The following is a 96738-nucleotide window of genomic DNA, read 5'->3' as shown; positions in this document are numbered from 1 at the left end:
CCAGTGTCCTGGAGGGGGTGAACAACCGCATCAAGGTGATCAAACGCATGGCCTATGGCTTTCGGGACTCGGCCTACTTTTTCCTGAAAATCAAGGCCGCCTTCCCCGGGAAAGCGCGATGAACCTTTTTTCTTGTGGGGGCAGCGTCGGCAACTTCCTCGGCCTGGATCATCCCTTTCGCCCCTGTGTGGCAGCCCATTTCCCGATGTCAGGGCCATAGAGTCATTGCCTTCATAACAAGAGGGCAATGGAAATGCCGAGTGAGGACCTCCTCAAGGGCCGCGTTTCGCGCGTTGGCCAGATCTACCACATCACCACCACAACCAATGACCGCCGCCCCCTGTTTCGGGATTTCGATTGCGCGCGTATCACCGTTGCCGAGTTGCGCCGGCTGCATGATCAGAATGTGGTGAGCTCGCTCGCCTGGGTGCTGATGCCAGACCATCTGCATTGGTTGCTCCAGCTCAATGGGCCGATTGGATTGTCCAGCGTGGTCAAGGTGTTCAAAGGGCGTTCGGCCCGTCAATTGGGCTTGCGAGTCGACACCGGCGGAGGTGTCTGGCAGCCGGGTTTTCACGACCATGCCCTGCGCAGTGAAGAGGATATTCGCAAGGTGGCGCGCTACATCGTCGCCAACCCCTTGCGGGCAGGCCTGGTGGAGAGGATCGGCGACTACCCGTTCTGGGATGCGCAGTGGCTCTGAAATTTGCGGTTCGGGAATATGGCTGTGGGGGCGAATTCATTCGCTGAACCGTCCGAAGGACGGCCTATGGAACCTGAACGCGATTGAAATCGCCCCCACAACGAATCTGTCCGGCTGCTACGCCACCTTCCCCTCATTCAACAGATGCGCCGCCAGCGTCCTCAGCGCTCCCAACTGGCGGCAGATCAGGCCGAGTTCGGTCTGTACCAGGCGCGGGCGGTCGTCCATGTCTTCAGGGAGCTGCTCCAGGGCCTTGGCCAGTGCATCTTCCTCGTCGCGATAGATGCTGATCGGACGGCGCTCGGCCAGGCCCTGGGCAATGCAGTCCAGGCTGCCGGCAATCTGTTCGGCGGCTTCGTTGATGGTCGGCGTCAGGGCTTCGCCCGGCGTTTCGCTGCGGTGGGCGCCGAGTGCGGAGAGGTAGCTGAGCAGGGTGTGGGAAAGCACCAGGAAGCGGAAGCCGACATCGGCTTCCTTGCGGAAGTGGCCCGGCTCCATGAGCATGTTGGAAAGTGTGGTGGACAGCGCCGCATCGGCGTTGTGGGCGTTGCGCCGGGCCAGTCGGTAGGCCAGGTCGTCGCGTTTGCCGCTGGCGTACTGCTGCATGATCTGCCGCAGGTAGCGGCTGTTGCAGGCGAGGGTGTTGGCCACCACCTGATTGAGCCGGCGGCCCTGCCAGTCGGGCAGGATGAAGATCACCGCGAGGCCGGCGATCAGGGCACCGATCAGGGTATCCACCAGGCGTGGAAGGAACAGGCCGTAGCTGTTGCCGACCTGGTTGAAGCAGAACAGCACCATCAGGGTGATGGCGGCGGTGGCCAGGGTGTAGCGGGTGGCGCGGTTGGCGAAGAAGATCACCCCGGCGATCACCGCGAAGGCGGACTGCACCAGGGCATTGGGGAACAGGTCGAACAGCGCCCAGCCCAGTGCCAGTCCGAGCAGGGTGCCGATGATCCGCTGCACCAGCTTGCGCCGGGTGGCGCCGAAGTTGGGCTGGCAGACGAATACCGTGGTCAGCAGGATCCAGTAGCCCTGCTCCGGGTGGATCAGGTGCAGCACGCCATAGCCGGCGGTCAGCGCCACGGCCATGCGCAGGGCATGGCGGAACACCACGGAGGTGGGCGTGAGGTTCTGCCTGAGGCGTTCCCAGACCTCTTTCGGGCCCTTGGGTGAGCGGTCCAGCAGGCTGGCATCCTGGGCTTCGGCGAGGGCGTCGGGGTTGCTGGCATCGATCAGCAGGCGGTCGAGGGTGGCGAGGTTGCGCGCCAGGGCATTGAGCGAGCGCAGCAGGCCGCGCCAGGCCGGATTGCTCTGGATGCGCAGGTGTTCCAGGGATTTGTTCAGGTCTTCCAGGGCCTGGGTGCCGTCCAGGTAGTCGAACGGCTGGCGCATCCGGATGGCGCGGCCCAGGGCCTGGCAGGCGCCGCCCTGCTGGCGCAGCAGGCGCTGGCAGCGGAACAGCACATCGCTGTGGAAGAAGGCTTCGGCCAGTTCGTTGTAGGCGTAGTGGGAAGAACTGGCGCGTTCGTGGATGTCCTGGGCCAGGAAATAGAGCTTGAGGTAGCGGCTCACCTTGGGGCCGGGCCGGCCATTGCCGACCCGGTGCAGGATGATTTCCTTGGCCGCATTCAGCGCCGCCACCACCTTGCCGTTCTGCCGTGCCAGTTCCAGGCGTCGCGCTTCCACGTCGAGCTGGCGCACCGGCTCCAGCAGCGCGGACTTCAGTTTGAGGTACTGCCCCAGTTCCAGGAACAGCCTGGCCAGGCTCTGCTGCACCGGCTGGTGGGTGAAGAGCGCCTGCCAGAGCACCGATAGCAGGCCGTACCAGGCGGCTCCGGCCACCAGCAGTGCGGGTTCCCGCCAGAGATTGGTGGGCGCGCCGTCGCGCTGGTCCACGCCGATCATGCTGTAGATGGAGAGGATCAGCGTCGCCGAGGCGATGGTGGCGTAGCGCTCGCCAAGGGCGCCGAGCATGGTCAGGCCGAAGCTGGCCAGGGCCAGGGCGCCGACGAAGACCCAGGGGTAGGGGAACAGCAGTTCCACCGAGAGCGAGGCGACGCTGAAGCAGCCGAGGGTCACCAGCAGGGCGGTGAGGCGACCCTGCCAGCTGTCGTCGGTTTCCGCCAGGGCGCTGGCGATGATGCCGAGGAAAAGCGCGATGAGCAGGTCCATGCGGTCCTGCTGCCAGCACAGCGCCATACTCCCGGTGAGGGCGACGAAGACGCGCAGGCTGTAGCTGAACTTGTCCACCGCCCAGAGGCGGCGCAGGGTTTGTACGAATGGGGTCGAGGGCATAGGGACTTGTGGCCGGATATCCGTATACGACGGTACTGCTGGCGACAGCCTAAGGGGAGCCGGGGCCGCTGTCAGCCACCCCGTCGCATTCGATGCCGAGTCCCGTCAGATGATCCGCACCTTGTAGGAGCGGCCCTTGATACGGCCCTCGCTGAGGCGCTTGAGCGCCTGTTTGGCGATGCCGCGCTCCACGGCGACGAAGGCCTGGAAGTCGAAGATGGCGATCTTGCCCACCTGGTTGCCGGGAATCCCGGCTTCGCCGGTGAGGGCGCCGACGATGTCACCGGGGCGCAGCTTTTCCTTGCGACCGCCGTTGATGCACAGGGTGGCCATGGGTGGCAGCAGCGGCTCGCGGCTCTTCACCAGCAGCTCGTCGATCCGCTGCCAGTTCAACGGTGCCTGTTGCAGGTCCTCGATGGCCTGGGCGCGGTTGGCCTCGGCCGGCGCCACCAGGCTCAGGGCCAGGCCCTTCTCGCCAGCGCGGCCGCTACGGCCGATGCGGTGGATATGCACCTCGGGGTCGCGGGACAGTTCGACGTTGATCACCGCTTCCAGGCCGGCGATGTCCAGGCCGCGGGCGGCGACGTCGGTGGCCACCAGCACGCTGCAGCTCTGGTTGGCGAACAGGGTCAGCACCTGGTCGCGCTCACGTTGTTCCAGGTCGCCGTGCAGTGACTGGGCGGAGATGCCGTTGTCGCGCAGGTGGGCTTCCAGTTCCTGGCACTGCTGGCGGGTATGGCAGAAGGCGACGCAGGATTGCGGACGGGTGGCCTGCAGCAGGCGCAGCACCGCGTCCATGCGCTGGCGCGGGTCGATCTCGTAGAAGCGCTGTTCGATCTGGTTGTCATCGTGCAGGGCTTCCACCTTCACCTGTTGCGGCTCGCGCATGAAGGTCCTGGCCAGCTGGGCGATGCCGGCCGGGTAGGTGGCGGAGAACAGCAGGGTCTGCCGGCGCGCCGGGAGCTGGCCGATGATGTCGGCGATGCTGTCGTAGAAGCCCATGTCGAGCATGCGGTCGGCTTCGTCCAGCACCAGGGTATTGAGGCCGTCGAGCACCAGGGTGGCCTTGCGCAGGTGTTCCAGCACCCGGCCGGGGGTGCCGACGATGACGTGGGCGCCGTGTTCCAGCGAGCCCACCTGCGGGCCGAAGGGCACGCCGCCGCAGAGGGTCAGTACCTTGATGTTGCCGTGGCCACGGGCCAGGCGGCGGATTTCCTTGGTCACCTGGTCGGCCAGTTCGCGGGTGGGGCAGAGCACCAGCGCCTGGCAGCCGAAGTAGCGCGGATTGAGCGGCTCCAGCAGGCCGATACCGAACGCCGCGGTCTTGCCGCTGCCGGTCTTGGCCTGGGCGATCAGGTCCTGGCCCTTGAGGATCAGCGGCAGGGCCTGGGCCTGGATCGGCGTCATGTCGCGGTAGCCCAGGGTCTCCAGGTTGGCCAGGGTGGCCGCAGAGAGGGGCAGGGAAGTAAAGGCGGTGGTGGTCACGGAAGGAGCCTGCAAGTCGAAATGGCGCGCAGTTTAGCAGGCCAGGGCGTGCCACCCCCGTCACTCGTCGATATCGCCGCCCACCCGGCGCTCCTGCTAGGCTTGCCACTGTCCATCCCCTAACGTCGCTGCCATGGAAGGAATGTCCCTATGCGGACCCTGTGTGCCCTCTTCTTGAGCTGGCTGAGTACGGCTTCCTGCGTTGCGGCGGAATGGTTTCCGGTGCAGGTCGAGGTGGATGGCCGCCGCGCCAGCTACCAGCCGCTGAACGGGGCAAGCAGGCCCTGGCGCATCTGCGCGCTGCTGCCCCACGGCATGGACCGCTACTGGTGGGGTGTGGCCTGGGGACTGGACGAGGAGGCTAAGCGTTCGGGCGTGCACCTTGGCGTCTATGAAGCCGGCGGCTACCAGTTCCCGGACATGCAGCGGGCGCAGCTGACCCGCTGCGTCCAGCTGGCGGCCGATGCCTATGTGATCGCGGCCATCAGCACCAAGGGGCTGTGCGACGAGATCGCCCTGCTGCACCGCGACAAGCTGCCGGTGATCGACCTGATCAATCGCATCGACTGCCCCGGAATCACCGCCCGCAGCCAGGTGGATTTCGCCGACATGGCCAGGGCCGCCATGGCCTACATCATCGAACACAGCAAGGGGCAGCCGGTGCGTGTCGGCTGGCTGCCGGGGCCCCGGGGCGTCGGCTGGGTGGCCGACGCCGAGCGTGGCATGGCCGAGATGGATGCGAGCAGCAAGGTGGAGGTGATCAATGGCGGCTACGGCCCGGTGGACCGTTCCACCCAGGCGGTGCTGGTACGCCAGTTGCTCGCCCGCGAGCCGCAGCTGGACTACATCCTCGGCAATGCCGAGGCGGCAGCCTTCGCCGGCCAGTTGGTGCGTACCGCTGGCAGCCGCTACAAGGCCCGGGTGGTTTCGCTCTATGCCACCGAGCGGGTGCTGGAAGCCATCGCCGATGGCACTGTCCTGGCGTCGCCGACGGATGCGCCGGTGATCCAGGCGCGGGTGGCTATGGACCTGGCGACACGCGCGCTGGAAGGCAAATCGTTGCCACGGCGGGTCAGCCCGCGAATCGAAGTGATCGACAAGGACAACCTCGCGCGCTTCGACATCAGCCACCTGATGCCGCCCGGCGGGCACTGGATGATCCGGCGGGAGTTGCCGGAGTAGGGCGTCGGGGATTTGCTTTTCCTGTAGGGGCGACTGCGCCACCCTTTGGCGAATGAGTTCGCCCCTACGGAGATTTGCCATCCGCAAAATGAAAAAGGCCCCCGGTGCATCGCACCAGGGGCCTTTCCGATTACGCAGGGGCCTTAGAGCTTGCGCAGCGGCTCGCCACGCACCGGCTTGTCGCCGGCCACGTAGTAGCTGGCGGTGCTGCGCGGCAGCGGCTGGCGATTGCGGATCTTATCGGCGATCTTCTCGGCGATCATGATGGTGGTCGCGTTGAGGTTGCCGGTGATGATCTCCGGCATGATCGACGCGTCCACCACCCGCAGGCCTTCCATGCCGTGCACGCGGCCCTGGCCATCCACCACCGCCATGTCGTCGCTGCCCATCTTGCAGGAGCAGGACGGGTGGAAGGCGGTTTCGGCATGGTTGCGGATGAACTCGTCGAGTTCGGCGTCGCTCTTGAGGTTCGCTCCCGGGCTCAGTTCGCGGCCACGGTAGGGGTCCAGCGCCGGCTGGCCCATGATCTCGCGGGTGATGCGGATGCCGTCGCGGAACTCCTGCCAGTCCTGTTCGTGGGACATGTAGTTGAACAGGATGCTCGGGTGCTGGCGCGGGTCCTTCGACTTCAGGTGGATCCGGCCACGGCTCGGCGAACGCATGGAGCCCATGTGGGCCTGGAAGCCGTGCTCCTTCACCGCGTTGCTGCCGTTGTAGTTGATCGCCACCGGCAGGAAGTGGAACTGGATGTTCGGCCAGGCGAACTCTTCGCGGGTGCGGATGAAGCCGCCGGCTTCGAACTGGTTGCTGGCGCCCAGGCCGCTGCCGAAGAACAGCCACTGCGCGCCGATGGCCGGCTGGTTCCACCATTGCAGGGCGGGAAACAGCGACACCGGTTCCTTGCAGGCGTACTGCAGGTACAGCTCCAGGTGATCCTGCAGGTTGGCGCCCACGCCCGGCAGGTCGTGTACCACCGGCACGTCGAGGTCGCGCAGCAGGGCCGCCGGGCCGACGCCGGAGCGCTGCAGCAGTTGCGGCGAGGCGATGGCACCGCTGCACACCAGCACTTCGCGACGGGCATGGACGGTGATGGGGTTGTCGCTGTTGCCCTTGAGGTAGGCGACGCCGATGGCGCGCTTGCCGCTGAACAGGATGCGGTCGGTCAGGGCGTGGGTGACGATGGTCAGGTTGGGGCGGTTGCGTGCCTGGTCCAGGTAGCCGCGACCGGTGGCGGCACGACGGCCTTCCGGGGTCACGGTACGGTCCATGGGGCCGAAGCCTTCCTGCTGGTAGCCGTTGAGGTCTTCGGTGCGCGGGTAGCCCGCCTGCACGCCGGCCTCGACCATGGCGTGGAACAGCGGGTTGTTACCGGTCTTGGGCGTGGTCACGCTCACCGGGCCGTCGCCGCCGTGGAAGTCGTTCGGGCCGATGTCGCGGGTTTCCGCCTTGCGGAAGTAGGGCAGGCAGTCCAGGTAGGTCCAGTCTTCCAGGCCCGGTGCCTTGGCCCAGTTGTCGAAGTCCAGCGCGTTGCCGCGGATGTAGCACATGCCGTTGATCAGCGAGGAGCCACCCAGGCCCTTGCCACGGCCGCACTCCATGCGGCGGTTGTTCATGAAGGGTTCCGGATCGGTTTCGTAGGCCCAGTTGTAGCGGCGGCCCTGCAGCGGATAGGCGAGGGCGGCGGGCATCTGGGTACGGAAATCCATGCGGTAGTCCGGGCCGCCGGCTTCCAGCAGCAGGACGCTGACATCGGAATCCTCGGTCAGGCGGGTGGCCAGCACGTTACCGGCGGAACCGGCTCCGACGATGATGTAATCGAATTCTTGGGGCATGTGACTTACCTGCTAGATAACCCGGGGTCGCCCCCGGGACACGGCATCTTGTTTTCGGATGCGGCCCGGCATGCGCCGGGCCGCCTGGGCGCTGGTTCGGCTCAGAACACCGAGTAGTAGTCGCCCATCTCGACCTGTACGGACTTGATGCGGGTGTAGTGGGCCAGTGTGGTCAGGCCGTTCTCGCGGCCGACGCCGGACTGCTTGTAGCCGCCCACCGGCATTTCGGCGGGGGACTCGCCCCAGGTGTTGATCCAGCAGATGCCGGCTTCCAGCTTGTGGATCACGCGGTGGGCACGGGCCAGGTCGCGGGTGACGACGCCGGCGGCCAGGCCGTAGTCGGTGTCGTTGGCGCGGCGGATCACTTCTTCCTCGGTGTCGTACACCAGGATGCTCATCACCGGGCCGAAGATTTCCTCGCGGACGATGGTCATGTCGTCGGTGCAGTCGCTGAACACGGTCGCGGCAACAAAGGCGCCCTTGGCGTATTCACCCTCGGTGACGCGCTCGCCGCCGATCAGCAGGCGGGCGCCTTCCTTGCGGCCGGTTTCGATGTAGCCGAGCACGCTTTCCATGTGGGCGAAGCTGGTCAGCGGGCCGAAGTTGGTGTTGGGGTCTTCCGGGTTGCCCAGACGGATGCGCTTGACGCGCTCGATCACCTTGTCTTCGAAACGAGCCTGCAGGGCGCGCGGTACGAACACGCGGGTACCGTTGGTGCAGACCTGGCCGGAGCTGAAGAAGTTGGCCATCACGGCGATGTCGGCGGCGCGGTCGAGGTCGGCGTCTTCGAAGATGATCAGCGGCGACTTGCCGCCCAGTTCCATGGTCACTTCCTTCAGCGAGGAGCTGGAGGCGCTGGCCATCACCTTCTTGCCGGTGGAGGTGCCGCCGGTGAAGGAAATCTTTTCGATCTGCGGGTGCTCGGTGAGCCACTGGCCGACTTCGCGGCCGCTGCCGGTGAGGACGTTGAACACGCCGTCCGGCACGCCGGCCTCGGTGTAGATCTCGGCCAGTTTCAGGGCGGTCAGCGGGGTGACTTCGCTGGGCTTGAAGATCATCGCGTTGCCGGCGGCCAGGGCCGGGGCGGATTTCCACATGGCGATCTGCACCGGGTAGTTCCAGGCGCCGATGCCGGCCACTACGCCCAGGGGCTCGCGGCGGGTGTAGACGAAGCTGGTCTCGCGCAGCGGGATCTGCTCGCCTTCGATGGCGGGGATCAGGCCGGCGTAGTACTCGATCACGTCGGCGCCAGTGACGATGTCCACGGCGCGGGTTTCGGCCAGCGGCTTGCCGGTGTCCAGGGTTTCCAGCTCGGCCAGTTCGTCGTTGCGCTCACGCAGGATGTCCACGGCGCGGCGCAGGATGCGCGAACGCTGCATGGCGGTCATCGCGGCCCAGACCTTCTGGCCTTCGATGGCGCTGGCGACGGCGCGCTCGACGTCTTCCTTGCCGGCGCGCTGGACGTTGGCCAGGACTTCACCGTTGGCCGGATTGACGGTCTCGAAGGTGGTGCCGCTGGTGGAGTCTACGTAGCGGCCGCCAATGTAGAGCTTCTGTTCTTCGAATCGGGCCATGGTGGCTGTCCTCTCTAGGTCTTGTGTTCGCAAGGCGGCAGGGCGGTTCAGGCCGCCTGCTTGGCCAGTTGTTGGTCAAGGAATTCGTAGGCGAGCTGGCGGGCCTGCTCGGTATCGAAGGCTTCGCCGGAAAGCGCGCCGCGCAGCCAGAGGCCGTCGATCAGGGCGGCCAGGCCGCGGGCGGCGCTGCGTGCGCTTCGTACGTCGAGCTCGCGGCGGAACTGCCAGCAGAGGTTCGAGTACAGGCGCAGGTCGTTGATGCGTTGCAAACGGCGCAGGGACGGCTGGTGCATGCTGCTGGCCCAGAACGCCAGCCAGGTCTTCATGGCGGGACCGTTGACCTGGGTCTCGTCGAAGTTGCCGTCGATGATGGAGCGGATGTAGCCACGCGCACTGTCGTCGCACATGGCCTCGCGGCGCTTGCGCACCGCGTCCTGCAGATCGTTCATGAGGAAGCGCATGGTGGCTTCCAGCAGGCCGTTCTTGTCCTGGAAGTAGTGGCTGATGATGCCGTTGGAAACCCCGGCGAGCCGCGCAATGCAGGAAATGCTGGCGTCGCTCATGCCGACCTGGTCCACCGCCTCGAGCGTGGCGTGGATCAGCTGGGTGCGCCGCAGAGGCTGCATTCCGACTTTGGGCATGGGGTTTTCTCCTCTTCCAGAACCATTCCGGATAGGTGAAATCCAGCCTACTTTATTTTGATTGATCGTTCAAACAACAAAGAATACGATGCACACCATGGAACGGGATGCGGCAGTTCGCCGCACCCGATTCCAGGCCTTCTGCCGGCGAAAACCACCCGTCGCCGGCTGCGGGCGCGGGTCTGTCGTTGCGTCCATGAGGCGCCTGCTTTCACTGCCCTGGAATTCCAAATGAGCAAATCTCCAACAACAAACCACGGGAAGGTGCGTCTGAATCCGGTCGTGTTCTACGGATCCACCGCGCTCATCATGCTTCTCACGGTTGCCTTGATTGCGTTCCCGGAAGACGCCGGCAATCTGCTCGGCAAGGCTCAGGCCTGGCTGTCGCGCAGCTTCGGCTGGTACTACATGCTGGCCATCGGCGCGTACCTGTTCTTCGTCCTCTATGTCGCCTTCTCCCGCTACGGCAATCTGCGCCTGGGTGCCGACGATAGCCGCCCGGACTTCAGCTACGGCGCCTGGGCCGGGATGCTGTTCTCCTCGGGCATCGGCATTTCGCTGCTGTACTTCGCGGCCTCCGAGCCCATCGACCACCTCTACAATCCGCCGGAAGGCGAGCCGGGCAGCCAGTTCGCCGCCCGCCAGGCATTGCAGCTGACTTTCCTCCACTGGGGTGTGCATGGCTGGGCCATCTACGCACTGGTGGGCCTGGCGGTGGGCTACTTCGCCTATCGCCACAACAAGCCGCTGGCGCTGCGTTCGGCGCTCTACCCGCTGTTCGGCGAGCGCCGTATGAAAGGTTCCGTGGGTAACGCGGTGGACTGCTTCGGTATCTTCGTGACCCTGCTGGGCCTGGTGACCAACCTTGGCATCGGTTCGCTGCAGGTGTCGTCAGGCCTGGAATACCTGTTCGGCCTGCCCCACAACCAGGGCGCGCTGCTGGCGGTGATCCTGGTGATGAGCGCGGTGGCTACCCTGGCCGCGGTGTCGGGCATCGAGAAGGGCATCCGCCGCCTGTCCAACCTGAACATCATCCTGTTCAGCGGCCTGCTGCTGTTCGTCCTGCTGGCTGGGCAGACCCTGCACCTGCTCAACGGCTTCGTGCAGAACCTGGGCGACTACCTCAACGGCCTGGTGCTGAAGACCTTCGACCTCTACGTCTACACCGGCCAGTCCGGCAAGAGCGAGGAGTGGATGGGCCTGTGGACCCTGTTCTACTGGGCCTGGTGGATTTCCTGGGCACCCTTCGTCGGCATGTTCGTGGCCCGTATCTCCCGCGGCCGCACCGTGCGCGAACTGGTCAGCGGCGTGCTGCTGATTCCGCTGGGCTTCACCCTGGTGTGGCTGTCGGTGTTCGGCAACAGCGCCATCGACCTGGTGATGAACCAGAACGCGGCGGACCTCGGCAAGGCGGCGCTGGAGCAGCCGGCCATGTCCATCTACCTGCTGCTGGAGCATTACCCCTGGGCCAAGGCGGTGATCGGCCTGTCGATCTGCGTCGGCTTCGTGCTCTTCCTCACCCCGGCCGACTCCGGCTCGGTGATGCTGGCCAACCTGTCCCGCGAGGAAGGCGACCTGGACGAGGACGCGCCCAACTGGCTGCGCATCTTCTGGTCCGTGGTGGTGACCCTGGTGACCATCGGCCTGCTGTTCGCCGGCAACTTCACTGCCATGCAGACGGTGGTGGTACTGGCCGGCCTGCCGTTCTCGGCAGTCTTGCTGCTGTACATGTTCGCCCTGATCAAGCAGATGAAGGCGGATGTAGCGGCGATGGAGCAGGCGCCGAAGCATCCGCGAACCGTCCAGTTGCAGGGCGAAGTGGCCTGATCGGCCAGCAGCCTGAAATGAAACAGCCCGGTCTCTGGACCGGGCTTTTTCATTGGACGTGGATTCGAATTTCCCTGGAGGGCCCTTCAGCCCTTCAGGCTTCGGCCTTGGCCAGTTGCTGGTCCAGGTATTCGTAGGCGATGTGCAATGCCTGCTCGGTATTGAAGGCATCGCCCGAGAGGGCGCCGCGTAGCCACAGGCCATCGATCAGTGCGGCCAGGCCACGGGCTGCGGAGCGTGCCTGGTCCCGGGGCAGGGCGCGGCGCAGTTCGCAGCAGAGGTTGGAATACAGGCGGTGGTCGTTGATCCGCTGCAGGCGGCGCAGGGAGGGCTGGTGCATGCTGGCGGCCCAGAAGGCCAGCCAGGTCTTCATCGCCGGGCCGCTGACCTGGCTGTCGTCGAAGTTGCCGGCAACGATGGCCCGCAGGTGTTCGCGCGGGGTGTTGTCGCTCAAGGCGGCGCGTCGCCCGCGCACGGCACTGCTCAGGGCCGCCATCAGATGGCGCATGGTGGCTTCCAGCAGGCCGTTCTTGTCCCGGAAGTAATGGCTGATGATGCCGTTGGAGACACCGGCAATGCGGGCGATGTAGGCGATACTGGCATCGCCGAGGCCCACTTGGTCGACGGCTTCGAGGGTGGCCTGAATCAACTGCGAGCGGCGGATCGGCTGCATTCCGACCTTGGGCATCGGATATTTCCACCATTTTGTGTGGGAATCGGGAGCGCGCAGTCTAGGGGGAAATTGATTGATCGATCAATCGACGGGGTTGATCAAGGTGCATCGGCGGCAGGGGAATGCTTTTGTGGGGGCGATTTCAATCGCTATGCAGGCCGAAGGTCTGCCTGAGGAGGGGCAACTGCGTTGCCCAAAGCGAATGAATTCGCCCCCACAAAAAGCAGAACGCCCCCGCGGGCGATGGCCGGCGGGGGCGTTCTGGAGCAAGGAGGCGGCTTATTTCAGCCACTCATCCACGCGCTGCGGGTTCTTGGCGATCCAGTCCTTGGCGGCGGCTTCCGGTTTGGCGCCTTCGCGGATGGCCAGCATCACCGCACCGACTTCCTCGCCGTTCCAGGAGAACTTCTTCAGGAACGCGGTGGCGTCGGCGGCCTTGGCTTCCAGGCCGGGGTTGACCACGGTGTCGACGTGCTCGTCATCGCCATAGACCTTTTTGGGGTCTTCCAGGAAGCGCAGTTTCCACTTGGCGAACATCCAGTGCGGAATCCAGCCGGTCACCACGATCGGCTTCTGGGCCTTCTCGGCGCGGGTCAGGGCGGTGGCCATGGCCGGGCCGGAGCTGGGCATCAGCTTGATGTCGAGGTTGTACTGCTTGATCGCGTCCTCGGTGCGGCGCATCACGCCGGCGCCGGCGTCGATGCCGGTGATCTTGCCGTCGAAGTCGGCCTTGTAGGTATTCAGGTCCTCGATGGACTTGGCTTGCACGTAGTCGGGAACGATCAGGCCGATCTTGGCGCCGGTGTAGTTCGAGCCCAGCACCACGACCTTGTCCTTGAGCTTGGCGTAGTACTCGCCGTGGGTAGCCGGCAGCCAGGCGGAGAGGGTGGCGTCCAGGTCGCCACGGGCCACGCCTTGCCACATGATGGCTGGCTCCACGGGTTTCAGTTCGACGCCGTAACCGAGTTTCTCCTTGAGGATTTCGCCGGCGACGTAGGTGGCGGCGACGCTGTCGTCCCAGCCGTTCACGAAGCCGATCTTCAGGGTCGGTTTGTCCGCGGCGTTGGCCATGCCCATGCCGAGGGCAAGGGCGGCGACGCCGAGGGTCTTGAGGTACAGGGATTTCAACTTGCGCATACGTATTGCTCCATCAAGTGGGATTGGCAGCCAACTACGTGGTCGGTGACCCGTTCTCAGGCGGGCTTCGCGACAGTGCCCATCGCAGCCCGTTGTCGGGCCACGACTGGCGAATTGCAAGGAAGCGGGCTCCTGCGGGAGGAGCCCCGGGGGGTTACAGGCCGATGTGCTTCTTCACGGCGGCGGCGCCGTCCTGCCCATCGAAGGTGGTGACGCCGGCGAGCCACTTGTCCAGCACGGCCGGGTTGGCCTTGAGCCAGGTGGTGGCGACTTTCACCGGGTCTTCCTTCTCCAGGATCTTCTCCATCAGCTGGCTTTCCATCTGCACGTTGAACTGCAGGTTGTTCAGCAGCTTGCCGACGTTGGTGCAGCGCTGTTCATAGTCCGGCGGCACCACGGTGTACACCTTGGCGGCACCGTAGTCCGGACCGAACACGTCGTCGCCACCGGCCAGGTAGGTGATATCGAACTGGGTGTTCATCGGGTGCGGGGCCCAGCCGAGGAACACCACCGGTTCCTTCTTCTTCACCGCGCGCTGCACCTGGACCAGCATGCCGGCCTCGGAGGATTCGACCATGCGGAAGTCGCCGAGGCCGAACTGGTCGCCCTTGATCATCTTGTCGATCAGCAGGTTGCCGTCGTTGCCCGGCTCGATGCCGTATATCTTGCCACCGAGCTGGTCCTTGAACTTGGCGATGTCCTGGAAGCTCTTCAGACCCGCTTCAGCCGCATAGGTGGGAACCGCCAGGGTGTACTTGGCACCTTCCAGGTTCGGTGTTGCCAGCACCTTCACGCCGTTGTCCTTGGTGAAGGGCTCGATCACCGCGTCCATGGAGGGGGCCCAGTAGCCGAGGAAGACGTCGATCTGCTTGTTCTTCACGCCGGTGAAGGCGATGGGCACGGATGCCATGATCTTGCGCGGGGTGTAACCCAGTCCCTCGGTCAGCACCATGGCCACGCCGGTGGTGGCGGCGATGTCGGCCCAGCCGATCTCGGCGAAGCGGACCTGCTTGCAGCTCTGCGGCTCCTGGGCCCAGGCACCCTGGGTCAGCGCGCAGGCCAGCAGGCCCAGTGCAGCGACTTTTTTCATTTTTTTCATTAGCGACTCCCGGACATTGAAAGGTGAAGCGTTCTTAGTGCGCTTGCTGCCGCTGCAATCTGGCGCCGAGTCGACCGAACAGGCGACCACGAGTGGTCTGGCGGGTGCCGAAGCTTTCGGTGATACGGTCGAGAATGATTGCCAGCAGTACCACTGCCATGCCGCTTTCGAAACCGAGGCCGATGTCCAGGCGCTGGATACTGGCGAGCACGTCGTTACCCAGGCCACCGGCGCCGACCATCGACGCGATGATCACCATGGACAACGCCATCATGATGGTCTGGTTCACGCCAGCCATGATCGACGGCATGGCGTTGGGCAGCTGCACTTTGTATAGCAGCTGCCAGCTGGTGCAGCCGAAGGATTGGCCGGCTTCGACGATTTCCTTGTTCACCTGGCGGATGCCGAGGGCGGTCAGACGCACCGCCGGCGGCATGGCGAAGATCACCGTGGCGATGATGCCGGGCACACGGCCGAGGCCAAAGAGCATCGCCGCCGGGATCAGGTAGACGAACGCCGGCATGGTCTGCATGAAGTCCAGCACCGGGCGGATCACATAGGCCACGCGCTCGCTCTTGGCGGCCCAGATGCCCAGCGGAATGCCGAGCAGCAGGCTGATCAGGGTGGAGGAGAAGGTCAGGCCGAGGGTGACGACGGTCTGTTCCCAGAACCCGGTCAACACGATCAGGATCAGGGAGGCCGCGGTGAAGGCGGCGAACTTGGCGCCGATGCGCCAGAGGCCCAGGCCGACGAACACGGCGATGATCACCCAGGCCGGCGGCCAGAGCAGGAAGCGTTCGATCAGCTCGGAGAAGCCGCTGACCACGTTGCCGACGCTTTCGAAGGCGCCGCTGTAGTTCTCCAGAAGGTGCTGGACGACGTCATTCACCCAGCTGCCCAGATCCAGTTTCTCGCTCATCGTCATTCTCCCCGCAGGCGGCTCAGCAGGCGGCCTTTGCTGATCGCGCCGCTATAGCGGCCACTCTGGTCGACCACCGGGATCGGCCCTTCGTTTATCACCAGGCGCTGGATGACGCTGTCCAGGGGCAGGTCTTCCGGTACCGGGTCGATGTGCTTGAGCAGGTTCTGCTCCAGCTCCAGGGTTCGGCCGCCTTCCACCAGCAGGGCGATCTTCTCCAGGCTGATGGAGCCGCGGAAGATGTTCTTCTCGTCGACGATGAAGGCGTAGTGCTTGTCCATGGCCTGCAGTTTCTGGCAAACCGCCTGGGCGTCGGGAGCCTTGCCGTTGTGCACGAACAGCGGAACGCTGTCGGACTTGAGCTGGCCGGCGGTGAGGTAGCGGCTGGTGTCGACGGTGTTGAAGAAGTTGCGTACGTATTCGTTGGCGGGGTTCTCGATGATCTCCTGGGGCGTGCCCACCTGGATCAGCTTGCCGCCTTCCATGATGCCGATGCGCGAACCGATGCGCATGGCTTCCTCGATGTCGTGGGACACGAAGATGATGGTGCGGCTGTGCTTCTTCTGCAGGTCCAGCAGCACGTCCTGCATCTCGCGGCGCTTGAGCGGGTCGAGGGCGGAGAAGGCCTCGTCCATGATGATCATCGACGGGTTCACCGCCAGGGCGCGGGCAAGGCCCACACGCTGCTGCATGCCGCCGGAAAGCTCATGGGGATACTTGTGGGCGAAGCTGGCCAGGCCGACCTGCTCCAGCACTTCCATGGCGCGCTTCTCGCGTTCCTTCTTGCCCGTTCCGGCCACTTCCAGGCCGAAGGCGGCGTTGTCCAGCACGCAGCGCGAGGGCATCAGTGCGAAGGACTGGAACACCATGCTCATGTCGCGGCGGCGCAGGTCGATCAATTGCGACTTGGGCAGCTTGGCGACGTTCTGGCCGTCGATGAACACATCGCCGGCGGTGGGTTCGATCAAGCGGTTGATCAGGCGGATCAGGGTCGACTTGCCCGAACCCGACAAGCCCATCAGCACGAAGATTTCACCTTCGTTGACGCTGAAGGACACGTCGCTGACGCCGATCACGGCGCCCCGTTCGGCCAGGATCTTTTCCTTGCTCCAGCCCTGCTTGAGTAGATCGATTGCTTCTTGTGGTTGTTGCCCGAAAACCTTGTAGAGGTTTTGAACCACGATCTTTCCAGACTGCATGGGATATTTCCCCTTCAGTAGACATCCAGGTCAGCTACACGGAGCCAGAAAGGACGCTCGACGACGCCCAGCCTGGTGATGCCGACTGTCTTGCCTGTGTGGATAACAATGTTTCGAGAACCTGACAGCCCTCTGGCAGTGTTACGAAACCCATTCCCTGGGCGGATTCAGCACCTCGACCAGAGGTGCGCGTACTTCCGAAATTTCTTATTAGGCCGACCTCTGTTCGGGGGGAGGTCGCCGCTTGTGTTCTTCGGTCCGCAGCGGAGTGCTGGCGGTCTGTCGGTCCACGGGAGCCGACAGCGACGAAATCGGGTGACTCAACGATAAAGCCTTGGGGTCTTCGCAATTGTCGGTTTGCGACGTTCATATGTTGAGTGGCGACATGCCCGGTGAGATCGCTGGATGCACCGTATTACGGCGCTTCCACTCGTGTGAATGCTGTCGGCAGCGGGCCGCCGTCACGTGCGGTGACGCCCTGCAGCCAGGCGCTCAGCATGTCGGGATTGGCTTTCAGCCAGGCCTTCGCTTCGCGTCTGCGGTTGGTGCTCTGGTTAAGTATGGCCTCCATCAGGTGGTTCTCCATGGCCAGGCTGAACTTGAGGTTTTTCAGCAGCCGTCCGAGGTTGGGGCACTCCCGGGTCAGGCCCTTGCGCACGTTGGTATAGACGGTCGCGCCGCCGTAGTCCGGGCCGAACCAGTCATCGCCGCCCGCCAGGTAATGCATGTCCAGCTGATTGTTCATCGGGTGCGGTTCCCAGCCGAGGAACACCGCCCACTGGTCGAGGTGCTCGGCCCGCTTGACCTGGGACAGCATGCCGCTTTCGCTGGACTCCACCAGCTTGAAGTCGCCGAGGCTGAACGCGTTCTCCCTGATCATCTTCTGGATCAGCGCATTGCCGTCGTTGCCCGGTTCGATGCCGTAGATCCTGCCGCCGAGCTGCTGCCTGAACTTCGCCAGGTCGGCGAAGCTCTTCACACCGCCGTCCCAGGCCGCCTGGTTCACCGCGAGGGTGTACTTGGCACCGGTGAGATTGGCGCCGAGGCTCTCCACCGTGCCGTTGTCCAGGTAGGGGCGGATGTCGTGTTCGCTGCTCGGCATCCAGTTGCCGAGAAAGACATCGACCTTGCCTTCGCTCAAGGCCTTGTAGGTGTCCTTGGCCGAGAGGCGATGCACCTTGGTGACGTAGCCCAGCTCGCTCAGCACATAGCGGGTGACAGCGGTGGTGACGGTGATGTCGCTCCAGCCGACGTCGGAGAAGTGCACGGTCGAACAGCTTTCCGGGTCCGCGGCGGCGAGTGCCGGCTGGATGCAGGGCAGGGAAGCGGCCAGCAGCGTCGCTGCCAGCAGGGGAGTGGTGGGTCGAGTCATCGATGGGTCCGTCCACAGCAGGTTTTATTGTCGTTCTCCGGACTCGCGTGGCTGTCGGACTGCTGCAGGCCCTCGCCCTCCGGGCGGCGGAATCATGCGGGCCAGACGCATCGCCTGGCTAGCGAGCCGGTCGCAGCCAGAACTTATCTGTCGCGGGTGATGCAAGACAACAACGGCTTTCACGGCTGCTTTCTTGTGGGGGCGAATTCATTCGCTATGCAGGCCGCAGGCCTGCCCAGTGACGTTCAGGGGCAACTGCGTTGCCCTTCGCGAATGAATTCGCCCCCACATCATCCAGGTCGATCCGGTGTGCGGGCACGACGTATTTGGATACGAGCAAGTCGGTGTGGGAAGTTCTCGCTCCGGCGAAATGCCGATCATGTCCGGCAAGTGTGATCCCTACCGGAGTTACCCCGTGGCTATCAGCGTGTTCGACCTGTTCAAGATCGGTATCGGCCCTTCCAGCTCGCACACCGTGGGACCGATGCGGGCGGCGGCACTGTTCGCCTCGGCGCTGCGCGAGCGTGGCCTGCTGGCGCAGGTGACGCGGGTCGAAGTGCGCCTGTACGGCTCGCTGTCGGCCACCGGCGTCGGCCACGGCACCGACCGCGCCACCCTGGTGGGGCTGATGGGCGAATGGCCGGACCAGGTCGACCCGAAGCAGATCGCGCCGCGCATCGAGGCGCTGAAGACCACCGGCGAACTGCTGCTGGACGGCAGCCACCCGGTGCCCTTCGACTGGCAGCGCGACCTGTTGCTGCTGGAGGAAAACCTGCCCTATCACCCCAACGCCATGACCCTGAGCGCCTTCGGCGACTCGGGGGAAGTGCACCGCGACACCTACTACTCCATCGGCGGCGGTTTCGTCGTCGACGAAGCCCAGGCGAAGTCCGGCCAGCTGGACCAGGACGCCACCGAACTGCCCTACGACTTCTCCACCGCCGAAGAGCTGCTGGAACTCTGCCAGCGCCACCAGCTGCGCGTCTCCGAGCTGATGCTGGCGAATGAGAAGGCCTGGCGCAGCGAGGCAGAAATCCGCGCCGGCCTGCTGAAACTCTGGGACGCCATGCAGGACTGCGTGCGCAACGGCCTGGACGAGGAGGGCATCCTGCCCGGCGGGCTCAACGTGCGCCGCCGGGCGGCCAAACTGCACCGCAGCCTGCAGGAACTGGGCAAGCCCAACGTGATCGGCTCGACCATGAGCGCCATGGAATGGGTGAACCTCTACGCCCTGGCGGTGAACGAGGAAAACGCCGCCGGCGGGCGCATGGTCACCGCGCCCACCAACGGTGCGGCGGGGATCATCCCGGCGGTGCTGCACTACTACATGCGCTTCAACCCCGAGGCGAGCGACGACGACGTGGTGCACTTCTTCCTCGGCGCCGCCGCCGTGGGCATCCTGTGCAAGAAGAACGCCTCGATCTCCGGCGCCGAAGTGGGCTGCCAGGGCGAAGTGGGCTCGGCCTGCGCCATGGCCGCCGCCGGCCTGGCGGAAGTGCTGGGGGCGACCCCGGCGCAGCTGGAGAACGCCGCCGAGATCGGCCTGGAACACAACCTCGGGCTGACCTGCGACCCGGTGGGCGGGCTGGTGCAGGTGCCGTGCATCGAGCGCAACGCGATTGCCGCGGTGAAGGCGATCAACGCGGCGCAGATGGCGCTGCGCGGCGATGGCGAGCACTTCATCTCGCTGGACCGGGTAATCCGCACCATGCGCGACACCGGCGCCGACATGCACGACAAATACAAGGAAACCTCGCGCGGCGGCCTGGCGGTCAGCGCCATCGAGTGCTGATCGCGAGCCTCGCCGAGCGATGCCCTATTCTGGTGCGCGATGCGACAGGAATGGGTATGACCGGACGGTCCGGTTATGAACATTTCGTCTGTTACTGAAGGTGTTGTCCCATGGCACGGGGTGACATCCGCTGACGCCGCCAGTGCTACCTATGTCCCCAGGGCCCGCCGGACGCGGGCTCTCGCGGTCGCAAACAGAATGATTCTGTCGCTGACGCCTAGGCCGAATGGCACGGGCTTTGGAGGAATCGCCTGTTTTTAATTGAATGTCCAATCAATTCAGGCATGACCTTTGCCTAGATTTGGTATCACCTGGTTTAGTCGTACCAGGCCATAACAAAAAAGCCCCAAAACGGGGCTCTGCTCCGTGCCTAGCTGAGGGTTTCGCTGATGTCACAGTTCAACCAAGGGAGCCAATCCCAGAACCGTGTTCCCCAGTCCATCGGTTTCCTGCTGCTGGATAACTTCACCCTGATTTCCCTGGCATCCGCAGTCGAGCCGCTGCGCATGGCCAACCACCTCTCCGGCCGCGAACTCTATCGCTGGTACACGCTCAGCCAGGATGGCCGCCCCGTGAGCGCCAGCGACGGCCTGCAGATCACCCCCGACAGCGGCCTGGACAACGCCCCGGCGCTGGACGCCGTGATCGTCTGCGGCGGCGTCGACATCCAGCACGCCGTCAGCCGCGAACACGTGCAGTGGCTGCAGTCGCAATCTCGCCAGGGCCGTCAGCTGGGCGCCGTGTGCACCGGCAGCTGGGCACTGGCCAAGGCCGGCCTGCTCGACGGTTTCGAGTGCAGCGTGCACTGGGAATGCCTGGCGGCCATGCAGGAAGCCTTCCCCCGCGCCGGCATCAGCACCCGCCTGTTCTCCATCGACCGCAACCGCAACACCTCCTCCGGCGGCACCGCGCCGATGGACATGATGCTGCACCTGATCGCCCGCGAGCACGGCCGCGAACTGGCCGCCGCCATCTCCGAGATGTTCATCTACGAGCGCATCCGCAACGAGCAGGACCACCAGCGCGTGCCGCTCAAGCACATGCTCGGCACCAACCAGCCGAAGCTGCAGGAAATCGTCGCGCTGATGGAAGCCAACCTGGAGGAGCCCATCGACCTCGACGAGCTGGCCTGCTACGTCGACGTTTCGCGCCGTCAGCTGGAGCGCCTGTTCCAGAAGTACCTGAACTGCTCGCCGTCGCGTTACTACCTGAAGCTGCGCCTGATCCGCGCACGCCAGCTGCTGAAGCAGACCGCCATGTCCATCATCGAGGTGGCGTCGGTGTGCGGCTTCGTGTCCACCCCGCATTTCTCCAAGTGCTACCGCGAGTATTTCGGCATTCCGCCACGTGATGAGCGCGCCGGCCAGAACGCCAATGTGGTGACCCTGATGCCGGTGCCGGACGAACTGGTACGCAACGCACCGTCCACCGCCGGCGTCGCCCTGACCCGCGCCCAGGGCGAGTCCACCTTCGCCAGCGTGCGGGTGGTGTGAAATCACGCGCCTGTGGGAGCGATTTCAATCGCGAATGAATTCGCTCCCACAAAGAGGCCAGGTAGAGTGCGCCGCGCGCACCAAGTATTTCCCTGGTGCGCACGGCGCACCCAAGAATGAAAAAAGGCGCCGATGGCGCCCTTCTTCATTCATGGGTTTCAGCTGTCAGCGCGGTACCAGCGCCGGCAGCAGGGTGCGTGAAATGGCTTCGCGCACGTTCGGCAGCAGGGTGGCGCTGCCGCCCAGCAGTTCTTCCACCAGACGCCGCAGGGCCACTGCGCGTTCCGGGCTGAGGCCGCTCACGGCCTGTTCGCAGGCCTGCTCGGCGGTGACCCCCGGCGGGATGCTGATACCCAGCGCCACCAGGCGCTCACGAAAGTCTTCCTGATCGATCAGATCGGCATGCATCATCGCGCTCTTCCTCCGCATCGGGTGCCGCGGTCAGCGCAGCACACCTTCTTCCAGCAACAGTTTGAAGATAGCTTCGGCGCCCGCCTGCGGCGAGACGTCCTTGAGTACCTGGCCGCCACCGCCGGATGCCTTGGCGGTCGCCGCCTTCATCCGCTCGGCGCCGGTCTTGGCCTTGATCACCTTGAGGCGCTTGGGCCGTGGGCGAGCCGGTTGCAACTGGGCCTCGGCGAACAATACATCCTCCACCAGCTCCACGTCTTCGGCTTCGATGCGGCCGCGACGGGCCGGGCCGAAAGCGCTCTGGCGGGCGGTGGGGGCGGCGTTGTCGACACAGGCGACGAAGGGCAGGCGCACCTTCAGCCGGCGGCGCTGGCCCCGTGGCAGGGCCTGCAGGACCTGGGCCACGCCGTTGTCGACCTTTTCCACCTCGGCCAGGCCCACCACCAGCGGCCAGCCCAGGCGTTCGGCCAGCAGGTAGGGCAGCATGCCCGAGCCTTCGCCGGTTTCCGCCTGGCTGCCGGTGAGTACCAGCTGGGCGCCGCTTTCGCGGAGGAAGTCGCCCAGCGGGGGCAGGGCGTCGTCCTGCGGGCCCTGCTCGAGGACGATCAGTTCATCCAGGCCCATGCCCAGGTAGGCGCGCAGGGCTTCTTCGTGGGGATTGCCGGCATGCACCACGCGCAGGCGAGGGCCGGCCAGGCGCAGGCCGAGTTCGACGGCGCGGGCATCCTGGTCGGCGCGGCGCGCGCGGCCTGAGGTGGGGTGTGCGCCGATGGAGACCAGGCTGACGATCTTCATGTCACTCATTGTTCCACCTGCCCTTGATCACCACGGCCGGATCTTTTCGCGAGCAAGCTCGTGTCTATGAACAGTGCCTCATGCAGCATTGCGTGCCCCTCCCTGACGGTATTCGGTGGCCAGCTGGATCAGCGCGGCGAGGATGGCGCCGGAGTCGCCGATCACCGAGAGATCGGCGCGCTTGATCATGTCGCAGCCCGGGTCCATGTTCACCGCCACCACCTTGTCGCAGGCACCGATGCCCTGCAGGTGCTGGATGGCGCCGGAGATGCCCACCGCGAGGTAGACGCGCGCGGTGACCCAGGTGCCGGTGGCGCCCACCTGGCGGTTGCGTGGCATGTGGCCGTCGTCCACCGCCACGCGGGAAGCGCCTTCTGTGGCGCCGAGCGCGGCAGCGGCCTGGTGGAAGAGGTTCCAGTCCTTCACGCCGTTGCCGCCGGAGAGGATGAACTCGGCTTCGGCCATGGGGATCTGCGCCGGGTCCACGGCCACCGGACCAAGGTCCTCGATGCGCGGCAGGCTGTGGGCGATGCTGGCTGCCAGCTCCAGGGCGCGGGCTTCGTGACGGGTTTCGCTGACCGGCTCGGCGCATTCGGCTGCGGCCAGGATCAGGCGCGGCACCTGGCGCACCAGGTCCTCGCGGCCGGCACCTGCGCGGCCGGTGGCTTGCTCATTGGCCACCTGCCAAACGCGGGTGGCCGGGCGCTCGCCGAGCTTCGCGGCCAGGCGGCGGCCCAGTTCGCCGCCACCGGTGCGGCTGTCGGGCAGCAGCCAATGGCGCGGCGCCAGCTGGCTTTCCACCGCGCTCAGGGCGAGCACGCGGGCTTCCGGCGAGTAGCCGTCGAATTCGTCTCCGGTGATCCGCAGGATGCGGTCCACGCCGGCGGTATCGAAGGCCGATTCCTTGTCTTCGCCGAAGACCACGGCGACCACCGCGCCTTCGCTGCCGGCCAGCTTGTTGGCCAGGCCCAGCAGGTCCTTGTCGTGGCTGGAGAGACGGCCGCCGACCATGTCCGGCACCACGCAGATGTGGAAGGCCGGTTGTTCGATCACATGCAGCGGCAGCTGCACCACCTCACTGGCAGCGCTGCGCTTGCCGGCGGTGCCCTGCTGGGCGCCGCTGCGGTCGATGCGCTTGATGCCGTTGGGGCCGATGAAGCCCGCTGCCGCGGCGTGGGGGTTCTTGCGGATCAGGCCATTGGGGCCCATCCAGCTCGTCTGTCCCTGGGGCTGCATGGCGGCATGCAGGGGGTGCAGGCGGTTGCGGGCGATCCACTCGGCGCGCGGGTCGCGGCGGATGATGTCGCTCATGGGCGGGCCTCCAGCGTGCTTTTCGTAGGAGCGAGCTTGCTCGCGAAGGGGATGACGTCGGCGCGGTGCCGGTTCGCGAGCAAGCTCGCTCCTACACCTGCTGCCGGGGCTGGGATGTTCATCACGCCACCTCCACGGCAGCTTTAGCCGCCGACGGCTTTTTTACTTCCACCGGCACCTCGATCAGCACATCCGCCACCAGTTCGGCGATGTCCTTGATCTCCGGGCGCGGGGCCACCACGCCTTCGAGCATCGCGGTGCACTGCGGGCAACCCACGGCCACGAGTTCGGCGCCGGTTTCCTTGATGTCCACCATGCGCATGTCGGGAATCCGCTGCTTGCCGGGGATGTCGGTGATCGGCGCGCCGCCGCCACCGCCGCAGCAACGGGAGCGGAAGCCCGAGCGCTGCATTTCCTTCACTTCGATGCCGATGGCCTTGAGCACGGCGCGCGGGGCCTCGTACTCGCCGTTGTAGCGGCCCAGGTAGCACGGGTCGTGGTAGGTCACGTTGCCGCCCTTGTGCTGGCCTAGGTTGAGTCTGCCGCGCTGCACCAGTTCGTTGATGTAGGTGCTGTGGTGCAGGACTTCGTAGTGGCCGCCCAGGGCGCCGTACTCGTTCTTCAGCACGTGGAAGCTGTGCGGGTCGCAGCTGACGATGCGCTTGAACTTGTACTGGTTGAGGGTGGCGATGTTGCGCTTGGCCAGGGTCTGGAAGGTGGCTTCGTCGCCCAGGCGCCGGGCCACGTCGCCGCTGTCGCGTTCTTCCAGGCCGAGCACGGCGAAGTCGACGTTGGCGGCTTTCAGGACCTTGACGAAGGCGCGCAGGGTGCGCTGGTTACGCATGTCGAAGGCGCCGTCGCCGACCCAGAACAGTACCTCGGCCTGCTTCTTCTCGCTCATCAGCGGCAGATTCAGGTCCGCCGCCCAGTTCAGGCGGCCGCCGGGGGCGAAACCGCCGGGGTTGTCGGTGGCGATCAGGTTTTCCAGCACCTCGGCACCCTTGTTCGGGGTGGCGCCCTTTTCCAGGGTGAGGTGGCGGCGCATGTCGACGATGGCGTCGACGTGCTCGATCATCATCGGGCATTCCTCGACGCAGGCACGGCAGGTGGTGCAGGACCACAGGGTGTCCGCTTCCACCAGGCCCTTGCCGCCCTGGACCACGATCGGCTGGTGCGGGCCGCCGGCGTGCTCGCCCAGCGGGATGCCCGGGTAGGGGCTGCCGGCGAACTTCGCGTCGTCACCACCGGCCAGGCCAATGACCATGTCCTGGATCAGCTTCTTCGGGTTCAGCGGCTGGCCGGCGGCGAACGCCGGGCACATGGCTTCGCACTTGCCGCACTGCACGCAGGCGTCGAAGCCGAGCAGCTGGTTCCAGGTGAAATCAGTGGGTTTTTCCACGCCCAGCGGAGCGTTGGGGTCTTCCAGGTCCAGCGCCTTGAGGCCGGTGGAACGGCCGCCGCCGAAACGCTCGGCGCGACGGTGCCAGGCCAGGTGCAGGGCGCCGGCGAAGGCGTGCTTCATCGGGCCGCCCCAGGTCATGCCGAGGAACAGTTCGGACACGCCCCAGGCCACGCCAATGGCGAGGATGCCGGCGAGAAACCAGCCGCCGAAGCCTTCCGGCAGGATGCCGGCCGCCGGCAGGGTGGCAATGAAGAAGCTCGCCGAGAACATCAGCAGGCTCTTGGGCAGGCGCATCCACGGCCCCCTGGAGAGGCGGGACGGCGGATCGAGACGGCGTTTGGCGACGAACAGGGCGCCAACGAACATCAGCACGGTGGCGGCAAGCAGGGCGAAGCCGAGGATCCTGCCGTGCAGGCCGAAGCCATGCACCGCGATCGCCAGCACGGCCGACAGCACGAAGCCGCCGGCGGTGGCCACGTGGGTCTTGGACATGTACTTGTCGCGCTCGACCACATGGTGCAGGTCCACCAGGTAGCGGCGCGGCATCTTCATCAGGCCACCGATCCAGTCGACCTTGGAGGGTCGGCCCCGGCGCCACATGAAAAAGCGCTTCGCGGCGCCCAGCACGGCAAGGCCGAGGGCGGCGAAAAGCAGGATGGGGAGAAGGGTGTTCAGCATTGTTGGTCTCCTTGCAGGGACCGAATGGGGTGCTCCGAACCAGTCCCCTCTCCCTGAGGGAGAGGGTTAGGGAGAGGGGGAAGCAGGAAACCCAGGAGTCGCCTGCTTGCCCTCTCCCCCGCCCTCTCCCGCAAGCGGGAGAGGGGGCCGTCCGTGTGTGCGCTTAGAAGTCCTTGCACAGACGCAGGGCGTCGTAGATCGCTGCGTGTGTGTTGCGCTGGGCCACGCAGTCGCCGATGCGGAACAGCAGGTAGCCGTCGCCCGGCTCGGACAGGCAGGGCTGCGGCTTGATCGCGAACAGCGCCTCGACGTCGATCTGGCCCTTGTTGCGCGAACCGTCCTTGAGCGCGTAGTACAGGCTCTCGTCCGGGCGCACGCCGTTCTCGATGACGATCTGGTCCACCACGCGCTCCTCGCGGGCGCCGGTGTACTCGTTCTCAAGCACCGCCACCACCTTGTCGCCCTCGCGGTAGACCTTTTCCAGCATCAGGTCGCCGGTCATGATCACTTCCTTCGGGTACAGGCTGCGGTAGTAGGTCGGGAAGGTGGTGCCACCCATGGCGATGCCCGGCTTGATGTCGTCGGTGACGATCTCGACCTGGGCGCCCTTGTCGGCCAGGAAGTCCGCCGCCGACATGCCGCCGAATTCGCAGATGGTGTCGTACACCAGCACGTTCTTGCCCGGTGCCACAGTGCCGTCGAGAATGTCCCAGCTGCTCACCACCAGGCCTTCGGCCGCGCCCCAGTGCTCGTTCTGCTCCAGGTACGGATGACCGCCGTTGGCCAGGACGACGATGTCCGGCTTGAGGTCGAGGATGGCTTCCGGGTTGGCCGCGGTGCCCAGGCGCAGGTCCACGCCCAGGCGGGCGATTTCCAGCTGGTACCAGCGGGTGATGCCGGCGATCTGGTCACGCTGCGGCGCCTTGGAGGCGATGGTGATCTGGCCGCCGAGCTGGTCCTTCTTCTCGAACAGGGTCACGTCGTGGCCGCGTTCGGCTGCCACGCGCGCCGCTTCCATGCCCGCCGGGCCGCCGCCGACGATCACCACCTTGCGCTTCGGCCCGGTGGTTTTCTCGATGATGTGCGGCACGCCCATGTACTCACGGGAGGTGGCGGCGTTCTGGATGCAGAGCACGTCCAGGCCCTGGTACTGGCGGTCGATGCAGTAGTTGGCGCCGACGCACTGCTTGATCTGGTCCACCTGGCCCATCTTGATCTTGGCGATCAGGTGCGGGTCGGCGATGTGCGCGCGGGTCATGCCGACCATGTCCACGTAGCCGCCTTCGAGGATGCGGGTGGCCTGGTTCGGGTCCTTGATGTTCTGCGCGTGCAGCACCGGTACGTTGACCACTTCCTTGATGCCGGCCGCCAGGTGCAGGAAGGGCTCCGGCGGGAAGCTCATGTTGGGGATCACGTTGGCCAGGGTATTGTGGGTGTCGCAACCTGAGCCGACCACGCCGATGAAGTCGATCATGCCGGTGTCGCTGTAGTACTTGGCGATCTGCTTCATGTCCTCGTGGGACAGGCCGTCCGGGTGGAATTCGTCGCCGCAGATGCGCATGCCGACGCAGAAGTCGTCGCCCACTTCGGCGCGCACGGCTTTCAGCACTTCCAGGCCGAACTTCATGCGGCCCTCGAAGGTGCCGCCCCATTCGTCGGTACGCTTGTTGACGCGCGGGCTCCAGAACTGGTCGATCATGTGTTGGTGCACGGCGGACAGCTCGACGCCGTCCAGGCCGCCTTCCTTCGCCCGGCGCGCAGCCTGGGCGTAGTTGCCGATCACGCGCCAGATCTCTTCCACCTCGATGGTCTTGCAGGTGGCGCGGTGCACGGGTTCACGGATGCCGGACGGCGACATCAGGGTCGGCCAGTTGAAGCCGTCCCAGCGCGAACGACGACCCATGTGGGTAATCTGGATCATGATCTTGGCGCCGTGCTTGTGCATGGCGTCGGCCAGGTTCTGGAAGTGCGGGATGATGCGGTCGGTGGACAGGTTCACCGACGACCACCATTCCTGCGGGCTGTCGATGGCCACCACGGAGGAGCCGCCGCAGATCGCCAGGCCGATGCCGCCCTTGGCCTTCTCTTCGTAGTACTTCACATAACGCTCGGTGGTCATGCCGCCGTCGGTGGCGTAGACCTCGGCGTGAGCGGTGGACAGCACACGGTTGCGGATGGTGAGTTTGCCGATCTGGATCGGCTGGAACATAGCTTCGAATGCCATTGCCCTATCTCCGATCTCTTATTCGTTGATGGGTTTGACGATGAACAGGCCGTCGTCGTGGCCTTCTTCCGAGCCGCTGTACAGCTGCTCGGCAACGGTACGCAGGCTGCTGCCGCGGGCGGCCAGGATCTGGTCCATGGCGCCGGCGAACCAGCCGGTGAACATGTAGTCGACCTTGCGGCCCACCTTGCCGTACACGTACACGAACGCGGAGTGCTTCAGGCGGACCTGGGCGGTGCCCTTGTCGAGGTCGATGGATTCGATCTGGAACAGGCCCCAGCCGCGCTGGGACAGGCGCTTCATGTAGTGCTCGAACACCGCTACGCCTTCCAGGCCGTGGCATTCGGCTTCCTTCTCGCACCAGTGCCAGGCGGATTTGTAGCCGGCCTTGTAGAGGATTTCGGCGTAGCGCTCCGGGCCCAGCTCGGCTTCGATGCCCATGTGGTTGTTCACGAAGAAGTGACGGGGCACGTAGAGCATCGGCAGGGCGTCGGTGGTCCAGACACCGGTTTCGCTGTCGACTTCGATGGGCATTTCGGGGGCGTGTTTGGCCATGTTGTTCTAGCTCCGGAATTCGATTGGGCCCGGTTGCGGGCCGACTTGACCCCCTCTCTCGGAAGGAGAGGGGAGAAGAGTGGTTACTCGCCCCAGACGTCCTTCAGGACGCGGACCCAGTTCTCGCCCATGACCTTGCGTACCACACGTTCGGGCATGCCGCGCTTGAGCAGGGTTTCGGTGAGGTTGGGGAACTCGCCCACGGTGCGGATGCCCAGCGGGTTGACGATCTTCCCGAAGTTGGTCAGGCGGCGGGCGTAACCCTTGTCGTGGGTCAGCCACTCGAAGAATTCCTGGCCATGGCCCTGGGTGAAGTCGGTACCGATGCCGATGGCGTCTTCGCCAACGATGTTCATCACGTACTCGATGGCTTCGGCGTAGTCGTCGATGGTCGAATCGATGCCCTTTTTCAGGAAGGGCGCGAACATGGTCACGCCGACGAAGCCGCCGTGGTCGGCGATGAACTTCAGTTCTTCATCGGACTTGTTGCGCGGGTGTTCTTTCAGGCCGGAAGGCAGGCAGTGGGAGTAGCAGACCGGCTTCTTGGATTCGAGGATGACCTCTTCGGAGGTCTTGGAGCCCACGTGGGACAGGTCGCACATGATGCCGACGCGGTTCATCTCGGCGACGATCTCGCGACCGAAGCCGGACAGGCCGCCGTCACGCTCGTAGCAGCCGGTGCCCACCAGGTTCTGCGTGTTGTAGCACATCTGCACGATGCCCACGCCCAGCTGCTTGAACACCTCGACGTAGCCGATCTGGTCTTCGAACGCGTGGGCGTTCTGGAAGCCGTAGAGGATGCCGGTCTTGCCCTGCTCCTTGGCCTTGCGGATGTCAGCGGTGGTGCGCACCGGGATCACCAGATCGCTGTTCTCGCGGATCAGCTTGTTGCTGGCGGTGATGTTGTTCACCGTGGCCTGGAACCCTTCCCACACCGACACGGTGCAGTTGGCGGCGGTCAGGCCGCCCTTGCGCATGTCTTCGAAGAGTTCACGGTTCCATTTGGCGATGATCAGACCGTCAATGACGATGCTGTCTGCGTGCAGTTCGGCTGGGCTCATCAGGCTGTCCCCTGTTATCCATGCGCCGAATCTTCTGCCGGCGCTTTGAGGGGAGCATATCCCCGGGGAATCCGGCGCTATCGCGCAAAAGCGACCGGGGTATTGCCGAAAGCGTCAAGCCGGTCGCGAATGGGCAAGCAGGGTTCGGAACCGCTCATCCGGCGGGGCTGGCACTTGCTCTTGTGGGGCTCAATGCTCAAACCGCAGGTCCGCGCCTCTTCAGGCATCGTTCCAGAGCGCCTATAAAGAAGGTGCGGAACGCTTCGCCGGCCTGCGTCGGTTTCAGAATGCGCAGGGTCGCTGGGGTGAAATTTCCGAATGACGGGGATGGCAAGCTCCCCGAATGTCCCGGACGAGCGCGCGCAGATGCGCTTCGGGGCGCCAGGACGGCCACCGCAGGCCACGCTCCGTGACGTGGTGAGTGAGCCGCAGCCGAGACCTCCGGACGACTGGAATCCACCCAGCGTCCGCGAAGCAGAGGAACGCTGTATGCCCGATGAGATGCTTCACCTGCCTCTGATCCAGAACGTGCTGGAACGCGAGAAGGACACCCCCGGTGCCCTGCTGCCGATCCTTCACGCCATCCAGGAAGGCGCGGGGTACATCCCCGACGTCGCCATTCCCGAAATCGCCCACGCCCTGAACCTCAGCCTGGCCGAGGTGCGCGGGGTGATCAGCTTCTACCACGACTTCCGCACCACGCCGCCGGCGCGCCATACCCTGCGCCTGTGCCGCGCCGAGTCCTGCCAGAGCATGGGCGCCGAGCGCCTGGCCGCACAGCTGCGCGACACGCTGGAGCTGGACGACCACGACACCAGTGCCGACGGCCGGATCAGCCTGCGGCCAGTCTATTGCCTGGGCGCCTGCGCCTGCTCGCCGGCCCTGGAGCTGGACGGCCGCCTGCATGCGCGACTGACCCCCGAGCGCCTGAGCGCGCTGGTGAAGGGCTGCCTGGAGGACGGTTCATGCTGACGCTGTGCATTCCCTGCGATTCCGTTGCCCGCGCCGTCGGTGCCGACGACCTGGCCCTGGCGCTTGCCCGTGAGGCCGACCGGAGGAGCCTGCCGCTGGAAATCAAACGCACCAGCTCCCGCGGCCTCTACTGGCTGGAGCCGCTGGTGGAACTGGAAAGCGCCGAAGGCCGCCTGGGCTTCGGCCCGGTGACGGCCGACGACGTGCCGGCCCTGCTGGACGCCCTGCAGGGTGATGCCAGCGCTCATCCGCTGGCCCTGGGGCCGGTGGAGGAAATTCCCTACCTGAAGAGCCAGCAACGGCTGCTGTTCGCCCGCGCCGGCATCACCCGGCCGCTGTCCCTGGACGACTACCGCGCCCACGGCGGCTTCGAAGGGCTGACCCGCGCCATCGGCCAGAGCGGCGATGAGATCGTCACTGCCGTACTGGATTCCGGCCTGCGTGGCCGGGGTGGCGCGGCCTTCCCGGCGGGCATCAAATGGCGCACCGTGCGCGGCGCCGTCGCCCCACAGAAGTACGTGGTGTGCAACGCCGACGAAGGCGACTCCGGCACCTTCGCCGACCGCATGCTGATGGAGGGCGACCCCTTCCTGCTGATCGAGGGCATGGCCATCGCCGGCCTCGCCGTCGGCGCCAGCATGGGTTACATCTACGTGCGCTCCGAATACCCGCAAGCGGTGGACAACCTGCGCGCGGCCATCGCAATCGCCCGTGACGCCGGCTACCTCGGCGCCAATGTCGCTGGCAGTGGCCAGGCCTTCGACCTCGAGGTGCGCGTCGGCGCCGGTGCCTACATCTGCGGCGAGGAAACCGCCCTGCTGGATTCGCTGGAAGGCAAGCGCGGCGTGGTCCGTGCCAAACCGCCGCTGCCGGCGCTGCAAGGCCTCTTCGGCCAGCCGACGCTGGTGCACAACGTGCTTACCCTGGCCTCGGTGCCGGTCATCCTGGCCCGTGGCGCGCAGTTCTACCGCGACTTCGGCATGGGCCGCTCGCTGGGCACCATGCCCTTCCAACTGGCCGGCAATATCCGCCACGGCGGGCTGGTGGAGCGCGCCTTCGGCCTGACCCTGCGCGAGCTGGTGGAGGATTATGGCGGCGGTACCGCCAGTGGCCGGCCGCTGAAGGCCGCCCAGGTAGGCGGGCCGCTGGGCGCCTGGGTGCCGCCGTCGCAATTCGATACGCCGCTGGACTACGAGGCCTTCGCCGCCATGGGCGCGATGCTCGGCCACGGTGGCGTAGTGGTGGCTGACGACAGCCTGGACATGGCGCACATGGCGCGCTTCGCCCTGCAGTTCTGCGCCGAGGAATCCTGCGGCAAGTGCACGCCCTGCCGCATCGGCTCGACCCGTGGCGTGGAAGTGGTGGACCGCCTGATCGCTGCCACCGACATCAGCGCCCGCGAGGAGCAGGCCCTGTTGCTCAAGGACCTCTGCGACACCATGACCTACGGCTCGCTCTGCGCCCTGGGCGGCATGACCGCCTTCCCGGTGACCAGCGCCCTCAAGCACTTCCCCGCCGACTTCGGTCTGGAGACCTCGGAGGCCGACCAATGATCAACATCTTCGACCCCGCCAGCGACATCGATCTCGGCACCCCGGCCCGCGACAGCGACGTGCAGGTCAGCCTGACCATCGATGGCCGCGAGATCAGCGTGCCCGCCGGCACCTCGGTGATGCGCGCTGCCGCGCTGCTCGGCACTACCATTCCCAAACTCTGTGCCACCGACAGCCTGGAAGCCTTCGGCTCCTGCCGCATGTGCCTGGTGGAAATCGACGGCATGCGCGGCTACCCGGCCTCCTGCACCACGCCGGTGAGCGAAGGCATGGTGGTCCACACCCAGACGCCCAAGCTCGCCACCCTGCGGCGCAACGTCATGGAGCTGTACATCTCCGACCACCCGCTGGATTGCCTGACCTGCCCGGCCAACGGCAACTGCGAACTGCAGACCGTCGCCGGCCAGGTGGGCCTGCGCGAGGTGCGCTACGGCTATGACGGCGCCAACCACCTGGACGAGCAGAAGGACGTATCCAACCCCTATTTCGACTACGACCCGAGCAAGTGCATCGTCTGCAACCGCTGCGTGCGCGCCTGTGAGGAAACCCAGGGCACCTTCGCCCTGACCATCGAGGGGCGCGGCTTCGACTCCCGCGTGTCGGCGGCCGGCGGGGATAACTTCCTCGACTCCGAATGCGTGTCCTGCGGCGCCTGCGTGCAGGCCTGCCCGACCGCCACCCTGATGGAAAAGAGCGTGGTGGAACTGGGCCAGCCGGAGCGCAGTGTCATCACTACGTGCGCCTATTGCGGCGTGGGCTGTTCGTTCCGCGCCGAGATGAAGGGCGACCAGCTGGTGCGCATGGTTCCGGACAAGAACGGCCAGGCCAACCATGGCCATTCCTGCGTCAAGGGCCGCTTCGCCTGGGGCTACGCCACGCACCCGGACCGCATCACCAAGCCGATGATCCGCAAGCACATCAGCGATCCCTGGCAGGAAGTCAGCTGGGAAGAGGCGGTGAACTACGCGGCCGGCGAATTCCGGCGCATCCAGCTCAAGTACGGGCGTGATTCAATCGGCGGCATCACCTCCAGCCGCTGCACCAACGAAGAAACCTACCTGGTGCAGAAGCTGGTGCGTGCCGGCTTCGGCAACAACAACGTCGACACCTGCGCGCGGGTCTGCCATTCGCCCACCGGCTATGGCCTCAAGCAGACCCTGGGCGAGTCCGCCGGAACCCAGAGCTTCGACTCGGTGATGCAGGCCGACGTGGTGCTGGTGATCGGCGCCAACCCTACCGACGCCCACCCGGTGTTCGGCTCCCAGCTCAAGCGCCGCCTGCGCCAGGGCGCGCGGCTGATCGTCATCGACCCACGCCGCATCGACCTGGTGGATTCCCCCCACGCCCGCGCCGAGCTGCACCTGGCGCTGCGTCCGGGGACCAACGTGGCCATGCTCAACGCCCTGGCCCACGTGATCGTCACCGAAGGGCTGGTCAACCAGCCGTTCGTCGACGCACGCTGCGAGGCGGCGGACTTCGCCCGCTGGCGCGATTTCGTCAGCAAACCGGAAAACTCCCCGGAAGCCATGGGGCCGATCTGCGGCGTGTCGCCCGACGACATCCGCGCCGCTGCGCGGCTCTACGCCACCGGCGGCAACGCGGCCATCTACTACGGTCTGGGCGTGACCGAACACAGCCAGGGCAGTACCTCGGTCATGGCGATCGCCAACCTCGCTATGGCCACCGGCAACATCGGCCGCGAGGGCGTCGGCGTGAACCCGCTGCGCGGGCAGAACAACGTCCAGGGCTCCTGCGACATGGGCTCCTTCCCCCATGAACTGCCCGGCTATCGCCACGTCTCCAACGACGCCGTGCGCGCCCAGTTCGAGCAGGCCTGGGGCGTGACCCTGCAGCCTGATCCGGGCCTGCGCATTCCCAACATGTTCGAGGCGGCCCTCGGCGGCACCTTCAAGGCGCTCTACTGCCAGGGCGAGGACATCGCCCAGAGCGACCCCAACACCCAGCACGTCACCGCCGCCCTGTCGGCCATGGAGTGCGTGGTGGTGCAGGACATCTTCCTCAACGAAACCGCCAAGTTCGCCCATGTCTTCCTGCCGGGCAGCTCCTTCCTGGAGAAGGACGGCACCTTCACCAACGCCGAGCGGCGCATCTCCCGCGTGCGCAAGGTGATGGAGCCGCTGGGCGGCAAGGCCGACTGGGAGGTGACCCAGCTGCTGGCCAACGCCCTCGGCTACCGGATGGACTACAGGCACCCGTCCGAGATCATGGACGAGATCGCCAGGCTGACTCCCACCTTCACCCGCGTAAGCTACGCCGAACTGGATCGTCACGGCAGCCTGCAATGGCCCTGCAACGACCAAGCGCCGGATGGCACCCCGACCATGCACATCGAGGAGTTCGTGCGCGGCAAGGGACGCTTCATGCTCACCGGCTACGTGCCCACCGAAGAGAAGGTCAACAGCCGCTATCCGTTGCTGCTGACCACCGGCCGCATCCTCAGCCAGTACAACGTCGGCGCCCAGACCCGGCGCACCGAAAACGTCGCCTGGCATGAAGAGGACCGCCTGGAAATCCACCCGACCGACGCCGAGAGCCGGGGCATCGCCGACGGCGACTGGGTGGGCGTGGGCAGTCGCGCCGGGCAGACCGTGCTGCGCGCCAAGGTCAGCGAGCGGGTGGCGCCGGGGGTGGTCTACACCACCTTCCACTTCCCCGAATCGGGTGCCAACGTGATCACCACCGACAACTCCGACTGGGCCACCAACTGCCCGGAATACAAGGTGACGGCGGTGGAGGTGACGCGGGTCTACCAGCCCTCGGAATGGCAGAAACGTTATCAAGCGTTCAGTGACGAACAGCGGCGCCTGCTCAAGGAACGCCGCAGGACCGAAAAAGCCGAGGTACGCCGATGAGCACCGACAACTTGATCAAGATGGCCAACCAGATCGCCCAGTTCTTCGCCTCAGAGCCGGACAGGGAGCAGGCCGTGCGCGGCGTGCGCCAGCACCTGCAAAGCTTCTGGACCCCGGCCATGCGCATCGAACTGATGGCCTGGCAGGTGGAGCACCACGGTGAATGCCTGCACCCGTTGGTGCAACAGGCCCTGGCGGAGCAGGGGAGGGCGGTTTAGCACCGGCTCCGTTTGTGGGGGCATTTCCCTTGTGGGGGCGAATTCATTCGCCAAGGGCAGCGCAGCTGCCCTCTGCAAGGCCACAGGGCAGACCTGCGGCCTGCATAGCGAATGAATTCGCCCCCACAGGTTTTCAGTTCAGCCCATCCGCTGTGCCGGCTCCTGGTCCGGATGCTCATGCCTGTCCTGGCTCGGGCAGGTGGCGAAGCGTGCGCGGTAGGCGCGGGAGAAGTAGGACGATGACTCGAAGCCGCAGGCCAGGGCGACTTCGAGCACGCTCATGCCGGTCTGGCGCAACAGCTGGCGGGCCTTGTCCAGGCGCAGGCCGAGGTAAAAGTTCGATGGCGTTTCCTTCAGGTGCAGGCGGAACAGCCGCTCCAGCTGGCGTGGAGTGACACTCACCCGCTCGGCCAGCTCCCGCGAGCTCAGGGGCGACTCGCTGTGTCGCTCCATTTCGCCGATCACCTGCACCACCTTCTTGTTATGCACATGGAAGCGGCTGGCGATCTGCATCCTCTGGTGGTCCTGCCGGGTGCGGATGCGGCCCAGCACGAACTGCTCCGACACCTGCAGCGCCAGGGTCTCGCCGTGGCTGCGGGCGATCAGGGTGAGCATCAGGTCGAGGCTGGCGGTTCCCCCGGCGCTGGTGATCCGCTTGCCGTCGATCTCGAACAACTCCTGGGTGGCGTTCAGCGCCGGGTAGCGCTCGTGGAAGGCGTCCAGGGCTTCCCAGTGCAAGGTCAGGCGTTGGCGGCTGAACAGCCCGGCCTCGGCCAGCACGAAGCTGCCGGTATCGATGCCTCCCAGCAGCAGGCCGTCGCGTTCTGCACGATTAAGCCAGTGGGCCAGGCGCGGGCCGAAGCTGGACAGCGGCTCGAAGCCGGCCACCACGAACAGGCAGTCGCCTTCGGGCGCTGAATCCAGCCCGCCGTCCACGTTCAGCGACATGCCGTTGCTTCCCGACACCGGGCCGCCGTCCAGGCTCAGCAGGCGCCAGCGGTAGAGCTCGCCACGAAAGCGATTGGCCACCCGCAAGGGCTCGACCGCCGACATCAGGCCGATCATGGAGAAGCCCGGCAGCAGGAGGAAGCTGAAGGTCTGGGGCATGGCCGCTTTCCGCAAAGGGGATGAGCCACTAAAAGACACTACGCGGCTGCGTGCAAGAAAGCTGGTCGTTCCTGTTCAACAGGTAGTCGTTTTAGTGCGAATCGCCGGTTCGGACGCTGGGTAATTTGTCTCCATCGGGTTGTCGTGGCGCCCGAACACGGAAGGAGTCGCCGGATGCTCCAAACCCCGGCTCCTGCACAAAAAATACAAACCGTATGGCCGCAAGGGGAGCATCAATGAAACGTCTCACCGCATTCGCTGGTTGCTGTCTGTTCGCCCTCTCCACCACCGCCGCGCTCGCCGCCGAAGACGCCAGTTGCCAGAAGATTCGCGTAGGCGTGGTCGGCTGGACCGACGTAGTCGCCACCACCGCCGTCGCCAACGAACTGCTTGGCAGCCTGGGTTACCAGACCACCCAGACCCAGGCTTCGCAGCAGATCATTTTCGCCGGCATCCAGAAGAAGCAGATCGATGTCTTCCTCGGCTACTGGAAGCCGATCATGGACGACAACATCAAGCCGTTCCTGGCTTCCAGTTCGGTGAAAGTCGCCGCCGAGCCTTCGCTGAACGACGCCATCGCCGTGCTCGCGGTGCCCACCTACACCGCCGAACAGGGCCTGCGCACTTTCGCCGACATCGCCAGGTTCAAGGACCAGCTGGACGGCAAGATCTATGGCATCGAATCCGGCTCCGGCGCCAATACCGCGATCCAGAAAATGATCGACACCAACCAGTTCGGCCTGGGCGGCTTCAAGCTGATCGAGTCCAGCGAGGCGGCCATGCTCACCGCGGTCAAACGCGCGGTGAAGAACAACAAGCCGGTGGTGTTCTTCGGCTGGAAACCGCACCCGATGAACATCCAGATGCCCATCACCTACCTCACTGGCAGTGAGGACGTGTTCGGCCCCAACGACGGCGCCGCCACCGTCTCCACCGTCACCGCGCCGGACTTCGCCCAGCGTTGTCCCAACGTCGATCGCCTGCTGGCCAACCTGCGCTTCACCAGCGACCAGGAAGCCCAGCTGATGCAGCCGATCATGGAGCGCGAAGACCCGGCCAGGGTCGCCCGCCAGTGGCTCAAGGCCAATCCGGAAGTGGTCCGGGGCTGGCTCGCCGGGGTCACCACCTTCGACGGCAGGAACGGCGTCGACAGCGCACTTGCCTCCTTGAAGTAGGGTGGGCTTCAGCCCACCTGCCGGCTCGATGGTGGGCTAAAGCCCACCCTACCGGCTGCGAATGAACCCGATACACCCCATGCGCGGATTGCCCCGCGCACGGTTTCCGCTCGCCTCGCAGAAGGATGAAACAACCGTGAATTACGAAGTCATCGTCACCTGTGCCGTCACCGGCGCCGGCGATACCGTCGGCAAGCACCCGGCCATTCCCGTCACCCCGAAGGAAATCGCCGCCGCCGCCATCGAAGCGGCCAAGGCCGGCGCCACCGTCGCCCACTGCCATGTGCGTGACCCGCAAACCGGCAAGCCGAGCCGTGATGTGGCCCTGTACCGCGAAGTGGTGGAGCGCATCCGCGAAAGCGATACCGACATCATCATCAACCTTACCGCCGGCATGGGCGGCGACCTGGAAATCGGCAAGGGCGAGCAGCCGCTGGAGTTCGGCACCGGCACCGATCTGGTGGGACCGCTGGAGCGCCTGGCCCACGTGGAAGAACTGCTGCCGGAAATCTGCACCCTGGACTGCGGCACCCTGAACTTTGGCGACGGCGACTTCATCTACGTCTCTACGCCCGCACAGCTTCGCGCCGGTGCCAGGCGCATCACTGAACTGGGGGTGAAGGCCGAACTGGAAATCTTCGACACCGGCCACCTCTGGTTCGCCAAGCAGATGCTCAAGGAAGGCCTGCTGGAAGACCCGCTGATCCAGATCTGCCTGGGGATTCCGTGGGGCGCACCGGCGGACACCACCACCATGAAGGCCATGGCCGACAACCTGCCGCCGGGCGTGACCTGGGCCGGCTTCGGCATCGGCCGCGCGCAGATGCCGATGGTGGCCCAGGCCATGCTGCTGGGCGGCAACGTGCGGGTCGGTCTGGAAGACAACATCTGGCTGGATCGTGGCGTTCACGCCAGCAACGGCCAACTGGTGGAGCGGGCCATCGAGATCATCGAGCGCCTCGGTGGCCGCGCGCTGACCCCGGCCGAGGGTCGCAAGAAGATGAACCTGAAGCCGAGAGGCTGAGTCCGCTTTTCTCCCCTCTCCCTCCGGGAGCGAATCCGATGCCCTTTCCCGGACTGCATCCGGGCTACAGAACCAGGAGTCCCCGATGTCCTTCGTCACCCAGATCAAGACCTTCGCCGCTCTCGGCAGCGGCGTCATCGGCAGCGGCTGGATCGCCCGCGCCCTGGCCCACGGCCTCGACGTCATCGCCTGGGACCCGGCCCCTGGCGCCGAGGCAGCCCTGCGCGAACGCATCGCCAACGCCTGGCCGGCGCTGCAGAAACAGGGCCTGGCGCCCGGCGCCTCCCAGGACCGCTTGCGCTTCGTCGCAACCATTGAGGAGTGCGTGCGGGACGCCGATTTCATCCAGGAAAGTGCGCCGGAGCGCCTCGACCTCAAGCTCGACCTGCACGCGAAGATCAGTTCGGTGGCGCGCCCGGATGTGATCATCGGCTCCAGCACCTCGGGCCTGCTGCCCAGCGAGTTCTACGCCGACGCCGTGCACCCTGAACGCTGCGTGGTCGGACACCCGTTCAACCCGGTCTACCTGCTGCCGCTGGTGGAGGTGGTCGGGGGCGAGAAGACCGCGCCGGAAGCCGTGCAGGCCGCCATCCAGATCTACAGCGCACTGGGCATGCGCCCGCTGCACGTGCGCAAGGAAGTGCCGGGGTTCATCGCCGACCGCCTGCTGGAAGCCCTCTGGCGCGAGGCGCTGCACCTGGTCAACGACGGCGTGGCCAGCACCGGCGAGATCGACGACGCCATCCGTTTCGGCGCTGGTCTGCGCTGGTCCTTCATGGGCACCTTCCTGACCTACACGCTGGCGGGCGGCAAGGCCGGTATGCGCCACTTCATGGCACAGTTCGGCCCGGCGCTGCAATTGCCCTGGACCTACTTGCCGGCGCCGGAGCTGACCGATACCTTGATCGACCGCGTAGTGGAAGGCACCTCCGAGCAGCAGGGGTCGCGCAGCATCGCGGAGCTGGAGCGGTATCGTGACGATTGCCTGCTGGCGGTGCTTGGCGCCATCAAGGACACCAAGGCCAGGCACGGCTTTGCCTTCGTCGACTGACTCTGTCGTTGGGCCTCGCTCCGCTCGGAGCCAACCTACCTGATTCCCGTAGGTTGGTGCTGAGCTTGCGAAGCCCAACATCCCGCATTGGAGCCTTTCATGCCCACCGCCCTGACCACCTACCGCACCACCATCCTCCCCGATTGGGTCGACTACAACGGCCACCTGCGGGACGCGTTCTACCTGCTGATCTTCAGCTACGCCACCGATGCCCTGATGGACGAGATCGGCCTCGATGAGGGCGGTCGCGCCGAAACCGGCCATACCCTGTTCACCCTGGAGTGCCACCTCAACTACCTGGCGGAAGTGAAGCTGGGAGCCGAGGTGGAAGTGCGCACCCAACTGCTCGCCCACGACGGCAAGCGCCTGCATATCCACCATGGGCTGTACCTGTCGGGCGGGGAGGAATTGCTGGCGGCCAGCGAGCAGATGTTGATGAACGTGGATGCCGAGACATCGCGTTCGGCGGCCTTTGCCACGTCGGTAGGTGAGAAGGTCGAAGCGATTGCGGCAGCCCATTGCGAGCTGCCGCGGCCACGTCACGTAGGGTGTGTGATCGGGTTGCCGCCGCCTCGCTGAGGCTGCGGCTCCCGGAAAGGCGTGGTGCTCAGGCGGTGGGCATCACGTAGCGGCGGGCGAAGTCGATCAGGTCGACCTGGTTGCGGGTCTTGAGCTTGTCCATCAGGCGGGACTTGTAGGTGCTGACGGTCTTGTGGCTGATGAACAGCTGCTTGGCGATTTCCTGGTTGTTCTTGCCATTGGCCAGATTCTGCAGGACTGCCAGTTCCCGGTCGGAGAGGCTGTCCAGCAGGTGGCTGTCGCTGCATTGCCCTGACTGCGAAGCGTCCGGCAAGTGCACGGAGCTGGGGAACAGGCTGTAGCCGGAGAGCACCGAACGCACGGCGGAAATCAGGCTGAACGCCTGCTCCTGCTTGGACAGGTAGCCTGTGGCGCCGGCCTGCAGGCAGCGGTTGGCGTAGAGCGAGGCCGGCAGCGAGGTGAGCACGAGCAACTTGAGGTTGGCATCCATGGCACTGAGTCGTCCCAGGACTTCGAGGCCGTCGAGTTTTGGAATGGCGATGTCCAGAATGACCAGATCAGGTCGCAGAGACCGGGCCATGCTGAGGCCTTCGACGCCGCTTTCCGTTTCGCCGACTACCTCGTAGTCCTCGCGTTCCAGCAGTACGCGAGTGGCAAAGCGGAGCATGGGCTGGTTGTCGATCAGCAATACCTTGTTCATCCGTCGGTTCTCCTTGTCAGACTTCCCAATGAATACGGACGGCGCGCGGCCTTCTGAAAGATGCTGTTGGGAGCTCGGGTTGATTGAAGTTTGCCGGGTGCGCCTGCCCGACGGGGCAGGTTGTCCAGCGCGTCTGGAGGTGAAGGAAGTCAAGTTGGCTCGCTCTGAAAACTTCTTCAGAATTGAGCGAATTTTCCTTCGAACTACTCCAGATTCTGCGTACCAACTTTCAACAAGTCTGAAAGCCGATGCTTCGTCAATAGGTAGGAATCGAAGCAATCAGTAGGTCCGCAGGGCCGGAAGTATATGGTTGGTTTTCCTTCTGAGCGGTCGCTTAGGAACTTTCCTACAGATCATGTAGGTGAACTTCTCGCCCGCAAGGCAGACGCCACAAAAAACTCCCCCTTCGGCTAAGGTTCTGATCGTTGAATTCACCCAGGAGGCCGGCCAGTTGCGCATACCCTCTTTCCTCAAATCATCTGTTGGACGTCTCTGTCTCGTGTGCTGGATGACCTTGATCGGCATGGGCACCCCTGCTGCCGAGGATGTCCACCGCCTGGCCCTTTCCAGCCAACTGGTGGTCGACCAGCAGGACCTCGCCATCAGCGAGGAGGACTGGCACTGGCTGCGGCAGAAGCGCGAGCTGGTGCTGGGCGTGGCCGCCGATGGCACGGCCCCCATGGAGATCATTCAGCGCGATGGCAGCTATGAGGGCATCGCGGCCGACACGGCTTCCCTGGTCGGTCAGTGGCTCGGCATGCAGATCCGGCTGCGGCAGTATTCCGACCGCCCCGCGTTGCTGCGTGCCCTGGCCGCCGGGGAGATCGATCTCTTCGTCGGCGACGGGCAGGATGGCAGGGGCGCCCCGGTGATCCGCAGCCAGGCGTTCGCCACCGACCGCCTCGCCCTGTTCCGCCGCTACGACGACCGTCGCGTCCTGCCGCAGGACCTCGACGGGCTGCGCATTGCCCTGGTGCCCGGGCACGACCAGGCGCTCGGCCAGCGCTATCCCGGCACGCAGCAGGTGGTCGCTTCTTCCGTGAACGACGCCATGGCCAAGGTCGCCTTCGGCCAGGCCGACCTGCTGGCCGGTGACCTGTTGCCGATCTATTACCAGCTCAATCGCAGCTTTTACGGCCTGGTGAAATTCGACCGCTTCATCGACCAGCCCGATGTCGGCATTGCCTTCGTCATGCGCGAGGGCGATCAGCGCCTGCGGCGAGGGATCGATGCCACCTTGCGCGCCATCGGCCACTCGCAACTGGAAGAAGTCGCGCGGCGCTGGGTGGGCAGTGGCATGACGCCGGTCAGCGAGCAGCTGCCGTTGTCGGCCGAGGAACTGCGTTGGGTGGATCGCCATCCGCTGGTACGCCTGGTCATCGACGACGACAAGGCACCGCTGGCGTTCTTCGATGATGACGGGCAGTTCCGCGGCATCGTTGCCGACCTGCTGGAAACGGCGTCCCTGCGGACCGGCCTGCGCTTCGAGGCGGTCAGCCGGGCCGGAGGCATCGACCGGCAGATCGACAGCGTCCTGGATGGTGAGGCGGATCTCGCCATCCTCACTGAGAGCAAGCAGCGGGAGGCCCAGCTGCGCTTTACCCGCCCGATCTCCAGGGTGCCTTTCGCGCTGGTGGCCCGCGCCGACCAGGACGGCGCCGCCGTGGCGCTTGCGGGGAACGGGGCGGGGCAGCGCCTGGCGTTGGGCAAGGGAAACGTGGCCTACGATGAGATCAGGACGATCTACCCGGCGCTGGAAGTGGCTGATGCCGCCTCCTACCTGGACGCGATGCACCTGGTTGCGGCCGGTCGCGCCGACAGCGCGCTGGTGCCCATCACCACGGCGCACTACTACATCTCGCGACTGTTCGAGGGGCGTCTGGCGATCAGGGGGATGGTCGGGCTCGAGCCGGTCACCGCCAACTTCGCCGTTCGCCGCGCCGATACCGAACTCCACGCCATCCTCGAAAAGACCCTGGCCAGCCTCGGGCCGGACGAGCTCAACGCCATCTCCAACCGCTGGCGGGGCAGTCCCGGGATGAGCCCGCAGACCTGGCGTGACTACGGCACCCTGATCCAGCGCATCGTCATCGGTGCCGGGTTGCTGTTGCTGCTGGTGCTGGCCTGGGTCTTCCACCAGCGCCGCGAGGTGCGCCGTCGCCGGGCCACGGAACGCCAGTTGAACGACGAACTGCGTTTCATCGAGACGCTGATCGACAGCATGCCGCCGCCGCTCTACGTCAGAGACACCGAGGGCCGCCTGCTGTCCTGCAATCGCAGTTACCTGTCTGCCATCGGCCTGCCGTTGGATAAGGTGCGTGGGCGGACGGTTGCGGCGCTGCCACCGGAGGTCTTCGAGTCGGCGCCGGAGTTCCAGCAGCTCTATCACCAGGCCATGACTGAGGGGCAGATGCTGCAAGGGTTACGCACCGTGCAGATAGGCGGGCGGACCCTGTGGATCGACCATTGGGTCCATCCCTTCCAGGATTCCACCGGCGCCGTGAAGGGTGTTATCTGCGGCTGGCTCGACGTCACCGGGCACCGCCAGCTGGTGCAGGAGCTGGAGGCCGCGAAGAACCTCGCCGATGAAGCGAGCCGCGCGAAGACCACTTTCCTCGCGACCATGAGTCACGAAATCCGTACACCGATGAACGCGGTGATCGGCATCCTCGAACTGGCGCTCAAGCGCGCCGGGGACCAGCCCATCGACCGTTCCAGCATCGAAGTTGCCTACGGATCGGCGCGCAGCCTGCTGGTGCTGATCGGCGACATCCTCGATATCGCCCGGATCGAGTCGGGTCGGCTCAGCCTGGCGCCTCACAGGGCCAACCTGCGGGAGCTGGTGGAGTCGGTTGCGAGGGTGTTCGACGGCCTGGCGCGGCAGAAGGGGCTGAGCCTGGTGCTGGATATCGACTCCAGCATCCAGGGTGACGTGCTGGTGGACAGCATGCGCTTCAAGCAGATCCTCTCGAACCTGGTCAGCAACGCCATCAAGTTCACCCGCGAGGGCAGCGTTCGCCTGCAGATCGAGGGGGAAGCGTTGGAACCCGGACTGCTACGGGTGAGCCTCTGCGTCGAGGACACTGGCATCGGTATTGCCGAGGAGGACCAGCGCCGCTTGTTCCGCCCCTTCGCCCAGGTCGAGCGGGGTTATCACCAGACGGAAGGGACGGGGCTGGGGCTGGTCATCTGCCGTTCCCTCTGCGAAATGATGGGTGGCCGGCTGTCGCTCAGCAGTGTGCCGGACCGGGGTACGCGGGTGGAGGTGGAGCTGCGGCTGCATCGCCTCGACCCGGTGGAAGAGCCTGTCGCCAGCGCGGCGGCGGTGCCGCTTGCGCGACGCAGGCTGCGGGTGCTGGTGGTGGACGATCATCCGGTGAACCGGCAGATCCTCGCCCAGCAGCTCGGTTTCCTCGGCCACAAGGTGGTCGAGGCGGAGAGCGGCACGGATGCCCTGGCGTTCTGGCGCGCCGGGCACTTCGATGTGGTCGCCACCGATTGCCATATGCCGCGCATGAGCGGCGCCGACCTCGCGCGCGCCATTCGTGAAGACGAGCGCGATACAGAGGGGGCTCCGACGCTGATTCTCGGCCTGACCGCCGACGCCCAGCCGGAGGAAGTCGAACGCAGCATCCAGGCGGGAATGGACGATTGTCTGATCAAGCCCATCGGGCTCGATCTGCTGGAGGAAAAACTGCGTGCCGCCAAGAGCGGGGAACCTGCGCCCGAAGTCGTCGCGAGCACACCGGAGCCGCACGTTGCAGAAGAGCCAGGGTTGTTCGATCTCGCGCCGCTGGCGCCGTTGACGGGGGGCGATCCCGGCCTGATCCACAACCTGCTGAATGAACTGCTGGAGACCAATCGCCGGGATATGCGACCCCTGGTCGAACTCGCAGAGCAGGGCGATGCACATGGCCTGTCCGAGCTTGCCCACCGGCTCAAGGGCGCGGCGAGGGTCATCCGGGCCGAACCCTTGATAGCTGCCTGCGTGGACCTCGAACAGGCGTGCAGGACGCCGGCGCCGGAACCGTCCCACCTGCGCGCTAGTGCAGGCGCACTACGCCTGGCGTTGCTGGAACTGGAACAGGCACTGATGGCGCGGATGACCGCCGACGATCAGTGAGGCTATGTCTGTATCAAGTGTTGCCAGGACTGCTGAGCCAAGCTGATTGCCGATGAACGCTTGAGCGCGCAGCGATCAGGTCGGGGCGCAGAGCGGGGGCGGGCCGCGTTCGGAAGAGGGGGGCGTCAGGCGGGCACGGATACCTGAAAACCTCGGGCTAGATCGTAATGCTGTTCAGTCAGACACCGCCAACGGGGTGTAGCTGCTGTTGTAGGAGCGAGCTTGCTCGCGAAGCTTTCCGGGATACCGCCCATTCGCCAGCAAGCTGGCTCCTACAGCGTTTCCCCGCCGCAGAAACCAGGAACGCCGCTTACCCGGTGAGGGATAAGCGGCGTTCTTATGTGAACAGCATTACGGGCTAGAGCGTTCCCTTCAACACTGCAACCGCTAACGCAGACGTAGCCATCAATCACGCCCGCACGTGCCCTTGCGGGCCAGCAGGGCGAGGAAAGCGTCGCGGTCCTGCGGGCGGGCGAAGAGGTAACCCTGGGCCACCTGGCAGCCAAGAGCCAGCAACCGGTCGCGTTGCTCGGGGGTTTCCACGCCTTCCACCACCAGCGTCATGCCCACCGATTCGGCCAGGGCGACGGCGCTGCTGATCACGGCGCCGCTGCGTGGCTGGCTCGGCAGTTTGCGAACGAAGCTGGCGTCCAGCTTGAGTTGGCTGAACGGCAATTCGCAGAGGCGGTCCAGCGACGAGTAGCCGGCTCCGAAATCGTCCATGGCCAGTCCGCAACCCAGAAGGCGCAACCTCACCAGGCTTTCCAGGCTCGCCGCGGGGGCTTCCAGCATGCCTGTTTCGGTGAGCTCGAAGGTCAGGCCTTCCCCGGGAAGCCCGGCGTCCGCCAGGACCGTGCCGATACGCTCGACAAGGCGCTGATCGCTCAGCTGCCGGGGCTGGAGGTTGAATGCCAGGTTCACGCGTCGTCCGCTGCGGGCAAGGTCCTGCTGCAGCGCGAGCCCCTGGGCGAAGAGCTGCCAGAACAGGCGGTCGATCAGGTCGTGGGCTTCCATGGTCGGCAGGAACTGCGACGGCGCCAGTACGCCGCGCTGCAGATGACGCCAGCGCGCCAGGACCTCGGCGCCTTGCAACGTCTCATTGCCCAGGTGGAACTTGGGCTGGAACCAGGCTTCGAACTCGCCCCGATCCAGACCCCGGAGAATATCGTCCAGCGGGGGTGAGTCCGGCCCCTGTCGAGCTGCAGCCGCCTTGGCGGATTCGTCGTTGTGGCGCGCGATCATCGCCGCGGCGCGGTCCAGGTCGAAGGGTTTGCCCAGGTCGCCGAGAAATTGCAGGCCGAGGCAACGGGTCATGGCACTGATGGCCTGGCGCACTTCAGCGTCCACCTCGCTGCTGAGGATGACCGAGCGGACCACCCCCGCCTCACTCGCATGACGCAGGAAGGCCGCGCCGTCCATGCCGGACATGCGCATGTCGCACAGCGCTATGTCCACGCCGCCACAGGCTTCCAGCCGGGCCAGAGCTTCGGCACCGTCAGCCGCTTCATGGATGCGTTCGAGTCCCAGCTGGCGCAGGGCAGTGACCGCGATCAGGCGCTGGAACGGCTCGTCTTCCAGAACCAGAATGCGTAAGTTCTTCATACGGGGCTCGACAGTGGGTGGGATACCGGCCAACTTACTGTCGACGAAGTGCTCACAGCTAGGCGGTGTTTCCTGTTGGGTTGTAGGAAAATTCACCGATGACCTGAACGGGTGATTTACGGACACAGCGTCACGGACGTCCGCTCCTTTTTGATATCGAGGTTGCAATGAGTAGCAGTGCCCTGATCGTCGACGATCATCCGGTGATTCGCATGGCCGTCCGCATGTTGCTGGAGCGCAGCGGGATGGAGGTCGTCGGTGAGGCAGACAATGGCGTCGATGCCCTGCAGCTGATTCGTCAGCATGAGCCGGATATCGTCATCCTGGATATCGGCATTCCGCGCCTCGATGGTCTCAACGTCATCTCGCGAATCCGTACCCTGGGTCTCGACAGTCAGGTATTGGTGCTGACCTCGCTGCCGGCGGAAAGCTATTCCCAGCGCTGTTTCCAGGCAGGTGCGAAGGGCTTTGTCAGCAAGGAAGATGACTTGCAGAACCTGCTGACGGCCATCAATGCCATCAACGCGGGATTCAGCGTATTTCCCGCCACCACCAATGGCAATCCGGCGCCGGCATTGAGCGAAAGCGAACTGGTGGAGCGGCTCTCCAACCAGGAGCTGATGGTCTTGCAGCACCTGGCTACCGGACTGTCGAACAAAGAGATTGGCGAGCGCATGTTGCTCAGCAACAAGACCATCAGCACCTACAAGACGCGCATCCAGCAGAAGCTCAACCTCGGGTCATTGCTGGAGCTGATCGAGTTCGCCCGGCGCAATGACCTTACCGAACGCCGGGAAGGCTGACTGTTCGTCCGGTCAGCCCTGGCAGTTGAGGCGATAGCGTTGGTAGTTGCTGGATTTATCCTGCGGCGGTAGCGCGTAGGCGGCGGAACATTGCTTGCCGCTCCACTTGATGGTCAGCGTGGCCTGTTCCTCTTCGACCAGGGCCAGAGCCCTGCCGCTTGGGTCGGAGATGGCGAGTTGCTTGCCGTTGGCATCTTCCAGCGAAGCACCGAATGGGATGGGTTGGCCCTGGCTGTCGAACAGCTCGAACTGGACCCGATACCCTTTCGAACCCTGGAATCTGGCCAATACCACCGCGCCACGGCGCGGCACGATCTGCTGCGTGGCATTGTCGATCTCGATATCGCCGCCGAGATTGCGTGTGTCCAGGGTGATCCAGTTGGTCCGGTAGGGCTGGGCGTTTGGTACCACGGCGTAGCCGTTGTATCCGGTGCTGACTCCGCTGAAGTTGCTGACGCCGACGCCCGAGATTTCTGGCACTTCCACCAGTGCGAAGGTTTCACCCAGCGGTTGGCCAAGGTTGATGCCGCCAGCGTGGGCGACGACGGAGCCGGACAGGGTGAGGTTCTCCGACGTGTAGCCGCGCCCCTTGCTGTAGCCAAGGCCGACTTCCGCCAGCGAAGTGCGGCTGTTCAGGTTGACCGAAGCCGAGTTGCCCCCATTGCTGCTCCGGCTGCCTTGCACCGAGTAGGAGGTATCACCGTCTTCGGTCAGATAGCCGTGTACGCCGAGCTGCGTGTTGTCGCCGTTGTCATTGTGGCTATTCGAGAGGTATGCGCGTGGCGCCCGTGGCCGCGAGCCCAGCGGGAAGGACACGGACAGGTTTATCTGGGTGTCGTCATTCGACGGGCCGGTGGTACCGATGTTGCGGGTCTGGCTCACGCTGAAGTTGTAGCTGACGTCGCGCCAGCCATTGGAGTAGCCGGCGGAAAGGCTGCGCGAACCGCCCCGATCCCAGTAACGCTCGTCACTGGCACTGATGTAGAGGCTGCCGTACTTGCGTTGGCCAAGCGTCTGGTTGACGGTCAGGTCGGTACGGATCTTCGAGCGGCCGCTGGTGCTCGGCACGCCCAGGGAGAGTTCTTGAACATGGTCGGAGAGTGTCCGGTAGCCCTCGGTGGAGTAGCGATAGGCTGCCAGGGTGAAGCTGGTATCGGTGCCGGTGAAGGTTTTCGAGTACAGCGCACGCAGGCTGTTGCCTCGGGCGGAGAGCCCGCGAATCCGGCTGTTCGAGTGGGTAACGTCGACCGAAACGGCACCGATCGGGGTATTTCGCCCGGCACCGAGCGATACGGCATTGAAGTCCTGGGTGGCCTGGGTGCCAGCAATGGCCGTCAGGTTGCTGCTGAGGCCATAGGCAGCGGTCGCACTCACGAATGCCGGTTTTTTGAGGTCGTCGCCGTTGCTGTTGAACTCGCCTGCAGAAAGGCTGTAGTTCAGCTGGCCTTCGCGGACCATGGTCGGCAGGCTCGAAAAAGCCTGCAGGCTTACGCGCCGACGCCCGTCGGCCTCGATGATGGTGATCTCCAGGTCGCCGTTGGAACCGGTGGGGTAGATGTCGTTGATCTCGAACGGCCCCGGCGCCACGGTGGTGGAGTAGAGGATGTAGTCGTTCTGGCGAATCTCCACGGTGGCGTTGGTTTCCGCAACGCCGCGGATGACCGGCGCGTAGCCGCGCTCGCTATCCGCCCTCATCGCCTCGTCGGTGGCCAGCTTGATGCCGCGGTAGCGCACGCTGTCGAACAGGTGGGCATCGGAGTAGATCTCGCCCAGGGTGAGCCGCCCCTTGAGGCTGGTGACGTCGCGCTCCAGATAAGTGCGGTTGCTGGTGAAGCTGCTTGGCTGGCCTGTGCCCGTCCGGTAGTTCGACTCGTTGCGCAGGCGCCAGGCACCCAGGTTGATCCCGTTGCGCAGGCCCAGGTTGTTGAATGTCCGTCGGCCGTAGTCGTCCCGGTTCCGGTTGGTGTTGAACTGGTAGTTGATGAAGGCGGCCGAGACACCGTTGTCCCACAGTGCCGGGTCAACGTAGCCGCGTCGGCCCTTGAGCATCGCGATCTGCGGAATGCTGGCGTACAGGCGCAGGCGGGTCGAGTCGTAGCGCAGCGTGGCCTGGTCGATCAGGGTCGGCAGGTCGTAACAGGTGTCGGCCCCGTCGGGATCGAGCACGCCCTGTTCCACCAGCTTTGCCAGGTCGATGCCCAGCAGATGGAGCAGCTCGATATTCAGGCAGGGTTCGACGTTGCCCGTCTGCTGATTGCGAATAAAGTCGATGTCCTTGCGCCCGACCAGAACCTCGTTGCTGTAAAGGTCCACCCGGTAGTTGCCAGGCACGACGCTATTCGCCTGCAGCAGCGACTGCAGGTCAACGGCGGACGGCGCACCTTTGAGGAAGGTCGTGTTGAACGAGGCGACCTGGAGGGCGTCCGCCGGCAACGGTTCGGGGGACTTGGCATGCAGAGCCATCGAAGGGAGAGCCAGGGAAATGGCTAGCGCGAGTTTGCTGCGGTGAACCAGAGGACGCGCCCCTCGGTTGTCCGCGGGCAACCGAGTGCACAGTCCCTCGATGTGGCTGGGCCAATTGCTCATTTCTCACTGCCTGCGAGCTGCCCGGCTCACCTCCCCTCAGGAATGAGGGTGCCATGCGGGAGCGTTCAGCACCCGCCGGAGGTGAGCCGGAGGTTGAGGGTAGAACTCGTTACGGAGCTCAGCTGGACCGCTTTGCTGTGGCTCCAGCGGGACTCCCGACGGAAAGGGTTACGGAGTAGGGCACCTGGGCTCCGTAGTCGTTGATGCAGGAGAAGGTCAGATCAACGGTTTTCGCAGACGGCAGGTCCGGGACACTGAATGTCCGCTCTTCGCCGGGGGCGATCATGGTGGAGTCGATGACCACCGTCGTGCCCAGCTTCACGTCGCCCATGGAGACGTGGAACTTGCTCGGGTTTCGCAGCTTCAGTTCCGTCTTGCCGCCATGGCGCGCGAGCTGCCATTGCAGTTCTTCCGGTGCGAGGTGGGCCTCGGCCGTCAGCCCCTCCGGACGGAAGAACATCTTGATTCGCTGGCGTACGGCCAGCTGCAGGACGTTCTGGCCTTCGCTGGTCTGGGGAATTTCCTGGACGTTGAGCCATAGCACCGACTCCCGGTCGGTGGGCATGCCGCTGCCTTCGTAGAGAATACGCAGCAGCTGTTGTTCGTTCGCCGGTACGCGCGCCAGCGGAGGCGTCACGGCAAAAGGTGGTGGCGCGTCCAAATCCTTGTCGCTGTCGATCCAGGACTGAACAAGCACGTCCTTTCCAGTGTTGCGAACTGTGATGGTGGCCTCTTTGTTGGGGCTCTTGAAAACGATACGGGTGGCGTTGAGAGAGATTCCCGCGGAGGCGTGGGAAGCCAGCACCAGGCAGAAGGCGCCCAGGCAAGTGGAGATCGTGCGACGGAGCATAGGGATTACCATCAGGTACCAGGGAAGTGGCGAGGCCGGATGGCCCCGCCAGGCTTCAAGGATGCCGTTCCTGCTTATTCGTACTCGAGGGTGAACGGCAGGGTTGCGTTACCGTCACCGGGAGTGGCGGTTTTCGGGTCGCCAGTGGTGACGTAGGCGGCGGCGAAGGTCAGGGTGGCGTCCCCACCGTTCAGTGCGCTCGTGATCTTGGCGGTTTCGGGCGTGTTCAGGTCGATGACCTGGCCATTGCTGTCCATGATGGCAATGCCGATGCCCTTGGCGGAATTGACGCCCGGGTTCAGGGCCAGCACCTTCTTGCCCTCGACCACGCCGGAACCGCCTTTTGCGGCTTCGAACTTCATGGAAACCTTGGTGCCCTGGTTGCAGTTGAGGTTCAGGTTGATGTCGCTGGCTGCGACTCGGCCGGCGGTCGGGGCGGTATCGGTGCCGAGGTCCTTGATGGACATGTTGCCCATATCGACCATGATGGCCTTGTCCTTACCAGCGGCACCCTCTACCGAGCAGGCATCGTTGTTGATGTAGCCGGTGAAGTTGATCTGGCCTTTACCAGCTGGGGTGGGGTCAGCGAAGGCGGAACCGCTAGCGGCGATGACGGACATCGCGAGGAACGCCAGGGAGAGCTTTTTCATGTGTTACTCCAAATAAATTGATCACGAAATGTGTTGCATCGAAATGCCCGGCTACGATAGCGATTCATGATTTTTTGGAATATCAGACGTAGTTCACACTTTTGTAAGGAATGGCCGAACAGGCCGGTAGCCGGATTCCGGGCGCTGCCTCCGTACCAGGAATCGAGGGTGTTCGGGTCGTCCAGAAATTGCTTCCGAGAGGCCCTTTATCAAGGGAGGAGGCAGAGGTGACGCCGCGCTCAGCCAGGCGCGCCGTCGCGATACCTGGCTGGAACGGTCGGCGCGAGCGGCGCCAGAGCGCTGGAGTCGCTCTCTCGGTCGCATCGGGGCAATCGAATCCAGCCGCTTTTGCGGAAGAGCCCATCGCCGGATGTGTTCACGGATCGTCAAGGACGATCCGTGTTTGCGATTCGAGCGCTTTCAGATAGGGCGCCCGGTTCCCGTTTCAGTTGAAGGTGACGACGACCACTTTTCCCTGAGGTGTGGTGCTGGAGGCTGCTGTGACTTCATAGGCATGGATGGAGGACGTATCGGCGATGCCGGCGCAGTCGTTGCCCGAAACCTGGACGGGGCCGGCATGGCTCGGACTGATGCCCTCGAGGCGGCCGGCATGCTGGTACCAGTCGGTGGTAGAAAGTTCGCACGGTCCTCTGGAGATACTTCCTACAAACTGAATCACGCCGTGAGCCGTCTTCGCTTCGTTGGCGAGGGACATTGTCGAGAAGATGCTCAGCACAAGTGCGGTAGCTATGAGATTTCTGATCATGATTGGACACTCCTGAGTAGGCGTGAAATCAGTAAAAATCAGATAGCTCTTACTTGCTATGTGCCAAGCATTCCGAATTTTCTGTAGGAATTGAGGTTGTACCAGAAGCGGCTGCGCACTTTTCGGAACAATCCGATGCAATATGTGCGGCTGGCCTCATTCTCGGAAGCATAGGAAAACTCCTACGCAAATCTTCTCGTGGAAAAAGACGATGCTGGAGGATTTTCCTGAGCGGGCCTGAGGAACCTTTCTTGTTCCGCCCTTGGTCTTGGGCGGCGGCAAGGCAAAAAAATCCCCCGTCGGGGCCGACATCCCGACGAGGGTGAGGGTGGTCCGCGAGGGACCTCAGTGTGAGCGGTCGGACCAGGCCTTGAGCAGGCTCGAAGCCAGTCCATAGAACGTCAGGAGGATGGCGAAGCCGAGGCATGCGGACATGGCGGTTCCTCCGCCCGGCGAGACTGCGATAGCCGCCTCGCCGGGCTCTTTGGCGGTGTTACTCGTTGACCTGGCGCAGCTTGGTGGCCGGGGTGTCGCCCAGGTTGTTGAGCATGCGTTCGCTGTACCAGTCGAGGAAGTTGATCACGCCGAACTCGTAGGTCTTGGAGTAAGGGCCCGGCTGGTAGGCGGTGGAGTTGATGCCGCGCTGGTTCTCTTCGGCCAGGCGACGGTCCTGGTCGTTGGTGGCGTCCCAGACTTCGCGCAGGCGGTCCACGTCGTAGTCCACGCCTTCCACGGCATCCTTGTGGACCAGCCACTTGGTGGTGACCACGGTTTCCTGGGCGCTGATGGGCCACACGGTGAAGACGATCATGTGGTCGCCCATGCAGTGGTTCCAGGAGTGCGGCAGGTGGAGGATGCGCATGGAGCCCAGGTCCGGGTTCTGGATGCGGCCCATGAGTTTCTTGCAGCCCTGCTTGCCGTCCATGGTCATGGATACGGTGCCTTCGAGCAGCGGCATGCGGACGATACGGTTGCGCAGGCCGAAGCTGGCGTGGGCGTAGGGGATCTTCTCTTCTTCCCAGGCCTTGGTGCAGGCGGCGACCTGATCCTTGAACGCCTGGCTGGCGCGCGGGTCGGTGACGTCGTCCCATTCCAGCAGGGTATTGAGCAGTTCCGGGTGCGAACCGCTGCAGTGGTAGCACTCGCGGTTGTTCTCGATCACCAGTTTCCAGTTGGCCGCTTCCCTGATGGTGGTCTGCACGGCCACCTTGGTGTTCTCCATGTCGTACGGCTCCATGTAATGGGCCAGGGTGGAGAGGAAGTCGTCGATGGCTGGCGGGTTTTCCGACAGGTTGATGAAGATGTAGCCGCCGGCGCTCTTCACGTGCACGGGCTTGAGGCCGTATTCCTTCATGTCGAAGTCGGCGCCCATTTCGGTGCCGGCGAACAGCAGGCGGCCGTCGAGTTCGTAGGTCCACTGGTGGTATGGGCAGACCAGTTTGGCGACTTTGCCCTTGTCGCTGACGCACAGGCGCGAGCCACGGTGGCGGCAGACGTTGTGAAAGGCGTGGATCTGACCCTCGCTGCCACGGAGGACGATGATCGGGTTGTCTCCCACCTGCAGGGTCAGGTAACTGCCCTTGGCGGGGATCTCGCAGGTCATGCCGGCGATCAGCCATTCCTTGTGGAAGATCTCCTGCATGTCGATCTGGAACAGGCGCTCGTCGTTGTAGAACGGCTGCGGCAGGGAGAAGCTGTGGTCGCGTTCGCGGAGCATTTCGGCCGTGGCCTTGCGTGCGGGTTGAAGCGGATCGCCCAGGCTCAGGGTGGAAGTGACGTCCATCGGTAACTCCTCAATGGCAGGTCGCGCTGGCGACCGCCGCAAATAGTGGCTGTTTTGGTTGTCACGCAAGGCGGCGTGACCTGCCCTCGTTTTTCGCCTGCCGAATGGCTGCCCTGCTGCGGGTGCGAGGGTGGTTCGCTCAAAAGCCTTTTGGTTCGGCTGGAAATGAGTGTGCTGGCGCTGGGAGGTACGACCTTGTCCATGGGCGACATGGGGGCATCCGTTTCCGACGCGCGAGGCCCGATGGTTGCTGGCAGGTCGCGATGAGCATGTGAATGTCGCAGACAGGTAAATGGGCCGTTTTTGCGTTATTCACAATCCGTCGCAATAGGCCGATTTCCGGCCATGGGCGGAGCAGCGTCATGACCAATAACTTCCTCAATCCCATCACGACCCAGACCTGGACCAACGGCCGGCACATGGTTCGCTGCGTCAAGGCGATCCAGGAAACCTGGGATGTGCGCACCTTCTGTTTCATGGCCGACCAGCCGATGGTGTTCTTCTTCAAGCCGGGGCAGTTCGTGACCCTGGAACTGGAGATCGACGGCCAGCCGATCATGCGTTCCTACACCATCTCCAGCTCGCCGTCGGTGCCCTACAGCTTCTCCCTGACCATCAAGCGCGTGCCTGGCGGCAAGGTCTCCAACTGGCTGCACGACAATCTGAAGGAAGGTGACGTGATCCCGGTGCACGGTCCGGTGGGCCTGTTCAACGCCATCGACTTCCCGGCGGACAAGGTGCTGTTCCTCTCCGGCGGTGTCGGCATCACCCCGGTGATGTCCATGGCCCGCTGGTTCTTCGACACCAACGGCGCGGTGGACATGGTCTTCGTGCACAGCGCACGGACGCCGAAGGACATCATCTACCACCGCGAACTGCGCCACATGGCTTCGCGTATCGAGAACTTCAAGCTGCACCTGATCTGCGAGAAGTACGAGATCGGCGAGACCTGGTCCGGCTATCGCGGCTACCTGAACCGCGCGATGCTCGACCTGATCGCCAGCGACTTCATGGAGCGCGAGATCTTCTGCTGTGGCCCGACGCCCTACATGGCGGCGATCCGGCGCCTGCTGGAGGCTGCCGGCTTCGACATGAAGCGCTATCACGAAGAAGCCTTCGGCCCGACCCCGCCGGAGATTCGCGAAGAAGTGAAGGAGCACGCCGCCGAGGCTGCCGAAGCCGCTGCCGAAGTACCGGCGGGCGCCATGAACCTGGTGGAGTTCACCGGAACCGGCAAGAGCATCCGCGTGGCTCCCGGCGAGACCGTGCACTCGGCCGCCGCCAAGGTCGGCCTGCACATTCCCAAGGCCTGCGGCATGGGCATCTGCGGCACCTGCAAGGTGATGAAGACCGCCGGCGAAGTGGAGATGGAGCACAACGGCGGCATCACCGACGAAGACGTCGCCGAAGGCTACATCCTCTCCTGCTGCAGCGTTCCCAAGGGCGACGTGTCCATCGATTACTGATGGTTTTCTGAGCATCTCCCGCCAGCCCGCGCCCGCCGCGGGCTGGCGCCATCTATCCACAGCTTGTGGATGCAGCGGTGCACAGATGCTGTGCGCAACTCGCTGAAATCGTTGAAAAAATCGCCAATCCTCGACAAGGCCCGCAGGCCGTGGGCGCGCATCGGGAGCGAACAGCTTTTCCACAGGCTGGTCCACTGTTCATGGGGGCAACCCCCACTATGCTTGTCCCGATCACTTCCTGCCGGTGCACTGCCTGCATCGGCTATCTGTGGACTGCCAGAGGAGCCCATGCGATGAAACTCTTCTATACCCCCGGTGCCTGCTCACTTGCCGTGCATATCGTCCTGCGCGAGATCGGCAAGCCCTTCGACCTGGAAAAGGTCGACCTGGGCGCCCATACCACCGCGCACGGCGACGACTACTACCGCAGCAACCCCAAGGGCTACGTGCCCCTGCTGGAGCTGGACAACGGGCAGTCCCTCAGCGAAGGGCCGGTGATTTGCCAGTACCTGTGCGACGAGGCCAGCCGCACAGACCTGATGCCGGCCGCGGGTTCGCTGATGCGCTACCGCGTCATGGAATGGCAGGCGTTCATCAGCAGCGAAGTGCACAAGAGCTTGGGGGCGCTGTTCAACCCGGCCCTGGATGACAAGGCCAAGGCGATCTTCAGCGGCATGGCCCACCGTCGTCTGCAATGGATCTCGGAACAGTTGCGCGGCCGCCAGTACCTCACCGGCGACGACTTCACTGCGGCGGATGCCTACCTGTTCACCGTGACCAACTGGACGGGGTTCATGAAGATGGATATTTCCGACTGCCCGGAACTCCAGGAATTCCAGGGCCGCGTCGCCTCCCGCCCGGCCGTGCAGGAGGCGTTGAAGGCAGAGGGGTTGGCCTGATTCCGTGCCTGTTTTTGTGGGGGCGATTTCAATCGCTAAGCAGGCCGTAGGCCTGCCCTGCGGGTATTTCCGGGGCGATGAATTCGCCCCCACACAGGCAGAGCACAGAGAAAGATATCCGAGAGGGTCCGGCAGCCCTCAATCCTCCTCCTGCACCGCCTTGTAGGCCCCGGCCAGTTTCTGCTGCACGTCCTGCGGGGCGGGGCTGTAGTGGCTGAGAACCATGCTGAAGGCGCCGTGGCCCTGGGTGATGGCCTTGAGGCGGCCGGCGTAGCCATCCAGTTCGGCCAGCGGTACCTGGCCGTAGACCAGCGCAAGGCCCTGGGAGAGGGATTCAGTGCCGGTCACCTGGCCGCGACGGCCGATGAGGTCGGTGGTGATGTCCCCCAGGTTGGCTTCCGGCGCGGTCACTTCGATTGTGACCACCGGCTCCAGCACCACTTCGCCGGCCGCGCGCAGGGCGTCGAGCATGGCCTTGCGGCCGGCGGCCTGGAAGGCGATGTCCTTGGAGTCCACCGGGTGGTGCTTGCCGTCATAGACCGTGACCTTGACGTCCGTCACCGGCAATCCCGCCAGCGGTCCGCAGGCCAGCACCGAGCGCACGCCCTTTTCCACCGAGGGGATGAACTGCGACGGGATCACGCCGCCCTTCACTTCGTCGGTGAAGGCAAAACCGCCACCGCGCGGCAGGGGCTCGATGCGCAGGAAGACTTCGCCGAACTGCCCGGCGCCGCCGGTCTGCTTCTTGTGCCGGCTGTGGCCTTCGGCGGGACGGGTGATGGCTTCGCGATACGGCACCTTGGGCGGGCGGGTTTCCACCTCCAGCTTGTAGGTGCCGGTGATACGGTCCAGCAGGTAGCGCAGGTGCAGCTCGCCCATGCCGCGCAGCACCGTCTCCTGGGTGGAGGCCTGGTAATCCAGCTTCACGCAGGGGTCCTCGGCCTGCAGCCGGTTCAGCACTTCGGCGATGCGCTGCTCGTCCCCCCGGCGCTTGGCCTCGATGGCCAGGCCTTGCATGGGCGCGGGGAACTCCAGCGGCTTGAGATGGATCTGGTCCTCGTCGTGGGAGTCGTGCAGCACCGAATCGAACTCCACCTCGTCTACCTTGGTCAGGGCGCCGAAGTCGCCGGGGATCAGCCGCGTGACCTCTTCATGGCGCTTGCCCTGCAGGCGCAGCAGGTGGCCGAGCTTGAAGGGCTTGCGGCCATCGCCGACGAACAGCTGCATGTCCCGCATCAGGGTGCCCTGGTGCACGCGGAAGATGCCGAGTTTGCCCACGAAGGGGTCGATCACCACCTTGAACACATGGGCCAGCACATGTTCCTGCGGGTCCGGTCTGGAGCGAAAGGCCCTGGCATCCGCGCCCTCGCCCTTGAGGAACAACGGCGGATTGCCCTCGGTGGGGTTGGGGGCCAGCCGCGCGAGGACATCCAGCAGTTCCGCGACCCCGGCGCCGGTGCGTGCGGAGGTGAAGCACAGGGGAATCAGGTGCCCTTCGCGCAGTGCCCGCTCGAAGGGCTCATGTAGTTCCGCCGGGGCGATCTCGCCTTGTTCCAGGTAGCGCGCCATCAGTTCTTCGTCCACTTCCACCACCTGGTCCACCAGGGCCTGGTGGGCTTCGGCCACCGAGGAAAAGTCGGCCTCGCCATCGGGCTCGAAGAAGCAGTCCACCACGCGGGTGGCGTTGTCCGCCGGCAGGTTCAGCGGCAGCACTTCCTTGCCGAAGGCCTCGCGCAGGCTGTCCAGCAGGCCGGGAAGGTCGACGCGCTCGGCATCGATCTTGTTCACCACGATCATCCGGCACAGCCCGCGCTCGGCGGCCATGGCCATCATGCGGCGGGTGGTGAGTTCGATGCCGTTCTGCGCGTTGACCACCACCAGTGCGGTTTCCACGGCGGCCAGCGCGGCGATGGATTGGCCGATGAAGTCGGGGTAGCCGGGGGTGTCGATCAGGTTCAACTCGGCGCCGTCGTGGCTGCAGTGCGCCAGGGCCGAAGAGAGGGAGTGCCGGTACTCGCGCTCCAGCGGGTCGAAGTCGCACACCGTGTCGCCGCGCTCGAGGCTTCCGGCATTGGGAATGGCGCCGCTGCGGTGCAGCAGGGCTTCGGTCAGGCTGGTCTTGCCGCTGTCGCCATGGCCGACCAGGGCGACCGTTCGAATGGATTCCACCGAGTAGTTCGCCATGAGTACCTCCGCGCGCTGGGGTTTTTCCAGTATAGGCAGGCGCCCGATGGCTGCTCCGGAAGCTCACGGCTGGCCACAACCCATTGATATCGCTCGAAAAATGAGCGGACCACGACAACCCGCGCCATTCCTGGCCTTGCAAGTTGTCTGTACAGCTTGTCCACAGAAGGCTCCACCGGCTTTGTGGGTAAAGGCCGGGTTTTCCACTGCCGAAAGCAGCATTCAGGCCCTGTGCGTGCCTGAAAAGGTGACTGATCGATATTTGAAGGGTGACCTGTACAGCCCGTGAATACTGGCTATGAGGGAGTTGCCAACGGTTTTTCCACAGAGACTTTCACGGTTCTTGTGCGCAAGTTTTTGGCCAGCGAGTTCTCTTGTGCATGAAATTCGTGGAAAGCCAGGAATGACGCGACTTTGGCTATACAGCAGCATCAACAGATTTTCCACAGAGTTATCCACATTGTTTTGGGGTGATTGAGTCGTCGGCTCGGATTGGCTGAAAAATGAACGGTGTGCTGTATTGCAGATGAGGAAAGGGCTTCAGGATGTTTTCCACAGCTTGTGTACCTTTCGCTGCACAGATTTTGTGTGGAAGATCGGCAAGTTATTGAAATGGATCAGGAAATATCCAGTTTGAGGAAAGCCACGGCTGGCGCGGGCTGTAGCCGTGGCTCTACAGATTGTCCACAGGTTGGTCCACGGGAAATGGGGGTAAGGTGGGGAATTTGAAGGGGGAGAGAAGCCTGGGGGAGAAACTTGTGGGGGCGATTTCAATCGCTATGCAGGCCGCAGGCCTGCCCGCCGGAGTGGGGGCAGCTGTGCTGCCCTTGGCGGATGAATTCGCCCCCACAGGGGGGAGGAGGCGGGAGGTGAGAATCAGGCCCTCATCGCCGCGCGAATGTCCGCCGCCAGTTCGCGCACGCGGTCCATCTCGGTATCCCAGGAGCACATGAAGCGCGCACCGCCGGCACCGATGAAGGTGTAGAAGCGCCAGCCCCTGGCGCGCAGGTATTCCAGTGCCGGCTCGGACATCTGCAGGAACACGCCGTTGGCTTCCACCGGGAACATCAGGCTGACGCCGGGCACATCGGCCACCAGTTCCGCCAGCAGTTGTGCACAGGCGTTGGCGTGGTTGCCGTAGTGCAGCCAGGCGTCATCCTGCAGCAGGCCGACCCAGGGGGCGGCGAGGAAGCGCATCTTCGAGGCCAGCTGGCCGGCCTGCTTGCAGCGATAGTCGAAGTCTTCGGCGAGGTCGCGGTTGAAGAAGAGGATGGCCTCGCCGACCGCCATGCCGTTCTTGGTGCCGCCGAAGCAGAGCACGTCCACCCCGGCCTTCCAGGTCAGCTCGGCCGGGGAGCAGCCGAGGAAGGCGCAGGCGTTGGCGAAGCGCGCGCCGTCCATGTGCAGGTTCAGGCCCAGTTCCTTGCACACCTGGCTGATGGCGCGGACTTCCTCGGGACGATAGACGGTGCCGACTTCGGTGGCCTGGGTCAGGGTGACCACGCGGGGCTTGGGATAGTGGATGTCCTGGCGCTTGAGGGCGATTTCGCGGATCGCGTCGGGGGTCAGCTTGCCGCCCTCGGTTCGGGCCAGCAGCAGCTTGGAGCCGTTGGAGAAGAACTCCGGCGCGCCGCATTCATCGGTCTCGACGTGGGCGGTCTCTGAGCAGATCACGCTGTGGTAGCTCTGGCACAGCGAGGCCAGGGCCAGGGAGTTGGCTGCGGTGCCGTTGAAGGCGAAGAAGACTTCGCAATCGGTTTCGAACAGTTGGCGGAAGTGGTCGGCGGCGCGCGCCGTCCACTGGTCTTCGCCATAGGCGCGCTCATGGCCGCGATTGGCCTCGGCCATTGCGGCCCAGGCTTCCGGGCAGATACCGGAATAGTTGTCGCTGGCGAATTGCTGGGTCTGGTCGGTCATGTCCTGGTCCTTTTGTCCGTTCGCCTGCAGGCACAGGCGCATGGGGGCTAACTGTACGCCAGGTCGCCGATTCAGGATTCGCTCATGGCGACATCCTTTTTTGTCAGCGGCGCGTGGTCGGCCAAGGGGAACTCATTGCGCAGACGCCGCCTCAGAACTCAGGAGCACGCCCCGTCCGAAAGGAGGAATCGTCATGCGTTACACGACCCTGATCGCCGTATTCGCTTTCGTGCTGACCGGCCTGCCGGCCGTGGCCGGCGAGTGGCCCACCGGCGAGCGCGAGCATTTCATCCAGGAGTGCAAGACCAGCGCCCAGGCCAATATCCCGGTCGACAAGTTACAGCGTTACTGCAGTTGCGCCGCCGATCGCGTCAGCAGCGAATTCAGCGGTGCCGAGCTGGAAGCGCTGAAGACCCAGAAAACCCCGTTGCCGGACCAGACCAACCAGCGCCTGATCAAGGTTTCCCAATCCTGCCTGAGCCAGCTGAACGGCTGAACATTTCTTGATCGAACGGCTGCAGCTCAGGTATTTCATGGGCTGCGTGGCCGACCCCACAGGTTATCCACAGGACGGTCCACCCATTGTGGGGATAGCGGTCAGATGGCAGGTTGCCAGGCGGCCGCCCGTTGGCGGATTTCCACCGGAAAGCTGCGGGCCTTGCGCGCCAGGGTATCCAGGTGGACGCCCACCAGGGTGGTGACGGCGGCGATCTCGCCGGTTTCGTCGTTGCGCATTTCGTGACGGAAGCGAATGGACTTGTCCTTCACCTCCAGCACCTGCGAATGGAAGGACAGTACATCGCCGGCGTGCAGCTCGCGGCGGTATTCGATCTGCTGTTCCACCGCCGCCATGCCTGCGTTCTCTTCGCGCAGCCGCGAGGGCGCCAGGCCCAGGAGGGTGAAGAGTTGCCAGGTGGCTTCGTCGAACTTGCCGACGTACCACATCACGTTCATGTGGCCCATGTGGTCGCAGTGCCAGGGATAGACGGCGCCGCGGTAGGTCAGGGTGTCGCTCATGTCAGGCTGCCTCGTGCTCTGTGGATTGTGTGAAGTCCGCGAGTACCTGCGGGAACTGGTTGATCACGATGGAAAGGTGCCCCTCCTGTGGATAAAGGCGCAGGCTCGAGCGGGGCAATCGCGCCTGCAGATAGCGGCCCATGGCCGCCGGCACGTGGCGGTCGAGGCCGCTCTGGTACAGGTGCACCGGCATCTTGATTTCCTCCAGGGCGAAGGGCCGGGGCGAGGCGATCAGCGCGGCTTCCGTGCAGGCGCCGCGAATGCCCTGGCGGTAGGCCTCGGCCAGGAAGGTGGCGAAGGCTTCCGCCGCCAGCGGATCGGCTGCCAGCAACTGGCGGTCCGGTTCGGCCAGCAGGCCGGCTAGGGCTTTCAAGGCGCGCGCCGGATTGCGCAGGAACATCAGCCGGTCCAGTGCCAGCAGCGGGCTGGCCAGGCGGGGGTGAATGCGCGCGAGGCCGAACATCGCCTTGAGCGCCGGCAGTTGCGTGGTGCGCAATTCGGGAATGTCCATCGGCCCCATGCCGGCTAATAGCCCGACATAGTCCAGGCGCTCACCAAGTTGGTGGGCGCAGGCCAGTGCGTAGGGGCCGCCGCAGGACACGCCGAGCACGCCGAAACGGCGGTGGCCGAGGGTGTCGGCCATGAAGGCCACATCCTCGGTCCAGTCGAGGATGCTGCGCCCGGGCTGGTAATCGGACCGGCCGAAACCCGGCCGCTCGGGCGCCACCAGGCAGACATTGGCCGCCAGCGCCTGTTCATGGTGCAGCGCCGCTTGCAGGCGGCTGCCGGGGAAGCCATGGAAGTAGTAGAGCGGGCGACCTTCGTGGGCGCCGTAGAGCTGATAGGCGAGGCTGCGGCCGTCAGGCAGCCGCAACCGCCGAGGCTGGGCATCGGGTCGTGTCATGGTGGTCTCGGTCTGGATCGGGGTGTGACTGGATCTGCTCGGCGGGTTCCAAGCTGATCAAGAATTGAACGCTGCCATTTATACCAGCGCCGAAATCCGCTGGTGCCGTGGGTTACAAAATTTAATCATGTGTTTAATTTGATTGTTTTTTGATCGGTTCCCCGCAAAGCCCGCACCACCGCCATTCGGGATCGGCACCCACACCTTATCCACAGTCCATTGCACAGCTTCTGGGGGCAGTTGTTTCGCAAGCGCCTGAAATAGCTCAAGAAGTGACCGTTCTTCGGCAAACGGCGCAGCGCCTGGGCCCGGGCGGAGGATCTACAGTTTATCCACAGCCTGATCCCCGGTTTCTGTGGGCGAGGGCGGTGGGCCGGTACATTTTCGGGTCGGATACGGACAGATTTCGCTGAAGCCGGATCGGGAGAATCCTGTAGGAGCGAATTCATTCGCGAAGGGACGCGCAGCGTCCCCAGGCAGTCCTGTAGACGCAGTCGAGGAACCGGCATGGCTATCAGCGTGTTCGACCTGTTCAAGATCGGTATCGGCCCTTCCAGCTCGCACACCGTGGGACCGATGCGGGCGGCGGCACTGTTCGCCTCGGCGCTGCGCGAGCGTGGCCTGCTGGCGCAGGTGACGCGGGTCGAAGTGCGCCTGTACGGCTCGCTGTCGGCCACCGGCGTCGGCCACGGCACCGACCGCGCCACCCTGGTGGGGCTGATGGGCGAATGGCCGGACCAGGTCGACCCGAAGCAGATCGCGCCGCGCATCGAGGCGCTGAAGACCACCGGCGAACTGCTGCTGGACGGCAGCCACCCGGTGCCCTTCGACTGGCAGCGCGACCTGTTGCTGCTGGAGGAAAACCTGCCCTATCACCCCAACGCCATGACCCTGAGCGCCTTCGGCGACTCGGGGGAAGTGCACCGCGACACCTACTACTCCATCGGCGGCGGTTTCGTCGTCGACGAAGCCCAGGCGAAGTCCGGCCAGCTGGACCAGGACGCCACCGAACTGCCCTACGACTTCTCCACCGCCGAAGAGCTGCTGGAACTCTGCCAGCGCCACCAGCTGCGCGTCTCCGAGCTGATGCTGGCGAATGAGAAGGCCTGGCGCAGCGAGGCAGAAATCCGCGCCGGCCTGCTGAAACTCTGGGACGCCATGCAGGACTGCGTGCGCAACGGCCTGGACGAGGAGGGCATCCTGCCCGGCGGGCTCAACGTGCGCCGCCGGGCGGCCAAACTGCACCGCAGCCTGCAGGAACTGGGCAAGCCCAACGTGATCGGCTCGACCATGAGCGCCATGGAATGGGTGAACCTCTACGCCCTGGCGGTGAACGAGGAAAACGCCGCCGGCGGGCGCATGGTCACCGCGCCCACCAACGGTGCGGCGGGGATCATCCCGGCGGTGCTGCACTACTACATGCGCTTCAACCCCGAGGCGAGCGACGACGACGTGGTGCACTTCTTCCTCGGCGCCGCCGCCGTGGGCATCCTGTGCAAGAAGAACGCCTCGATCTCCGGCGCCGAAGTGGGCTGCCAGGGCGAAGTGGGCTCGGCCTGCGCCATGGCCGCCGCCGGCCTGGCGGAAGTGCTGGGGGCGACCCCGGCGCAGCTGGAGAACGCCGCCGAGATCGGCCTGGAACACAACCTCGGGCTGACCTGCGACCCGGTGGGCGGGCTGGTGCAGGTGCCGTGCATCGAGCGCAACGCGATTGCCGCGGTGAAGGCGATCAACGCGGCGCAGATGGCGCTGCGCGGCGATGGCGAGCACTTCATCTCGCTGGACCGGGTAATCCGCACCATGCGCGACACCGGCGCCGACATGCACGACAAATACAAGGAAACCTCGCGCGGCGGTTTGGCCGTGAGTGCGGTGGAGTGCTGATGCCATGACTGCCTGCCAAGCCCACTGCCAACCGCAGCAGCGCCTCGAATCCGTCGGTTTCCTGCTGCTCGACGCATTCAGCCTGATCGCCCTCGCCGCAGCCCTGGAGCCCTTGCGCCTGGCCAACCAGCAGCCCGGAGCGGGCCGTTATCGCTGGTGCATCCTGACGTGCGACGGCAACCCGGTACGCGCTGGTAACGGTATGCAGCTGACGGCCGAAGGCAGCCTTGCCGAGGCCGGCGGATTGGACTCATTGATTCTTTGCGGCGGCGACAGCGCTCCGCTCGCCCACGCCGGCTTGCTCCCGCAACTTCGCGACCTGGCTGAGCGCGGGGTGAAGCTGGGCGCGCTGGAGTCCGCTCGCGCCCTGCTGGTCGAGGCGGGTCTGCTTCCGTGCAGCGAAAGCGTCCCCGCCTGGGCCAGCCGGATGAGCTTGCGCGAAGCGCTGGCCAGCGCCCAGCCCAAGTTGCAGGAAGTGATCGCCCTGATGGAGGCCAATCTGGAAGAACCCATCGAACTGGATGACATGGCCAGCTTCATCGAGCTGTCGCGCCGCCAGCTGGAAAGGCTGTTCCAGAAATACCTGCACTGCTCGCCGTCACGCTATTACCTGAAGCTGCGCCTGCTGCGCGCTCGCCAGCTCCTGCGCCAGACCGCGCTGCCGGTGGTGCAGGTGGCCTTCGGTTGCGGCTTCCTCTCGCCGCAGAATTTCTCCAAGTGCTACCGCGAGCATTTCGGCATTCCGCCCAGCAACGAACGGCTGGACAAACCGCAGCTCTGCCGCGCCGCGATGCACTGAATCCGCTGGCACCACTTCGGGCCCGCCCGTGCCTGGCAGCACGGTCCGGGCCCGTTTTTTTGGTGGTTTGGGTACGGTGTCGCCCCCACAGTAAAAAGCGGACTGTGCCTGCCATGGAAATCCTATTCAGCCCGCCTTCCCTCACCCCCGCTTGCAGTTATCAAAGACACCTCGGATCGCAACCAAGCCACCCCAGCGGATCTGACCAACTTGGGGTCGGATTCGTACAAAAAATGGCGGGGGGCTTCTGTTGCAATGCTTTCCAACGGCCCACCAGCCCGGTGAGTCGAGTCACTGGAAAACAACAAGGGTTCCCCGTCATGCAAATGCCCAAGACGCTCCGCATCCGTAATGGCGACAAGGTCAAATCCACCTTCTCCGCCCAGGAATACGCCAATCGCCAAGCCAGGCTGCGCGCGCACCTGGCGGCGGAGAATATTGACGCTGCGATCTTCACCTCGTACCACAACATCAACTACTACTCCGACTTCCTCTACTGCTCCTTCGGCCGCCCCTACGCGCTGGTGGTCACCCAGGACGACGTGATCAGCATCAGCGCCAACATCGACGGTGGCCAGCCGTGGCGCCGCACTGTCGGCACCGACAACATCGTCTACACCGACTGGCAGCGCGATAACTACTTCGTCGCCATCCAGCAGGCCCTGCCCAAGGCGCGCCGCATCGGCATCGAGCATGACCACCTGAACCTGCAGAACCGCGACAAGCTGGCCGCCCGCTATCCGGACGCCGAGCTGGTGGATGTAGCCGCAGCGTGCATGCGTATGCGCATGATCAAGTCCGCCGAAGAGCACGTGATGATCCGCCACGGCGCGCGCATCGCCGACATCGGCGGCGCCGCGGTGGTCGAGGCCCTGCGCGACCAGGTGCCGGAATACGAAGTAGCGCTGCACGCCACCCAGGCCATGGTCCGCGCCATCGCCGACACCTTCGAGGACGTGGAGCTGATGGACACCTGGACCTGGTTCCAGTCCGGCATCAACACCGACGGCGCGCACAACCCGGTGACCAAGCGCAAGGTGAACAAGGGCGACATCCTCAGCCTCAACTGCTTCCCGATGATCGCCGGCTACTACACCGCGCTGGAGCGCACCCTGTTCCTCGACCATTGCTCCGACGAGCACCTGCGCCTGTGGCAGGTCAACGTCGAGGTGCACGAGGCCGGTCTCGAGCTGATCAAGCCCGGTGCACGCTGCAGCGACATCGCCCGCGAGCTGAACGAGATCTACCTCAAGCACGACCTGCTGCAATACCGCACCTTCGGCTACGGCCATTCCTTCGGCACCCTCAGCCACTACTACGGTCGCGAGGCCGGGCTGGAACTGCGCGAGGACATCGACACCGTCCTGGAGCCGGGCATGGTGGTGTCCATGGAGCCGATGATCATGCTGCCGGAAGGCCTGCCGGGTGCCGGCGGCTACCGCGAGCACGACATCCTGATCGTCAACGAGAGCGGTGCCGAGAACATCACCCGATTCCCCTACGGTCCGGAGAAAAACATCATCCGCAAATGACCGACCCCACGCCCGCGCAGGCCGACACTGCGCGGGCCGTGGCCACAACAAGAATCGACGCGCGGCATCCCGGGGCCAGACCCCGCGCACGCGCCGACCTTTGACTACCCGCTGCCGAAATCACCACAACAACAGAGGTAAAGGCGATGGTCAGGTTTGTTTCAGGGACGCTCCTTGGGGGAGCGGCCGACTCAGTGTGTTGCAACGACGGTCGGGACGCTCCCGTCCATACTCCAGGCATCCAGGTGCATGTCCCCGCTGAAGGGGGTGCCCGATGAGCCTTTCCAACCAGACCCTGGCCTACGGCCAGAGCGACAGCCAGATGGCCAGCAGCGAGCGCAGCACCCTCCGCCGCGCGGCGACCGCCAGCTTCATGGGCAACTTCGTCGAGTGGTTCGACTATGCCGCCTACGGCTACCTGGCAGCCGTGATCGCAGTCGTGTTCTTCCCCGCCACCGACAAGACCACCGGCCTTCTGGCCACCTTCGCGGTGTTCGCGATCTCCTTCATCGTCCGCCCCATCGGCGGCATCGTCTGGGGCCATATCGGTGATCGTTACGGCCGACGTAACGCCCTGTCCCTGTCCATCCTCATCATGTCCGGCGCCACTTTCTGCATCGCACTGCTGCCGACCTACGCCCAGGCGGGCATGCTGGCGCCGCTGCTGCTGCTCCTGATCCGCCTGGTGCAGGGCTTCTCCGCCTCGGGGGAATACGCCGGCGCGGCGGCCTTCCTCGCCGAGTACGCCCCGGACAACAAGCGCGGCTTCTACACCTGCCTGGTGCCGGCGAGCACGGCGGCGGGGCTGTTGTTCGGTTCGTTGTTCGCCGCACTGCTCTACTCGCAGCTGGACTCCGAACAACTGCACAGCTGGGGCTGGCGCATTCCGTTCCTGTTGGCGGCGCCGCTGGGGCTGATCGGCCGCTACATCCGCCTGCACCTGCAGGACACGCCGAAGTTCCGAGAAATGGAACAGGCCATGGAGAAGAAGGAAGCCGGGCACAAGGTGCCGATCCGCGAGCTGCTGGGCGTGCATCGCAAGAAGGTGCTGGTGGCCATTGGCGTCACCTGCCTAAACGCGGTGGCGTTCTACCTGATCCTCAGCTACATGCCGACCTATCTCTCCACCGAGATGGGCATGACCGAAACCGATTCCTTCCTGGCCTCCACCGTGTCACTGGCCACCTACATCGGCTTCATCTTCCTGATGGGCAAGCTGTCGGATCGCTTCGGCCGCAAGACCATGCTGATTGCCGCGTCCATGCTGTTCATCGGCCTCACCATACCGCTGTTCGGGCTGCTGGACGGTCAGGGTTTTGCGTTCATCCTGCTGATCCAGATCGCCTTCGGCCTGATGCTGGCGATCAATGACGGCACCCTGCCGTGCTTCCTCGCCGAAGTCTTCCCGACACGGGTGCGCTACAGCGGCTTCGCCTTCAGCTTCAACACCGCCAACGCCCTGTTCGGTGGTACCGCGCCCTTCATCGCCACCTGGCTGATCAGCCAGACCGGCGACAAGCTGGCTCCGGCCTGGATGCTTTGCGGCGCGGCAGCCGTGGCGCTGGTGGCGATGCTCTGCACCCGCGAGACGTCCCGCGGGGCCCTGGCTGACGACTGACGGTCCAGCCTGGCGATCCTGCCAACTTCGGGTCGGATTCATACAAAAGTCATCCATTCACTTCTGATGCAATGCCACAAGCGGCAGTCCGTCCGCCGCCCTGGATTTCTGGAGACAAGTTGATGAGCAAGAGCGTTTTCGTGGGGGAGCTGACCTGGAAGGAGTACCAGTCCCGGGTCGCCGGTGGTGATTGCGTGCTGATGCTGCCGGTCGGTGCCCTGGAACAGCATGGCCACCACATGTGCATGAACGTGGACGTGTTGCTGCCCACGGCCGTGTGCCAGCGGGTCGCCGAGCGAATCGACGCGCTGGTGCTGCCGGGCCTGCAGTACGGCTACAAGTCACAGCAGAAGTCCGGTGGCGGCAACCACTTCCCCGGCACCACCAGCCTGGACGGCGCCACCCTCACCGGCACTGTGCAGGACATCATCCGTGAACTGGCGCGCCATGGCGTGCGCCGCCTGGTGCTGATGAACGGGCACTACGAGAACTCCATGTTCATCGTCGAAGGCATCGACCTGGCGCTGCGCGAGCTGCGCTATGCCGGCATCCACGATTTCAAGGTGGTAGTGCTGTCCTACTGGGATTTCGTCAAGGACCCGGCAGTGATCCAGCGCCTCTATCCCGAAGGCTTCCTCGGTTGGGACATCGAGCATGGCGGCGTCTTCGAGACCTCGCTGATGCTGGCGCTGTACCCGGACCTGGTGGACCTGAACAAGGTTGTTGACCACCCGCCGGCGACTTTCCCGCCCTACGACGTCTTTCCGGTCGAGCCGTCCCGCACGCCGGCGCCGGGCACCCTGTCGTCGGCGAAGAACGCCAGCCGGGAGAAAGGCGAGCTGATCCTGGAGGTCTGCGTGCAGGGCATCGCCGATGCCATACGCACCGAGTTCCCGTCGGCCTGACGGGCATTGCGTCCACCCGAACACCGAACAAGCGACTTCAACAACTACAACAAGGGGCTGTTGCGACGGCCCGCGAGGAAGTTTCAGCTATGTCGAATTCAGACGCGCACAAAGAATACGGACTCACCCGGATCAAGCCCGAGGAACGCAGCTACGGCTTCGTTGACACGGTGTGGACCTGGTTCGGCTCCGGCATCAACACCGGTTCCTGGTTCTTCGGCGGCATGGCCGCCGCGCTGGGTATGGTTTTCGTTCTGCAATACAGCCTGATCTGGCTGCCGCTGATGATGGTCCCCTGGGCGATGGTGGCCTACATCGGCTATCGCTACGGCGCCAGTACCGCAGTGGTTTCGCGGCCCTCCCTGGGGACCAAGGGCTCGCGCCTGACCGGCGTGGCGCAGTTCCTGGTGCTGATCGGCTGGCCCAGCGTGAACAGCTTCATCGCCGCCATCTCCCTCAGTCATGTCTTCGGCGCGGCATTCGGCTGGCCGGTGTTCGGCCAGCCGGGTTCCACCTGGCCGATGGTCTTCGGCATCCTGCTGACCGCCATCGCCCAGGGCGTGATCACCTTCCTCGGCCACGAGGCGATCCGCTACCTGGAGCGCATCGCCGGCATCCTCCTGCTGGTGCTGGGGGGCTGGGTGACCTATGTGGTGCTGTCCCAATGGGACGTGAAGCAGATCATGGACTTCAAGGTGACGACTCCGACCCACAGCGTGGCCTTCTTCATCGACCTGGCCTTCGGCTTCTCCTGGACCTGGGCGCAGGTAGCGGACTTCTCGCGCTTCTCCAAGACCGGCACGGCCGCCGCCGTGGGCAGCTGGCTGGGGCTGAACGTCGGCCAGGGCTGGTTCATGCTCATCGGCGCCATCGGGGCCATCGGCGTGGCGCTGCAGAGCGGGTTCGTCGACCCGAACAACTCCGACCCCAGCTCCACCCTGGCCACCCTCGGCCTGGGCATGGTGTCGTTCCTGGTGCTGATCTTCGCCACCGTGAGCACCAATGTCACCGTGCTCTACGGTTCGGGCATGGGCCTGCTGGGTGCCTTCAAGGGCCTGACGCCGAAGAAGGCGCTGTCGATCATCGTCGTGCTGCAACTGGTGCTGTGCTTCGTGCCCATGGCCTTCGATTCCTTCCTGCACTACTTCGAAGCCTTCCTCGGGGTGATAGGCGGCATCTTCATCCCGCTCTGGACCATCATCCTGGTGGACTACTTCTGCGTGCGCGGCAAGCGCCTGTCCGACCGTGACCTGTTCTCCGAAGCCGGTGGCGCCTACTACGGCAGCAATGGCTGGAACAGGGCCGGGATCGCCTCCCTGGTGGTGGGCTTCGCCGTCTACTTCGTACTGGCCCATGTGTTCAAGGATGTCGCCGAGCAGATCACCGCGAGCTTCCCGGCGATCCTGGTATCCGGCGTCGTTTATTGGGTGTTGGCGAAGAAGCCGGTGGTGGCGCTGAGCGGAGGTGTCGAGCGGGACGCCTGATGCAGAGGATCGTGAATTGAAAACGCCGCCCCCGAGAGGAGGGCGGCGTTTTTGTTTCCGGCGAGCGGGTTCCGCTCACTTGTGGGGGCGAATGAATTCGCCCCCACAGAAACAGGCCCATGGAAGAGCGGCGCCATGTCAGAACTCAGGCATGCAGCGGACTCTGCTTGCGCTCGCCGCGCGGGGAGTGGCCGAAGAAGCGGCTGTAGCACTTGGAGAAGTGCGCGGGTGAGGCGAAGCCGCAGGCCAGGGCGATGTCGCGGACCTGCGACTCGCTGCGCAGCAGCAGGTCGCGGGCGCGGTTCAGGCGCAGTTCCAGGTAGTACTGGCTGGGCGTGCGGTTCAGGTACTTGTGGAACAGCCGTTCCAGCTGGCGCACCGATACCTCGTTGAGCTGCGCCAGTTCCTCCAGCTCCAGCGGTTCTTCCAGGTTGGCTTCCATGATCGCGACGATCTGGCTCAGTTTCGGCTGGGCATGGCCGAGCTTCTGCCGCAGAGGCACGCGCTGCTGCTCGCGGGCACCGCGCATGCGGTCGCAGAGCAGCAGTTCGGCGGCGCGGGTGGCGATCTCCACGCCGCCAGGCTCGCGGGCGATCAGTTGCAGGGTCATGTCCATGGACGCGGTGCCGCCGGAGCAGGTGTAGCGGTCGCGGTCCAGCTCGAACAGCTGGTTGGAAATGACGATGCCGGGGAACTTGTCCTTCACCTGCTCGATGTCTTCCCAGTGCACCGTGCAGCGATAGCCCTTGAGCAATTCGGCGCTGGCCAGCAGGTGGCTGCCGGTGCAGATGCCGCCAAGGGCCACGTCGTGCTGGGCCAGCTTGCGCACCCAGTTGAGCAGGCGGCGGTCATAGCGGGGTGGCATGGGATTGGAGCCGACGACGAACAGGGCGTCCAGCGCGGGGGCATCCTCGAGGCTGTAGTCGGGGACCACGCGCATGCCATTGCTGGCCTGCACCGGCTCGTGGTCGGCGGCGATCAGCAGGGTACGGAACAGGGGGCGCTTGGCGGCCAGGTTGGCCATGCGCAGGGTTTCGATCGCCGACGCGAAGCCGATGGTGGTGAAGTTGGGGATCAGCAGGAAACCGAAGGTCTTCACTGCGCCGGGTCGGGATTGGGGCTGGATTTCGTCGACGGGTGGCGCCGCAAGTTTCGCAACAGCCATTGTTTTTCCTCCACAGCATCGACTGTCGTTTTTGGGTAGTCGCGTTGAGACAGCAGTCGGAGTGCAGTTCTGTCTTTTTCTTGTTCTGGGGCGCGGGAGCGAGTCTGCGCCGGGGTCCAGCTTACACCCAATCCAACCCTGCATCAGTGGCGTTCCAGCGCACCTTTGGCGGGTTGGCGGGATGCGCTCCGCTAATCGAACGCTTTTCGTCGGCAGCGTGGGCAAGTTTGGGCATTTACACGTCGCAAACAGGCAAACGGGGTGTCGGACTAACTCGCACAATCGGCCGCAACAGGCTGGGACCGACCGTAATGCCGCGGCAGGCGCCAGACCCCAAAAACAACAGAGACGACAGTGGGTTGTCGCAGGAGATCATCGATGTTCAGCAAGCAAGACCAGATCCAGGGTTATGACGACGAACTGTTCAGCGCGATGCAGGAAGAAGAGCGTCGTCAGGAAGACCACATCGAGCTGATCGCCTCGGAAAACTACACCAGCAAGCGCGTGATGGAAGCCCAGGGCAGCGGCCTGACCAACAAGTACGCCGAAGGCTATCCGGGCAAGCGCTACTACGGTGGTTGCGAGTTCGTCGACAAGGTCGAGCAGCTGGCCATCGACCGCGCCAAGCAGCTGTTCGGCGCCGATTACGCCAACGTCCAGCCGCACTCCGGCTCCCAGGCCAACAGCGCCGTCTACCTGGCCCTGCTCAACGCCGGCGACACCATCCTCGGCATGAGCCTGGCTCACGGCGGCCACCTGACCCACGGCGCCAAGGTGTCGTCCTCCGGCAAGCTGTACAACGCCGTGCAGTATGGCCTGGACACCGCCACCGGCCTGATCGACTACGACGAAGTCGAGCGCCTGGCGGTGGAGCACAAGCCGAAGATGATCGTTGCCGGCTTCTCCGCCTACTCCAAGACCCTCGACTTCCCGCGCTTCCGCGCCATCGCCGACAAGGTGGGTGCGCTGCTGTTCGTCGACATGGCCCACGTCGCCGGCCTGGTTGCCGCCGGCCTGTACCCGAACCCGCTGCCCTATGCCGATGTGGTCACCACCACCACCCACAAGACCTTGCGCGGTCCGCGTGGTGGCCTGATCCTGGCCAAGGCCAACGAAGAGATCGAGAAGAAGCTCAACTCCGCCGTGTTCCCCGGTGCCCAGGGCGGCCCGCTGATGCACGTGATCGCCGCCAAGGCGGTGTGCTTCAAGGAAGCGCTGGAGCCCGGCTTCAAGGAGTACCAGGCCCAGGTCATCAAGAACGCCCAGGCCATGGCCAAGGTGTTCATCGACCGTGGCTACGACGTGGTATCCGGCGGCACCGACAACCACCTGTTCCTGGTCAGCCTGATCAAGCAGGGCAAGACCGGCAAGGAAGCGGACGCCGCCCTGGGCCGCGCCGGCATTACGGTGAACAAGAACGCCGTGCCGAACGACCCGCAGTCGCCCTTCGTCACCTCGGGCATCCGCATCGGCACCCCGGCCATCACCAGCCGCGGCTTCAAGGAAGCCCAGAGCACCGAGCTGGCTGGCTGGATCTGCGACATTCTCGACCATCTCGGCGATGCCGACGTGGAAGCCCAGGTGGCCAAGCAGGTCGCTGGCCTCTGCGCCGACTTCCCCGTGTACCGCTAATCCAGGAGTCCGAACATGCAACGTTATTCCGGCTTCGGTCTGTTCAAGCACTCCCTGAGCCACCACGAGAACTGGCAACGCATGTGGCGCAACCCGACGCCGAAGCCGGTGTATGACGTGGTCATCGTCGGTGGTGGCGGTCACGGCCTGGCCACCGCCTACTACCTGGCCAAGGAATTCGGCGTGAAGAACGTCGCAGTGGTGGAGAAGGGCTGGCTGGGCGGCGGCAACACCGCCCGCAACACCACCATCGTCCGCTCCAACTACTTGTGGGACGAGGCGGCGCAGCTGTACGAGCACGCGATGAAACTGTGGGAAGGCCTGTCCCAGGACCTGAACTACAACGTGATGTTCTCCCAGCGTGGCGTCTACAACCTCTGCCACACCCTGCAGGACATGCGTGACTCGGCCCGCCGGGTCAACGCCAACCGCCTGAACGGCGTGGATGGCGAACTGCTGGATGCGCGTCAGGTAGCCGAAGAAATTCCCTTCCTCGACTGCAGCAAGAACACCCGTTATCCGATCATGGGGTCCACCGTTCAGCGCCGTGGGGGCGTGGCCCGCCATGACGCCGTAGCCTGGGGCTACGCCCGTGCCGCCGACGCCCTGGGCGTCGACCTGCTGCAGAACACCGAAGTAATCGGTTTCCGCAAGCAGGATGGTGCGGTGATCGGTGTCGAAACCAATCGCGGCTTCATCGGCGCCAAGCGCGTCGGCGTGGTCACCGCCGGTAACTCCGGCCACATGGCCAAGCAGGCCGGCTTCCGCCTGCCGCTGGAATCCCACCCGCTGCAGGCCCTGGTGTCCGAGCCGATCAAGCCGATCATCCACAGCGTGATCATGTCCAACGCCGTACACGGCTACATCAGCCAGTCGGACAAGGGCGACCTGGTCATCGGCGCCGGTATCGACGGCTACAACGGCTACGGCCAGCGCGGTTCCTACGGCACCATCGAGCACACCCTGCAGGCCATCGTGGAGATGTTCCCGATCCTGTCCCGCGTGCGCATGAACCGCCAGTGGGGCGGCATCGTGGATACCACCCCGGACGCCTGCCCGATCATCTCCAAGACCCCGGTGAAGAACCTGTTCTTCAACTGCGGCTGGGGTACCGGCGGCTTCAAGGCCACTCCCGGCTCGGGCCATGTCTTCGCCGCCAGCCTGGCGCGCGGCGAGATGCACCCGCTGGCCAAGCCCTTCTCCATCGACCGTTTCCATACCGGCGCACTGATTGACGAGCACGGCGCCGCTGCCGTGGCTCACTAAGGAGAATCGCCATGCTGCACATCTTCTGTCCTTACTGTGGCGAGCTGCGCTCCGAAGAGGAATTCCACGCCAAGGGCCAGGCGCACATCCCGCGCCCCCAGGACCCGAACGCCTGCACCGACGAGGAGTGGGGCGACTACATCTTCTTCCGCGACAACCCGCGCGGCATCCACCACGAGCTGTGGGTGCATTCCGCGGGCTGCCGCAAGTACTTCAACGCCACGCGGCACACCGTGAGCTACGAAATCCTCGAAACCTACAAGATCGGTGAGAAACCCACTGTCACCGAGGCCAACGTCGGCGAGAAGAAAGCCGCGACCGCAGGAGTAACGGCATGAGCCAGGTCAACCGACTTCCCAAGGGTGGCCGCGTCGATCGCAGCCAACCGCTGACCTTCACCTTCAACGGCGAGAACTATCAGGGCTTTGCCGGCGACACCCTGGCCGCGGCCCTGCTGGCCAACGGCGTCGACATCGTCGGCCGCAGCTTCAAGTACTCCCGTCCGCGCGGCATCGTCGCCGCCGGTGCGGAAGAGCCCAACGCCGTGCTGCAGATCGGTTCCACCGAAGCCTCCCAGGTGCCCAACGTGCGCGCCACCCAGCAGGCGCTGTACGCGGGCCTGGTGGCCAGCAGCACCAACGGCTGGCCGAACGTGAAAAACGACGTCATGGGTATCCTCGGCAAGGTCGGCGGCGGCATGATGCCGCCCGGGTTCTACTACAAGACCTTCATGTATCCGCAGAACCTGTGGCTGACCTACGAGAAGTACATTCGCAAGGCTGCCGGCCTCGGCCGTGCGCCCCAGGAAGTCGACCCGGACATCTACGACCACATGAACCAGTACTGCGACGTACTGGTGGTCGGCGCCGGCCCTGCCGGTCTCGCCGCTGCCCTGGCCGCCGGCCGTAGCGGCGCCCGCGTGATCCTCGCCGACGAGCAGGAAGAGTTCGGCGGCAGCCTGCTGGATACCCGCGAGACCCTGGACGGCAAGCCCGCTGCCGAGTGGGTGGCCAAGGTCATCGCCGAGCTGGAAAAACTGCCGGAAGTGACCCTGCTGCCGCGCGCCACGGTGAACGGCTATCACGATCACAACTTCCTCACCATCCACCAGCGCCTGACCGACCATCTGGGCGAAGTCGCGCCCCATGGCCAGGCCCGTCACCGCGTGCATCGCGTCCGTGCCAAGCGCGTGGTGCTGGCCGCCGGCGCCCACGAGCGTCCGCTGGTGTATTCGAACAACGACGTGCCGGGCAACATGCTCGCCGGCGCCGTCTCCACCTATGTGAACCGCTACGGCGTGGCGCCGGGTCGCCAACTGGTGCTGTCCACCAACAACGACTACGCCTACCGCGTGGTGCTGGACTGGCTCGACGCCGGCCAGCAGGTGGTGGCCGTGGCCGACGCCCGCAGCAACCCGCGTGGCGCCTGGGTGGAAGAAGCCCGCGCCCGTGGCGTGCGCATCCTCACAGGCAGCGCCGTGGTCGAGGCCCGTGGCAGCAAGCGCGTCACTGGCGCGCGCATCTGCGCCATCGACCTGAAGAGCCATAAGGTCACCAGCCCCGGCGAAGTGGTGGAGTGCGACCTGATTGTCAGCTCCGGCGGCTACAGCCCGGTGGTACACCTGGCGTCCCACCTGGGCGGCAGGCCGATCTGGCGTGAAGACATCCTCGCCTTCGTGCCCGGCGAGGGCTTCCAGAAGCGTTACTGCGCCGGTGCCGTGAATGGCGTGTTCGGCCTGGGCGACGCCCTGGCCGACGGTTTCGAAGCGGGCGCCAAGGCCGCTGCCGAAGCCGGCTTCAAGGTGGTCGAAGGCACCCTGCCGAAGACCGAGAAGCGCAAGGAAGAGCCCGCGGTGGCACTGTTCCAGGTGCCCCACGACAAGCCCACTTCGCGCGCGCCGAAGCAGTTCGTCGACCTGCAGAACGACGTGACTTCCGCCGGCATCGAGCTGGCCACCCGCGAGGGCTTCGAGTCGGTCGAGCACGTCAAGCGCTACACCGCGCTGGGCTTCGGTACCGACCAGGGCAAGCTGGGCAACATCAACGGCCTGGCCATCGCCGCCCGTTCGATGGGTATCAGCATCAGCGAAATGGGCACCACCATGTTCCGCCCGAACTACACCCCGGTGACCTTCGGCGCCGTGGCGGGCCGTCACTGTGGCCACCTGTTCGAGCCCAAGCGCTACACCGCCATGCACCGCTGGCACCTGGAGCAGGGCGCGGAGTTCGAGGACGTCGGCCAGTGGAAGCGCCCGTGGTACTTCCCCAAGCGCGGCGAAGACATGCATGCCGCCGTGGCCCGCGAATGCAAGGCTGTGCGTGACAGCGTGGGCATCCTCGACGCCTCGACCCTCGGCAAGATCGACATCCAGGGCCCGGATGCGCGCGAGTTCCTCAACCGCGTCTACACCAACGCCTGGACCAAGCTGGACGTGGGCAAGGCCCGCTACGGCCTGATGTGCAAGGAAGACGGCATGGTCTTCGACGACGGCGTGACCGCCTGCGTCGGCGACAACCACTTCATCATGACCACCACCACCGGCGGTGCCGCCCGGGTGCTGGAATGGCTGGAGATCTACCACCAGACCGAATGGCCGGAGCTGAAGGTGTACTTCACCTCGGTCACCGACCACTGGGCCACCATGACCCTGTCCGGCCCCAACAGCCGCAAGCTGCTGGCCGAGGTCACGGACATCGACCTGGACAAGGACGCCTTCCCCTTCATGAGCTGGAAGGAAGGCCTGGTGGGTGGCGTACCGGCGCGGGTGTTCCGGATCTCCTTCACCGGCGAGCTTTCCTACGAAGTGAACGTGCAGGCCGACTACGCCCTGGGCGTGTGGGAAAAGATCATCGAGGCCGGCAAGAAGTACAACCTGACCCCCTACGGCACCGAAACCATGCACGTGCTGCGGGCCGAGAAGGGCTTCATCATCGTCGGCCAGGACACCGACGGCTCGGTGACCCCGGACGACCTGAACATGGGCTGGTGCGTCGGCCGCAACAAGCCCTTCTCCTGGATAGGCTGGCGCGGCATGAACCGCGAAGACTGCCTGCGTGAAGACCGCAAGCAACTGGTGGGCCTCAAGCCCATCGACCCGAACAAGGTGCTGCCGGAAGGCGCCCAGCTGGTGTTCGATCCGAAGCAGCCCATCCCGATGAAGATGGTCGGCCACGTCACCTCCAGCTACATGAGCTCGACCATGGGGCATTCCTTCGCCATGGCCGTGGTCAAGGGCGGCTTGAAGCGCATGGGTGAGCGTGTGTTCGCACCGCTGGCCGATGGCAGCGTGATCGAAGCCGAAATCTGCAGCTCTGTGTTCTATGACCCGAAAGGGGATCGCCAGAATGTCTAACGTGAACGTCTACAAGCAGCGCCCCGACAACGCCCGTGGCGAATCGCCGCTGCATCATGCCGGCCTCGAAGAGCTGGCACGCAAGGGCAAGAGCAGCGCAGGCGTGGTCCTGCGCGAGAAGAAGCTCCTCGGCCACCTGGTGATCCGTGGTGACGCCAACGACCCGGCCTTCTCCGGCGGCGTGCACAGCGCCCTCGGCCTGGAGCTGCCGGTGGCCCTGACCCTGGTGGCCAACGGCGATACCTCGCTGCAATGGCTGGGGCCGGATGAGTGGCTGCTGATCGTGCCGGGCGGCCAGGAGTTCGAGACCGAACAGCGCCTGCGCAAGGCGCTGGATGGCCAGCACATCTCCGTGGTCAACGTCAGTGGCGGCCAGACCATTCTCGAGCTCTCCGGACCCCATGTCCGCGAGGTGCTGATGAAGTCCACGCCCTACGACGTGCACCCCAGCAACTTCCCGGTGGGCAAGGCCGTCGGCACCACCTTCGCCAAGGCCGGCGCGGTGATCCGTCACACCGGTGAAGACACCTGGGAACTGCTGATCCGCCGCAGCTTCGCCGACTACATCTGGCTCTGGCTGCAGGACGCCAGCGCGGAGTACGGGCTGGCGGTCAAGGCCTGATCCATGCACGGATAGCCCCCTCTCCGCTTGGGAGAGGGTTGGGGTGAGGGATGCCCCGTGCCACTCGGACCATCCCTCACCCCCGCCCCCTCTCCCAGAGGGAGAGGGGAGACAAAACATCGGAGTCCGCATATGAGCCGCACCCCCGATACCTGGATTCTCACCGCCCAATGCCCGAGCGTGCTCGGTACCGTGGATGCGGTGACGCGCTTTCTCTTCGAGCAGCGCTGCTACGTCACCGAGCACCACTCGTTCGATGACCGGCTGTCGTCGCGGTTCTTCATCCGTGTCGAATTCCGCCAGCCCGATGGCTTCGACGAGCAGGCCTTCCGGGCCGGCCTGGACGAGCGCCTGGCGCCCTTCGACATGCAGGTGGAGCTGACCCCGCCGGGCTATCGCGCCAAGGTGGTGATCATGGTCTCCAAGGCCGACCATTGCCTGAACGACCTGCTCTACCGCCAGCGCATCGGCCAGCTGGAAATGGACGTGGTTGCGGTGGTCTCCAACCACCCGGACCTGGAGCCCCTGGCCCGCTGGCACGGAATTCCCTACCACCACTTCCCCCTTGACCCCAACGACAAGCCGTCCCAGGAACGCCGCGTGATGCAGGTGATCGAGGAGACCGGGGCCGAACTGGTGGTGCTTGCCCGCTACATGCAGGTGCTTTCGCCCGAGCTGTGCAAGAAGCTCGATGGCTGGGCGATCAACATCCACCACTCTCTGCTGCCCGGCTTCAAGGGGGCCAAGCCCTACCACCAGGCCTACCAGAAGGGGGTGAAGCTGGTGGGCGCGACGGCGCATTACATCAATAACGACCTCGACGAAGGTCCGATCATCGCTCAGGGCGTCGAGCCGGTGGATCACGCCCACTACCCCGAAGACCTGGTCGCCAAGGGCCGTGACATCGAGTGCCTGACCCTGGCCAAGGCCGTCGGCTATCACATTGAGCGGCGCGTGTTCCTCAACGCCAACCGCACGGTGGTGCTCAACGCCTGATCAGGTCTACCCGGCTGTAGGGTGGGCTTCAGCCCACCAGTCGCAACCTAAGGCTCTATTGGTGGGCTGAAGCGGAACGCCGCCCGACCCACCCTACTTGAGGAATCCGCCCTGCCAGGTTTCACCGGCGGGTTCCGGCAACAGCTGCAAGCTCCAGTGCAAGGCTGCGTGGCCGATGGCCGCGCCTTTGTATTCACAACAACAACGGAGAATTACGCATGTCTGGTAATCGTGGTGTCGTTTATCTCGGTGCGGGCAAAGTCGAAGTGCAGAAGATCGACTACCCGAAGATGCAGGACCCCCGGGGCAAGAAGATCGAACACGGGGTAATCCTGAAGGTGGTCTCCACCAACATCTGCGGCTCGGACCAGCACATGGTGCGTGGCCGTACCACCGCGCAGGTCGGCCTGGTGCTCGGCCACGAGATCACCGGTGAGGTGATCGAGAAAGGCCGTGACGTGGAAAACCTGCAGATCGGCGACCTGGTATCGGTACCCTTCAACGTGGCCTGCGGCCGCTGCCGCTCCTGCAAGGAAATGCACACCGGCGTGTGCCTGACCGTCAACCCGGCCCGTGCCGGCGGCGCCTACGGTTATGTCGACATGGGCGACTGGACCGGTGGCCAGGCCGAGTACGTGCTGGTTCCCTACGCCGATTTCAACCTGCTCAAACTCCCCGAGCGCGACAAGGCCATGGAGAAGATCCGTGACCTGACCTGCCTCTCCGACATCCTGCCCACCGGCTACCACGGCGCAGTCACTGCCGGCGTCGGCCCGGGCAGCACCGTCTACGTTGCCGGCGCAGGCCCGGTTGGCCTCGCCGCCGCCGCCTCCGCCCGCTTGCTGGGCGCTGCCGTGGTCATCGTCGGCGACCTCAACCCGGCCCGCCTGGCCCATGCCAAGGCACAAGGCTTCGAGATCGCCGACCTGTCGCTGGACACCCCGCTGCACGAGCAGATCGCCGCGCTGCTGGGCGAGCCGGAAGTGGACTGCGCCATCGACGCGGTGGGCTTCGAAGCCCGCGGCCACGGCCATGAAGGCGCCAAGCAGGAGGCTCCGGCCACCGTGCTCAACTCGCTGATGCAGGTCACCCGCGTGGCCGGCAAGATCGGTATCCCCGGTCTCTATGTCACCGAAGACCCGGGCGCGGTGGACGCCGCCGCCAAGATCGGCAGCCTGAGCATCCGCTTCGGCCTCGGCTGGGCGAAATCCCACAGCTTCCACACCGGCCAGACCCCGGTGATGAAATACAACCGCCAGCTCATGCAAGCGATCATGTGGGACCGCATCAACATCGCCGAAGTGGTCGGCGTGCAGGTCATCAGCCTGGACGACGCCCCGCGTGGCTACGGCGAGTTCGATGCCGGCGTACCGAAGAAATTCGTCATCGACCCGCACAAGACCTTCAGCGCGGCCTGATCGACTGCACGACCCCGACGCCGTGATGTGACAGCCGCGGCGTCTGTCCCTCAAGGGGCCCTTCGGGGCCCCTTTTTTTGTGCGCCCCCACACTTCACTCCTCCTCCTCCTCCTCCAACTCCACGAACCGCTCCAGCTCGATCAGTTCCAGGTTGATTCGCCCGACGAAGGCGGAGAAGGCCAGGCTGGTCAGGCGCGGCTGGGCGCGGCCGTTCAATGCCGTGGCGACGTGCACGAAGGCTTCGTGTTGCAGCAACTGGGCCTTGTCCAGTTCGGAAAAGAGCGCCGAAGCCCGCAGACGGATGCGCGTGGCTCCGGCGATGGCCTTGGAAGCCAGGTCCGGGTCCAGTACGACGCGGACCTGGTCGGGGCCGAAGAAGGCGTCCACTTCCGTGCGCATCCAGGCGGCGAATTCTTCGGCGGGAATGCACGCAGCGGTGGCCGGAATGCAGCGGCTGTCCAGCAGGGCGTCGGTGGTGTCGAGGAAGAAGCGTGCAGCATCCAGCGGCGTCATCTTCTGCCGCTCGTAGTAGTGGTCGGGGCGCTGGTAGAGGCGCGCCGAGTAGTCGGTGAAGGCTGGCGTGCCAATGGCGCCCAGCATGCGTCCGGCGCAGGCATAGCTGGCGGCGGTGGCGGCGAGGAAAGCGCCTGCCGGGTGGCCTGTGTCGCAGCGACTGGCGAGGGTTTCCAGGGCCTCGATCTCGGCGCGGTGATCGCGGGGCTGCAGCGACACCGCCGGGAGCCGAGGATGTCCGGCGCGCCAATCGGCGAGGAAACGCTCTTCGACGCCATCGGGCCAGGCGATGGCCTCCAGCACGCGGATCTTGAGGGCCAGGCGGGGGAGGGCGGCATCGAGTTCGGCGATCAGGGATTCGTTCATGGTGGTGGGCCGGGGAGTGTGTTCCTGGAAGGCTAGTTCACCGTTGGCATGGACAGCCGCGTCTCCCGGAGGGACAAGGGAGAAAAGCAGCGAATGAATTCGCCCCCACAGCATGTGGCGACCAGCTGTCAGATTGCCGGGAACGCCAACCCCCTCGACGCAGTCAGATGGTCGAGTTTGCGCTCACCAGCCGGTACGCAGTGTTCCGGCGCGGATTCTTCGTCGAGGTCGACCTATGCACATTCCCCGAAGCCTGACCCTGGCTACCTTGCTCAGCTTGGCCGCCAGCCCGGTATTCGCCGTTTCCCTGGGCGATGTCGTCGCCGCCGCTGCCGCGACCGGCCAACAGGACCAGGCGCCGGGTATCGCACCTGCGGAGTCGGCGGCCTTGCTGGGGCAACTGGGCAGCCAGCTGAACGTCACGCCGGAACAGGCCCTGGGCGGCCTCACCGCGTTGTTCGGCCTGGCGCGCAACAACCTGCCGGCCGATCAGTTCGCCCAGCTGGACCAGGCGGTGCCGGGCGTCGGCGTGCTCACCGACCCCAATACCCAGGGCCTGCTCAGCAGCATCGGCGGCCTGCTCGGCCAGCAGTCGGGCAACGCGCTGGGCGGTCAGCCGGGCGTGCTCGCCGGGCAGCAGATGAACAGCATGACGGACGTGAGCCAGGCCTTCGGTTCGCTGGGGATGGATAGCGGCCTGATCGGCCAGTTCGCTCCGCTGATCCTGTCCTTCCTCGGCCAGCAGGGGCTGGCTGAATCGCTGCTGCAGAACCTCGGCAACCTGTGGAAGTGGACCATTCCGCAGGTGCCCGCCACGCCGGCCATCCCGGCCGGGCAGGCGGTACCGGTGAACGGCCTGTCGACCTGACCCACGCGGGGGTAGGTCGCGCACCTACTCCCGCAATTGCGCGCGCAGTTCGCTGATGCGCGCGTCCTTCTCTATCCAGAGCTCGCTCACCCAGGCTTGCACGTATTGGCGGAATTCCCCGTCATTCTCGTAATCGCCCTGCCACAGGGCCGGGTCCAGTGGGCGGGTCTGGATATCCACGATCACCTGCGGTACCTGGCCGGACAGCAGCGCCCAGAAGCCGGGCACGCCCTCGCCCGGGTAGACCAGGGTGACGTCGAGGATGGCGTCCAGTTGCTGGCCGAGGGCCGCGAGGACGAAGGCAACGCCGCCGGCCTTGGGTTTGAGCAGGTGCCGATAGGGCGAGCCCTGGTTGGCGTGCTTGGCGGGGGTGAAGCGGGTGCCTTCGAGGTAGTTCACCACGGTCACCGGCATGCGCTTGAACTTCTCGCAGGCGGCCTTGGTGATCTCCAGGTCCTTGCCTTTCATTTCCGGGTGCTTGTCCAGGAAGGCTTTGCTGTAGCGCTTCATGAAGGGGTAATCCAGGGCCCAGAAGGCCAGGCCGAGGAAGGGCACCCAGATCAGCTCCTTCTTGAGGAAGAACTTGAAGTAGGGCGCCTTGCGGTTGAAGGCCTGGACCAGGGCGGGAATGTCCACCCAGGACTGGTGGTTGCTGATGACCAGGTAGGAGGTGTCGTTGCGCAGCCCTTCGCCGCCACGGATGTCCCAGTGGGTCGGGGTGAGGGCGGCGAACACGCGCTTGCAGTTCTCCGCCCAGGTTTCGGCGATCCACATCACGCCACGGGAGCAGGCGTCGCGCAGGTGCTGGCCTGGCAGGATGAGCTTGAGCAGGGCGATGGCCAGCATCGGGCCGATCAGGATCAGGGTGTTGAGCAAGAGCAGCAGGGTGGTGGCGATTCCGGTCAGCAGTGCCTGCATGGGGTCTCGGCTCCTTGTCCGCGTGAGTGCGGGCCATGATACGCAGTCGCCGCCGACGCGACGAGCGGTCGGAGGCCTTGCTGCGCGCCGGGGGGCGAGTATGCTGCGGGCACTCGCTGAGTCGGCGGCGACGAACCATTGGCCGCCCGACCAGTCCGAGAACCGTACCCCTCAACCGGGAGATGTTGTGTTGAAACCCCTGATTGCCCTGCTGGCCCTGCTGGCGCTGCCTGCTTTCGCCGCCAAGGAACCCACGCTTTACGGCCGCTACGAGTACATCCGCCTGCCGGAGATTGGCCAGACCCTGAAGGCCAAGATGGACACCGGCGCCCTGACCGCCTCCCTGTCCGCCAGGGACATCGAACGCTTCGAGCGCGATGGCGAGGAGTGGGTGCGCTTCCGCCTGGCCACCAAGGACGCCGATGACACCCTGTTCGAACATCGCCTGTCGCGCATCAGCAAGATCAAGAACCGCGCCGACGAATTGGGCGAGGAAGACGAAGCCCCCACGGCAGAGATTTCCAAGCGCCCGGTGGTAGACATGGAGATGTGCCTGGGCGGCGAGAAGCGCACGGTGGAGGTCAACCTCACCGACCGCTCCAGCTTCAACTACCCGCTGCTGATCGGCGCCAAGGCCCTGCGCGAGTTCAAGGCCGCGGTCTATCCAGGGCGCAAGTTCACCGCCGGCAAGCCGCAGTGCTGATTGACGCTATGGGCGCCTTGTAGCCGGTTCGCGCCTCACCTCGCGCCTCTATTCCCTGCCGCGCCCCGCAACGGGGCGCAAGAGCACGGGCCTGGGCCTCAATTTCGTGCAGGAGGTCGCCGGGCTGCACGGTGGCGAATTGCGTGTGGCCAACCGCGACGGCGGCGTGGAGGCCTGTCTGCGACTTCCTGCTGTCGCGGATTGATATGCGCTCGCCGCCTGCTGATGCCGGCGGCTTCGGCCTTCGACTATAAATTGAGCAGAACGGCGGCCTGACTTTCGACGGGCGTCGCCGCCCTGTAACCAGGTTCTGGCTTGATTCTTGATGCGGCTGCCTTGCAAGCGCCGTGCTTGGACTACAGGACCCACAGGCCCTTCAGGAGCTGCCGGATGAAAAGCGTCGCCGAGATTCTCAGAGCCAAGTCCCACACTCGGTTGTTCAGTGTCGAACCGACCACCACCGTGCTGGAGGCCGCCCTGCTGATGGCCGAGAAGGACATCGGCGCGCTGGTGGTGCTGCAGGCTGGCGAGCTGGTCGGCATCGTCACCGAGCGCGATTTCGTGCGCCGCGTGGCGGCCCTGGAGCGTTCGGCCTATGCCACCACCATCGAAGAGGTGATGACCTCCAACCTCTTCGTGGTGACCCCGCGCGACAGCAACCAGTACTGCATGCAACTGATGACCGAGAAGAACCTGCGCCACCTGCCGGTGCTCGATGACGGCAAGCTGGTGGGGCTGCTTTCCATCCGCGACCTGGTGCGCGACATCACCGCCGAACAGGAAAGCCTGATCCAGCATCTGGAGCAGTACATCCGCGGGGCTTAACGTCCCCTGTAGGACGATGGAAACCTTGTGGGGGCGAATTCATTCGCTAGGCAGGACGCAGTCCTGCCATCAACCTTGCGGGGGCAGCTGTGCTGCCCTTAGCGAATGAGTTCGCCCCCACAGTAAAAAGCGCAACCGGCCTCCACGCTTTCCCCACACAGTCTCCACACTTCCGCCATAACCACGCCTCACACGCTCCCCAGACTCTCCCCGTCCCGACACAAGGAGAGTTGCCATGACCCGTACCCTCGGCTTCAAGCTGGGCACCATCGCCCTGCTGATGCTGCTGTTGATGATCCCGCTGATGCTGATCGACGGCCTGATCAGCGAGCGCCAGGCCGCGCGCAACAGCGTGCTGATCAACATCGCCCAGAGCTCCAGCTACAGCCAGCGCATCACCGGGCCGATCCTGGTGGTGCCGTACAAGCGCACAGTGCGCGCGTGGAAGGCCTACGAGCAGACCGGCCAGCGCCATATGGAAGAGCGCGAGGTGAGTGGCCGGCTCTACTTCCTGCCGGAGCGCTTCAACCTCACCGGCCATGTGGACACCGAAGTGCGCGCCCGGGGCATCTACCAGGCGCGGTTGTACAAGAGCGACAGCCAGGTCAGCGGGCAGATCCTGGTGCCGGCCAACTACGGCATCGACGAGAACCTGGCGGACTATCGCTTCGAGGCGCCTTTCCTGGCAGTGGGCATCAGCGATATCCGGGGCATCGGCAACGCTCTCAAGCTGCGCCTGAACGGCCAGACCCTGGACTTCCAGCCCGGCAGCGGCGACCGCCTGCTGGCGGGGGGCGTGCACGTACCGCTGGCGCCGATGCAGGCCGGGATCGTGCAGAGCCTGGACTTCGGTTTCGACCTCAAGCTGCAGGGCACCTCGTCCCTCAGCGTGACGCCGGTGGGCCGCGATTCGCGAGTGGAATTGAGTTCGTCCTGGCCTCACCCTAGCTTCATCGGCGAATTCCTCCCCAGCGAGCGCAGCATCAGCGCCCAGGGCTTCTCCGCCACCTGGCAGACCAGCTTCTTCGCCACCAACCTGCAGGAGGCCCTGGCCGATTGCGTGGGCGAGTCCCGGTGCGACCCGTTCAATTCGCGGGACTTCGGCGTGAGTTTTGCCGACCCGGTGGACCAGTACCTGAAGACCGACCGCGCGATCAAATACGCCTTGCTGTTCGTGGCCCTGACCTTCGCCGGCTTCTTCCTGGTGGAAGTGCTCAAGCGCCTGGCCGTGCACCCGGTGCAGTACGGCCTGGTGGGGCTCGTCCTGGTGTTTTTCTACCTGCTGTTGCTGTCGCTGTCCGAGCACCTGGAATTCGCCCTTGCCTATCTCATCTCGGCTTCGGCGTGCGTGGCGCTGGTGGGGTTCTACGTCAGTCACGTGCTCCACAGCTGGCTGCGCGGCGGTGGCTTCACCCTGGGGCTGGCGGCGCTCTACGGCATGCTCTACGGCCTGCTCAGCGCCGAGGACTACGCCCTGCTGATGGGCTCGCTGCTGGTATTCGGCCTACTCGCCTGCGTGATGGTGCTGACCCGCAAGCTGGACTGGTACGGCGTCGGCCGCGCCCAGCCGGCCAGCGGCAACTGAGGAGGACCGGCCATGCGTGGATTGATGCGAATCGACGGCTGTTTGATTTTGCGGCTGGTGCCGGGGGCGGGTTTCTTCCGCCTCTGGTACCGGCACGTGGGAGGTGTGGAATGAGGCTGCTGGGGTTGCGGGAGGATCAGGAGCGGGCGGTGAAGCTGGCGGCGGAGCTGGACAGGCTGTTCGGCACCTGCCTGCCCCGACCGCGGGAGCGCTCAGTGGACAGGCGCGGTGGCCACCAGCGACGGCCGCTGGCTGACGGTTGAATACCAGGCGGCCAGTTTCGGGCAGTCACGGCGCCAGTTGAGGTCGGGCATGCGGAAGTCCAGGTAGCCCAGGGCGCAGGCGGCGCTGATGGCGGCGACGTCGAAGCGCTCGTCCAGCTCGCTGGCGGCTTCCTCGAAGGCCGCCAGGGCGCGGTCGATCTTGCTGCACTGGCCCAGGACCCAGTCGTCCCAGCGCTTGTCCTCGGGACGCAGGAAGGTTTCGTAGCGCACCAGGATGGCGGCATCGGTTACCGCGTCGGCAAGCGAGGCCAGGGTCATGCGCCGCCAGCGCTCCGGGCCGTCGCGGGGGATCAGCGGTTCGCCGTCGTGCTGGTGGTCGAAGTAGTCGAGGATCACCCGGCTGTCGTGCAGCACGCTGCCGTCTGCCAGTTGCAGGGCCGGAATCTTGCCGGCGGGGTTGTGCTCGTTCACCTCGGCGCTGGGGTTCACCGGGGTGAGGGTCACGCCGTGGAGGTTGACCACGCCGAGCTGGCCGGTTTCGTGGAGCAGCACCATGACCTTGCGGACGTAGGGGGAGGTGGGGGAGAAGTACAGGGTCTGGTTGGCGCTCATACGGGATCCTCGGCGTCTGCAGCGGGGGAATGGCGCAGTTATACCGTATTGGATTGCCGCCGGGCATGGGGGTTCGCGCCACTCTAGCAGGACTGAAGGCTTGCGCGGGCAACCCCCTCTCCCGCGTGCGAGGCGAAGAGGCGCGCTTTTGGAAGTACTGCTTCCGGCGCTTCTGAGCGACAGAACGCGAAGCGTTCTGGCCGGGGCGCAAAGCGAGGTTGGGGAGAGGGCAGCGGATCTGGCCGGGATTCCCAAGGGCAGACCTGCTTTCGCGAATGAATTCGATCCTGCAGGACGTGCGCAGACGTCGGGTGGATCACGCTTCATCGATCGACCAAAAGGGGCCCGGAATAGCGCCGATGGTGGTTGAAAAAGCGCCATCCCCCTACAACTGATTGACCTGGAATCACCCACAGGCTCAGTACTTGATCATCACCAGCCGGTCCTGCGCCGATTCCGCGCCCCAGACTTCGCCGGTACGACCGGCCAGCTGGGTCACCTGGGCCCCCGGGCGGTCGCTGGGAAAGCTGGCGAACCGGCGGCTGAACGGGTTGAAGCGGAGGATGGCATTGGCGCTGAAGTCGCTCAGCCAGACCCGCTCCTGCTCATCGACATAGAGCGCATGGGCGTCGGCGTTGCTGCCGGGAATCTTCCAGCTGTTCCAGGCTTCGCCCAGCGGATCGAACCGGCTCAGGCGCCCGCCGGCCGCTTCGCTAACCCAGAGGGTGCCGCGCGAGTCGCTCCAGATCACACGCGGACTGGCACTGGCCTCCGGCAGATCCACCAGTTTGGCCTGGCCGGTGCCGGGGTCGATGCGGCCGATATGGCGGGCCGGTTCATTGGCGTACCAGACCTCGCCGTTGGGTGTCACAGTGATGCCACCAGGGCCGGGGCCTCCCGGCGCCGGCCAGACTTCCAGGTTGCGCCTGGCGGGCTTGAAGCGGCCATAGAATCCGCGCTTGCCGGTGAACCAGATATCGCCATTGCGATCCTGGGCCAGGTCTTCCAGTTCGATGCCGGCCGCCGTGCCCTTGAGCGGGAAGGTACTGACGCTCTGGTCCACCGGGTCGACCCGCACCAGTGCATCCAGGCCGGGGTCGGTGATCCAGGCGGCGCCTTCCTGATCCACCAGCAGGGAGCGCGGAGAGGAACCCTTGCCGAGAGGAACCAGCTGGGTCTGGCCGGTGAGCGGGTCGAGCAGGCCGACCGCCCCCTGGCGCTGCGCGGTGAACCAGACGCGCCCGTCGGTGGCCGGCGCCAGGTCGCGCGGGGCTGTGCCGACGGGCACCGGGTAGTAGGTGACATCCGCCGCGATGGCCGCTCCGCAGAGCAGGGCTGCGCACAGGGCGAGGACAAGCGGGCGAATCATGGGAAGGCCTCCGTCTCCCGGGTGATTTATCAATCGACGCCGGAAGGCGGGCAGGGGTTCGCAGAAATTCCCGAACGGCAGGGGGGCTGCAGGATCAGAGCGCGGGCGCGTGTTGCCGGCGCTGCCAGCGGCTGAGGGCGGATGCCAGCGCAGCGGGGCTTTCCAGGCCCTGGCGGTGGGCGCGGCTGAACAGGATCAGGGCGATTTCGGCGGTCACCAGTGCGTCGGCGCTGGCGTTGTGGCGCTGCAGCACCTGCAGCCCGAAGTACTCGACCCAATCGTCCAGGCCGCCGTTGCGGATGCCCGCCTCGGGGCAGAGCATGGGTGCCAGTTCAGCGATGTCGAGGAAGCGGTGGCGCAGGCGGTAGTCAAGGTCCTGCTTGAGCGCGCGGCTCAGCATGCGCTGGTCGAAGGTGGCGTGGAAGGCCAGCAGCGGGCTGTCGCCGAGGAATTCCATGAAACCCAGCAGAGCTTCGGACGGCTCCACACCAGCGGCCAGTTCGCTCGGCGCGATGCCGTGGATCAGCACGCTGGCGCTGAGCTTGCCGGTTTCGCGTTGCAGGGTGGATTCGAACTGGCTGCCGAGGTCGATGGCGCCGTCGGTGATGCTCACCGCGCCGATGGACAGCACCAGGTCGCGGCTCATGTTCAGGCCGCTGGTTTCAAGGTCCAGCACCACGAAGCGCTGCTGGCTCAGGGGGCGATGGTCCAGTATCTGGGGTTCTGGCAGGCGCTCGCGACGCTCCGTGATGTCCGGAGCCAGGGGCTTGCGGCGGGTGAACCAGGGGAAGCCGTTCATAGTTGATAGCGTAACGCCAGGCTCGATTGCAGGCGTTGGGCCTGACGGAAGGACTCGCGCAGGATACGCCTGTCCAATTGGTTAAGGGTGTCCGGGTCGAGCCGGTTGGAGTAGGGCAGGCCTTGCCGCGCCTGGTGCTGGTGCTGCTGCATGCGGGTGAGCTGGATGAAATGGTAGGCCTCTTCATAGGCCGCGCCGTCCAGCGCATCCACCACTTCCCGTTCCACCAGCTGGCGCAGACGTTCCAGGGTGTTGCAGGCTTCGATGCCGTGGGCCAGGGCGAGCAGCCGGGCGCCGTCGACGAAGGGCGTCAGGCCCTGCACCTTGAGGTCGAGGGTGTCTTTCTCGGCGCCCTTGCGGGCCACCACGAAATCACGGAAACGCCCTACCGGCGGGCGCTGGCGCAGGGCGTTCTCGGCCATCATGCGCTGGAACAGGCTGTTGTCGGCCACCAGCACCAGCAGTTCCTGTTGCAGCGCCTCGCAGCCCTCGGTGGGGCCCCAGACGGCGCGCAGGTCGAAGTAGATGGAGGAGCCCAGCAGGTTCTCCGGCGTCGCCTCGCGGATGAAGGTGGCGAAGCGGCGGCTCCATTCATTGCGGGACAGGCAGAGCTCCGGGTTGCCGGCCATGATGCCGCCCTTGCACAGCTCGAAGCCACACTGCGCCAAGTGCTGGTTGATGCGATCGGCCAGCGGCAGCAGGTGTCCACGAATGGCGGCGGCTTCCGCGGCGTCGGAGGCCTCGAAGAGGATGCCGTTGTCCTGGTCGGTGTGCAGGGTCTGTTCGCTGCGTCCCTCGCTGCCGAAGCAGAGCCAGGTGAACGGGATGCCCGGATCGCCCATTTCCTCGAGGGTCAGCTCGATCACCCGGCACACGGTGTGGTCGTTGAGCAGGGTGATGATGCGGGTGATCTGGGTGGAGCTGGCGCCGTGGGCCAGCATGCTGTCCACCAGGCGCTGGATCTCGTCGCGCAGGGCGGCCAGGGTTTCGACCCGGCCGGCATGGCGGATGGTGCGCGCCAGATGCACCAGGTCCACCCGCTGCAGGGAAAACAGGTCACGCTCGGACACCACGCCGATCAGGCGCCCGCCGCTGACCACGCAGACGTGGGCGATGTGCCGTTCGGTCATGGCCAGGGCCGCATCGAAGGCACTGGCTTCCGGCGGCAGGTGGAAGGGGGACTGGGTCATGACGTCGGCGATGGGGTGGGCGAGATCGGCGCTGGTATCGGCGATCACCCGGCGCAGGTCACGCAGGGTGAAGATGCCCAGCGGCCGCTGGCTGGCGTCGACGATGACGATACTGCCCACCTGTTGCTCGTGCATCAGCCGCACGGCATCGCGCAGCGGCAGCTCCGGCCGGCAGGAAATTGGCTGGCGCACCGCCAGTTCGCCCAGGCGGGTATCCAGGGAGTACTGGGCACCCAGGGTTTCCGCGGCGCGCAATTGCACCTGCTGGTTGACCTGGTCGAGCAGGCTGCTGACCCCGCGCAGGGCGAAGTCGCGGAAGGGGTTGGAGAGGGCGAAGAGCTTGACGAAGACGGACTTGCCCAGCAGCAGGCAGAAAGTGTCCTCGCCGGCCAGGTGCTCGGTGCGGGTGGCCCGTTCGCCCAGCAGCGCGGCTAGGGGGAAGCACTCGCCGCTGGCGATCTCGAAGGTGGTCTCGGTGCCGCGCCGTGCCGAATGCGGGCGTTCACCCACTACCCGGCCCTGCTTGACGATATAGAAGTGCTCCACCGGCCCGTCCTGGGGCTTGATGATGGATTCGCCGGCGGCATAGAAGCGCAGCAGGCAATGCTCGACGAGGAAGGCGAGGTGGGCGCTTTCCATCTGGTTGAAGGGCGGGTACTTCTGCAGGAACTCCATGGTGCCCTGGATGTTCTGCATCACCGCCAGCTTGCCGGCCTGGGCGAAGGCGTCTGCCTTGTTCATGCTGCTGCCCGTTGTTCTTGTTGGTTGAACCATGCTGCGCGTGGCGCCCGGCTGTACAAATTGGACGTAAGTCTAAGGCGAGGCACGCAACTCGTCGGAAAGCCACGTGGGCCACTACCGTTCGGCGGATGCAGCATTCTGCACGGGAACTTGCTTGCATTTTGCCTATCCGACCAGCGTACCCCGTGCTAAAGCTACTAGTGACGGGCGTTGGGCCTGCCAGGCAGGCTCCTTTCGAGGACGACCCCATGAGTTACGGTGATCTGCTGAGCGAAGCGGAACTGCAAGCGCTTGATGAAGTCATGCGCATACCCAACGCGCCGCCCAGCGTCCTGCTGGTGGACGACGACGAGGCGGGGCGCGATGCCCTGGCCGACGAACTGATCGCCAAGGGCATCCCCTGCATCACCGCCGACAGTGGCGAACAGGCGCTGGCGCTGCTGGTCACCCGTCCCTCCATTGGTCTGATGATCACCGAACTCCACATGCAATGCGGCAGCGGCCTGGAACTGGTGCGCCAGGTGCGTCAGTCAGCGCGGGCGAGCCTGCCGGTCATCATCATTTCCGGCGACGCCGACGTGCGGGACGCCATCGAGGCCATGCACATGAAGGTGGTGGACTTCCTGCTCAAGCCGGTGGACATGCGCCGTCTGGCCAAGCTGGTGCGCAACGAGCTGGGCACCCCGCCCGTGCCCAAGGCGGCGGTGACCGAGGTGCGCCCCAGATCGGCGAAAGCGAAAACCAAAGCGAAAGTCATCGCGCTGAAGAGCGCATGAAAAAACCGCCCTTTGGGGCGGTTTTTTCATGCCTGTCCCCGGTGTGTGCCTCAGTGATGGACGCTGTCGACGGCGATCCCTTCGCCGTCCACGTCGTGGTATTCGGCACGGCGATCGGCGATGGCGCAGTAGATCAGCCCGGCCAGGCCCGCACCGAAGAACCAGGAGAACGCCGACAGGGATTCGAAGGCGGGCAGTAGCGCCAGCAGGGTGGAAATCAGCGCCGCAGGGACGAAGGCCACAATCGCCCGCGGATTCACGCCGCGGCGGTAGTGGTAGGCCGCCTCGCGGCTTTCCGAGTACAGCTCCGGCAGGTTCACCCGGCCGCGACGCAGCAGGTAGTAGTCGACGATCACGATGCCGTAGAGCGGGCCGAGCAGTGCGCCGAGGCCGCCGAGGAAATACACGATCACGCCGGGGCTGTTGTAGAGGTGCCAGGGCAGGATCAGTACGGCGATGGTGGCGCTGAGCAGGCCGGCGCGGCGGAAGTTGAGCAGGCGGGGAGCGAGGTTGGTCAGCACGTAGGCTGGCGCGACGAAGTTGGCCATGATGTTCACCGCCACGGTGACGATCAGGAAGGCCAGGCAGGCCAGCACCAGGCCGAGGGTGTCGGGAATGCTGGCGACGATCTCGGTGGGGCTCTTCACCAGTTTCCCATCGATGCTCAATTGCGCGCCGGCCAGCACCACGGCGATCAGCGCGAAGCCGAGCATGTTCACCGGCAGGCCCCAGAAGTTGCCCACGCTGATGGTGCGGCGGTCCGGGCAGTTGCGGGTGAAGTCGCAGAAATTGAGGATCATGGTGCCGTACAGCGAGACCCACAGCGCCGCCGCACCCAGCACCTTCAGCCACATGGTCGAGCCGGTGTAGCCTTCGCCGGTGGACCAGGTGATGGAGAAGCCGCTGCGCTGGTACATCCAGCCGGCGAGTGCGGCGAAGGTCAGCAGGATCACCGGGCCGGCGAAGGATTCGTAGCGGCGCACCATTTCCATGCCGTAGGCGAAGATCACCAGTTGCACGCACCAGATGCCGAGGAAGGTGATCCAGCCGAGGCTGGACAGACCCAGCAGGGAGTCCTGGTCGTAGGCGGCGAGGGACGGGAACACGGCCGTCAGCAGCACGCGCAGGACGACCGAGGCGAGGTAGGTCTGGATGCCGAACCAGGCAATGGCGATCACCGCGCGGATCAACGCCGGAATCTGCGCGCCGTGGATGCCGAAGCTGATGCGGCACATCACCGGGTAGGGCAGGCCGGTCTTCTGTCCCATGTAGCCGGACAGGTTCATCAGGCCGTAGATCAGCAGCGCACCCAGGGCGAACGCGGCGAGGATCTGCGCGCCGCTCATCCCCAGTGCGAACAGGCCGATGGCGAAGGAGTAGTTGGCGATGTTGTGCACATCGTTGGTCCACAGCGCGAAGAGGCTGTAACGCCCCCAGCTGCGGCCTTGTGCCTTGGTTGGCGCCAGGTCGGCGCTGTACAGGCGCGGGCTCAGGGCCACTTCAGCGGGCGTGGCCGCATCGGCGGGTGAGGAGTCGAACTGGGTAACACCGGAGAGTGGGGTGGGCGCCATGGGGCCTCCGTGAACTTTGTGTGCACTGTTTTTGTGGTTTTTGTATGCAAGCCAGTTTCATGCCACCCCGCTGGAGTCGACCGGCCTGACGCCGCTTTCAAGACTTATGTGCACCATAAAAGGTCATCGCCAACCCAGTTCTGGCGCGCTCTTCGTCCGTTCATCGGGAATTAGTCCTTTTATTTCATTGACTTATGAGTCAGCTTTGCGTGCCCCCTACGGCTGTGGGAAATGGGGATTTTGTACACAGAGTTTGTATGCAACCGTTACGTCGACTCCCGCCCGGCCTTTCTGCAGGCAATATAAGTCTTCGGGGACGACGGCCTTGATCTTCAGTTCCATAGCCCGGGTTAAATCCGGGAACGGCGGAGGGGCTCTCCCCGGATTTCATCGGGCTACCATTTGCTGCGAATCACCAGCGCTTTCGCGCAGGCAATAAAAAACCGCCCCAAAGGGCGGTTTTTCTTGAGCAGGTCTTAGAGACCGTTCTTCGCCTTGTACTCGCGGCGACGACGGTGCAGGACCGGCTCGGTGTAGCCGTTGGGCTGCTTGGTGCCTTCCACTACCAGTTCCAGCGCGGCCTGGAACGCCACGTTGTCGTCGAAGTTCGGCGCCATCGGGCGGTACAGCGGGTCGCTGGCGTTCTGGCGGTCGACCACCACGGCCATGCGCTTGAGGCTCTCGACCACCTGCTCCTGGGTGACCACGCCGTGACGCAGCCAGTTGGCCAGCAGCTGGCTGGAGATGCGCAGGGTAGCGCGGTCTTCCATCAGGCCGACGTCATTGATGTCCGGCACCTTGGAGCAGCCGACGCCCTGGTCGATCCAGCGCACCACGTAACCGAGAATGCCCTGGGCGTTGTTGTCCAGTTCGTTCTGGATCTCTTCCGCGCTCCAGTTGGTGTTCGGCGCCAGCGGAATGGTCAGGATGTCGTCCACCGAAGCCGGGGCGCGCTTGGCCAGTTCGGCCTGACGGGCGAACACGTCGACCTTGTGGTAGTGCAGCGCGTGCAGGGTGGCGGCGGTCGGCGACGGTACCCAGGCGGTGTTGGCGCCGGCCAGCGGGTGGCCGATTTTCTGCTCGAGCATGGCGGCCATCAGGTCCGGCATGGCCCACATGCCCTTGCCGATCTGCGCCTTGCCCTGCAGGCCGGTGGCCAGGCCGATGTCGACGTTGTTGTTTTCGTAGGCGCCGATCCACTTCTCGGACTTCATGGCGCCCTTGCGCACCATGGCGCCGGCTTCCATGGAGGTGTGGATCTCGTCACCGGTGCGGTCGAGGAAGCCGGTGTTGATGAACACCACGCGCTCGGCGGCAGCCTTGATGCAGGCCTTGAGGTTGACGGTGGTGCGGCGCTCCTCGTCCATGATGCCGACCTTCATGGTGTTGCGCGGCATGTCGAGGACGTCTTCCACGCGGCTGAAGATTTCTGTGGCGAAGGCCACTTCTTCCGGGCCGTGCATCTTCGGCTTCACGACGTACATGGAGCCGGTGCGGGAGTTCTTGCGGCTGGTGTTGCCCTTCAGGTTGTGCAGGGCGATCAGGCCGGTGAACAGGGCGTCCTGGATGCCTTCCGGCACTTCGTTGCCGGCGGCGTCGAGGATGGCCGGGTTGGTCATCAGGTGACCGACGTTGCGCACGAAGAGCAGGGAGCGGCCGTGCAGGGTCAGCTCGGAACCATCGGCCTTTTTGTAGATGCGGTCCGGATTCATGGTGCGGGTGAAGGTCTGGCCACCCTTGCTGACTTGCTCGGCGAGATCGCCCTTCATCAGGCCCAGCCAGTTGCGGTAGACCACGACCTTGTCGTCGGCATCGACGGCGGCGACGGAGTCTTCGCAGTCCATGATGGTGGTCAACGCGGATTCCATCAGCACGTCCTTCACGTCGGCGGCGTCGGTCTGGCCGATGGGGCTGGTCGGATCGATCTGGATCTCGAAGTGCAGGCCGTTGTGCTTCAGCAACACGGCGGCGGGCTTGGCGGCGTCGCCCTGGAAGGCGATGAACTGGGCGGCATTCTTCAGGCCGGCTTCGCTGCCATTCTTCAGGGTCACGGCCAGCTGGCCGTTCTTCACGGCGTAGGCGGTGGCGTCGACGTGGGAGGCGCCTTCCAGCGGCGCGGCTTCGTCGAGGAAGGCGCGGGCGAAGGCGATCACCTTGTCACCGCGGACCTTGTTGTAGCCCTTGCCCTTCTCGGCGCCGCCTTCGTCGCTGATGGCGTCGGTGCCGTAGAGCGCATCGTAGAGCGAACCCCAGCGCGCGTTGGCGGCGTTCAGGGCGAAACGTGCGTTCATCACCGGCACGACCAGCTGCGGGCCGGCCATGGTGGCGATTTCTTCGTCGACGTTCTGGGTAGTGGCCTGGAAGTCGGCCGGTTCTGGCAGCAGGTAGCCGATGTCCTGGAGGAACGCCTTGTAGGCCGCTGCATCGTGGGCCTGGCCGGCGCGTGCCTGGTGCCAGGCATCGATCTTGGCCTGCAGTTCATCGCGTTTGGCGAGGAGGGCTTTGTTCTTCGGAGCCAGGTCATTGATGACGGCTTCCACACCGGCCCAGAACTTGTCGGCCGCAATGCCGGTTCCGGGGA

The 96738-nt window shown here is 65.0% G+C and carries 73 protein-coding genes and 4 pseudogenes (1 of these 77 only partly in view); 38 read left to right on the top strand and 39 right to left on the bottom strand.

Features of this window, described 5'->3' with window-relative positions:
- Positions 1 to 122: transposase (locus ACFW0B_RS07960; RefSeq protein WP_449147397.1), on the top strand; the 122-nt coding region annotated here is incomplete at its 5' end.
- 131 nt (positions 123 to 253) lie between these two features.
- The gene (locus ACFW0B_RS07955) at positions 254 to 703 is read left to right on the top strand and encodes an REP-associated tyrosine transposase (protein WP_459251692.1); all 450 of its coding nucleotides are present in this window, start codon (positions 254 to 256) and stop codon (positions 701 to 703) included.
- A 117-nt stretch (positions 704 to 820) separates the two neighbouring features.
- Here ACFW0B_RS07955 and yccS read toward each other — a convergent pair whose 3' ends face one another.
- The gene (gene yccS / locus ACFW0B_RS07950; RefSeq protein WP_449147392.1) at positions 821 to 2998 is read right to left on the bottom strand and encodes a YccS family putative transporter; all 2178 of its coding nucleotides are present in this window, start codon (positions 2996 to 2998) and stop codon (positions 821 to 823) included.
- A 105-nt stretch (positions 2999 to 3103) separates the two neighbouring features.
- Positions 3104 to 4483 carry an ATP-dependent RNA helicase DbpA gene (gene dbpA, locus ACFW0B_RS07945; RefSeq protein WP_449147391.1) on the bottom strand — a complete coding sequence of 460 codons (1380 nt, stop codon included), beginning with the start codon at positions 4481 to 4483 and terminating at the stop codon, positions 3104 to 3106.
- A gap of 150 nt (positions 4484 to 4633) precedes the next feature.
- Between dbpA and torT the strand changes: the two genes are divergently transcribed.
- On the top strand, positions 4634 to 5665 hold the full coding sequence (torT, locus tag ACFW0B_RS07940) for a TMAO reductase system periplasmic protein TorT (protein WP_449147390.1): 1032 nt from the start codon (positions 4634 to 4636) through the stop codon (positions 5663 to 5665).
- Between the two features lie 143 nt (positions 5666 to 5808).
- On the opposite strand, the gene betA is transcribed toward torT, so the two are convergent.
- The 3 genes from betA to betI (ACFW0B_RS07925) all read right to left on the bottom strand — a co-directional run bounded on the left by betA (position 5809) and on the right by betI (ACFW0B_RS07925) (position 9712).
- Positions 5809 to 7497 (bottom strand): choline dehydrogenase, encoded by a 1689-nt coding sequence (betA, locus tag ACFW0B_RS07935; RefSeq protein ID WP_449147389.1) that lies wholly within the window; start codon positions 7495 to 7497, stop codon positions 5809 to 5811.
- Between the two features lie 101 nt (positions 7498 to 7598).
- Positions 7599 to 9071, bottom strand: coding sequence for a betaine-aldehyde dehydrogenase (gene betB / locus ACFW0B_RS07930; RefSeq protein WP_449147388.1), 1473 nt, complete (start codon positions 9069 to 9071; stop codon positions 7599 to 7601).
- Between the two features lie 47 nt (positions 9072 to 9118).
- The gene (betI, locus tag ACFW0B_RS07925; protein WP_449147387.1) at positions 9119 to 9712 is read right to left on the bottom strand and encodes a transcriptional regulator BetI; all 594 of its coding nucleotides are present in this window, start codon (positions 9710 to 9712) and stop codon (positions 9119 to 9121) included.
- A gap of 282 nt (positions 9713 to 9994) precedes the next feature.
- On the opposite strand from betI (ACFW0B_RS07925), the gene ACFW0B_RS07920 reads away from it, so the two are divergent.
- On the top strand, positions 9995 to 11539 hold the full coding sequence (locus ACFW0B_RS07920) for a BCCT family transporter (protein ID WP_449147386.1): 1545 nt from the start codon (positions 9995 to 9997) through the stop codon (positions 11537 to 11539).
- 94 nt (positions 11540 to 11633) lie between these two features.
- Here ACFW0B_RS07920 and betI (ACFW0B_RS07915) read toward each other — a convergent pair whose 3' ends face one another.
- The 6 genes from betI (ACFW0B_RS07915) to choX (ACFW0B_RS07890) form a co-directional block, all read right to left on the bottom strand.
- Positions 11634 to 12227: a transcriptional regulator BetI gene (gene betI, locus ACFW0B_RS07915; protein WP_449147385.1), complete on the bottom strand. Its 594-nt coding sequence runs from the start codon at positions 12225 to 12227 to the stop codon at positions 11634 to 11636.
- 264 nt (positions 12228 to 12491) lie between these two features.
- Positions 12492 to 13349 carry a glycine betaine ABC transporter substrate-binding protein gene (locus tag ACFW0B_RS07910; RefSeq protein WP_449147384.1) on the bottom strand — a complete coding sequence of 286 codons (858 nt, stop codon included), beginning with the start codon at positions 13347 to 13349 and terminating at the stop codon, positions 12492 to 12494.
- 154 nt (positions 13350 to 13503) lie between these two features.
- A complete protein-coding gene (locus ACFW0B_RS07905) occupies positions 13504 to 14448 on the bottom strand; it encodes a choline ABC transporter substrate-binding protein (RefSeq protein WP_449147383.1) in 945 nt (314 codons plus the stop codon).
- Positions 14449 to 14482: 34 nt separating this feature from the next.
- The gene (locus ACFW0B_RS07900) at positions 14483 to 15367 is read right to left on the bottom strand and encodes an ABC transporter permease (RefSeq protein ID WP_449147382.1); all 885 of its coding nucleotides are present in this window, start codon (positions 15365 to 15367) and stop codon (positions 14483 to 14485) included.
- 2 nt (positions 15368 to 15369) lie between these two features.
- Positions 15370 to 16566 carry a quaternary amine ABC transporter ATP-binding protein gene (locus tag ACFW0B_RS07895; protein WP_449147381.1) on the bottom strand — a complete coding sequence of 399 codons (1197 nt, stop codon included), beginning with the start codon at positions 16564 to 16566 and terminating at the stop codon, positions 15370 to 15372.
- Between the two features lie 415 nt (positions 16567 to 16981).
- Positions 16982 to 17938 (bottom strand): choline ABC transporter substrate-binding protein, encoded by a 957-nt coding sequence (choX, locus tag ACFW0B_RS07890; protein ID WP_449147380.1) that lies wholly within the window; start codon positions 17936 to 17938, stop codon positions 16982 to 16984.
- Positions 17939 to 18353: 415 nt separating this feature from the next.
- On the opposite strand from choX (ACFW0B_RS07890), the gene ACFW0B_RS07885 reads away from it, so the two are divergent.
- A complete protein-coding gene (locus tag ACFW0B_RS07885; RefSeq protein ID WP_449147379.1) occupies positions 18354 to 19730 on the top strand; it encodes an L-serine ammonia-lyase in 1377 nt (458 codons plus the stop codon).
- Positions 19731 to 20119: 389 nt separating this feature from the next.
- Positions 20120 to 21223 (top strand): choline metabolism transcriptional regulator GbdR, encoded by a 1104-nt coding sequence (gene gbdR, locus ACFW0B_RS07880; RefSeq protein WP_449147378.1) that lies wholly within the window; start codon positions 20120 to 20122, stop codon positions 21221 to 21223.
- Between the two features lie 165 nt (positions 21224 to 21388).
- Here the strand turns inward: gbdR and ACFW0B_RS07875 are convergent, their stop codons facing one another.
- From ACFW0B_RS07875 to ACFW0B_RS07845, 7 genes are all read right to left on the bottom strand, one after another.
- On the bottom strand, positions 21389 to 21634 hold the full coding sequence (locus tag ACFW0B_RS07875; protein WP_449147377.1) for a hypothetical protein: 246 nt from the start codon (positions 21632 to 21634) through the stop codon (positions 21389 to 21391).
- 30 nt (positions 21635 to 21664) lie between these two features.
- Positions 21665 to 22438, bottom strand: coding sequence for an electron transfer flavoprotein subunit beta (gene etfB, locus ACFW0B_RS07870; protein WP_449147376.1), 774 nt, complete (start codon positions 22436 to 22438; stop codon positions 21665 to 21667).
- 69 nt (positions 22439 to 22507) lie between these two features.
- Positions 22508 to 23740, bottom strand: a complete 1233-nt coding sequence (gene etfA / locus ACFW0B_RS07865) for an electron transfer flavoprotein subunit alpha (RefSeq protein WP_449147375.1) — start codon at positions 23738 to 23740, stop codon at positions 22508 to 22510.
- A 121-nt stretch (positions 23741 to 23861) separates the two neighbouring features.
- Positions 23862 to 25820 carry a dimethylglycine demethylation protein DgcB gene (dgcB, locus tag ACFW0B_RS07860; RefSeq protein ID WP_449147374.1) on the bottom strand — a complete coding sequence of 653 codons (1959 nt, stop codon included), beginning with the start codon at positions 25818 to 25820 and terminating at the stop codon, positions 23862 to 23864.
- 163 nt (positions 25821 to 25983) lie between these two features.
- The gene (gene dgcA, locus ACFW0B_RS07855; protein WP_449147373.1) at positions 25984 to 28044 is read right to left on the bottom strand and encodes a dimethylglycine demethylation protein DgcA; all 2061 of its coding nucleotides are present in this window, start codon (positions 28042 to 28044) and stop codon (positions 25984 to 25986) included.
- 18 nt (positions 28045 to 28062) lie between these two features.
- The gene (locus tag ACFW0B_RS07850; RefSeq protein WP_449147372.1) at positions 28063 to 28599 is read right to left on the bottom strand and encodes a DUF5943 domain-containing protein; all 537 of its coding nucleotides are present in this window, start codon (positions 28597 to 28599) and stop codon (positions 28063 to 28065) included.
- Positions 28600 to 28682: 83 nt separating this feature from the next.
- Positions 28683 to 29660, bottom strand: coding sequence for a dipeptidase (locus ACFW0B_RS07845; protein WP_449147371.1), 978 nt, complete (start codon positions 29658 to 29660; stop codon positions 28683 to 28685).
- 489 nt (positions 29661 to 30149) lie between these two features.
- Between ACFW0B_RS07845 and ACFW0B_RS07840 the strand changes: the two genes are divergently transcribed.
- Genes ACFW0B_RS07840 through ACFW0B_RS07825 form a run of 4 tightly spaced genes read left to right on the top strand, consistent with a single transcriptional unit; the run spans position 30150 to position 35276 of the window.
- Positions 30150 to 30632: a formate dehydrogenase subunit gamma gene (locus tag ACFW0B_RS07840; protein ID WP_449147370.1), complete on the top strand. Its 483-nt coding sequence runs from the start codon at positions 30150 to 30152 to the stop codon at positions 30630 to 30632.
- A complete protein-coding gene (locus tag ACFW0B_RS07835) occupies positions 30626 to 32185 on the top strand; it encodes a formate dehydrogenase beta subunit (RefSeq protein WP_449147369.1) in 1560 nt (519 codons plus the stop codon). The genes ACFW0B_RS07840 and ACFW0B_RS07835 overlap by 7 nt, the downstream gene beginning before the upstream one ends.
- Positions 32182 to 35058 (top strand): formate dehydrogenase subunit alpha, encoded by a 2877-nt coding sequence (gene fdhF / locus ACFW0B_RS07830; RefSeq protein ID WP_449147368.1) that lies wholly within the window; start codon positions 32182 to 32184, stop codon positions 35056 to 35058. Before ACFW0B_RS07835 ends, fdhF begins: the two co-directional genes overlap by 4 nt.
- The gene (locus tag ACFW0B_RS07825) at positions 35055 to 35276 is read left to right on the top strand and encodes a formate dehydrogenase subunit delta (protein WP_449147367.1); all 222 of its coding nucleotides are present in this window, start codon (positions 35055 to 35057) and stop codon (positions 35274 to 35276) included. Before fdhF ends, ACFW0B_RS07825 begins: the two co-directional genes overlap by 4 nt.
- A 138-nt stretch (positions 35277 to 35414) precedes the next feature.
- Here the strand turns inward: ACFW0B_RS07825 and ACFW0B_RS07820 are convergent, their stop codons facing one another.
- Entirely contained in the window at positions 35415 to 36383 is a 969-nt protein-coding gene (locus ACFW0B_RS07820) for a GlxA family transcriptional regulator (RefSeq protein WP_449147366.1), read from the bottom strand.
- A gap of 236 nt (positions 36384 to 36619) precedes the next feature.
- Here ACFW0B_RS07820 and choX (ACFW0B_RS07815) point away from each other — a divergent pair, with 236 nt between their 5' ends.
- From choX (ACFW0B_RS07815) to ACFW0B_RS07800, 4 genes are all read left to right on the top strand, one after another.
- The gene (choX, locus tag ACFW0B_RS07815; protein ID WP_449147365.1) at positions 36620 to 37558 is read left to right on the top strand and encodes a choline ABC transporter substrate-binding protein; all 939 of its coding nucleotides are present in this window, start codon (positions 36620 to 36622) and stop codon (positions 37556 to 37558) included.
- A gap of 136 nt (positions 37559 to 37694) precedes the next feature.
- On the top strand, positions 37695 to 38582 hold the full coding sequence (locus ACFW0B_RS07810) for a beta-keto acid cleavage family enzyme (RefSeq protein ID WP_449147364.1): 888 nt from the start codon (positions 37695 to 37697) through the stop codon (positions 38580 to 38582).
- An 85-nt stretch (positions 38583 to 38667) separates the two neighbouring features.
- On the top strand, positions 38668 to 39633 hold the full coding sequence (locus tag ACFW0B_RS07805) for an L-carnitine dehydrogenase (RefSeq protein ID WP_449147363.1): 966 nt from the start codon (positions 38668 to 38670) through the stop codon (positions 39631 to 39633).
- Between the two features lie 99 nt (positions 39634 to 39732).
- Positions 39733 to 40212: a thioesterase family protein gene (locus ACFW0B_RS07800; RefSeq protein WP_449147362.1), complete on the top strand. Its 480-nt coding sequence runs from the start codon at positions 39733 to 39735 to the stop codon at positions 40210 to 40212.
- Positions 40213 to 40240: 28 nt separating this feature from the next.
- Here ACFW0B_RS07800 and ACFW0B_RS07795 read toward each other — a convergent pair whose 3' ends face one another.
- Positions 40241 to 40873, bottom strand: a complete 633-nt coding sequence (locus ACFW0B_RS07795) for a response regulator (RefSeq protein WP_449147361.1) — start codon at positions 40871 to 40873, stop codon at positions 40241 to 40243.
- Between the two features lie 508 nt (positions 40874 to 41381).
- On the opposite strand from ACFW0B_RS07795, the gene ACFW0B_RS07790 reads away from it, so the two are divergent.
- Complete coding sequence (locus ACFW0B_RS07790; RefSeq protein ID WP_449147360.1) at positions 41382 to 44996, top strand: transporter substrate-binding domain-containing protein; 3615 nt, start codon at positions 41382 to 41384, stop codon at positions 44994 to 44996.
- 405 nt (positions 44997 to 45401) lie between these two features.
- Here the strand turns inward: ACFW0B_RS07790 and ACFW0B_RS07785 are convergent, their stop codons facing one another.
- Entirely contained in the window at positions 45402 to 46598 is a 1197-nt protein-coding gene (locus ACFW0B_RS07785; RefSeq protein WP_449147359.1) for an EAL domain-containing response regulator, read from the bottom strand.
- A gap of 167 nt (positions 46599 to 46765) precedes the next feature.
- Between ACFW0B_RS07785 and ACFW0B_RS07780 the strand changes: the two genes are divergently transcribed.
- A complete protein-coding gene (locus ACFW0B_RS07780) occupies positions 46766 to 47401 on the top strand; it encodes a response regulator (protein ID WP_449147358.1) in 636 nt (211 codons plus the stop codon).
- 12 nt (positions 47402 to 47413) lie between these two features.
- On the opposite strand, the gene ACFW0B_RS07775 is transcribed toward ACFW0B_RS07780, so the two are convergent.
- The 5 genes from ACFW0B_RS07775 to gbcA form a co-directional block, all read right to left on the bottom strand.
- Positions 47414 to 49987, bottom strand: coding sequence for a fimbria/pilus outer membrane usher protein (locus ACFW0B_RS07775; RefSeq protein ID WP_449147357.1), 2574 nt, complete (start codon positions 49985 to 49987; stop codon positions 47414 to 47416).
- A 118-nt stretch (positions 49988 to 50105) separates the two neighbouring features.
- Positions 50106 to 50837: a fimbrial biogenesis chaperone gene (locus ACFW0B_RS07770; protein ID WP_449147356.1), complete on the bottom strand. Its 732-nt coding sequence runs from the start codon at positions 50835 to 50837 to the stop codon at positions 50106 to 50108.
- A 74-nt stretch (positions 50838 to 50911) separates the two neighbouring features.
- Complete coding sequence (locus tag ACFW0B_RS07765) at positions 50912 to 51487, bottom strand: fimbrial protein (RefSeq protein ID WP_449147355.1); 576 nt, start codon at positions 51485 to 51487, stop codon at positions 50912 to 50914.
- Positions 51488 to 51932: 445 nt separating this feature from the next.
- Complete coding sequence (locus ACFW0B_RS07760) at positions 51933 to 52253, bottom strand: fimbrial protein (protein ID WP_449147354.1); 321 nt, start codon at positions 52251 to 52253, stop codon at positions 51933 to 51935.
- A gap of 493 nt (positions 52254 to 52746) precedes the next feature.
- Positions 52747 to 54036, bottom strand: coding sequence for a glycine-betaine demethylase subunit GbcA (gbcA, locus tag ACFW0B_RS07755; RefSeq protein ID WP_449147353.1), 1290 nt, complete (start codon positions 54034 to 54036; stop codon positions 52747 to 52749).
- Between the two features lie 362 nt (positions 54037 to 54398).
- Between gbcA and gbcB the strand changes: the two genes are divergently transcribed.
- The gene (gene gbcB, locus ACFW0B_RS07750) at positions 54399 to 55502 is read left to right on the top strand and encodes a glycine-betaine demethylase subunit GbcB (protein ID WP_449147352.1); all 1104 of its coding nucleotides are present in this window, start codon (positions 54399 to 54401) and stop codon (positions 55500 to 55502) included.
- Between the two features lie 293 nt (positions 55503 to 55795).
- Positions 55796 to 56401 carry a glutathione transferase GstA gene (gene gstA / locus ACFW0B_RS07745; RefSeq protein ID WP_449147351.1) on the top strand — a complete coding sequence of 202 codons (606 nt, stop codon included), beginning with the start codon at positions 55796 to 55798 and terminating at the stop codon, positions 56399 to 56401.
- Between the two features lie 138 nt (positions 56402 to 56539).
- Here the strand turns inward: gstA and fusA are convergent, their stop codons facing one another.
- Together fusA and ACFW0B_RS07735 are read right to left on the bottom strand one after the other, a co-directional pair.
- The gene (gene fusA / locus ACFW0B_RS07740; protein ID WP_449147350.1) at positions 56540 to 58585 is read right to left on the bottom strand and encodes an elongation factor G; all 2046 of its coding nucleotides are present in this window, start codon (positions 58583 to 58585) and stop codon (positions 56540 to 56542) included.
- Between the two features lie 876 nt (positions 58586 to 59461).
- Entirely contained in the window at positions 59462 to 60502 is a 1041-nt protein-coding gene (locus ACFW0B_RS07735; RefSeq protein WP_449147349.1) for a threonine aldolase family protein, read from the bottom strand.
- A gap of 193 nt (positions 60503 to 60695) precedes the next feature.
- Between ACFW0B_RS07735 and ACFW0B_RS07730 the strand changes: the two genes are divergently transcribed.
- Positions 60696 to 60998 carry a hypothetical protein gene (locus tag ACFW0B_RS07730; RefSeq protein WP_449147348.1) on the top strand — a complete coding sequence of 101 codons (303 nt, stop codon included), beginning with the start codon at positions 60696 to 60698 and terminating at the stop codon, positions 60996 to 60998.
- Between the two features lie 101 nt (positions 60999 to 61099).
- On the opposite strand, the gene ACFW0B_RS07725 is transcribed toward ACFW0B_RS07730, so the two are convergent.
- Positions 61100 to 61519 carry an acyl-CoA thioesterase gene (locus tag ACFW0B_RS07725; protein ID WP_449147347.1) on the bottom strand — a complete coding sequence of 140 codons (420 nt, stop codon included), beginning with the start codon at positions 61517 to 61519 and terminating at the stop codon, positions 61100 to 61102.
- A gap of 1 nt (position 61520) precedes the next feature.
- Positions 61521 to 62423: an alpha/beta fold hydrolase gene (locus tag ACFW0B_RS07720; protein WP_449147346.1), complete on the bottom strand. Its 903-nt coding sequence runs from the start codon at positions 62421 to 62423 to the stop codon at positions 61521 to 61523.
- A gap of 507 nt (positions 62424 to 62930) precedes the next feature.
- Between ACFW0B_RS07720 and ACFW0B_RS07715 the strand changes: the two genes are divergently transcribed.
- From ACFW0B_RS07715 to ACFW0B_RS07690, 6 genes and pseudogenes are all read left to right on the top strand, one after another.
- Positions 62931 to 64307, top strand: coding sequence for an L-serine ammonia-lyase (locus tag ACFW0B_RS07715; RefSeq protein ID WP_449147345.1), 1377 nt, complete (start codon positions 62931 to 62933; stop codon positions 64305 to 64307).
- Between the two features lie 424 nt (positions 64308 to 64731).
- Positions 64732 to 65100 (top strand): annotated as a pseudogene (locus ACFW0B_RS25975) (helix-turn-helix domain-containing protein); the annotation flags it as partial.
- Positions 65101 to 65426: 326 nt separating this feature from the next.
- Positions 65427 to 66638, top strand: coding sequence for a M24 family metallopeptidase (locus ACFW0B_RS07705; RefSeq protein WP_449147343.1), 1212 nt, complete (start codon positions 65427 to 65429; stop codon positions 66636 to 66638).
- A 274-nt stretch (positions 66639 to 66912) separates the two neighbouring features.
- Positions 66913 to 68256: an MFS transporter gene (locus tag ACFW0B_RS07700; protein WP_449147342.1), complete on the top strand. Its 1344-nt coding sequence runs from the start codon at positions 66913 to 66915 to the stop codon at positions 68254 to 68256.
- 122 nt (positions 68257 to 68378) lie between these two features.
- A complete protein-coding gene (locus ACFW0B_RS07695) occupies positions 68379 to 69161 on the top strand; it encodes a creatininase (RefSeq protein WP_449147341.1) in 783 nt (260 codons plus the stop codon).
- Positions 69162 to 69250: 89 nt separating this feature from the next.
- Positions 69251 to 70645 carry a purine-cytosine permease family protein gene (locus tag ACFW0B_RS07690; RefSeq protein WP_449147340.1) on the top strand — a complete coding sequence of 465 codons (1395 nt, stop codon included), beginning with the start codon at positions 69251 to 69253 and terminating at the stop codon, positions 70643 to 70645.
- Positions 70646 to 70790: 145 nt separating this feature from the next.
- On the opposite strand, the gene ACFW0B_RS07685 is transcribed toward ACFW0B_RS07690, so the two are convergent.
- A complete protein-coding gene (locus ACFW0B_RS07685; protein WP_449147339.1) occupies positions 70791 to 71810 on the bottom strand; it encodes a GlxA family transcriptional regulator in 1020 nt (339 codons plus the stop codon).
- A 378-nt stretch (positions 71811 to 72188) separates the two neighbouring features.
- Here ACFW0B_RS07685 and glyA point away from each other — a divergent pair, with 378 nt between their 5' ends.
- The 7 genes from glyA to fdhA all read left to right on the top strand — a co-directional run bounded on the left by glyA (position 72189) and on the right by fdhA (position 81096).
- Complete coding sequence (gene glyA, locus ACFW0B_RS07680) at positions 72189 to 73442, top strand: serine hydroxymethyltransferase (protein WP_449147338.1); 1254 nt, start codon at positions 72189 to 72191, stop codon at positions 73440 to 73442.
- Between the two features lie 15 nt (positions 73443 to 73457).
- Complete coding sequence (locus ACFW0B_RS07675) at positions 73458 to 74708, top strand: sarcosine oxidase subunit beta family protein (protein ID WP_449147337.1); 1251 nt, start codon at positions 73458 to 73460, stop codon at positions 74706 to 74708.
- 11 nt (positions 74709 to 74719) lie between these two features.
- Positions 74720 to 75046, top strand: a complete 327-nt coding sequence (locus ACFW0B_RS07670) for a sarcosine oxidase subunit delta (protein WP_449147336.1) — start codon at positions 74720 to 74722, stop codon at positions 75044 to 75046.
- Positions 75043 to 78060 (top strand): sarcosine oxidase subunit alpha, encoded by a 3018-nt coding sequence (locus ACFW0B_RS07665; protein ID WP_449147335.1) that lies wholly within the window; start codon positions 75043 to 75045, stop codon positions 78058 to 78060. Before ACFW0B_RS07670 ends, ACFW0B_RS07665 begins: the two co-directional genes overlap by 4 nt.
- The gene (locus ACFW0B_RS07660; protein ID WP_449147334.1) at positions 78053 to 78682 is read left to right on the top strand and encodes a sarcosine oxidase subunit gamma; all 630 of its coding nucleotides are present in this window, start codon (positions 78053 to 78055) and stop codon (positions 78680 to 78682) included. Before ACFW0B_RS07665 ends, ACFW0B_RS07660 begins: the two co-directional genes overlap by 8 nt.
- 132 nt (positions 78683 to 78814) lie before the next feature.
- On the top strand, positions 78815 to 79678 hold the full coding sequence (gene purU / locus ACFW0B_RS07655; protein WP_449147333.1) for a formyltetrahydrofolate deformylase: 864 nt from the start codon (positions 78815 to 78817) through the stop codon (positions 79676 to 79678).
- 218 nt (positions 79679 to 79896) lie between these two features.
- Positions 79897 to 81096 (top strand): formaldehyde dehydrogenase, glutathione-independent, encoded by a 1200-nt coding sequence (gene fdhA, locus ACFW0B_RS07650; RefSeq protein ID WP_449147332.1) that lies wholly within the window; start codon positions 79897 to 79899, stop codon positions 81094 to 81096.
- Between the two features lie 169 nt (positions 81097 to 81265).
- On the opposite strand, the pseudogene ACFW0B_RS07645 reads toward fdhA, so the two are convergent.
- Positions 81266 to 81976 (bottom strand): annotated as a pseudogene (locus ACFW0B_RS07645) (tyrosine/phenylalanine carboxypeptidase domain-containing protein); the annotation flags it as partial.
- Between the two features lie 235 nt (positions 81977 to 82211).
- Between ACFW0B_RS07645 and ACFW0B_RS07640 the strand changes: the two are divergent.
- Positions 82212 to 82844 (top strand): DUF2780 domain-containing protein, encoded by a 633-nt coding sequence (locus ACFW0B_RS07640; RefSeq protein WP_449147331.1) that lies wholly within the window; start codon positions 82212 to 82214, stop codon positions 82842 to 82844.
- Between the two features lie 24 nt (positions 82845 to 82868).
- Here the strand turns inward: ACFW0B_RS07640 and ACFW0B_RS07635 are convergent, their stop codons facing one another.
- Entirely contained in the window at positions 82869 to 83762 is an 894-nt protein-coding gene (locus ACFW0B_RS07635) for an acyltransferase (protein ID WP_449147330.1), read from the bottom strand.
- Between the two features lie 190 nt (positions 83763 to 83952).
- Here ACFW0B_RS07635 and rloA2 point away from each other — a divergent pair, with 190 nt between their 5' ends.
- From rloA2 to creD, 4 genes and pseudogenes are all read left to right on the top strand, one after another.
- Positions 83953 to 84465 (top strand): retropepsin-like aspartic peptidase RloA2, encoded by a 513-nt coding sequence (rloA2, locus tag ACFW0B_RS07630; RefSeq protein ID WP_449147329.1) that lies wholly within the window; start codon positions 83953 to 83955, stop codon positions 84463 to 84465.
- A gap of 28 nt (positions 84466 to 84493) precedes the next feature.
- Positions 84494 to 84670, top strand: a pseudogene (locus ACFW0B_RS07625) (two-component system sensor histidine kinase CreC); the annotation flags it as partial.
- A gap of 185 nt (positions 84671 to 84855) precedes the next feature.
- A complete protein-coding gene (locus ACFW0B_RS07620; RefSeq protein WP_449147328.1) occupies positions 84856 to 85290 on the top strand; it encodes a CBS domain-containing protein in 435 nt (144 codons plus the stop codon).
- A 235-nt stretch (positions 85291 to 85525) separates the two neighbouring features.
- On the top strand, positions 85526 to 86875 hold the full coding sequence (creD, locus tag ACFW0B_RS07615; protein ID WP_449147327.1) for a cell envelope integrity protein CreD: 1350 nt from the start codon (positions 85526 to 85528) through the stop codon (positions 86873 to 86875).
- A gap of 212 nt (positions 86876 to 87087) precedes the next feature.
- Here creD and ACFW0B_RS07610 read toward each other — a convergent pair whose 3' ends face one another.
- From ACFW0B_RS07610 to ACFW0B_RS07595, 4 genes are all read right to left on the bottom strand, one after another.
- On the bottom strand, positions 87088 to 87711 hold the full coding sequence (locus tag ACFW0B_RS07610; RefSeq protein ID WP_449147326.1) for a glutathione S-transferase family protein: 624 nt from the start codon (positions 87709 to 87711) through the stop codon (positions 87088 to 87090).
- Positions 87712 to 88129: 418 nt separating this feature from the next.
- The gene (locus tag ACFW0B_RS07605) at positions 88130 to 89080 is read right to left on the bottom strand and encodes a Vgb family protein (RefSeq protein ID WP_449147325.1); all 951 of its coding nucleotides are present in this window, start codon (positions 89078 to 89080) and stop codon (positions 88130 to 88132) included.
- Positions 89081 to 89174: 94 nt separating this feature from the next.
- Entirely contained in the window at positions 89175 to 89879 is a 705-nt protein-coding gene (locus ACFW0B_RS07600; protein ID WP_449147324.1) for a 3'-5' exonuclease, read from the bottom strand.
- Entirely contained in the window at positions 89876 to 91810 is a 1935-nt protein-coding gene (locus tag ACFW0B_RS07595; protein WP_449147323.1) for a putative nucleotidyltransferase substrate binding domain-containing protein, read from the bottom strand. Before ACFW0B_RS07595 ends, ACFW0B_RS07600 begins: the two co-directional genes overlap by 4 nt.
- A 248-nt stretch (positions 91811 to 92058) precedes the next feature.
- Between ACFW0B_RS07595 and ACFW0B_RS07590 the strand changes: the two are divergent.
- A pseudogene (locus ACFW0B_RS07590) lies at positions 92059 to 92490 on the top strand (response regulator); the annotation flags it as partial.
- 146 nt (positions 92491 to 92636) lie between these two features.
- Here the strand turns inward: ACFW0B_RS07590 and ACFW0B_RS07585 are convergent.
- Complete coding sequence (locus tag ACFW0B_RS07585) at positions 92637 to 94157, bottom strand: NCS1 family nucleobase:cation symporter-1 (RefSeq protein WP_449147322.1); 1521 nt, start codon at positions 94155 to 94157, stop codon at positions 92637 to 92639.
- 476 nt (positions 94158 to 94633) lie between these two features.
- Positions 94634 to 96738, bottom strand: partial view of a malate synthase G gene (locus ACFW0B_RS07580; RefSeq protein ID WP_449147321.1) — the 3' portion only. The gene runs 73 nt beyond the window's last position; the window shows 2105 of its 2178 coding nt (coding positions 74-2178); the start codon falls outside the window, past its right edge; the stop codon is at positions 94634 to 94636.

The organism is Metapseudomonas phytobenefica, assembly GCF_043392685.1.
Classification (GTDB): domain Bacteria; phylum Pseudomonadota; class Gammaproteobacteria; order Pseudomonadales; family Pseudomonadaceae; genus Metapseudomonas.
Note: the sequence above shows the minus strand (reverse complement) of the source record. Positions and strands in the feature narration are given on the sequence as shown.

Excerpts from the sequence above, each read along its gene's own strand:
- ACFW0B_RS07955 (WP_459251692.1), top strand. The coding sequence starts at position 254 with ATGCCGAGTGAGGACCTCCTCAAGGGCCGCGTTTCGCGCGTTGGCCAG.
- yccS (WP_449147392.1), bottom strand. The coding sequence starts at position 2,998 with ATGCCCTCGACCCCATTCGTACAAACCCTGCGCCGCCTCTGGGCGGTG.
- torT (WP_449147390.1), top strand. The coding sequence starts at position 4,634 with ATGCGGACCCTGTGTGCCCTCTTCTTGAGCTGGCTGAGTACGGCTTCC.
- betA (WP_449147389.1), bottom strand. The coding sequence starts at position 7,497 with ATGCCCCAAGAATTCGATTACATCATCGTCGGAGCCGGTTCCGCCGGT.
- betB (WP_449147388.1), bottom strand. The coding sequence starts at position 9,071 with ATGGCCCGATTCGAAGAACAGAAGCTCTACATTGGCGGCCGCTACGTA.
- betI (WP_449147387.1), bottom strand. The coding sequence starts at position 9,712 with ATGCCCAAAGTCGGAATGCAGCCTCTGCGGCGCACCCAGCTGATCCAC.
- betI (WP_449147385.1), bottom strand. The coding sequence starts at position 12,227 with ATGCCCAAGGTCGGAATGCAGCCGATCCGCCGCTCGCAGTTGATTCAG.
- ACFW0B_RS07910 (WP_449147384.1), bottom strand. The coding sequence starts at position 13,349 with ATGCGCAAGTTGAAATCCCTGTACCTCAAGACCCTCGGCGTCGCCGCC.
- ACFW0B_RS07905 (WP_449147383.1), bottom strand. The coding sequence starts at position 14,448 with ATGAAAAAAATGAAAAAAGTCGCTGCACTGGGCCTGCTGGCCTGCGCG.
- ACFW0B_RS07900 (WP_449147382.1), bottom strand. The coding sequence starts at position 15,367 with ATGAGCGAGAAACTGGATCTGGGCAGCTGGGTGAATGACGTCGTCCAG.
- ACFW0B_RS07895 (WP_449147381.1), bottom strand. The coding sequence starts at position 16,566 with ATGCAGTCTGGAAAGATCGTGGTTCAAAACCTCTACAAGGTTTTCGGG.
- choX (WP_449147380.1), bottom strand. The coding sequence starts at position 17,938 with ATGACTCGACCCACCACTCCCCTGCTGGCAGCGACGCTGCTGGCCGCT.
- gbdR (WP_449147378.1), top strand. The coding sequence starts at position 20,120 with ATGTCACAGTTCAACCAAGGGAGCCAATCCCAGAACCGTGTTCCCCAG.
- ACFW0B_RS07875 (WP_449147377.1), bottom strand. The coding sequence starts at position 21,634 with ATGATGCATGCCGATCTGATCGATCAGGAAGACTTTCGTGAGCGCCTG.
- etfB (WP_449147376.1), bottom strand. The coding sequence starts at position 22,438 with ATGAGTGACATGAAGATCGTCAGCCTGGTCTCCATCGGCGCACACCCC.
- etfA (WP_449147375.1), bottom strand. The coding sequence starts at position 23,740 with ATGAGCGACATCATCCGCCGCGACCCGCGCGCCGAGTGGATCGCCCGC.
- dgcB (WP_449147374.1), bottom strand. The coding sequence starts at position 25,820 with ATGCTGAACACCCTTCTCCCCATCCTGCTTTTCGCCGCCCTCGGCCTT.
- dgcA (WP_449147373.1), bottom strand. The coding sequence starts at position 28,044 with ATGGCATTCGAAGCTATGTTCCAGCCGATCCAGATCGGCAAACTCACC.
- ACFW0B_RS07850 (WP_449147372.1), bottom strand. The coding sequence starts at position 28,599 with ATGGCCAAACACGCCCCCGAAATGCCCATCGAAGTCGACAGCGAAACC.
- ACFW0B_RS07845 (WP_449147371.1), bottom strand. The coding sequence starts at position 29,660 with ATGAGCCCAGCCGAACTGCACGCAGACAGCATCGTCATTGACGGTCTG.
- ACFW0B_RS07840 (WP_449147370.1), top strand. The coding sequence starts at position 30,150 with ATGCCCGATGAGATGCTTCACCTGCCTCTGATCCAGAACGTGCTGGAA.
- ACFW0B_RS07835 (WP_449147369.1), top strand. The coding sequence starts at position 30,626 with ATGCTGACGCTGTGCATTCCCTGCGATTCCGTTGCCCGCGCCGTCGGT.
- fdhF (WP_449147368.1), top strand. The coding sequence starts at position 32,182 with ATGATCAACATCTTCGACCCCGCCAGCGACATCGATCTCGGCACCCCG.
- ACFW0B_RS07825 (WP_449147367.1), top strand. The coding sequence starts at position 35,055 with ATGAGCACCGACAACTTGATCAAGATGGCCAACCAGATCGCCCAGTTC.
- ACFW0B_RS07820 (WP_449147366.1), bottom strand. The coding sequence starts at position 36,383 with ATGCCCCAGACCTTCAGCTTCCTCCTGCTGCCGGGCTTCTCCATGATC.
- choX (WP_449147365.1), top strand. The coding sequence starts at position 36,620 with ATGAAACGTCTCACCGCATTCGCTGGTTGCTGTCTGTTCGCCCTCTCC.
- ACFW0B_RS07805 (WP_449147363.1), top strand. The coding sequence starts at position 38,668 with ATGTCCTTCGTCACCCAGATCAAGACCTTCGCCGCTCTCGGCAGCGGC.
- ACFW0B_RS07800 (WP_449147362.1), top strand. The coding sequence starts at position 39,733 with ATGCCCACCGCCCTGACCACCTACCGCACCACCATCCTCCCCGATTGG.
- ACFW0B_RS07795 (WP_449147361.1), bottom strand. The coding sequence starts at position 40,873 with ATGAACAAGGTATTGCTGATCGACAACCAGCCCATGCTCCGCTTTGCC.
- ACFW0B_RS07790 (WP_449147360.1), top strand. The coding sequence starts at position 41,382 with ATGACCTTGATCGGCATGGGCACCCCTGCTGCCGAGGATGTCCACCGC.
- ACFW0B_RS07785 (WP_449147359.1), bottom strand. The coding sequence starts at position 46,598 with ATGAAGAACTTACGCATTCTGGTTCTGGAAGACGAGCCGTTCCAGCGC.
- ACFW0B_RS07780 (WP_449147358.1), top strand. The coding sequence starts at position 46,766 with ATGAGTAGCAGTGCCCTGATCGTCGACGATCATCCGGTGATTCGCATG.
- ACFW0B_RS07775 (WP_449147357.1), bottom strand. The coding sequence starts at position 49,987 with ATGAGCAATTGGCCCAGCCACATCGAGGGACTGTGCACTCGGTTGCCC.
- ACFW0B_RS07770 (WP_449147356.1), bottom strand. The coding sequence starts at position 50,837 with ATGCTCCGTCGCACGATCTCCACTTGCCTGGGCGCCTTCTGCCTGGTG.
- ACFW0B_RS07765 (WP_449147355.1), bottom strand. The coding sequence starts at position 51,487 with ATGAAAAAGCTCTCCCTGGCGTTCCTCGCGATGTCCGTCATCGCCGCT.
- ACFW0B_RS07760 (WP_449147354.1), bottom strand. The coding sequence starts at position 52,253 with ATGATCAGAAATCTCATAGCTACCGCACTTGTGCTGAGCATCTTCTCG.
- gbcA (WP_449147353.1), bottom strand. The coding sequence starts at position 54,036 with ATGGACGTCACTTCCACCCTGAGCCTGGGCGATCCGCTTCAACCCGCA.
- gbcB (WP_449147352.1), top strand. The coding sequence starts at position 54,399 with ATGACCAATAACTTCCTCAATCCCATCACGACCCAGACCTGGACCAAC.
- gstA (WP_449147351.1), top strand. The coding sequence starts at position 55,796 with ATGAAACTCTTCTATACCCCCGGTGCCTGCTCACTTGCCGTGCATATC.
- fusA (WP_449147350.1), bottom strand. The coding sequence starts at position 58,585 with ATGGCGAACTACTCGGTGGAATCCATTCGAACGGTCGCCCTGGTCGGC.
- ACFW0B_RS07735 (WP_449147349.1), bottom strand. The coding sequence starts at position 60,502 with ATGACCGACCAGACCCAGCAATTCGCCAGCGACAACTATTCCGGTATC.
- ACFW0B_RS07730 (WP_449147348.1), top strand. The coding sequence starts at position 60,696 with ATGCGTTACACGACCCTGATCGCCGTATTCGCTTTCGTGCTGACCGGC.
- ACFW0B_RS07725 (WP_449147347.1), bottom strand. The coding sequence starts at position 61,519 with ATGAGCGACACCCTGACCTACCGCGGCGCCGTCTATCCCTGGCACTGC.
- ACFW0B_RS07720 (WP_449147346.1), bottom strand. The coding sequence starts at position 62,423 with ATGACACGACCCGATGCCCAGCCTCGGCGGTTGCGGCTGCCTGACGGC.
- ACFW0B_RS07715 (WP_449147345.1), top strand. The coding sequence starts at position 62,931 with ATGGCTATCAGCGTGTTCGACCTGTTCAAGATCGGTATCGGCCCTTCC.
- ACFW0B_RS07705 (WP_449147343.1), top strand. The coding sequence starts at position 65,427 with ATGCAAATGCCCAAGACGCTCCGCATCCGTAATGGCGACAAGGTCAAA.
- ACFW0B_RS07700 (WP_449147342.1), top strand. The coding sequence starts at position 66,913 with ATGAGCCTTTCCAACCAGACCCTGGCCTACGGCCAGAGCGACAGCCAG.
- ACFW0B_RS07695 (WP_449147341.1), top strand. The coding sequence starts at position 68,379 with ATGAGCAAGAGCGTTTTCGTGGGGGAGCTGACCTGGAAGGAGTACCAG.
- ACFW0B_RS07690 (WP_449147340.1), top strand. The coding sequence starts at position 69,251 with ATGTCGAATTCAGACGCGCACAAAGAATACGGACTCACCCGGATCAAG.
- ACFW0B_RS07685 (WP_449147339.1), bottom strand. The coding sequence starts at position 71,810 with ATGGCTGTTGCGAAACTTGCGGCGCCACCCGTCGACGAAATCCAGCCC.
- glyA (WP_449147338.1), top strand. The coding sequence starts at position 72,189 with ATGTTCAGCAAGCAAGACCAGATCCAGGGTTATGACGACGAACTGTTC.
- ACFW0B_RS07675 (WP_449147337.1), top strand. The coding sequence starts at position 73,458 with ATGCAACGTTATTCCGGCTTCGGTCTGTTCAAGCACTCCCTGAGCCAC.
- ACFW0B_RS07670 (WP_449147336.1), top strand. The coding sequence starts at position 74,720 with ATGCTGCACATCTTCTGTCCTTACTGTGGCGAGCTGCGCTCCGAAGAG.
- ACFW0B_RS07665 (WP_449147335.1), top strand. The coding sequence starts at position 75,043 with ATGAGCCAGGTCAACCGACTTCCCAAGGGTGGCCGCGTCGATCGCAGC.
- ACFW0B_RS07660 (WP_449147334.1), top strand. The coding sequence starts at position 78,053 with ATGTCTAACGTGAACGTCTACAAGCAGCGCCCCGACAACGCCCGTGGC.
- purU (WP_449147333.1), top strand. The coding sequence starts at position 78,815 with ATGAGCCGCACCCCCGATACCTGGATTCTCACCGCCCAATGCCCGAGC.
- fdhA (WP_449147332.1), top strand. The coding sequence starts at position 79,897 with ATGTCTGGTAATCGTGGTGTCGTTTATCTCGGTGCGGGCAAAGTCGAA.
- ACFW0B_RS07640 (WP_449147331.1), top strand. The coding sequence starts at position 82,212 with ATGCACATTCCCCGAAGCCTGACCCTGGCTACCTTGCTCAGCTTGGCC.
- ACFW0B_RS07635 (WP_449147330.1), bottom strand. The coding sequence starts at position 83,762 with ATGCAGGCACTGCTGACCGGAATCGCCACCACCCTGCTGCTCTTGCTC.
- ACFW0B_RS07620 (WP_449147328.1), top strand. The coding sequence starts at position 84,856 with ATGAAAAGCGTCGCCGAGATTCTCAGAGCCAAGTCCCACACTCGGTTG.
- creD (WP_449147327.1), top strand. The coding sequence starts at position 85,526 with ATGACCCGTACCCTCGGCTTCAAGCTGGGCACCATCGCCCTGCTGATG.
- ACFW0B_RS07610 (WP_449147326.1), bottom strand. The coding sequence starts at position 87,711 with ATGAGCGCCAACCAGACCCTGTACTTCTCCCCCACCTCCCCCTACGTC.
- ACFW0B_RS07605 (WP_449147325.1), bottom strand. The coding sequence starts at position 89,080 with ATGATTCGCCCGCTTGTCCTCGCCCTGTGCGCAGCCCTGCTCTGCGGA.
- ACFW0B_RS07600 (WP_449147324.1), bottom strand. The coding sequence starts at position 89,879 with ATGAACGGCTTCCCCTGGTTCACCCGCCGCAAGCCCCTGGCTCCGGAC.
- ACFW0B_RS07595 (WP_449147323.1), bottom strand. The coding sequence starts at position 91,810 with ATGAACAAGGCAGACGCCTTCGCCCAGGCCGGCAAGCTGGCGGTGATG.
- ACFW0B_RS07585 (WP_449147322.1), bottom strand. The coding sequence starts at position 94,157 with ATGGCGCCCACCCCACTCTCCGGTGTTACCCAGTTCGACTCCTCACCC.